This is a genomic window from Rhodovibrio sodomensis (assembly GCF_016583645.1).
Classification (GTDB): Bacteria; Pseudomonadota; Alphaproteobacteria; order Kiloniellales; family Rhodovibrionaceae; genus Rhodovibrio; species Rhodovibrio sodomensis.
Window position 1 is genome coordinate 1 of record NZ_NRRL01000010.1, and the last position, 82,987, is coordinate 82,987.

76 protein-coding genes are annotated in these 82,987 nt (G+C 69.2%); 44 read left to right on the top strand and 32 right to left on the bottom strand.

The features are described 5' to 3' along the window. The first annotated feature begins 36 nt into the window (after positions 1-36). The 10 genes from rph to CKO28_RS06455 all read left to right on the top strand — a co-directional run bounded on the left by rph (position 37) and on the right by CKO28_RS06455 (position 10,317). Positions 37-759 (top strand): ribonuclease PH, encoded by a 723-nt coding sequence (rph, locus tag CKO28_RS06410; protein ID WP_200339800.1) that lies wholly within the window; start codon positions 37-39, stop codon positions 757-759. Between the two features lie 202 nt (positions 760-961). Beyond that, complete coding sequence (gene rdgB, locus CKO28_RS06415; RefSeq protein WP_200339801.1) at positions 962-1,570, top strand: RdgB/HAM1 family non-canonical purine NTP pyrophosphatase; 609 nt, start codon at positions 962-964, stop codon at positions 1,568-1,570. Further along, the gene (hemW, locus tag CKO28_RS06420; protein ID WP_200339802.1) at positions 1,567-2,781 is read left to right on the top strand and encodes a radical SAM family heme chaperone HemW; all 1,215 of its coding nucleotides are present in this window, start codon (positions 1,567-1,569) and stop codon (positions 2,779-2,781) included. The genes rdgB and hemW overlap by 4 nt, the downstream gene beginning before the upstream one ends. Before the next feature lie 52 nt (positions 2,782-2,833). After that, a complete protein-coding gene (locus CKO28_RS06425; protein ID WP_200339803.1) occupies positions 2,834-3,559 on the top strand; it encodes a DUF169 domain-containing protein in 726 nt (241 codons plus the stop codon). A gap of 603 nt (positions 3,560-4,162) precedes the next feature. Then, entirely contained in the window at positions 4,163-5,590 is a 1,428-nt protein-coding gene (cysG, locus tag CKO28_RS06430) for a siroheme synthase CysG (RefSeq protein ID WP_200339804.1), read from the top strand. Positions 5,591-5,624: 34 nt separating this feature from the next. After that, the gene (locus tag CKO28_RS06435; RefSeq protein WP_200339805.1) at positions 5,625-6,035 is read left to right on the top strand and encodes a DUF2849 domain-containing protein; all 411 of its coding nucleotides are present in this window, start codon (positions 5,625-5,627) and stop codon (positions 6,033-6,035) included. Between the two features lie 4 nt (positions 6,036-6,039). Next, on the top strand, positions 6,040-7,695 hold the full coding sequence (locus CKO28_RS06440; RefSeq protein ID WP_200339806.1) for a nitrite/sulfite reductase: 1,656 nt from the start codon (positions 6,040-6,042) through the stop codon (positions 7,693-7,695). After that, the gene (locus CKO28_RS06445; RefSeq protein ID WP_200339807.1) at positions 7,682-8,185 is read left to right on the top strand and encodes a DUF934 domain-containing protein; all 504 of its coding nucleotides are present in this window, start codon (positions 7,682-7,684) and stop codon (positions 8,183-8,185) included. Before CKO28_RS06440 ends, CKO28_RS06445 begins: the two co-directional genes overlap by 14 nt. Positions 8,186-8,202: 17 nt before the next feature. Next, positions 8,203-8,940, top strand: a complete 738-nt coding sequence (locus CKO28_RS06450; RefSeq protein WP_242480377.1) for a phosphoadenylyl-sulfate reductase — start codon at positions 8,203-8,205, stop codon at positions 8,938-8,940. Between the two features lie 60 nt (positions 8,941-9,000). Continuing rightward, a complete protein-coding gene (locus tag CKO28_RS06455; protein ID WP_200339808.1) occupies positions 9,001-10,317 on the top strand; it encodes a tyrosine-type recombinase/integrase in 1,317 nt (438 codons plus the stop codon). 23 nt (positions 10,318-10,340) lie between these two features. On the opposite strand, the gene CKO28_RS06460 is transcribed toward CKO28_RS06455, so the two are convergent. Further along, positions 10,341-10,850 carry a hypothetical protein gene (locus tag CKO28_RS06460; protein WP_200339809.1) on the bottom strand — a complete coding sequence of 170 codons (510 nt, stop codon included), beginning with the start codon at positions 10,848-10,850 and terminating at the stop codon, positions 10,341-10,343. A gap of 380 nt (positions 10,851-11,230) precedes the next feature. Then, positions 11,231-11,794, bottom strand: a complete 564-nt coding sequence (locus CKO28_RS06465) for a paraquat-inducible protein A (RefSeq protein ID WP_200339810.1) — start codon at positions 11,792-11,794, stop codon at positions 11,231-11,233. 228 nt (positions 11,795-12,022) lie between these two features. On the opposite strand from CKO28_RS06465, the gene CKO28_RS06470 reads away from it, so the two are divergent. From CKO28_RS06470 to CKO28_RS06485, 4 genes are all read left to right on the top strand, one after another. Further along, a complete protein-coding gene (locus CKO28_RS06470) occupies positions 12,023-12,568 on the top strand; it encodes a recombinase family protein (RefSeq protein ID WP_200339811.1) in 546 nt (181 codons plus the stop codon). 371 nt (positions 12,569-12,939) lie between these two features. Further along, a complete protein-coding gene (locus tag CKO28_RS06475) occupies positions 12,940-13,476 on the top strand; it encodes a hypothetical protein (RefSeq protein WP_200339812.1) in 537 nt (178 codons plus the stop codon). 183 nt (positions 13,477-13,659) lie between these two features. Continuing rightward, a complete protein-coding gene (locus CKO28_RS06480) occupies positions 13,660-15,021 on the top strand; it encodes a hypothetical protein (protein ID WP_200339813.1) in 1,362 nt (453 codons plus the stop codon). A gap of 508 nt (positions 15,022-15,529) precedes the next feature. Continuing rightward, positions 15,530-18,163, top strand: a complete 2,634-nt coding sequence (locus tag CKO28_RS06485) for an N-6 DNA methylase (protein ID WP_200339814.1) — start codon at positions 15,530-15,532, stop codon at positions 18,161-18,163. An 828-nt stretch (positions 18,164-18,991) separates the two neighbouring features. On the opposite strand, the gene CKO28_RS06490 is transcribed toward CKO28_RS06485, so the two are convergent. The 3 genes from CKO28_RS06490 to CKO28_RS06500 all read right to left on the bottom strand — a co-directional run bounded on the left by CKO28_RS06490 (position 18,992) and on the right by CKO28_RS06500 (position 21,124). Then, positions 18,992-19,714, bottom strand: coding sequence for a polysaccharide deacetylase family protein (locus tag CKO28_RS06490; RefSeq protein ID WP_200339815.1), 723 nt, complete (start codon positions 19,712-19,714; stop codon positions 18,992-18,994). Beyond that, positions 19,711-20,622 (bottom strand): DUF1848 domain-containing protein, encoded by a 912-nt coding sequence (locus CKO28_RS06495; RefSeq protein ID WP_200339816.1) that lies wholly within the window; start codon positions 20,620-20,622, stop codon positions 19,711-19,713. The genes CKO28_RS06490 and CKO28_RS06495 overlap by 4 nt, the downstream gene beginning before the upstream one ends. 172 nt (positions 20,623-20,794) lie before the next feature. After that, positions 20,795-21,124: a hypothetical protein gene (locus CKO28_RS06500; RefSeq protein ID WP_200339817.1), complete on the bottom strand. Its 330-nt coding sequence runs from the start codon at positions 21,122-21,124 to the stop codon at positions 20,795-20,797. Between the two features lie 274 nt (positions 21,125-21,398). Here CKO28_RS06500 and dnaK point away from each other — a divergent pair, with 274 nt between their 5' ends. Together dnaK and dnaJ are read left to right on the top strand one after the other, a co-directional pair. After that, positions 21,399-23,348 carry a molecular chaperone DnaK gene (gene dnaK / locus CKO28_RS06505; protein ID WP_200339818.1) on the top strand — a complete coding sequence of 650 codons (1,950 nt, stop codon included), beginning with the start codon at positions 21,399-21,401 and terminating at the stop codon, positions 23,346-23,348. 242 nt (positions 23,349-23,590) lie between these two features. Beyond that, the gene (gene dnaJ, locus CKO28_RS06510; RefSeq protein ID WP_200339819.1) at positions 23,591-24,736 is read left to right on the top strand and encodes a molecular chaperone DnaJ; all 1,146 of its coding nucleotides are present in this window, start codon (positions 23,591-23,593) and stop codon (positions 24,734-24,736) included. Between the two features lie 239 nt (positions 24,737-24,975). Here the strand turns inward: dnaJ and CKO28_RS06515 are convergent, their stop codons facing one another. From CKO28_RS06515 to CKO28_RS06525, 3 genes are read right to left on the bottom strand one after another with little or no spacing between them, the layout of a single operon-like run. Continuing rightward, positions 24,976-25,128, bottom strand: a complete 153-nt coding sequence (locus CKO28_RS06515; protein WP_200339820.1) for a DUF2256 domain-containing protein — start codon at positions 25,126-25,128, stop codon at positions 24,976-24,978. A gap of 10 nt (positions 25,129-25,138) precedes the next feature. Further along, complete coding sequence (locus CKO28_RS06520) at positions 25,139-26,695, bottom strand: FAD-binding domain-containing protein (protein ID WP_200339821.1); 1,557 nt, start codon at positions 26,693-26,695, stop codon at positions 25,139-25,141. A gap of 22 nt (positions 26,696-26,717) precedes the next feature. Beyond that, positions 26,718-27,110, bottom strand: coding sequence for a thiol-disulfide oxidoreductase DCC family protein (locus CKO28_RS06525; RefSeq protein WP_200339822.1), 393 nt, complete (start codon positions 27,108-27,110; stop codon positions 26,718-26,720). A gap of 205 nt (positions 27,111-27,315) precedes the next feature. Here CKO28_RS06525 and dapB point away from each other — a divergent pair, with 205 nt between their 5' ends. Then, on the top strand, positions 27,316-28,116 hold the full coding sequence (gene dapB / locus CKO28_RS06530) for a 4-hydroxy-tetrahydrodipicolinate reductase (protein WP_200339871.1): 801 nt from the start codon (positions 27,316-27,318) through the stop codon (positions 28,114-28,116). A gap of 106 nt (positions 28,117-28,222) precedes the next feature. On the opposite strand, the gene CKO28_RS06535 is transcribed toward dapB, so the two are convergent. After that, positions 28,223-28,732, bottom strand: coding sequence for a PAS domain-containing protein (locus CKO28_RS06535; protein ID WP_200339823.1), 510 nt, complete (start codon positions 28,730-28,732; stop codon positions 28,223-28,225). Between the two features lie 461 nt (positions 28,733-29,193). Further along, complete coding sequence (locus CKO28_RS06540) at positions 29,194-30,183, bottom strand: 2-hydroxyacid dehydrogenase (RefSeq protein ID WP_200339824.1); 990 nt, start codon at positions 30,181-30,183, stop codon at positions 29,194-29,196. Positions 30,184-30,375: 192 nt separating this feature from the next. Between CKO28_RS06540 and CKO28_RS06545 the strand changes: the two genes are divergently transcribed. Beyond that, positions 30,376-30,939 (top strand): SH3 domain-containing protein, encoded by a 564-nt coding sequence (locus tag CKO28_RS06545; protein ID WP_200339825.1) that lies wholly within the window; start codon positions 30,376-30,378, stop codon positions 30,937-30,939. 83 nt (positions 30,940-31,022) lie between these two features. Here the strand turns inward: CKO28_RS06545 and CKO28_RS06550 are convergent, their stop codons facing one another. Together CKO28_RS06550 and irrA are read right to left on the bottom strand one after the other, a co-directional pair. Then, complete coding sequence (locus tag CKO28_RS06550; RefSeq protein ID WP_200339826.1) at positions 31,023-31,448, bottom strand: rubrerythrin family protein; 426 nt, start codon at positions 31,446-31,448, stop codon at positions 31,023-31,025. 119 nt (positions 31,449-31,567) lie between these two features. Then, complete coding sequence (irrA, locus tag CKO28_RS06555) at positions 31,568-31,960, bottom strand: iron response transcriptional regulator IrrA (RefSeq protein ID WP_207168756.1); 393 nt, start codon at positions 31,958-31,960, stop codon at positions 31,568-31,570. A gap of 683 nt (positions 31,961-32,643) precedes the next feature. Between irrA and fabA the strand changes: the two genes are divergently transcribed. The 3 genes from fabA to CKO28_RS06570 all read left to right on the top strand — a co-directional run bounded on the left by fabA (position 32,644) and on the right by CKO28_RS06570 (position 35,493). Beyond that, positions 32,644-33,174, top strand: a complete 531-nt coding sequence (gene fabA / locus CKO28_RS06560; protein WP_338050062.1) for a 3-hydroxyacyl-[acyl-carrier-protein] dehydratase FabA — start codon at positions 32,644-32,646, stop codon at positions 33,172-33,174. A 91-nt stretch (positions 33,175-33,265) separates the two neighbouring features. Continuing rightward, complete coding sequence (gene fabB, locus CKO28_RS06565; RefSeq protein WP_200339829.1) at positions 33,266-34,486, top strand: beta-ketoacyl-ACP synthase I; 1,221 nt, start codon at positions 33,266-33,268, stop codon at positions 34,484-34,486. Positions 34,487-34,680: 194 nt separating this feature from the next. Then, positions 34,681-35,493, top strand: a complete 813-nt coding sequence (locus CKO28_RS06570) for an enoyl-ACP reductase FabI (protein WP_200339830.1) — start codon at positions 34,681-34,683, stop codon at positions 35,491-35,493. A gap of 115 nt (positions 35,494-35,608) precedes the next feature. Here the strand turns inward: CKO28_RS06570 and CKO28_RS06575 are convergent, their stop codons facing one another. Beyond that, positions 35,609-36,415 (bottom strand): glycerophosphodiester phosphodiesterase family protein, encoded by an 807-nt coding sequence (locus CKO28_RS06575; protein ID WP_207168754.1) that lies wholly within the window; start codon positions 36,413-36,415, stop codon positions 35,609-35,611. Between the two features lie 14 nt (positions 36,416-36,429). Next, on the bottom strand, positions 36,430-37,152 hold the full coding sequence (locus tag CKO28_RS06580; protein ID WP_200339832.1) for an SCO family protein: 723 nt from the start codon (positions 37,150-37,152) through the stop codon (positions 36,430-36,432). Positions 37,153-37,280: 128 nt separating this feature from the next. Between CKO28_RS06580 and CKO28_RS06585 the strand changes: the two genes are divergently transcribed. Further along, positions 37,281-38,312 carry a cobalamin biosynthesis protein gene (locus tag CKO28_RS06585; RefSeq protein ID WP_200339833.1) on the top strand — a complete coding sequence of 344 codons (1,032 nt, stop codon included), beginning with the start codon at positions 37,281-37,283 and terminating at the stop codon, positions 38,310-38,312. An 18-nt stretch (positions 38,313-38,330) separates the two neighbouring features. Here CKO28_RS06585 and CKO28_RS06590 read toward each other — a convergent pair whose 3' ends face one another. Continuing rightward, entirely contained in the window at positions 38,331-38,540 is a 210-nt protein-coding gene (locus tag CKO28_RS06590; RefSeq protein WP_200339834.1) for a hypothetical protein, read from the bottom strand. 303 nt (positions 38,541-38,843) lie between these two features. Here CKO28_RS06590 and CKO28_RS06595 point away from each other — a divergent pair, with 303 nt between their 5' ends. Beyond that, entirely contained in the window at positions 38,844-39,065 is a 222-nt protein-coding gene (locus CKO28_RS06595) for a hypothetical protein (RefSeq protein ID WP_200339835.1), read from the top strand. Between the two features lie 123 nt (positions 39,066-39,188). Here the strand turns inward: CKO28_RS06595 and CKO28_RS06600 are convergent, their stop codons facing one another. After that, positions 39,189-39,830 (bottom strand): histidine phosphatase family protein, encoded by a 642-nt coding sequence (locus CKO28_RS06600; RefSeq protein WP_200339836.1) that lies wholly within the window; start codon positions 39,828-39,830, stop codon positions 39,189-39,191. Between the two features lie 21 nt (positions 39,831-39,851). Beyond that, positions 39,852-40,688 carry an adenosylcobinamide-GDP ribazoletransferase gene (cobS, locus tag CKO28_RS06605; RefSeq protein WP_242480379.1) on the bottom strand — a complete coding sequence of 279 codons (837 nt, stop codon included), beginning with the start codon at positions 40,686-40,688 and terminating at the stop codon, positions 39,852-39,854. 281 nt (positions 40,689-40,969) lie between these two features. Here cobS and cobT point away from each other — a divergent pair, with 281 nt between their 5' ends. The 5 genes from cobT to CKO28_RS06630 all read left to right on the top strand — a co-directional run bounded on the left by cobT (position 40,970) and on the right by CKO28_RS06630 (position 46,937). Next, a complete protein-coding gene (gene cobT / locus CKO28_RS06610; RefSeq protein WP_200339837.1) occupies positions 40,970-42,043 on the top strand; it encodes a nicotinate-nucleotide--dimethylbenzimidazole phosphoribosyltransferase in 1,074 nt (357 codons plus the stop codon). A gap of 106 nt (positions 42,044-42,149) precedes the next feature. Continuing rightward, positions 42,150-42,920: a PP2C family protein-serine/threonine phosphatase gene (locus CKO28_RS06615; RefSeq protein ID WP_200339838.1), complete on the top strand. Its 771-nt coding sequence runs from the start codon at positions 42,150-42,152 to the stop codon at positions 42,918-42,920. Positions 42,921-43,227: 307 nt separating this feature from the next. Then, entirely contained in the window at positions 43,228-44,853 is a 1,626-nt protein-coding gene (locus CKO28_RS06620; protein ID WP_200339839.1) for an EAL domain-containing protein, read from the top strand. Positions 44,854-44,931: 78 nt separating this feature from the next. Next, the gene (locus tag CKO28_RS06625; protein WP_200339840.1) at positions 44,932-46,647 is read left to right on the top strand and encodes a DUF7125 family protein; all 1,716 of its coding nucleotides are present in this window, start codon (positions 44,932-44,934) and stop codon (positions 46,645-46,647) included. Continuing rightward, positions 46,644-46,937, top strand: coding sequence for a thioredoxin domain-containing protein (locus CKO28_RS06630; RefSeq protein ID WP_200339841.1), 294 nt, complete (start codon positions 46,644-46,646; stop codon positions 46,935-46,937). The genes CKO28_RS06625 and CKO28_RS06630 overlap by 4 nt, the downstream gene beginning before the upstream one ends. Before the next feature lie 358 nt (positions 46,938-47,295). On the opposite strand, the gene CKO28_RS06635 is transcribed toward CKO28_RS06630, so the two are convergent. Further along, positions 47,296-48,282, bottom strand: a complete 987-nt coding sequence (locus tag CKO28_RS06635; RefSeq protein ID WP_200339842.1) for a 2-dehydropantoate 2-reductase — start codon at positions 48,280-48,282, stop codon at positions 47,296-47,298. Then, the gene (locus CKO28_RS06640) at positions 48,279-49,847 is read right to left on the bottom strand and encodes an acyl--CoA ligase (protein WP_200339843.1); all 1,569 of its coding nucleotides are present in this window, start codon (positions 49,845-49,847) and stop codon (positions 48,279-48,281) included. The genes CKO28_RS06635 and CKO28_RS06640 overlap by 4 nt, the downstream gene beginning before the upstream one ends. A gap of 413 nt (positions 49,848-50,260) precedes the next feature. On the opposite strand from CKO28_RS06640, the gene mdh reads away from it, so the two are divergent. The 7 genes from mdh (at position 50,261) to CKO28_RS06680 (ending at position 60,732) form a co-directional block, all read left to right on the top strand. After that, the gene (gene mdh, locus CKO28_RS06645) at positions 50,261-51,217 is read left to right on the top strand and encodes a malate dehydrogenase (protein ID WP_200339844.1); all 957 of its coding nucleotides are present in this window, start codon (positions 50,261-50,263) and stop codon (positions 51,215-51,217) included. Between the two features lie 240 nt (positions 51,218-51,457). Further along, positions 51,458-52,654 (top strand): ADP-forming succinate--CoA ligase subunit beta, encoded by a 1,197-nt coding sequence (gene sucC / locus CKO28_RS06650; protein ID WP_200339845.1) that lies wholly within the window; start codon positions 51,458-51,460, stop codon positions 52,652-52,654. Continuing rightward, on the top strand, positions 52,654-53,529 hold the full coding sequence (gene sucD / locus CKO28_RS06655) for a succinate--CoA ligase subunit alpha (RefSeq protein ID WP_200339846.1): 876 nt from the start codon (positions 52,654-52,656) through the stop codon (positions 53,527-53,529). The genes sucC and sucD overlap by 1 nt, the downstream gene beginning before the upstream one ends. Before the next feature lie 267 nt (positions 53,530-53,796). Continuing rightward, positions 53,797-56,907 carry a 2-oxoglutarate dehydrogenase E1 component gene (locus CKO28_RS06660; RefSeq protein WP_200339847.1) on the top strand — a complete coding sequence of 1,037 codons (3,111 nt, stop codon included), beginning with the start codon at positions 53,797-53,799 and terminating at the stop codon, positions 56,905-56,907. A gap of 58 nt (positions 56,908-56,965) precedes the next feature. Next, positions 56,966-58,840: a 2-oxoglutarate dehydrogenase complex dihydrolipoyllysine-residue succinyltransferase gene (gene odhB, locus CKO28_RS06670; protein WP_338050063.1), complete on the top strand. Its 1,875-nt coding sequence runs from the start codon at positions 56,966-56,968 to the stop codon at positions 58,838-58,840. 554 nt (positions 58,841-59,394) lie between these two features. Further along, a complete protein-coding gene (locus CKO28_RS06675) occupies positions 59,395-59,763 on the top strand; it encodes a hypothetical protein (protein WP_200339848.1) in 369 nt (122 codons plus the stop codon). Positions 59,764-59,844: 81 nt separating this feature from the next. Continuing rightward, positions 59,845-60,732 carry a bifunctional transcriptional activator/DNA repair enzyme AdaA gene (locus CKO28_RS06680; protein ID WP_200339849.1) on the top strand — a complete coding sequence of 296 codons (888 nt, stop codon included), beginning with the start codon at positions 59,845-59,847 and terminating at the stop codon, positions 60,730-60,732. Here the strand turns inward: CKO28_RS06680 and CKO28_RS06685 are convergent. Together CKO28_RS06685 and CKO28_RS06690 are read right to left on the bottom strand one after the other, a co-directional pair. Further along, the gene (locus CKO28_RS06685) at positions 60,711-61,196 is read right to left on the bottom strand and encodes a DUF29 domain-containing protein (RefSeq protein WP_200339850.1); all 486 of its coding nucleotides are present in this window, start codon (positions 61,194-61,196) and stop codon (positions 60,711-60,713) included. The genes CKO28_RS06680 and CKO28_RS06685 overlap by 22 nt on opposite strands. A 4-nt stretch (positions 61,197-61,200) precedes the next feature. Then, a complete protein-coding gene (locus tag CKO28_RS06690) occupies positions 61,201-61,701 on the bottom strand; it encodes a DUF29 domain-containing protein (RefSeq protein ID WP_200339851.1) in 501 nt (166 codons plus the stop codon). A 126-nt stretch (positions 61,702-61,827) separates the two neighbouring features. Here CKO28_RS06690 and CKO28_RS06695 point away from each other — a divergent pair, with 126 nt between their 5' ends. Continuing rightward, positions 61,828-62,535 (top strand): M48 family metallopeptidase, encoded by a 708-nt coding sequence (locus tag CKO28_RS06695; RefSeq protein WP_200339852.1) that lies wholly within the window; start codon positions 61,828-61,830, stop codon positions 62,533-62,535. 42 nt (positions 62,536-62,577) lie between these two features. On the opposite strand, the gene CKO28_RS06700 is transcribed toward CKO28_RS06695, so the two are convergent. Continuing rightward, a complete protein-coding gene (locus tag CKO28_RS06700; RefSeq protein WP_200339853.1) occupies positions 62,578-64,788 on the bottom strand; it encodes a transglycosylase domain-containing protein in 2,211 nt (736 codons plus the stop codon). Between the two features lie 199 nt (positions 64,789-64,987). On the opposite strand from CKO28_RS06700, the gene CKO28_RS06705 reads away from it, so the two are divergent. After that, positions 64,988-65,806, top strand: a complete 819-nt coding sequence (locus CKO28_RS06705) for a DUF1194 domain-containing protein (RefSeq protein WP_200339854.1) — start codon at positions 64,988-64,990, stop codon at positions 65,804-65,806. A gap of 131 nt (positions 65,807-65,937) precedes the next feature. Here the strand turns inward: CKO28_RS06705 and leuD are convergent, their stop codons facing one another. From leuD to ffh, 7 genes are all read right to left on the bottom strand, one after another. Continuing rightward, complete coding sequence (leuD, locus tag CKO28_RS06710) at positions 65,938-66,558, bottom strand: 3-isopropylmalate dehydratase small subunit (protein WP_200339855.1); 621 nt, start codon at positions 66,556-66,558, stop codon at positions 65,938-65,940. Positions 66,559-66,573: 15 nt separating this feature from the next. Next, complete coding sequence (gene leuC, locus CKO28_RS06715) at positions 66,574-67,989, bottom strand: 3-isopropylmalate dehydratase large subunit (protein WP_200339856.1); 1,416 nt, start codon at positions 67,987-67,989, stop codon at positions 66,574-66,576. 336 nt (positions 67,990-68,325) lie between these two features. Continuing rightward, entirely contained in the window at positions 68,326-68,802 is a 477-nt protein-coding gene (gene rplS, locus CKO28_RS06720) for a 50S ribosomal protein L19 (protein WP_200339857.1), read from the bottom strand. Between the two features lie 121 nt (positions 68,803-68,923). Further along, on the bottom strand, positions 68,924-69,730 hold the full coding sequence (gene trmD, locus CKO28_RS06725; protein WP_200339858.1) for a tRNA (guanosine(37)-N1)-methyltransferase TrmD: 807 nt from the start codon (positions 69,728-69,730) through the stop codon (positions 68,924-68,926). A 79-nt stretch (positions 69,731-69,809) separates the two neighbouring features. Further along, the gene (gene rimM / locus CKO28_RS06730; RefSeq protein ID WP_200339859.1) at positions 69,810-70,412 is read right to left on the bottom strand and encodes a ribosome maturation factor RimM; all 603 of its coding nucleotides are present in this window, start codon (positions 70,410-70,412) and stop codon (positions 69,810-69,812) included. A 25-nt stretch (positions 70,413-70,437) separates the two neighbouring features. Next, positions 70,438-70,893, bottom strand: coding sequence for a 30S ribosomal protein S16 (rpsP, locus tag CKO28_RS06735; protein WP_200339860.1), 456 nt, complete (start codon positions 70,891-70,893; stop codon positions 70,438-70,440). Positions 70,894-71,016: 123 nt separating this feature from the next. After that, a complete protein-coding gene (gene ffh, locus CKO28_RS06740) occupies positions 71,017-72,417 on the bottom strand; it encodes a signal recognition particle protein (RefSeq protein WP_200339861.1) in 1,401 nt (466 codons plus the stop codon). 255 nt (positions 72,418-72,672) lie between these two features. Between ffh and CKO28_RS06745 the strand changes: the two genes are divergently transcribed. The 5 genes from CKO28_RS06745 to CKO28_RS06765 all read left to right on the top strand — a co-directional run bounded on the left by CKO28_RS06745 (position 72,673) and on the right by CKO28_RS06765 (position 76,211). Beyond that, the gene (locus CKO28_RS06745) at positions 72,673-72,879 is read left to right on the top strand and encodes a DUF29 family protein (protein ID WP_242480380.1); all 207 of its coding nucleotides are present in this window, start codon (positions 72,673-72,675) and stop codon (positions 72,877-72,879) included. Positions 72,880-72,996: 117 nt separating this feature from the next. Then, entirely contained in the window at positions 72,997-73,200 is a 204-nt protein-coding gene (locus CKO28_RS06750; protein WP_200339863.1) for a twin transmembrane helix small protein, read from the top strand. A gap of 260 nt (positions 73,201-73,460) precedes the next feature. After that, positions 73,461-74,024 (top strand): cob(I)yrinic acid a,c-diamide adenosyltransferase, encoded by a 564-nt coding sequence (locus CKO28_RS06755; RefSeq protein WP_200339874.1) that lies wholly within the window; start codon positions 73,461-73,463, stop codon positions 74,022-74,024. 162 nt (positions 74,025-74,186) lie between these two features. Beyond that, positions 74,187-75,131, top strand: a complete 945-nt coding sequence (locus CKO28_RS06760; RefSeq protein WP_200339864.1) for an FAD-binding protein — start codon at positions 74,187-74,189, stop codon at positions 75,129-75,131. A gap of 162 nt (positions 75,132-75,293) precedes the next feature. Continuing rightward, positions 75,294-76,211 carry a 3-hydroxybutyryl-CoA dehydrogenase gene (locus CKO28_RS06765; RefSeq protein WP_207168755.1) on the top strand — a complete coding sequence of 306 codons (918 nt, stop codon included), beginning with the start codon at positions 75,294-75,296 and terminating at the stop codon, positions 76,209-76,211. 296 nt (positions 76,212-76,507) lie between these two features. Here the strand turns inward: CKO28_RS06765 and CKO28_RS06770 are convergent, their stop codons facing one another. From CKO28_RS06770 to rpe, 3 genes are all read right to left on the bottom strand, one after another. Then, positions 76,508-77,200: a B3/B4 domain-containing protein gene (locus tag CKO28_RS06770; protein ID WP_200339865.1), complete on the bottom strand. Its 693-nt coding sequence runs from the start codon at positions 77,198-77,200 to the stop codon at positions 76,508-76,510. Continuing rightward, on the bottom strand, positions 77,197-78,870 hold the full coding sequence (locus CKO28_RS06775) for a heparinase II/III family protein (RefSeq protein WP_200339866.1): 1,674 nt from the start codon (positions 78,868-78,870) through the stop codon (positions 77,197-77,199). Before CKO28_RS06775 ends, CKO28_RS06770 begins: the two co-directional genes overlap by 4 nt. A 79-nt stretch (positions 78,871-78,949) precedes the next feature. Then, positions 78,950-79,609, bottom strand: a complete 660-nt coding sequence (rpe, locus tag CKO28_RS06780; RefSeq protein WP_200339867.1) for a ribulose-phosphate 3-epimerase — start codon at positions 79,607-79,609, stop codon at positions 78,950-78,952. A 556-nt stretch (positions 79,610-80,165) separates the two neighbouring features. Here rpe and coxB point away from each other — a divergent pair. Further along, positions 80,166-81,080, top strand: coding sequence for a cytochrome c oxidase subunit II (coxB, locus tag CKO28_RS06785; RefSeq protein WP_200339868.1), 915 nt, complete (start codon positions 80,166-80,168; stop codon positions 81,078-81,080). A gap of 174 nt (positions 81,081-81,254) precedes the next feature. After that, positions 81,255-82,865: a cytochrome c oxidase subunit I gene (gene ctaD, locus CKO28_RS06790; protein ID WP_200339869.1), complete on the top strand. Its 1,611-nt coding sequence runs from the start codon at positions 81,255-81,257 to the stop codon at positions 82,863-82,865. The last annotated feature ends 122 nt before the right edge of the window (positions 82,866-82,987 follow it).

Below are 82,987 nucleotides of genomic sequence, written 5' to 3' on the forward strand. Positions count from 1 at the left end.
CCCCCACGGTCCCACAAGCACGGAGCCCCCGTCGCCATGCGCCCTTCCGGACGCGCCGCCGACCAGTTGCGCACGGTTCAACTCGAGCCCGACTTCAGCAAGCACGCCGAAGGCTCGTGCCTGGCCAAGTTCGGCGACACCCACGTGCTCTGCACCGCCTCGATCGACAATTCGGTCCCGGGCTTCATGCGCGGCAGCGGCCGCGGCTGGGTGACGGCCGAGTACGGCATGCTGCCGCGCGCCACCCATACCCGCGGCGGGCGCGAGGCGGCGCGCGGCAAGCAGGGCGGCCGCACGGTGGAGATCCAGCGCCTGATCGGCCGCAGCTTGCGCGCGGTGACCGACCTGACCGGCTTCGGCGAGCGCTCGATCCAGCTCGACTGCGACGTGCTGCAGGCCGACGGCGGCACCCGCACGGCCGCGATCACCGGGGCCTACGTCGCGCTCTACCAGGCGTTCCAGTTCATGCAGACCGCCAAGGCGATCAAGCAGATCCCGCTGACCGACCAGGTCGCGGCGATCTCCGCCGGAATCTACCAGGGCAATCCGGTGCTCGACCTGGACTACGCCGAGGACTCTTCCGCCGACGCGGACGCCAACTTCGTGCTCACCGGCCGGCGCGGCATCGTCGAGATCCAGGCGAGCGCGGAGAGCGAGCCCTACGACCGCGACACCTTCAACCAACTGCTCGACCTCGCCGAAACCGGGGTCGGCCAGCTCTGCCGCAAACAGCTGGAAGCCCTCGGGGTCGGGGTCTAACTCCTGCAGCAAGGACGACGGGCGCCTCGGCGGGTTCCCTCTCCCTCGAGGGGAGAGGGCTAGGGTGAGGGTGGGACTCCGCGCCGTACGCCGGGGACTCCCACCCTCACCCTCCCACGCCGCTTCGCGGCGCGGGCCCCTCCCTCTCCCGTCGAGGGAAAGGGGACGATGGGCGTGCAACGAAGCCGGGACACGAGACCCCATGCCGCTGGGCGCGGAGACATTGGTGATCGCCAGTCACAACCCGGGCAAGGTGCGCGAGATCGCCGAGCTGGTCGCGCCGTTCGGCGTGGCGGTGAAATCCGCCGGCGAGCTGGGCCTGCCCGAGCCGGAGGAGACCGGCCGCACGTTCGCCGAGAACGCCGGGCTGAAGGCGCGCGCCTCGGCCGAAGGCGCGGGGCTGCCCGCGCTGGCCGACGACAGCGGCCTCGCGGTCACCGCGCTCGGCGGCCGGCCGGGCATCTATTCCGCCCGCTGGGCCGGGCCGGACAAGGACTTCCGCCAGGCCATGGAGCGCGTGGAGCGCGCGTTGCGCGCGGCCAACGGCGGCGATGGCGGCGACCGGTCGGCCTGCTTCGTCTGCGCGCTGACGCTCGCCTGGCCGGACGGCCGGTCGCGCACCTTCCAGGGGCAGGTCGACGGCACGCTCACCTACCCGCCGCGCGGCGCGCACGGTTTCGGCTACGATCCGATGTTCGTGCCGGCGGGCCACGCGATCACCTTCGGCGAGATGGACCCGGCGGCCAAGCACGCCATGAGCCACCGCGCGCGCGCCTTCGAGCAGCTGGTCGACGCGGTGTTCCGGACATGACCGCCGCGCCCGCCCCCGCGTTCGAGGCCCCCGCCTCTGAGGCCGGCTCCCACCGGGCGCCCGACCCCGGCTTCGGCGTCTACGTCCACTGGCCGTTCTGCCTGAAGAAGTGCCCCTACTGCGACTTCAACAGCCACGTCCGCAATGCGGTCGACCACGACCTGTGGCGCCGGTCGCTGCTGGCCGAGCTGGATCATTACGCCAGCGAAACGGCCGGACGGCGCGTCAGCTCGATCTTTTTCGGCGGCGGCACGCCTTCCCTGATGGCGCCGGCGACCGCTCAGGCGCTGATCGACCGGATCGCCGAGCGGTTCGATTTGGCCGACGACGCCGAGATCACGCTGGAAGCCAACCCCACGAGCGTGGAAGCGGAGAAGTTCGCCCGGTTCCGCCAGGCGGGCGTGAACCGCGTCTCGCTGGGCGTGCAGGCGCTGGACGACCGGGCGCTCGCGTTCCTGGGCCGGCAGCACTCGGCGGACGAGGCGCTGGCGGCGGTCGAGCTGGCGCGCAAGGCGTTCCCGCGGATCTCCTTCGACCTGATCACCGCGCGCCCCGGCATGACGCCGGCGAGCTGGGCGGGCGAGCTGGCGCGCGCGCTGGAAGAGGGGCCGGAGCACATCTCGATCTACCAATTGACGATCGAGCCCGGGACGCCGTTCCACGCCTCCTGGCGGCGCGGCGAGCTCGACCTGCCGGACGACGAGACCCAGTCCGCGATCTTCGAGGCGACCGGGCAGACGCTCGCCGCCCGCGGCCTCAACGCCTACGAGGTTTCCAATCACGCGGTGCCGGGGGCGGAGAGCCGGCACAACCTGACCTACTGGCGCTACGGCGATTACCTGGGCATCGGCCCGGGCGCGCACGGGCGGCTGACGCTGGGCGGCGTCAAGCACGCCACCCGCCAGCACAGCGCGCCCGAGGCGTGGCTGGAATCGGTCGGGACGCACGGCCACGCGACCCGCGCCCGCGATCCGCTGGCGGCCGACCAGAAGCGCCAGGAGATCACCCTGATGGGCCTGCGCCTGGCCGAGGGCATCCACCGCGACGCCTTCGTCCGCGAGCTGGGCGCCCAGCCGGAGGCGCTGTTCGAGGCCGGCCGGCTCGACGCGCTCCGGGAGGCGGGTTACCTCACCCTCGACGCCCAGCGGCTGGCCGCGACGGCGGCGGGGCGGCTGCGCCTCAACGCCGTGATCGACCATCTGCTGGGGTGACGTCCGGAAGCACAAGAAGCGCGCCGCGCCGCGCCCGACAGGAGGCTTGCACATGCCCCGCGATCTTGCCCAGGCCGCCCGCGAGCTGCACGACCATCTGAGCCTCGCCAGCCCGCCGCTCGCCATCGCCTTCACGCAGGAGGTGCCCGACGACGTCCCGCGGTTCGACGCGCCGTTCGCCGAGCCCGCCGCCGACGGGCGCACCGGGCGCGTCTCCGCGGGCTGCGTCTTCTGGATGCACGCCGCCGAGCGCACCTTCGCGACCCTGCCGGAAGACCACGGCAACTGCTCGGTCGGCAGCTACACCCACGGCCTGATCTCGCTCGAGGAGGCCGCCAGCAGGGACGACACCAAGGCGCTGCTGGACTGCGGCTGGGTCGACCAGGAGTCGGTCCAGGGCGTGCCGGCGGTGCGGCACAAGCCGGCGGCGATCGTCTACGGCCCGCTCAAGGACGCGCCGGTGCCGCCCGACGTCGTGTTCCTGCGGGTGACCGGCAAGCAGGCGATGATCCTGAAGGACGCGCTGCCGCACCTGCTGAGCGAGGGCAAGCCGCAGTGCCACATCGTGGCGATCGCCCGGGAGCAGCAGCAGCCGGCGCTGTCCGTCGGCTGCATGGTGAGCCGGGTGCGCACCGGCATGCCGTCGAGCGAAATGACCGTCGCGATCCCCGCGGCCAAGCTGGACGAGACGCTCGACGCGCTCGCCGCCGCACAGCAGGCCGACCGCGCGGTCGCCCAATACGCCGCCGACGACAAGCGCCGCTTCCAGGCGGGTTGAGGTCGACGGCCGTTCGCCCGTCAAACGTGCGTGCCGGCGGGTCCTCTTGCCCTTGAGAGACTTTTGCACGCGGGCAGGGGCAGCCGTGGAGCGTGCTTCGACACGCCAGCCCTTCGACAAGCTCAGGCATTGGCACCTCAGCATAAAGTTATCGGTAAGTTGCCGATAAACCGAATCCTTCATCCTGAGTAAGACTCCGAAGGCGTCCGTGCCGAAGGACCCACACGGGCGCCCGGCGATTTGTGCAAAAGTCTTCTGCAGGGGAGCGGCCCCTCCCTCTCCCCTCGAGGGCGCGGGAGGGCAGAGCGGATCCCGCTTATTGTCGCATTCTACGCAGTACAATAAGAGAATAACAGCACTGTGATTTGTGGTATTGGTTGACTCGGGCCGGCTGCCGGCGTATTCCCAATTCTACGAAACGTTCTGCGGCAAATCGAAAAAGCACACGCCGAAGCGTGGAAATTAGGGCAAGGTCGCGGAAGGTGAACCCACCTTTCGCCTGACTCTTGCCCGCTGTTTCAGAAGTTCGGGCGGTATCGCCCGAACCGGCGGCCGCCGCGCGCAGCGGCCGGGCGCCGGGGCGACGCGGCAAAGGGGTTCGCGATGCGTTACTTCCCAGCCTTCCTCGACATCCGCGACCGGCCGGTGCTGGTCGTCGGCGGCACCGAGAACGCCGCGCGCAAGGTCCGCCTGCTGCGCAAGGCGCACGCCCGCGTGGTCGTGGTCGCCCGTCGTCTGGACGACGAGCTGGCGGGCCTGGCCCGCGACGGCGCGATCGAGCACATCGCCCGCTGCTTCAAGCAGGACGACGTGCCGGGCAAGGCGGCGGTGATCGCCGCGACCGGCCGCGCCGACGTCGACGAGGCGGTCGCCAAGGTCGCCCGGCCGCGCGACGTCCCGGTCAACGTGGTCGATCGGCCGTGGGCCTGCACCTTCATCACGCCCGCGATCGTCGACCGCGATCCGCTGACCATCGGCATCTCCTCGGCCGGCGCCGCGCCGGTGCTGGCCCGGCGCATCCGGGAGAAGCTGGAGGCGATGCTGCCGGCGCGGATCGGCGAACTGACCGCGTTCGCCGAGAGCTTCCGGGACGCCGTCGCCAACCGCCTGCTGCCGGGCCCGCAGCGTCTGCGCTTCTGGGAGACCTTCTTCGATTCGGCCGTCGCCGACGACGTGTTGGCCGGGCGCGAGGCGAAGGCCCGCGAGGGCATGATGCGCCTGGTCAACGGCGAAGCGGACGCGGTGGGGACCGGCCAGGTGGCGATCGTCGGCGCCGGGCCGGGCGACCCCGACCTGCTGACCTTCAAGGCGGTGCGGTTCCTGCAGCGCGCCGACGTCGTGGTTCACGACCGGCTGGTCAATCCGGAGATCGTCGACTACGCCCGGCGCGACGCCGAGCGGATCGACGTCGGCAAGGCGCCGGGCGCCCACGCCAAGACCCAGGACGAGATCAACGCGCTGCTGATCGCCCACGCCCGCGCCGGGTCCAAGGTGGTCCGGCTGAAGGGCGGCGATCCGTTCGTGTTCGGCCGCGGCGGCGAGGAGGTCAGCGCCCTGCGCGCGGCGAACGTGCAGGTCGAGCTGGTGCCCGGGATCACCGCGGCGACCGGCTGCGCGGCCGCCGCCGGGATCCCGCTGACCCACCGCGACCACGCCCAGGCGGTCACCTTCGTCACCGGCCATGCCGCCAGCCCGGAGGCCGAGCCGGACTGGGCGGCGCTGGCGGGCGCCAACCACACGCTGGCGATCTACATGGGCGTCACCACCGCCGAGCGGGTGGCCGACCGCCTGATCGCCCACGGCCTGAGCCCGGACACCCCGGCGGCGATCGTGGAGCACGGCACCACCGAACACGAACGCATCCTGCCCACCCAGCTGGCCGCGCTGGGCGCGACCGTCGCCGCGCGCGGCGTGCGCGGGCCGGCGATGCTGATCATCGGCCAGGTCGCGGCGTTCGCCGAGGGCGCGCGCCGCACCGCCGCCGCGGCGCCGGACCCGGCGCGGCCGCGCCAGGTCGCCCTGCAGGGCTGAACCGCATCCAAGCCAACCGAGAGACGACACACGCATGGCATCCAAGGCCAAGGGCCCCAAGGCCGTCACCGCGAACCGCCTGAGCGACGGCGTCGTGGTCTATCTGACGCCGGACGACCGGTGGGCGGAGACCCCGGACCAGGCCGACTGGGCGGAACACCCGCAGGCGCAGCAGGCGCTGCTGGAGCGCGCCCAGGCGTTCGCAGGGACGACCGTGGTCGCGCCCTACCTGTTCGCCGTCCAGCCGCAGGCCGACGGAACGCCGCGGCCCAGTCACATGAAGGAAGTCATGCGCGCCAAGGGACCCAGCGTGCGGCCCGACCTCGGCAAACAGGCCGAATGGGGCAAACAGGCCGAACGGGGCAAACAGGCTGACTGGGGCAAGCAGGCCGGATCGGGCCGGCCGGCCGAACTGGCGGACCCGGGTCCAGGCGAGGAGCGCTAGCACGATGTACCGCTACGACGAATTCGATCAGGCGATCGTCAACGACCGCGTGGAGCAGTTCCGCGAGCAGGTGAACCGGCGCCTGTCCGGGGAGCTCAGCGAGGACCAGTTCAAGCCGCTGCGGCTGATGAACGGGGTCTATCTGCAGCTGCACGCCTACATGCTGCGCATCGCGATCCCGTACGGCACGCTGTCGGCGACCCAGATGCGCAAGCTGGCCCACGTCGCGCGCGTCTACGACAAGGGCTACGGCCACTTCACGACCCGCCAGAACATCCAGTTCAACTGGCCGGCGCTGAAGGACATCCCGGATCTGCTGGCGGAGCTGGCGGAGGTCGAGATGCACGCCATCCAGACCTCCGGCAACTGCATCCGCAACGTCACCGCCGACCAGTACGCCGGGGTCGCCGCGGACGAGGTCGAGGATCCGCGCGTCTACGCCGAGATCATCCGGCAGTGGTCGACCCTGCACCCGGAATTCTCGTTCCTGCCGCGCAAGTTCAAGGTCGCCGTGACCGGCTGCCGGGAGGACCGCGCGGCGGTGGCGGTGCACGACGTCGGCCTGCGGATGACCCGCGACGAGGATGGCGAGCCCGGCTTCGAGGTGCTGGTCGGCGGCGGCCAGGGCCGGACCCCGGTGATCGCCAAGACGATCCGGGCGTTCCTGCCCAAGCGCCACCTGCTGAGCTACCTGGAGGCGGTGCTGCGGGTCTATAACCAGCTCGGCCGGCGCGACAACGCGTTCAAGGCGCGCATCAAGATCCTGGTGAACAGCGTCGGCGCGGACGAATTCGCCCGCATGGTCGAGCGGGAATGGCGGGCGATGCCGGACCAGGAACTGGACCTGCCGGACGGCGAGCTGGAGCGGATCCAGGCCTACTTCGCCCCGCCGACCTACGCGGACCTGCCGGACGACCCGCCGGCCTATGCCGCCTGGCGCCGGCACGATCCCGGGTTCGCCCGTTGGGTGCAGGCGAACGTGGCGCGCCACAAGCAGCCCGGCTACGCGATCGTGAACGTCTCGCTGAAGCCGCACGGCGGCGCCCCCGGCGACGCCACGGCCGAGGAGATGGAGGCGGTCGCCGAGCTCGCCGACCGGTTCGCGCTGGGCGAGATCCGGGTGACGCACGAACAGAACCTGACCCTGCCGGACGTGCGGCAAGAAGACCTCTACCAGCTCTGGCAGGAGCTCAAGCACCAGGGGCTCGCGACGGCGAACGTCGGCCTGATCTCCGACATCATCGCCTGCCCGGGGCTGGACTACTGCTCGCTCGCCAACGCCCGGTCGATTCCGGTGGCGCAACGCATTCAGGAGCGCTTCCAGGACCTCGACCGGCAGCACGACATCGGCGAGCTGAAAGTCAAGATCTCGGGCTGCATCAACGCCTGCGGCCACCACCACGTCGGCCACATCGGCATCCTGGGCGTGGATAAGAAGGGCGAGGAGTTCTACCAGCTGACGATCGGCGGCAGCGCGGACGAGAACGCCTCGCTGGGCGAGATCGTCGGCAAGGGCTTCGCCTACGACGAGGTGGTCGACGCGGTGGAGACGCTGGTCGACGCCTATCTGGAAAACCGCCAGACCGGCGAGGCGTTCCTGGAGACCTACCGCCGCCTCGGCGCCGAACCGTTCCGGGAGAAGCTCTATGCCGCTGATTGACCGCACCGGAAGCGCGGTCGCCGATCCCTGGATCGAGGTCGCCAGCATCGAGGAGCTGCCGGACGGACAGGCGGCGATCCTGCCGGCCGAGGTGTTCCAGGCGAACCGCCACGCGCTGGAAGGCCGGAACGCCGCGCTCGGCGTGCGCCTGCCCAACGACCGCCCGGTCGAGGAGATCGCCCAGGACCTGCACAAGCTGGACGCGGTCGTCCTGGAGTTCCCGGCGTTCAAGGACGGCCGGGCGTACTCCCAGGCGCGCCTGCTGCGCCAGCGCCATGGCTTCGAGGGCGAGATCCGGGCGACCGGGGACGTCCTGCAGGACCAGGCGATCTTCCTGGTGCGCTGCGGCTTCGACCGGTTCGACGTCGACCCGGCCACCGCCGAGGCGTGGCAGCGCGCCCTGCAGCGCATCTCGGTCGTTTACCAGAAGGCCGCCGACGGACCCCAGCCCGCGCCCTGGCGCCGGCACGCGCGCCGCGCGGCGGAATGAGCGGAGAGCCGTTCAAGATGGATGGAAGCACACCGATAACGCCGGCCGACCGGATGGACGCGCTCGACCGCGCCGCCGCGGGGCTGAGCGGGGAGGAACTGCTGGAGCTGGCGATCCGGCAGCAGTTCCCCGGGTCGATCACCGCCGTCTCCTCGTTCGGCGCGGAGGCGGCGCTGCTGTTGGACATGATCGCCCGGATCGATCCGGCGACCCCGGTGATCTTCCTGGAGACCGGCAAGCACTTCCCGGAGACGCTGCGCTACCGCGACCGGCTGATCGCCAAGCTCGGCCTGACCGGCGTCCGTAACGAACGCCCGGACGCGGCCGACCAGCAGCGGACCGACCCGGACGGCCACCTCTGGTCGCGCAACCCGGACCGCTGCTGCGCCCTGCGCAAGGTCCGCCCGCTGGAGCGTGCGCTGCAGGGCTTCGACGCCTGGATCACCGGGCGCAAGCGCTTCCAGACCGCGACCCGCGAGGGCCTGCCGCGCCTGGAACTGGCCGACGGCCGGGTCAAGGTGAACCCGCTCGCCGACTGGACCCAGGCCGACGTCGACGCCGCGTTCGACGCCCGCGGCCTGCCGCGCCACCCGCTGGTCGACCAGGGCTACCCCTCGATCGGCTGCCTGCCGTGCACCCGGCGCGTCGGCGACGGCGAGGACGCCCGCGCGGGCCGCTGGGCCGGCATGGAAAAGACCGAATGCGGCATCCACAACGCCTGGTGGGCGCAGCAGGGGTCAGGGAGCGGGATTTAGCTTGTATCCTGGGTTTCCGCCTCTATGGTGTGTGGGGAAACCGTGTGGGGGAGCAAGCCTGTGTACCTGGAACGTCGCCGCAACCGATACCTCGCCTTCCATGACATCCCTGAGGATGTGCGGTCGGCGTTCGGGGGCCGCAAGCGGTTCTCGCAGAGCACCGAGACTGGCGAAAAGAACCTAGCCCGATCCCGCGCTGCCATCTTCGAGAGACAGTGGCGGAAAGAGATTGACCGCGCTCGGAAGAAGCTGTGCGGGCAGGTGGACCTTGATGATGAGGCGGCGTTCTTCCGGCGGGCGTTGAAGGAGACCCCTGAGCATGAACGGCCCATCCTCCTCGACCACATCGCGGAAATAGCCGAGGGGCGGATTGAACGGGCAGCGGCACGGGCCGGGGTCAGCGATATACACGATCCCGCGTATGACGACCTGCCAGTAAATGCGGAAGCGGACAGGTTCTTCGCCTCTGCGACGGGCAAACTGGTGCCCTGGACCGACCACCTGGACGAGTACATGGATCGCCTGGAGCGGGAGGTTGAAAAGAAGACGGCGGACATGCGCCGGTCGATCATTGAGCGGTTCGGGGCGAAGTTCGCGCACGTCCAGGACGTGAACCGGAAAGAAGTCCAGCGGTGGCTTGACGGGCAGGTTTCCAAGGAAGGGCGCAGCCCGGCGACCATGCAGAGCCACCTCACCAGCCTACGGGCCTACTGGGACTGGCTGGTGTCCATCGAGGTGGCACCCGAGGAGGTTATGCCGTTCGACCGCCTCACGAAGCCCAAGGCTAATCAGAAGCAGACCAAAGCGGATGAGCGGCGGGAGTTTACCCCGAAGCAGCTTGTGGCGATCCTCAGGGCTGCCGAGGAGCGACAGGCGAGGACCGGCAAGGATCAGCCTCTAGTTGACCTGATCGTTCTCGGTATGTGGACCGGGTGCCGCCGGGAGGAGCTTGGTAAGCTGAAGGTCGCGCATGTCCACGGGGATCATTTCGTCGTGGAGGACGCCAAGACTAGCGCGGGGTGGCGGGCCATTCCGATCCACTCCCAGCTACGCCCGACAATCGACCGGCTCACAGCAGACAGCATTGACGGGTATGTCCTACCGTCTACCGCTAAGTCTCAGTATGGCGACCGATCCCCGCCCCTGGGTCAGAAGTTCGGACGGCTGAAGACCCGTATGGGCTACGATGATCGCTATGTGTTCCACAGTATTCGCAAGACGTTCGCTACAATGCTGAAGCAAGTGGGTGAAGATGAGAGTGTAGTCGCTGACCTAATGGGTCACGAATACAAGACTATGACGTTCGGACACTACGCGAGTGAGCATGGATTGGATCGGAAGCGGGCGGCTATAGAGAAGATCAGCTATCCGCTGTAGAGTAACGGTGTCGTGGTGGTCAGCTACGCGGTCGCGAAACAGGTGGGCGGGGCGAAGGTCCGGACAGCAGCACCCGGCTCGACAACGCCGTCTTCTACCAGATCAAGCAGGGTTTCTTCATAGTGATCCTGGCCGCGTTCGATGTGCTGCCAAAGCTCCATCGCGAGGGGTGTGAGTGTCGGGTAGGTTAGAGCGCGGAACGTAAGTATCCAGGCGGTTATACCCGATCCCATCAAAGTGGAGTGAGGGCTATTGTCTTCATATGCTTTCGTTTGGATTTGAATGAGACGCGAATTGAAGGTGGATATCTTTACGCTTTGATCGGGCGTAAGTGGTGTTCCTTTGCCGAGCGCGTCAAATACAAAGTCCAGATCGTGTTTATCCATGACGGGCGCTAGGGCCGCTATAGACTGTGCTGCGGCTACTCGGAGCATCGCCGCTTGTTCTGGACCAGCCACCCGGAAAAAGCGTAAGTGCTTCTCCATGTCGCGCTCCGCCGCCTTCTCTCCGGCCCGTCGCAGGAAGCCGAACATGATCCCTCCCCAAGCGCCATGTGGCGCAGCTGGTTGAACGTTGGTGTTCCTATGCGCCCTGGAGTTTCTATCCGGGGTGGTAGGAAGGCAAGTCCGAAGACGGGATACCCCGGTCGGGAGGCCACTCCGGTCGGAGCACCCCGGATATTTTAGCCAGGTATACGAAGGGCCGACCTCAACTGTGTGTAGATCAATTTACCCCCGTGCACCCCACCGTTTCCTGGTGAGCCACAAGGGGCAACCGGAAAGGGCCACCGGGGGGCCACCTACCTCCACCCAGCGGGACTGCCCGTGCTGGCCAAATGCGGGCCGCTGAGGTGCCGCTGAGGGGGTGGGGGCTATGGGCGTACCTGGGAGAGGGAGAGGGCGTGTGTGGGCTGCTACAGCATCTCCGGCGGAATTGCGTTGAGCCGTTTGGCAGCGCGCTTCAATAAGGCAGCGGCGGCGGCGGACCCACCCACGGCAGCGGCGAAGAAGTAGAGGCCCGGCTGAGACGTTGCGTTCGCCAGCCCGGATGCCTTGGCGGAGAAGACCACAAGGCCGACGACCAGCACGTCCAACATGCTCCAGCGGCTTACCCAGGCTAGGAGCTTCAAGGCTTGCCTGATCCCACCATCGTCTACTGGACAACCACGCCAGATGAAGTCGGTGACCGCGAGCTTGCCGACAGGGAAGACCACGGAGAAGGCCAACACGACGATTGCTAAGAAGACCTCGCCAGACGAGAACAACTCACCGATAGCGCCAAGGATCGACACTTCGTCCTTGAAGAGAATGAGCTTCCGGACGCTGACGATGGGAAGAGCTAGACCGAGGAATAGGCTGAAGACTGAGGCAGCCACTAGGAGGGGCACAAGCCGTTCGTTCCCTTGAGCCTCAGAAGCCACCGAGCGTGGTGCCTTCCGTGCCGTGACGGCCAACTCCCACCAGCGAAGTCGGCTCATGCGTTTTCGGTTCCCCTAATCTGGATGCGCCCCCAGGTAGTACCCCTAGCACCCAACACGCCTCTCTGCACAGGGCGGATCATGGTGTCTTGATCGGGTATACCCTGGCAAGGCGATGGTGTGAGACACCCGAACCGCAGACCCCGGTGTATCATTTGGGTTGACTTTGGTTTCTAAGACGGCGCTTAATGCGGGTCTAGAGCCAAACGAGACACACAGGGGATCGGAATGACCAAGATCGGTTACGCGCGGGTCAGCACCACGGACCAGGACCTAACCGGACAGGTGGAGGCACTGAAGGCGACTGGGTGTGAGGTGGTGAGGGAGGAGAAGGCCAGCGGGACCACCCGCGAGGGCCGGAGCGAGTTGGCTACAGTGATCGACTTCTTGCGGCCCGGCGACGTGCTGATGGTCACCAGGATCGACCGCTTGGCGCGTAGCATAGACGACCTACGGGCCATCGTTCGCGAAGTCGCGGACAAGGGGGCGGCTGTAAAGGCAACCGAGCAACCGTTTGACACCGGCGACATCTACGGCGAGTTGACGATGAACCTCCTGGGGGTGTTCGCGGACTTTGAGACGAAGCTGCGCCGGGAACGCCAGATGGAAGGGATCGAGCGGGCGAAGGCCAAGGGGGTCTACAAGGGGCGCCCTCCGAAGATCGACACGGACAAGGTGCGGGAGCTTCGCGATGAGGGGATGGGTGCAACGGCTATCGCGAAGGAAATGGGGATCGGGCGCGCCAGCGTGTATCGGGTGCTGGACGAAGGGTGAGCTTTAGGGCGGCGTGGCGAGGACTGGCGGCTCAGCAAAAGTGCAGTCGACTGCACCTTCTTGGCCCGTTGTGAGCCGGAGGACACGGGCGGCGGCTATTTAGGGCATCGCTTCAGCCTTAACGTGCACCTTCAGCCCGAAGCTACGTCTGCCGGGCAAGAGGTTTGCTGTAACCCTGCCAACATCTTCTGCGCTCCTGTGTCATAGAGAGCGGAGACTATCTTTCGAGGATTATCAAAATGAACTGCCGCATGTCCGGGTGCGAGCGACTGCGCTCTGGCCACAGCCCCTATTGCCACGCCCACCGTCAACGCCAGCGGCGACACGGAACGCCCGACCAGCCAACCATCACCATCGCGAAGATCAGGCCGTTGAAAGCCGAGGTTTGCCGGTGGCTGGACCGCCGAAGCGACCCGACCGCCTGGGCCAAGGTCGAAGCCCGCTGGAACGTCCTACTCGACCACGCCCGCGACCACCTTGCCGAACACGACCGAGGGCGCCCCACCGTGCGCTGGAAGGATGACGCCATGCGCTCCGTAGTCGCCGTTGCGAATGACGCCAAGCCCCGCGACATCATCGCGACCGTCTGTGCCGTGGTCCTGCTGCGTCACCGGGAGCCGAGCCTGTTCAAGTCAGACCGTGCGTTCCTGTTTCAGCTTGCTCGACTGTTCCGCGCCCTGACCGACCAGCACGCTGGCGAGTGGTACAACCACGAGACCGGCAAGAACCATCGCGTCTACCTAACCCCACCAGCACGGTCCTCGGAACTCCTCGGCCAAGCCCTGATGGACACCCTCGGGGCCGTGGGCCTCTACATCGCCACGGACATCGACCGCGCTAGGGCCGCCCAGGAACGCGAGAAGGCCGATCTCTGGGCCGCGCTTGGCTCCTGCGAAAGGCCAGCCTGACCGGCGACCGCAGGTGGCCCAGGAAGCCCTGAAAACGCCCCAGAGGTGGCCTCTGACGGTCCCCCCGCTACCAACCTAGCCGCCACCCCCAACACGGCCTCTACGGGCCGCATTTCGCCAATCCTGCGTGGGCGGGTCGCTGACCCGATGTTGCCCGCCAACGCACCCTGAAAGCCCACCGCCGTGGACATCGACACCGTACATGACGCGCCTCTGGCGCATCCGGACCCGTCCGAAGACGAGACCGACCCTGGAGACCAATCCCCCGACTACTTTTACAACCCCGACCGCCGCGCCCAGAGTGAGGCCGCGAAGGCACTGATCGCGAGCATCATCAAGACGACCGATCGGGCTGCGTTCGACATCGGCAGCCGTAGGCGAGTTCAACGTGCGAAAGACCGAAACGCCTACGAGCGAACGGTCGAGGCCATCATCAGCGATGTCGCCTACCGCCACCTGACCGACCCAGCCCGACGCATCGCAATCAGCCGGTCAAAGACCACGCTAGATCAACGGTCCCGCTACCGGGCGGAGACCTACGGAAGGCGGGTGCCTGGCATCCTGGACCTGCTGTCACATCCGAGCGTCGGATTGCTTACACAGGTGACTGGTGACCAGGGACCAAAGACCTTCAGTGCCCGGACCACAGGCGGCAAGCGAACGACCATCGCTGCCGGTTCCGTGCTGGTGGACCTGCTAGAGGAAGCGGACCTCGCCCCCAGGGACTTCGCGGAGGATGACTGCCAGGAGGTCATCATCCTGCGGCAGGCTCCCAAAGACTTCTGGGACCGCGCCACGGCGGTCGAGTACGAGGACACCGAAGCGACCGTCCGCTACCGGGCCGAGATGACGGAGATCAACCAGTGGCTCGCAGAGGCGGACCTGACGTTCGACCCTGGTGCCCTCATGCGTCCCCTTCGGATCGACACCCGAGACCGGAGGTTGCGGCGACTGTTCACCCGGAAGAGCTTCGAGAGTGGCGGACGGCTGTTCGGCGGGTTCTGGCAGCAGCTCAAGGAAGGCGAACGGCTTCAAGGTCTGCGGATCAACGGCCAGCCGGTGGCCTCCCTTGACTACCGACAGATGACCCCACGGCTGCTCTATGCCCAGGTGCAGTCAACTGCACCCGAAGGCGATCACTACGCTCTGGGCTACCTGCGTTTCCACCGGGAGGGCCTGAAGAAGGTCTTCAACGCTGCGCTCTTCTCCGACACATCCCTTACGCGGCTACCGAAGGGGACGAGGACCTTGCTTCCGCGAAGCTGCAAGGTGGGCGACGTGATCGAAGTGATTGAGCGATACCATCCTACGCTCGCTGGTCACCTGTTCACAGGCATCGGCCATTACCTTCAGTTCCTGGAGAGTACGATCTTGGTGACGGTCCTACTCCGGTTGAAGGCAGAAGGGGTCACCGCGTTACCGATACACGATGCGGTCGTGGTGGCGGTCACCGATCAAGAGAGGACCAAGGCGGTCATGGAGGAAGTCTTCACCGAGGTGTCCGGTGGGCGGGGCGAGGTGAAGGTATCCACGAAGTCGGGATAATCTAGCTAGTGATTGCCTAGCTTCCGGCTACGTCCTGAGGGTGGTGATGGTGAGGTCTACCTGTGATGGGTCAGGGTAGGTGGAATAGAAGGGCTAACAACAAGTGTGTCTACCCACTCTCTCCGTACGTGGGGCACGTAACTCGCGTCTTTGGTGTTCTGCCGACACTCTGACACATCGTGGCCGATAGTGCAGTTGGACTGCACCCGACTTGGACGATGGTACAGTCTTACTGCACCAAAACCAGCCAACAGGAGACCCCGAAGGTGCAGTTGACTGCACCTACTCGGCAGCCGCCTTCGCCACGCTCCGGCCTTCTCCCGCCGCTCCTCTTTCAGCTTCATGAGCCGCTCTACGGTTCATGCAAGACTAGCGGCATCTTTGCGCTCGATGGCTTTACAGCTCACCGGAAACCCTTGCACAAGAGCCGGTTTTTCTTCTATCACCCGAATGCTCATCGGGGCCACTCGCCGACGGTATTTTAAACCCACTCCACCTGGAGCGACAGATGCCTGAAAAGATAAAGGACTACGCGACCGGTAAACCCGTTACGCTAGGCCCGGAAGAACACGTTAGGCAGCAACTCGAACATATCCTGATTGATGAGCTTGGGTATCCCAAAGAGCTAATCGAGATCGAATTTCCAATTCAGCGGGGTTACAAAAAAGGCAACGAAAAGGCAGATATTATTATATTCCACTCAGCAGAATATAAACAAAATAACGCCTACATGGTAATTGAAACAGAGCCGCCTGGGCATGAGTTTGATGACCAGGTGTTTTCTTACATTACGGCTACTACTGCCGAGTTCGCCGTATGGTTCGACGGCCTCGACCCCAAGCGTAGTCGCGGCGCTGAATACCGCTGGCGCGACCTTGCGCACGCACCCACCACATTTCAAGAAATTCCCGCGCTCCCTCGGCACGGTGAGACGCTCGAGGAAATTGGTAAGTATCGAAAGGACCAATTAAAGCCGGCGCGGAGCCTTAAAGGTATCTTCCAAAAAATGCACAACCGTCTTTACGGAGACGGCCCCCTCAAACGGGAAGACCTTATCGCGCAAGAAGTCATAAAGCTCCTTTTCTGCAAGCTATATGACGAACTCTATACGCCGGGCGATAAGTGTGAGTTCCGAGCGACTGTTCACGAACTACAAAGCGGGGAAGGGCGGAAACGTGTCGGAGACCGCGTACGTATTCTTTTTGACAAACTCAAACACGACCCTTCCTACGCCGACATGTTTGAGGCTGATGCAATTCAATACGATGACTATTGGATTGCTTACGTCGTGTCGGAACTTCAAAGCATCGGTTTAACTCACGAAGAAACAGACGCTGATGCCATGGGGGATGCTTACGAAATCTTCATTGGTCCCCAACTCAAAGGCGAAAGCGGTCAGTTCTTTACCCCCCGGCCCGTTGTCAGACTGGCCGTAGAAATCTTGGCACCAAGCCTGAGTGAGAGAGAGACGGTCCTTGATCCGGCTTGCGGGTCAGGAGGGTTTCTGACCTATGCGTTCAGACACGTAATATCTGAGGCAAACGCTCTCTTTAAAGGGAAAAGTGAAGCTTTCAAGCGGGAGCGTATTCGAGAATATGCGAACAACTTCCTGTACGGTTTGGATATCGAACCGCTGCTTGTCAAGGTCTGTAAGTCGTATATGGCAATCGTGGGAGACGGTAAGTCCGGAATATTCCTCGATAACAGCCTCGCTCCGGTGCAAAATTGGGCGCAAGAGACCAAGACCGAGCTTGCACTCGGCACATTCGATGTTGTGATCACAAATCCGCCGTTCGGAACGCGCATTAAAGTCGAGCAGAATAAGGTCTTAAAGCAATTTGACCTCGGTCACGATTTAAAGGCAGGTCAACCAAAAGGGGATAGCCTGAAGAATGGCCAGGATCCTGCGATCCTGTATATTGAACGGTGTCGCGACTTCCTAAAGCCTCCGACTAAGGGGAAACGTGGTGGCAGGATGGCAATTGTGCTTCCTCGCCAGATATTGAGTGGCCATGATCAGAACATGGTACAAATTAGAAGGTGGATGCTGCGGCACTTTAAAATATTGGCAGTAGTGGACTTGCCACCGGAAACATTCCAGCCATATACCGGGACCATTACAAGCCTTGTTTTTGCTGAGCGGAAAGAGGAAGACAAAGAGGTCGGCGACTACGATATTTTCATGGCAGTCGCGCAATACGTCGGACACGACCGCCGGGGTAACCCGATGTTGGCTCGCAACGACGAGGGTAACCCGAAATTCGACGCGAACAATAATGAAATCGTCTTAGATGATTTACCAGATATATTGGATGCGTATCGGGAGTACACAAATGGGGCTGATCCTAACGCCTGTTTTGATGGCGCGTTTCGTGTAAATTTTTCACGCATACGTAACCAACCAGGCAGTCGGATTGATGCGTGGTTTTACGACCCGAGCAAAAACGAGGTCGTGAAGCAGGTTTGGGATTTGGCGGCTCAAGAGGGCGTAGCTGTAAAGACTATTGGGGAGTTAATTGAGCATCCGGGGGATGTGTTTTATCCGGGACGCCACAAGAGAAATTATTGTGAACCGGGTAGCGGTGCCCTCCCGTTTTTATCTGGTACAAACGTGTTACAGGTTCGCCCCTTTGACGTGAAGTGGCAGCCTCGGGCGTATAAGGCTGCTTGGAAGCACGTTGTCGATAAGGGTTGGATCTTGGTAACACGCTCGGGTTCCGTCGGCCGAGTGGTTTTCGTAGGCGATGTATTGGCAGGGTTCCCTGTTAAGGACGGTGTTGCAGTAAGCGAACACGTCATTCGGATTATCCCGGATGAGGATGAGGTGCATCCAGGTTACCTGTTTGCATTCTTGGCGAGTGAGACTGGGAAAATTCTTCTCGGCCAGGGTATATACGCTTCTGTTGTGCAGCACATTACGCCTGATCACGTAAAAGCGATCCCGGTTCCCATACCGGACGAGAAAACACAGAAAGAAATTGGAGAGGCTGTCTACAAGGCAGAACGGCAGCGCGCAGAGATTTTCCAACTCACGAACGAAGCGATTACATCCATCGATGGGATAGTCGCCGAAGGGGACGTGGGGAAGGCAGCACCGGTTGAAGCTCAGGCATCAGAGGATATCCCGGACGGTCAATCGTAGCGGAGCCAATATAACGGCTTCTAGGGGTCGAAGGGGAAGAGTAATTGACCTTCGCCATCGAAGAGTAAGGTTGGCATGTTGTGTACAGATCGCCCACATCTGGGCCTTACGTGTCACGGAAGGGCGGGCGGCGGGTAGGGTAGAACAAGGTGCAGTCGGCTGCACCCACGAGCCGTCTCGGCTGCGAAGCCCGTGTTGTCCGGAGAGGAGATGGACGCTCGGGACTGGCGAAGGATCGCCCGGCTGTCGGCCTTCCAGAATACGTTGGTGATCGGGAACGGCCTGGATGCTGTCTCAGGTGGACTGGCGAGAGAGTAGGTGAGCCGGAGCGAGGCTTGCCGAGTGCAAGCGAACGGCTAGGGCAGTTGACTGCACGTTGAGGCTACCGGCGGGGGTGTGGAGGTGCCCCCGCTGGTGGTCTTTTTGGTAGACCTGTGGGGCTTCCGGGGAGACGGGCAGCCTAGCCGAGCGTCACCGCTCCGTGTGGGGGAAGCGTGTGGGGGCCGCTTGTGCGCCCATCCTGCAACCCCTTGTTTTCATTACCATTATCCGGGTGCCTCGACCGTGGCTTCCCAAACGCCTGGTGGGCGCAGCAGGGCTCGGGCAGCGGGATTTAGCCGCGTCCGCGTGGGGCGGTTGCACAGCGCATCGGCGGGTCCCCTCTCCGCCGCTCGGGGGAGAGGGACAGGGTGAGGTGGCTCTGCACGACCTTCGCGTCCCGGAACGCCGCCTAACTGCCTTCGCGACGCCGCTTGAGCTTCAGGGGCGTGCAAACCACCTCACCCTAGCCCTTTCCTCCCACGGGAAGAGAGGGAACCCACCGCGCAGCTAGCCGTCGACCTCCCATGGCCCCGCCGCGAGCAGCCGCGCGAACGCCTCCGGGTCGTCGTGCTTTTGCTTCGGGCACAGGCGGCGGAGTTGCCGGCGATCGGGCACGTCACCGATGCGCTGGTCGGTCGCGAACGCGAGGTCGGTGTGCCGGCGCGCGGTCTCGACCACCCGGGCGCTGATCTTGCCCTGCGGGTAGGCGAACGCGAACGGCGGCGCGCCCAGCAGGTCGGCCAGCCAGGCCCGCGAGTCCGCGATCTCCGCCTCCAGGTCCGGCTGCTGCAGGGAATACAGCGAATCGTGGCTCAGGCCATGCGCGCCCACCCGCCAGTGCGGGTCCTGGGCGAGCTCGCGCAGGCCGGCCTCCGACAGGTGCGTGGCGCCGGCCCGGCGGATCTGGTCGCGCGCGGCGAACAGGCCGGCGGCGATGCCGTGGCGCCGCAGCACCGGCGTGACGAGCTCGACCACTTCGGCGTAGGCGTCGTCGAACGTCACCGCCGCCACCGGCCGGGCGCGGTCCGCGAACGCGCCGGCGTCCCAGAACGCGACCGCCCGGTCGATGCCGACCAGTTCGAACGTGTTCGCGAGCGCGTCGAGCTGCCGGGCGAACGCGTCGGCGCGGGTGCGGAAGGGATAGTCGTCCAGGCCGTTAGACAGCGCGTGGTAGCACAGGATCACGAGCCCGCGCCGCTCGGCCAGGCGCGCCCAGGGGTCGCCCGTCATCGCGCCGCCACCTTGGTGCCGGGGGCGATCAGGAACTCGGCCTCCGGGTCGTGGACCTGGTAGCGGCGCTTGGCGAGCTCCGGGCGCTGCACGGCGTAGCAGTAGCAGCAGCCGTGCGGGCAGGTGTCGTAGGCCCCGATGTCCTTCGCCTTGGCGCAGTAGCAGCCGGGCCGGTTGCCCTTGGTCGGCGCGTTGACGGTGCGCCCGGCGACCCGGCCCAGCCGCTCGGCGTCGATGCAGCGCGCGGCTTGCAGCCGGGTGAACAGCGGGTCCGGCAGCAGCTCCGGCTGCGCGCACAGCTTGGGCGTGAAGCCGTACGGCTGCGCGCGCGCCGCGAGCTCCTCCAGCAGCGCCGTCTTCTCCTCGGCCGGCGGGTCCCACCACTCGAACCCGTGACGCTCCGCCGCTCGGTCGGTGTTGCGCTTGGTCTTGGCGTAGACGGTGGCGAACGACAGGTCGACCTCGTCGCTCGATCCTTCGAGCGCGGCGGCCAGCCGGGCGAAATTCACGCGGTGCCAGTCGGGCGGGGTGAGGGAGGTCAGGAACACCGGATCGTAGCGCCACACGACCGTTTCGGGTCCGTAACGCTCGGCGATCGCGTGCATCTGCTCGACCGCCCGGCGCCAGTCGATCACGGACGTCTCCAGCGCGCGCGGATAGGCGGTGATGGTATATTGCACGACGAACGGAAAGCCGCGATCCGCGACCTCCGCCAGCACGTCCTGGAACGGCCCGACGTTCTTGGTCCAGAAGACGAAGCCGTCGCACGCGCCCGGCGTCAGGTCGACCGTGTAGACTTGGCCGCCGTAGGGATTGACCATCTTGGCATGGCCCGCCCGCAGCCGGTTCCGGAACCAGGCGGGATAGAACGCCGGGATGTCGGTCTTGTAGCTGGCGGAGACGATCAAGGGCCGTTTCCTGAAGCGGTGGCCGGGGTGCCCTCTCAATCCCCCTTCTCCAGTGGGAGGGGCTAGGCGAGGAGGATGCCGCGGCATCTGCGGGCGAGGCTACCTCCTCTCCCTAGCCCTCTCCTCCCACGTGGAGGAGAGGGAACTGACGGCGTGGCGGACAGGGAACGCCTTACCCCTGCCCCGCGTCGTCCTCCGGGTCGCGCGCCAGCTGCTGCTTGGTGTGTTCCTTCTGCGCCTTGGCGGCGCGGGCGCGGCCCCAGGTGCGGAAGGCGAAGTAGCAGGCGCCGGCGACCAGCGCGATGTAGAAGCCGCCCTGCTTCATCACCTCGGAGTTGTACAGATAGTCGCCCACGATCGCCATGCCGGCGGCGGTGAACACCGTCACCATCAGGGCGACCAGGATGCCCAGGTAGATCTTGTCGTTGCGCGGGTCGCCGGGCGGGAAGGCGGTCGTCCGCGGGCTGTCGGGGGTGTCGTCGTTGCGCTCGGGGCCGGGCATGGCGTGATCGATCCTCGAATGGCTCGCATGGGGGTGCTGCGGTCCGGCCGGAAGGGCTGGCCGGGCGGGTCCGCCATGCATATCGCTCATATGGTGTCCGAATAAAACCGCCGTCCTGCGGGCCGGGACGGCTTGATGGTGGTGACAGGGTACTTACATAAGCGGTCGAACGCGAGACAGCGGCGCTTTTCAGGATCCGCAGGAAACCAGGGACGCTTGGCGGCGCTTCGGCGAAGAAGGCCGCAGGCGGTCTGCTGAAAGGAGAGAGGAACTCATGAGCAGGACCATCGGCATCGACCTCGGCACGACGAACTCTTGTGTCGCGGTCATGGAAGGCAAGGAAGGGAAGGTCATCCCGAACTCCGAGGGCACGCGGACCACGCCCTCGATGGTGGCCTTCACCGAGGATGGCGAGCGTCTGGTCGGCCAGGCGGCGAAGCGCCAGGCGGTCACCAACCCGACCAACACGCTGCACGCCATCAAGCGCCTGATCGGGCGGCGCTACGACGACCCGACGACCAAGAAGGACATCGACCAGGTCCCCTACAAGATCGTCAAGGCGGACAACGGCGACGCCTGGGTCGAGGCGCAGGGCAAGCAGTACAGCCCCTCGCAGATCTCCGCCTTCATCCTGCAGAAGATGAAGGAGACGGCCGAGGAATACCTGGGCGAGACGGTCGACAAGGCCGTGATCACCGTCCCGGCGTACTTCAACGACAGCCAGCGCCAGGCGACCAAGGACGCCGGCCGGATCGCGGGCCTGGAGGTCGAGCGGATCATCAACGAGCCGACCGCCGCCTCGCTCGCCTACGGCCTGGACAAGCAGAAGTCCGGCACCGTCGCGGTCTACGACCTGGGCGGCGGCACCTTCGACATCTCCATCCTGGAGATCGGCGACGGCGTGTTCGAGGTGAAGGCGACCAACGGCGACACCTTCCTCGGCGGCGAGGACTTCGACCAGAAGATCATCGAGTACCTGGCCGACGAGTTCAAGAAGGAGCAGGGGATCGACCTGCGCCAGGACAAGCTGGCCCTGCAGCGCCTCAAGGAGGCCGCGGAGAAGGCCAAGATCGAGCTGTCCGGCTCGCAGCAGACGGAAGTCAACCTGCCGTTCATCACCGCCGACCAGAACGGCCCGAAGCACCTCAACATCAAGCTGACCCGGGCGAAGCTCGAGGCGCTGGTCGAGGACCTGGTGCAGCGCACCGTCGAGCCGTGCAAGTCGGCCCTGAAGGACGCCGGCATGAAGGCCAGCGAGGTCGACGAGGTGATCCTGGTCGGCGGCATGACCCGGATGCCGAAGATCGTCGAGACGGTGAAGAACTTCTTCGGCAAGGAGCCGCACAAGGGCGTCAACCCGGACGAGGTCGTGGCGATCGGTGCGGCGATCCAGGCCGGCGTGCTGCAGGGCGACGTCAAGGACGTGCTGCTGCTCGACGTGACGCCGCTGTCGCTCGGCATCGAGACGCTGGGCGGCGTGATGACCAAGCTGATCGAGCGCAACACGACCATTCCGACCCGGAAGTCGCAGACCTTCTCGACGGCCGAGGACAACCAGACCGCGGTGACCATCCGCGTGTTCCAGGGCGAGCGCGAGATGGCCGCGGACAACAAGCTGCTGGGCAACTTCGACCTGGTCGGCATTCCGCAGGCGCCGCGCGGCGTGCCGCAGATCGAGGTGACCTTCGACATCGACGCCAACGGCATCGTCAACGTCTCGGCCAAGGACAAGGCGACCGGCAAGGAGCAGTCGATCCGCATCCAGGCCTCCGGCGGCCTGTCCGAGGACGACATCGAGCAGATGGTCAAGGACGCCGAGGAGCACGCCGAGGAGGACCGCCGCAAGCGCGAGCTGGTCGACGCCAAGAACCAGGCCGAGAGCCTGATCCACACCACCGAGAAGACGCTCGGCGAGGTCGGCGATCAGGTCGAGGCCGACGACAAGAAGGCCGTCGAGGACGCCGTCAGCGACCTGCGCACGGCGGTGGAGAACGAGGACCTCGACGACATCAAGCAGAAGACCGAGACGCTGTCGCAGGCGTCCAGCAAGCTGGGCGAGGCGATGTACCGCAACGCCCAGGAGGCCCAGGGCGCCGAGGGCGCCGCGAGCGACGGCGCCGACACCGCGGGCGGCGACGGCCAGAAGTCCAGCGAGGACGTGGTCGACGCCGACTTCGAAGAGGTCGACGACAACGACCAGAAGCGGGGCGGTCAGTCGAAATAACCGACTGGCCGGCGGCCAGGAAACGGGCGGGGGTCATGCGGCTCCCGCCCGCTTCGCTTGTCCGCCCGTAAGACCGCGGGGGGCCACGCACCTTACGCGCGAAGCGTGCCCGCGGACGAAACAGAAAGGGCGCACGTCAGGCTGAAGGTCGGGCCGACCGTCGGCGGCGTCGCCCCAGCGGTTGCCGGACGCAAGCCGGCGGCGACAGACGCGACACCAGAAACCGGGACCGTCGACGCGCCATGGCGAAACAAGACTACTACGAGCTGCTTGGGATCTCCCAAAGCGCCGGCAAGGACGAGATCAAGAAGGCCTACCGCAAGCTGGCCATGAAGTATCACCCGGACCGCAACCCGGGTGACCAGGAGGCCGAGGCCAAGTTCAAGGAGATCGGCGAGGCCTACGAGATCCTGTCCGACGACCAGAAGCGCGCCGCCTACGACCGGTTCGGCCACGGCGCCTTCGAGCAGGGCGGGGGCGGCGGCCCCGGCGGCATGGGCGGTTTCGGCGGCTTCGGCGCCGGCGGCTTCGCCGACATCTTCGACGAGATGTTCGGCGACATGATGGGCGGCGGCCGGCGCCGCGCGTCCGGCCGCGGCGCGGACCTGCGCTACGACATGGAGATCACCCTGGAGGAGGCGTTCCAGGGCAAGCAGGCGCAGATCAAGGTGCCGACGAGCGTCAGCTGCGACAGCTGCGAGGGCACCGGCGCGGAGCCGGGCAGCAAGCCGATCAACTGCACCACCTGTAACGGCGACGGCCGGGTGCGCCAGCAGCAGGGCTTCTTCACCATCGAGCGCACCTGCCCGTCCTGCGCCGGCGCCGGGCAGCAGATCGACAAGCCGTGCAAGGCCTGCGACGGCGCCGGCCGGGTGCACCGGGAGCGCTCGCTGCAGGTCAACATCCCGGAAGGCGTCGAGGACGGCACCCGGATCCGCCTGGCCGGCGAAGGCGAGGCCGGCATGCGCGGCGCGCCCGCGGGCGACCTCTACATCTTCCTGACGGTCAAGCCGCACCGGATCTTCGAACGCGAGGGCGCCAACATGGCGTGCCGCGTGCCGATCCCGATGACCACCGCCGCGCTCGGCGGCACCATCGAGGTGCCGGTGATCGACGGCACGCGCGCCAAGATCAGCATCCCCGAAGGCACCCAGTCGGGCACCCAGTTCCGCCTGAAGGGCAAGGGCATGACCGTGGTGCGCTCGAACGCGCGCGGCGACATGTACGTCCAGGTCGAGGTCGAGGTGCCGAAGAACCTGACCAAGCGCCAAAAGGACCTGCTGCGCGAGTTCGAGGACGAGAGCGAGGGCAGGAAGACCTCGCCGGAAAGCGAGGGCTTCCTGTCCAAGATCAAGGAGTTCTGGGAAGACCTGACGGACCAGAAGTAGCGCGGATAATGCGCTTTCGATCCAGAAAAGCCGGCTATGGCAGAGCGCCATCGCCGGCTTTTTCGTGTTGATAGGGCGGGGTGTGCGTGTTGAGGCAGACGCGCGTGTGGCGCTTCACCCACGCTAACCAATCCCCCTCCTCCATTGGGGGAGGGGCGAGCGGAGGAGGATGCCGCGACATCGGCCATGCGAACCTCCTCGCCCCAGCCCTCTCCTCCCACTGGAGGAGAGGGAATGAATTACCCGCCGCCCTTTTTCGCCGCCCCGCGGCAGCGCTTGGAGCAGTAGCGCACCTGCTCCCAGTCGTTCGCCCACTTCTTGCGCCAGGCGAACGGCTTGCCGCAGGCGGCGCAGGTCTTGGTCGGCAGGTCGGCTTTCTTGCGCGCCCTCATGGCCCGGCCGTCACCCGTCGTCGAAGTCGAAGCCGGTTTGCCGCCGGTCGGTCTTGGTCCGGGCGTGGCCGCCACCTGAACGTCCATGACCGGCGTTGCGCACGCCCGACTTGCGGCTGCCGTGCTTCTCCTGGATCCGGTCGGCCTGCCGCCTGGCCTCCGGGGTCGCGCGCATCCGGCCCATCTTCTGCCGGGCCGCACGGGCGGCGGTCTGGTGGTCGACGATCCGCTCGGGGTACGCGTCGCCGAGCAGGGTGTGCGCGTTCGGCCAGGTCCAGGGTTCGTGGATGTACGCGTCCGGCACCTGGGCCAGTTCGGGTACCCAGGCGCGCACGAATGCCCCCTCCGGATCCTGGTCGTAGCCCTGCTTGACCGGATTGTAGATCCGGGTGGTGTTGATGCCGGTCGTGCCCGCCTGCATCTGGCTCTGCGACCAGTGGATGCCGGCCTCGTAATCGGTGAAATAGCGCGCGAGCACCAGCCCGCTCTGCTGCCAGTGCAGCCACAGGTGATAGCAGGCGACCGCCTGCAGCATCGCGCGCATCCGGAAGTTCAGCCAGCCGGTCGCGATCAGGGCGCGCAGGCAGGCGTCGACGAACGGGAAGCCGGTCTCGCCCTTGGCCCAGGCGCGCAGCCGCGGGTCGGACGGATCGTCGCTGCGGTCGAGCACGTCGGCCGCCGGGTGCAGGTTGCGCCACTCGATCTCGGGCGCGTCCTCCAGCTTCTGCATGAAGTGGCAGTGCCAGTGCAGCCGCCCCTCGAACGAATTCAGCGAGCCGCGCCAGGGCGGCTCGGCTTCCCGGTGCGCGGCCCAGGCGGCCTGCGCGGCCTCGCGCATCGACAGCGTGCCGAAGGCGAAGTGCGGCGACAGGCGGGAGCAGGCGTCGAACGCGGTCACCGGGCTGGACATCTCGCGCCGGTAGTCCCGCCCGCGCTCGGTCAGGAAACTCTCCAGCAGGCCGGTCGCCGCGGCGCGTCCCCCGGGCTGCCGGTTCGGGCACGGATCGGCGGCCAGGCCGAGGTCGTCGGCGGTCGGAATCGGGCCCTCCTCGAGCCCGTCGATCGGCGCCAGCGCGTTGGGCGGCCGGCTGGCCGGCTGCGCCATGAAGCGGCCCCATTCGCGCGCCCAGCCGTTCCGGGTCTTGAGCCCGCGGATCACGCCGTGCTGCCGCCGCTCGGTCCAGGGTAGGCCGTGCGTACGCGCCCATCGGCGTACGCGTACGTCGCGCTGATAGCTCGCCCAGTTGCCGGTCTCCTGGTGCGACCACAGGCCGGCCAGGGTGTACGTGCGGCGCAGCTGTTCCAGCACCTCGACAGCGTCGCCGACGCGCACCACCAGCGGCTGGCCGCGCGCCGCCAGGGTGTTGCGCAGCTCCCCAAGGCTTTCGGCCGCGAAGGCCCACTGCCGCCGGCTGGCATCGGCCGCCGTCCAAAGCCCGGGGTCGACGATGTAAAGCGGTAGCACCGGCCCGTGCGCCGCGGCCTCGGCGAGCGGCGCGTGGTCGTCGGCGCGCAGGTCGCGCTTGAACCAGACGATCTGCAGGGGATAGGCCGATCTTGTCGCCATCGCGCGCCCAGCCGCGGCCTGGTCAGGCGGTGTGCTGCGCGCGCGCGGCGAGCCAGCGGCTGATCTTGTGCCGGCGCGGGGCGAACCAGGCGTAGCCGCGCTCCAGCATGCCCAGCGCGGGCCGCGTGCCGGCGACCGGCGCCACCGCGTTGAACCCGGGCAGGCGGCGCCAGATCGCCACGAACGCCTCCGCCCCGGTCACGATCGTGCCGTCGGCCTCGCGGGCGTGAATCCGGTCCAGCGCCTCTTTCTGCGTGACCGCGTCGCAGGCGAGATCGCCCAGGTCCTGGCTGACGTCGTGCCAGCGGATCGCGCGCTTGCGGTCGAGGCGCTGGTAGAACTTGACTTCGCGCGTGCACAGCGGGCACTGCCCGTCGTAGTACACGGTGAGCGGCTGGCCGGTCGGGTGTTTCATGGCCCTTGAACTAGAGCAAAATCGATGAAGGTCGAGTCGACCTTCATCTTGCTCTGGGGCGCTTGGGCCGCCGGTCAAACGCGTGCTACAGCGCTCGCATCGCAAGCGGCGGACCGGCCGCCAGGGACCGGCCGCCAAGCACCGGCCGCCAGGGACCGGCCGCCACCGACAGGCAGCCAGGGAGAGGTCGAGCATGAGCGGACAGCTGCGCATCGGGGTCGCCGGCTGCAAGGGCCGGATGGGCCGGACCATCGTCGACGCGGTGGCGGCGGCGGAAGGCGCCCAGCTCGCGGGCGGCAGCGCCCGGCCGGACGATTCCTGGGTCGGCCAGGACCTGGGCACGCTGACCGGCCACGGCCCGCTGGACGCGCCGGTCGTGGACGATCCGGTGGCGCTGGTGCAGCGCGCCGACGCGGTGATCGACTTCACCACCCCCGAGCTCACGGTCAAGCACGCCGAGCTCGCCGCGCAGGCCGGGATCACGCTGGTGATCGGCACCACCGGGCTGAGCGACCAGCAGCAGGCGGCGATCCGGCGCGCCGCCCGGCACATCCCGGTCGTGCAGGCGCCCAACATGAGCCTGGGCGTCAACCTGCTGCTCAACCTGGTGCAGCAGGTGGCGGCCGCGCTCGACCCGAATTTCGACATCGAGATCACCGAGATGCACCACCGGCACAAGAAGGACGCCCCGTCGGGCACGGCGCTGGCGCTCGGCCGGGCGGCGGCGGACGGGCGCAAGGTGGTGCTGGATCAGGTGGCCGATCGCGGCCGCGACGGCGATACCGGCGAACGGGCGCCCGGCAGCATCGGCTTCGCGGCGCTGCGCGGCGGCGATGTCGCGGGCGAGCATACCGTGATCTTCGCCGGCGCCGGGGAGCGGATCGAGCTCAGCCACAAGGCCTCCAGCCGCGGCATCTTCGGCCAGGGCGCGGTCAAGGCCGCGCTCTGGGCCAGGGCGCAGGATCCGGGCTTGTATTCGATGCAGGACGTGCTGGGGATCGGCTAGAGCAAGATGCTGAAAGGTGCAGCCACCTTTCGGCATCTTGCTCTCTCTTCAAGCCGTTAGAGCAAAATTCACGATCAGGGTCGACCCGACCGTCATCGATTTTGCTCTAGCAGCTCAGGCGGGCCCACTGGGCGCGGTGCCGCCGTGCGGCCGGGTCCAGCTGGTCGAACACCGTTGCGCCCGGCTTGGCTGCGGCGGGCTCGGCGCAGACGCCGGACAGGATCCGGTCGATCGTCACCCCGTCGTCGGCGAGCGGCAGCAGCAGCCGGTGCACCGCGGTGGTCGGCCGGGACGGCGGGACGACGCTATGGTAGTGCGGCTGCGCGTGGTCGAGCACGTTGCGGTAGGGCTCCAGCAGGATGTCGGTGGCATGCGGCGGGGCGATCTCGTCCAGGAAGCGGCCGGTCGAATCGTACCCGTCGATCTCGACGATCCGGGTGCCCACCAGGTCGACCCGCAGCCGGCCGTGCGGCGGCACCAAGCGGATGATCGCCAGGTTGCCCATCCAGCGTTTGAGGTCCGCGGGCGTGAACTCCCGGCGCGCCGGCAGCCGCGCGCCGCCGGTCTGTTGCCAGAGGGTGAACAGCGCCTGCAGCTCCGCATGATCCAAGTGCATGAACAGGCCCAACCCCGTCGGATATGACAATTGTCCGCGACAACCGGCGCAGACCGACTACAGCGCGCGCCTTTAAAATCGCCTAATTTCCCCGGTTTTGCGATGACGTTATTGGCGCAAAGCTGGGGCGCGATACAACCAAAACGCCGGGCACCCGACTTGCGCCGACAACAGCCGACAGCGGAATCTTGGTCCCGAGCCCGCTTGTCCTGGTCTGATGACGGTCTCGCAGGCGCAGGTTTAAAAATCGGCGACGGTTCAGGCGGTCTTGATTGCCTAGTCTTGGCCGTACGTTCGAATAGAGCCAAAAACCCACGCCGGATAGGGAGCGCACCTGCCGGTATATTTCCCTAGGAGACGACTATAACGGTGCTAACGAACGTTTCGTCCATTGTTCCGGCGCCCATTTCGACGTGCGCACGACCGCCGACGCGGCGGGCGCGACCTGCCTGGAAGCGTGCCTAGAACATCGTCTCCAGGACGCGGTCCGGCGGGGTATGACCGTCGACGAAGGTCTTGCAATTGATGATCACCTTCTCGCCCATGGCGATCCGGCCCTCGATCGTCGCCGAGCCCATGTGCGGCAGCAGCACCACGTTGTCCAGCTTGAGCAGCTTGGGGTTCACCGCCGGCTCGTTCTCGAACACGTCGAGCCCGGCGCCGGCCAGCTCGCCGCGCTCCAGCATGCGGGTCATGGCGTTCTCGTCGATCACCTCGCCGCGCGAGGTGTTGACGATCGTGGCGTGCGACTGCAGCAGCTTCAGCCGGCGCGCGTTCAAGAGGTGGAAGGTCGCCGGGGTGTGCGGGCAGTTGATCGAGACCAGGTCCATCCGGGCGAGCATCTGGTCCAGGCTGTCCCAGTAGGTCGCCTCCAGTTCGTCCTCGATCTCCTCGGCGACCGGACGGCGGTTGTGGTAGTGCACCGACAGCCCGAAGCCGCGCGCCCGGCGCGCCACCGCCTGGCCGATCCGGCCCATGCCGACGATGCCCAGGCGCTTGCCCCACAGCCGGTTGCCCAGCATGTGGGTCGGGCTCCAGCCGCCCCAGTCGCCGGAGCGCACCAGGCGCTCGCCCTCGACCAGCCGGCGCGACACCGCCAGGATCAGCGCCATCGTCATGTCGGCGGTGTCCTCGGTCAGCACGCCCGGCGTGTTGGTGACCGTGATGCCGCGCTGGCGCGCCGTCTTCAGATCGATGTGGTCGACGCCGGTCCCGAATGAGGCGATCAGCCGCAGGTTCTCGCCCGCCTGGGCCAGCACGGCCGAGTCCACCCGGTCGGTCACCGTGGGCACCAGGACGTCGGCGTGGCGCACCGCCTCGATCAGCTTGTTCTGGCTCATCGGGCGGTCGTCGGTGTTCAGCCGCGCGTCGAACAGCTCCATCATCCGCGTCTCGATGACGTCGGGCAGACGGCGTGTGACGACGACGACCGGCTTTTTCTTTTGCGGCATCAACCTCTCCCGACTGGCGGGCAAACGCGGGCGCTCGAATGGGGCGTGTCCGGGGCTGCCATAGCAGCCCGGTCCGGGGTTGTCCAGCAGCCCCCAGGCGCGCCCGACCCGCGCGCCCGACGCGCGCTTGACCGGGCCGCCGCGGCCCGGCTAAAGCGCTGGCGCCGAGGTCCGTCGCGCCGGAAAATCCCGATGCCGCACTCCCGCCGATCCGCCGTCCTGTCGACCGTCCTGCTGGTGCTGGCGGGCGGCCTCGCCGCGCCCCTGCCCACGGGCCCGGACGGCGTGCAATCGGTCGCGTCCGCCCAGGCGCAGGCGGGCCCGCGCGGCCGGGTCACCGGGCTGGCGATCCCACGCTTCGTGTCGCTGCGCCCGGACGAGGTCAACCTGCGTACCGGCCCGGGCCGGCGCTACCCGATCGAGTGGGTCTACAAGCGCGCCGGCATGCCGGTGGAGGTGATCGGGGAATACGGCATCTGGCGGCAGATCCGCGACTGGCAGGGCGATACCGGCTGGGTCCACCAGGTGATGCTGCAGGCCGACCGCACCGCCCGGGTCGTGGGCGACGGCCCGCGCCCGCTGCTCGCCGAGCCGGCGCCCGACGCCGCCACGGTCGCGCTGCTGCAGCCGGGCGTGATCGCGCAGCTGGAAAGCTGCGAAAGCCGCTGGTGCCGCCTGACCGCCGGCGGCTACACCGGCTGGATCCGCCGCGACGCGTTCTACGGCGTGTATCCGGGGGAAACGGTCGACGAGTAGAGGCAATTGTGCCCCTACGCCACGCGCCCTTGACCCCTCTCCTCCGCTGGGAGGAGGGGGATCACTCAGGCACCGTCCGCCCGCTACTCGTCGTCGAGCGTATCCAGGGTGCGGCGGAAGCGGTTGACGTGGCTTTTCTCGGCCTTGGCGAGCGCCTCGAACCAGCGGGCGATCTCCTCGAAGCCTTCCGCGCGCGCGATCCGGGCCATCTCCGGGTACATCGCGTCCGACTCGCGCGCCTCGCCCGCGATCGCCGCTTTCAGGTTGGACGCGGTATCGCCGAACGGCTCGCCGCTCTCCGGATCGCCCGCGTCCTCCAGGAACTGCAGCGTGCCGTGGGCGTGGCTGGTCTCGGATTCGGCCGTCGCCCGGAACACCTGGGCGACGTCGTTGTAGCCTTCCTTGTCGGCGTGCTGGGCGAAGTACAGGTAGCGCCGGTTGACCTGACTCTCGTGCGCGAACGCGGCCTTCAGGTTGGCCTCGGTCTGCGAGCCCTTGAGCTTGCTCATTGTTCTGGGAGCTTGCTCATTGTTCTGGGAGCTTGCTCATGACCGTGGCAACTCGCTCATCGCGGCATGATGCCGGCGCGACGCCGGAAGCGGCGGGCACGCGTCGGGACCGGCACGCGCTAGGTGGTGCGCTTGACCCGGACGATCACGTCGACCCGGTCGACGCTGGTTCCCTCGGGCGCGTCCGGCAGCTCGGCCAGACGCACCTGCTCGCCCGGGATATCCTGCAGCGAGCCGTCGTCCTGGTAATAGAAGTGATGATGGTCGTGGATGTTGGTGTCGAAGTACGACCGGCCGGGTTCGACGATCACCTCGCGCAGCAGGCCGACGCCGGTGAACTGGTTGAGGGTGTTGTACACCGTCGCCAGCGACACCGGCAGGTCGGCGTCCTTGGCTTCCTTGTGCAGCTGCTCTGCCGTGACGTGCTTGTCCTGGCCGTCGAACAGCAGCCGGGCGAGCGAGATCCGCTGGCGCGTCGGACGCAGACCGGCGCGCTTGACGCGCTCCGCCAGTTCGCGGTCGGTGCCGCTGGGCTGCGCGGCCGCGCCGTTGGGGCGATGTGCGGTCGTGGTCACCGGTCCAAAGGTCCTTCGCGCCTGAATGCTGCTGGACGATCCGTCCCGCGGGCATGCCCGCGGGACGGGCACGCGCTTATCGCGACAGATGGCCCATGCCTGCCATCCTTTCCATATAATGCCAAGGAGATGCGGCAAAAAGGCCCGGCCCGCGCGTCATCCCGTTGCGCCCAATCGCCGCCCCGCCCGCGCCCTTCCGGCGGGCAACTGCGCTCGCGCGCGCTTGCCCGCCCGGATGCGATGGTGTAGGCGGATATTGTCGCCGGGCGGTCACGTGTTAACGTGCGGCCCGGTCAGGCGTGGGCGGTTGGTCGACGGACGGTCGGTCGTCCCGGCACGCGGTCTCACCCGGGCAGGGTCCACGCGGGGGCACGCCTCCAGAGCGAAACCGTCGCCCGCCGATGGGGGACCGGGCGCACCGGGAGCCGGCCGCGGTGCGTCCGGCGCGCACGCTTTCACCACAACCCGACCCCGCGGCGACGGCGCCAAGGGCCGCCGCGTCCAGAGTACCCGCGCGCCGACGGCGCGGTCCGCGGCCCGCCGCACCCGGCGGTGGCGCGCTGGTAACTGGGCACCGCGGTCGGGACGTTCAAAGACAACCCCCGGGGGCGGATAGCTACGTGAACGAGCGGAAGACCAGTTACGGCTACGAGGACCTGCTCAGCTGCGGCCACGGCGAGCTGTTCGGGCCCGGCAACGCGCGCCTTCCCCTGCCGCCGATGCTGATGTTCGACCGGATCGACCGGATCAGCGAGGACGGCGGCAGCCACGGCAAGGGCGAGGTCGTCGCCAGCCTGGACGTCAAGCCGGATCTGTGGTTCTTCGGCTGTCACTTCGAAAGCGATCCGGTGATGCCGGGGGCGCTCGGCCTGGACGCGATGTGGCAGCTGGTCGGGTTCTTCCTCGGCTGGATCGGCGCGCCCGGACGCGGCCGCGCGCTCGGCGTCGGCGAAGTCAAGATGTCCGACCAGGTGCTGCCCTCGGCCAGGCAGGTGGTCTACCGCCTCAACCTGAAGCGTGTGATCCGGCGCAAGCTGGTGCTGGGCATCGCCGACGGCACCATGGAAGTCGACGGCAACACGGCCTACGACGCCAAGGACCTGCGCGTCGGCCTGTTCACGCAGCCCGAAACCCAGGCACAAGGCGCTTGAGCGCCGGCCCCGCGCCGGTTCGGCCCGCCTTGCGCGGAACCGCGATACCGCAGATCGTCACGGTCCCGAGCAATCCGATCACGGAGCATCGATGCGACGCGTAGTAGTCACCGGGCTGGGCGTGGTCTCCAGCATCGGCAACAACAAGCACGAGGTCACGGAGTCGCTGAAGGCGGGCCAACCCGGCATCACCTTTGCCGAGGAATACGCCGAGCGCGGCTTCAAGAGCCAGATCCACGGCTCGATCAAGATCGACCTCGAGCAGCACGTCGACCGCAAGCTGCGCCGCTTCATGGGCGACGGGGCGGCCTACAACTACGTCGCCATGAACGAGGCGATCGCCGACGCCGGCCTGGACTCGGGCGACGTGTCGAACCCGCGCACCGGCCTGATCATGGGCTCCGGCGGGCCGTCCACCTCGAACCAGGTGCAGGCGGCCGACATCGCGCGCGAGCGGGGGGTGCGCCGGATCGGCCCCTACATGGTGCCGCGCTGCATGTCGTCGACCAACTCCGCCAACCTGGCGACGGCGTTCCGGATCAAGGGGATGAGCTACTCGATCTCGTCCGCCTGCTCGACCAGCGCGCACTGCATCGGCTCGGCCTACGAGCAGATCCAGCTGGGCAAGCAGGACGTCATGTTCGCCGGCGGCGGCGAGGAGCTGCACTGGACCCTGTCGATGCTGTTCGACGCCATGGGCGCGCTGTCGACGCATTACAACGACACGCCGGAATCCGCCTCCCGCCCCTACGACAAGAACCGCGACGGGTTCGTGATCTCCGGCGGCGGCGGCGTATTGGTGCTGGAAGAGCTGGAGCATGCGCGCGCCCGCGGCGCCCGGATCTACGGCGAGGTGATCGGCTACGGCGCGACGAGCGACGGCGACGACATGGTCGCGCCGTCGGGCGAAGGCGCGGTGCGCTGCATGCAGCTGGCCCTGCACGGCCTGGGCAACAGCAAGGTCGACTACATCAACGCCCACGGCACCTCGACGGTCGCCGGCGACGTCACCGAGCTGCGCGCGATCCGCGAGGTGTTCGGCGGGGAGGTGCCGGCGATCTCCTCCACCAAGGCCCTGACCGGGCACGCCCAGGGAGCCTCGGGCGTGCAGGAGGCGATCTATTCGCTGCTGATGCTCGACAGCGACTTCATGGCCCCGTCGATCAACATCGAGACGCTGGATCCCGAGGCCGAGGGCATGCCGATCCTGACCGAGCGGAAAGACAACGCGGGCCTGACCTGCGTGGTGTCGAACAGCTTCGGGTTCGGCGGAACCAACTGCTCGCTGGCGTTCCGCCGGTTCGAGGCGTAGCGGCCGCCGGCCGGCCGGCGCGCCCGCACCGGAGGCGTGCCCGGGACCCGGGCGCCGTTGCCCCAGGGCGCGCGTGCGGTGCGCCCGGCCGTCGCGCCGGGCGGCAAGCCCGCCGGCAAGCGACCAAGAAGACCCCGCGCCGCCGGCGGCATCCGACGGGCGGGCCGAAAGGCACAGGAAGGACGAACCAGGATATGACGTCGCAGGGCGGAGTTCTGGCCGGCAAGCGCGGCCTGATCATGGGGGTGGCGAACGAGAAGTCGATCGCCTGGGGGATCGCCAAGGCCGCCGCCGCCCAGGGCGCGGAACTCGCCTTCACCTATCAGGCTGATTCCTTCGCCAAGCGCGTCCGCCCGCTGGCCGAGCAGGTCGGCAGCGACCTGCTGGTCCGCTGCGACGTCTCCGACGACGCCGACCTCGACCGCGCCTTCCGCGAGATCGGCGAGCATTGGGACGGCCTGGACTTCGTCGTCCACGCCATCGCCTACTCCGACAAGACCCAGCTGAAGGGCCGCTACCTCGACACCACGCGGCAGAACTTCCGCCACACCCTGTCGATCTCGGCCTATTCCTTCACCGCCGTGGCGCAGCGCGCGCAGCCGCTGATGCGCGCGGGCGGCAGCCTGTTGACCCTGACCTACCTGGGGGCCGAGCGGGTGGCGCCGAACTACAACGTGATGGGCGTCGCCAAGGCCGCGCTCGAGGCCAGCGTCCGCTACATGGCGGCCGATCTGGGTCCCCAGGGCATCCGGGTGAACGCGCTTTCCGCCGGGCCGATGCGCACGCTCGCCGGGTCCGCGATCGCCGACGCGCGCTTCACCTTTCGCTGGTCGGCCGAGCAGGCGCCGCTGCATCGCAACATCGACCTCGAGGAGGTCGGTCAGTCCGCCCTCTACCTGCTGAGCGATCTGTCGGAGGGCGTGACCGGCGAGGTGCACCACGTCGACGGCGGCTACCACGCGATCGCCATGCCGCACCCCGACCGGGTGAACACCAAGAAAGAGTAGGTTCGGTTCCATCGCGCGGGTTCGCGCGGCCCCCGCCGGACGGCATGTGTGCAGGCCGTGGCGCGATGGGCGAGTGCCGCTCGCGGCGTAGAGCGACCCGACCGGCTATCGCGCCTTAAAGCCCGTGCTCGCGGAAGAAGCCGGTCGGCATCAGGTCGGGGCGGTCGGTGATGATGGCGTGCGCGCCCCAGCCGCGCAGGCGGGCGGCGCGTGCGCCGTCGTTGACCGTGTAGACCGCGACCGCCCAGCCGGCGTCGGCCGTCTCCCGCACGTCGGCCGGGCGCAGCCGGTCGGCGGCCAGGTGCAGGGACACGCAGTCGAGCTCGGCCAGCAGCGCGCGCCAGCGCCGCGGCCGGGCCTGCGCGATCAGCCCGCGCGGCAGGTCCGGGGCCGCCGTGCGGGCCACCGTCAGGCAGTCGCGCTGGAACGACGAGATCAGCGGCCGCGCCCGGTCCGCGGGCCAGACCTCCCGCACCGTGGCGACGGCGGCGCGCGCGGTCTCCTGCGCCGCGCCGGGGGCCGGCTTGATCTCCAGGTTCGGCCTCAGGTCGAGCCGGAGCATCTCCCGCAGCGCGTCCGCCAGGGTTGGAATGCGCGTCCCCGCGAACTCGGGCCCGAAGTGGGCCCCGGCGTCGAGCTCGGCCAGCTGCGGCGCGGTCCAGCGGTCCAGCCGGCCGTCCACGCCCTCGATTCGCTGCAGGCTGACATCGTGGTGCAGCATGGGCGTGCCGCAGGCGGCCAGCATCACGTCGACCTCGACCCAGCGGCAGCCCGCATCGGCGGCGGCCCGCAGGCCGGGCAGGGTGTTTTCCGGCGCCAGGCCGGCGGCGCCCCGGTGGCCGATCACGGGCGGCAGGGCGATCCGCGGCGCGGGCCCGGAGCCGGCGTCGGCGGGGGCGTCGGCCGGGGCTTCGGGGGGCATGTCGCTCACCGGGCTCAGCCGTCGACGTGCTGGCGGATCATTTCGGCGATCCGCGGCGCGCCGGCGGAATGCGCCACGTGGTCGAGGTGGCGGCCGTCCGGCCCCATCAGGAAGACGTAGGACTGGTGCTGCATCAGGTAGGCCCCGTGGTCCATCGAGGCGTGGTCGGACATCGGCATGCCGGTGCCGCCGTTCTGCTGAGCCTGCCGCGCCGCGGCGACCTTTTCCGGGTCCACCTTCTTGTACGACACGTGGTAGGCCTCGGCCGCCTGCTCGATCGCCGCCGCGTCGCCGGTCAGGCCGATCAGCCGCGGGTGGAAATTGTCGACGTAGTCGCGCATCCGGGCCACGTCGTCGCGCGCCGGATCGATCGTAATGAACACCGGCGTGACCCGCTCGACCTTGTCCGGCTGCTGCTCGCCCACGACGTCGAGCGCCTGCGAGATGTTCTGCAGCGTCATCGGGCAGACGTTGGGGCAGTGGGTGTAGCCGAAGAACACCAGGGAATAGCCGCCGCGCAGGTCCTGCGCGGTCACCGTCTCGCCCTGCGTGTTGGTCAGCTCGAACGGGCCGCCGATCGCCCGGCTCGCGGTCGCGCCGCCGGCTGTTCCGGTCCGTCCGGATCCGTCGTCCAGCCAGACCTGCCAGGTCACCGCGGCGATCAGGGCGACGCTGGCCAGCGCGCTCAGGCTGGCGGTGATCCGTGCGATCTTCGAGTGCGGCCAGATGCCAGTCATCGTGGGTGACGCCTTCTTTCGCTGTGCATGCCTTGTGGGCAGGAGATAAGCCAGCCGGCGGCCGAACGGAAGTGCCGCGACGCCGCGCCGCCCGGGCGCGGCTCGGCGCGCGCTGGAGCGGATCGCGCGTGCCGGCGTTGACCGGGCGTGCGGGCCGGGGCACCGTCGCGTCCGTTATGACCACGCCGCTCGGCGCGTACGGCGCCAACGATCCCCTGTTCCTGCTGCTGGCCGCGCTGATCGTGGAGGCCTACGTCGGCGACGTGATCGCGCGGCTGCCGCGGGTGCCGCATCCGCGTGCGCTGCTGGCGCGCCTGACCGCCCGGTTGGAGCGCCGGCTGAACCGGCCGCAGCGGGGCCGGCAGGCGCTGGTGCTGCGCGGCCTGACGGTCGTGCTGGCGCTCGCCCTGGCGGCGGCGGCGATCGGCTGGGGGTTGGCGGCCCTCTCCCGGGTCTACCCGTTCGCCTGGGTGGTCGAACTGTTCCTGCTGGTCGCGCTGATCGGGCAGCACGGCGCGTTGCGCGGGTTGAAAGCCGTCGCGGATGCGCTCGCGGCCGGCGGCGCCGAGCGCACGCGCGCCGCGCTGCGCCCGATGGCGGGCGAGCGGCTGACCCCGGAACAGCTGGAGGGACTGGATCTGCGCGGCCTGTCGATCGCGGCGCTCGACGGCGGTGCGCGCCGGTCGGTCTCCGCCGCGTTCGCGCCGGTGCTGTTCTACGTCCTGCTGGGCTTGCCGGGGCTGATGGCGCAGCAGGCGATCTGGGTGGTCGCGTGCGTGGTCGCGAACGGCAACAAGCCGGGCGGACAGGGGCTGGGCGTCGGCCGGGAAGGCGACTTCGCGCTGGCCGCCGTCACGCTGGACGCGGCGCTTGTCTGGGTGCCGGACAAGGTCGCCGGCCTGCTGTTCGCGCTCGCCGCCGCGTTCGTGCCGGGGGCGCACCCCCTGACCGCGCTCAAGCGCCTCAGCAAGGCGCACGCCTGGTCGGTCGGCGCGCTGGGCGGTGCCCTGCGCCTGACCGGGCGCAAGGACGGCACGCTGAGCCGCGTCGGCGCGCCGGAGGCGACCCAGCTCAAGCGTGCGGCGATGCTGCTGGGGGTGGCGCTGCTGATCCAGGGCGGGCTGGTCGCCGTGCTGGTGCTGCTGCGCCAGGCGACTTGAGCGACCGTTGCCGCCGTCTCAGGGCCGCGGCGCCGTGCGCCCGGGATCGGCGGCCAGCGGCGGGCGATGGGTCAGCAACAAGGCGAACAGGCGGCGCAATTCGCCGCGGACCTGTCCGGCCGTCTCCCCGCGGACGCTGGCGATCTGCTGCAGGTCATGGCCCTGAAGCAGGGTCCGCAGCAACGCGCGATCCCGCTGTGAGATCGCGAAGGCTGTCTGGTCGACCATGACCCTGGCAAATCCCCCGTGAAGTGTCGCCGGTGCGCGGCCGCCCCGGGCTGCCGCCGGCGGGCGGTCGCGCGCGTCGGCGGCGTCAACGGCGCCGGACATTAACACCATATCGGTTCTGGCCAGCGATTTCTTGCCGAGATATGGGTGAAATTTCCGTGAAGTGCCGACCGGGCGCCGCGACTACCTCACAAGAGGTATCGCGGGGGTCAATCGAATACGCCTAAAATCCGGCGCGTTGAAACCTGGACGGGAACTGCGCGGGGCAATGACCGTTCCGGGTTACGCCAGCGGGGGGGATTTATGGCGGGGTATCGGATCGACGATGCCGGACGGCGGCTGGGCCGTGCGGACGTCACCACGGAGTCGCACCTGCACGCCCCAGGGCCCGGGTCCGGGCCGTGCCTGGCGATCATGGCGATCGCCAAGGACTTTCAGGACCTGATCCGGGCTGAGTGTCCGCATTGCCGCACCGGCGGCGGCGGCTGTCTGGTCGAATTGATGCGCACGGCCGCGCACGATTAGCCCGCGCTGCCCGAACGCCGCGCTGCGCGAAAGCCGGGTCGGTTTAACTGGGAACGCCGGTTCGACCGGGCGGCATCGTGCCCGAGGGCCGCGGCTGCGGCCGCTCCGTCCTGCGCCGGCGCGTCAGGCCCGCGGGACGTGATTGACCAGCGCCACCCGCCAGGCGGGCGGCGTCCCGTCCGGGCTTTCGGCGGGCGGGGCGATGTGGTCGATCCGGGTGAGCGCGCAGTTGTCGACGACGAACGACAGCGCCCGCTCCGGGTCCAGCAACAGCGCCCGGGCGAGGGCCGCGCGGATCGTGCCGCCGTGGGTCACCGCGACCACGTCCTGCCCGGCGTAGTCGCGCGACAGGCGCTCGACCGCCACGCCCACCCGGTCGATCAGGTCGGCGAAGCTCTCGCCGCCCGGCGGTGCCTCGTGCGCGGGGGCGAGCCAGAAGCGGTTCCATTGCTCGCCGCGTTCCGCGACCAGCTCGTCGCGGTGCCGGCCCTGCCAGTCGCCGAACGACTGCTCGGCCAGCTCGGGCTGTGGGCACAGGTCGGGCGCGGGGTCCGGCCGGCGGGCCAGGATCGCCTCGGCCGTGCGGGTCGTGCGGCTCAGGTTCGAGGTCACCCAGACCGCCTCGCGCGGCAGCAGCGCGGCCAGCCCGTCGTAGATCGGCGTGTCCGAGGTGTCGCAGTCCATGTCCATCTGGCCGTAGACGCGCCCCTGGGCACCGGTGACCGGCGCGTGGCGGATCCACCACCAGCGTGTGATCGCCGACATCGGATCGGCTCTCCCTGTTACTCAGAAGATCTCGACGAATGGGGGGCCGGCCGGGGCCAGCAGGCTGGCGGCGGCCAGCAAGACGGCCGTCTCCACCGTCTGTTCCACCGCGCCCAGTACGTCGCCGGTATAGCCGCGCACCTGCCGGGCCGCAAGCCGGGCCACCAGCGCCGTCAGCGCGGCGGCCAGGACGAGCGCGGCCGTGCCCGTGCGCGGCCCCAGCGTCAGCCACGCCAGCAGCGCGCCCAGCGCCAGCGCCGTGGCCGCGGCCGACCGGGTCGGCCGGCCGGCGCCGTGGCCAAGCCCGTCCGCCCGGGCGGGCTGGAGCGCCCGCATCACCGGCAGCATCGCCGCGCGGCCCAGGGCGTGCGCCCCGATCAGCGCCAGCGCCCCGCCCGGCAGCGCGGCCAGCGTCGCCAGCGCGCCGGCGCGCAGCAGCAGCGAACAGGCGATCGCCGCCACGCCGTAGCTGCCGACGTAGCTGTCGCGCATGATCGCGAGCTTCCGGGCGGCGTCCTGTCCGCCGCCGAAGCCGTCGGCCACGTCGGCCAGCCCGTCTTCGTGCAGCCCGCCGGTGATCGCGAAGGTCGCGGCGAGCGCCAGCCCCGCGGCGGCCAGCGGCGGCACGCCAAGCGCGACCGCCAGGGCGAGGGTGGCCGCCCCGGCCGCGCCGACCAGCGCCCCCACCAGCGGCGCGCAGCGGAGCGCGCGGGCAAGCGCGGCCATGCCGTCCGGCTCGCCGGGCGCGGCGTCGGGCCAGCGGATCGGCAGCCGGGTCAGAAAGACGCAGGCCCGCGCCATGTCCTGACGCCAGGCGCGCCAGCTGCCCGCGCGGGACGGGGAAGCATCCCAGGCCAAGGTCGGAACTCCGTGGGCGTGTCGGGAGTGGCTGCCGCCGGTCCGGGGCGAAACGCCGTTTGCCCGGGCCGGCTGCGCGCGGTTATAGGACAGCCGCCCCCCGCGCGAAAGCGCACCGATCCATGGAACGAGCCGCGAAAGCGCGCCGATCCACGGAACGAGCGGCGAAAGCGCGCCGACTGACTGAAAGAGCCGCGCACGCGCGCGGCTGCCCGACCCGCGGCCCGTCCCAACCCCCGCGTCCCAACCCCCGCGTCCCAACCAAGGAGCGATTTGCAGCCATGGCAGGTAGCAACGGCGACGACCGGACCCCCCAGAACGGCGCCGGCGGCGGCGCGCAGGAAGCCCCGGCGAGCTTCGACGAGATCCGCCAGCTGCTGGGCGAGCTGCCGGGTCCGGACCTGGCGAGCCGCTCGGCCGCGGCGACGCGCCAGCAGCAGCTGACCAAGCCGCGCGGCTCGCTCGGCCGGCTGGAGGAGCTGGCGGAGTGGCTGGCCGCCTGGCAGGGCGCGCATCCGCCGCGCCTGAACCGGCCGCGCGTGGCGGTGTTCGCCGGCAACCACGGCGTGGCGGCGCGCGGCGTCTCCGCCTACCCGGCGGAGGTGACGCAGCAGATGGTGCAGAACTTCATCGACGGCGGGGCGGCGATCAACCAGCTGTGCGCCAACTGCGATGCCGACCTGCGGGTTTACGAACTGGCGCTCGACCAGCCGACGGCCGACTTCTGCCAGGGCCCGGCGATGAGCGAGGACGAGTGCGCGCGCGCCATGGCCTACGGCATGCTGGCGGTCGAGGAAGGCTTCGACGTGATGGCGCTGGGCGAGATGGGGATCGCCAACACCACCAGCGCCGCGGCGATCTGCTGTGCCCTGTTCGGCGGCACGCCGGCCGACTGGATCGGGCCCGGCAGCGGCGTCGACCAGGCCGGCCTGAGCCACAAGGCGGAGGTCGTCGGCCAGGCGCTGGCGGTCCACCAAGGCCAGCTGGACGATCCGCTGGAGGTGCTGCGCCGCCTGGGCGGGCTGGAACTGGCGGCGATCGCCGGCGCGATCCTGGCCTGCCGGCTGGCGCGGACGCCGGTGCTGCTGGACGGCTTCACCTGCACCGCCGCGGCGGCGGTGTTGTACCGCCTGGACCGGCACGCGCTGGATCACTGCGTGGTCGCCCACGTCTCCGCCGAGCCGGGGCACCGCCGGCTGCTGCAGGCGATCGAGAAGCGCGCGCTGGTCGATCTGGACATGCGCCTGGGCGAGGCGTCGGGCGCGGCGCTGGCGATCCCGCTGCTGCAGGCGGCGGTCAGCTGCCACACCGGCATGGCGACCTTCGACGAAGCCGGCGTGTCGACGCCCGACTAGGGCTGGGCTTTCCAGGGGCCCTTCTGGAGCGTTGCACGCCAACGGGGCGGACTGCGAAACTCCCCGGCGGTCAATTCCCCGCGGTCAGTCTCAGGGAGCCTGCAAGATGCAAGCGGTCGTGCACGCCGTGATCCACCGCGGGGCCGTGCGGCCCGGCAACGAGGACACGCTGGCGGTCGGCGACTGGATCGCCGGCAACGATGTCGAGCGGCCCAAGCGCTTCACCCACGACCTCAGCGCGCCGCTGTCGGTGATCGTCGCCGACGGCATGGGCGGCCACGCCGCCGGCGACGTGGCAAGCCGTTACGTGACCGAAACGATCCAGCAGGGCGCGGATCGGATCGCCGACGCACAGGCCGCGGGCGACCTGCTGATCCACGCCAACCGGCGGCTGTACGAGGCGATGGAAGACGGCATCGGTGCGCCCGCCATGGGCACCACCGTGGCCGGCGTGATCCTGCGCCAGGGCGCGGCCGTGCAGTTCAACGTCGGCGACAGCCGGATCTACCGGATGGACCCGGGGGCGCGCATGCTGACCCAGCTGTCGGTCGACGACACGCCGGGCCCGAAGCTCGACAACGGCCGGACCGCCCGCGACACCACCCCGGTGGTCAGTCAGTCGCTGGGCGGGCAGCCGAGCTACACGGCGATCCAGCCGCACGCCGAGGACGACGCGCCGCCGGTCGCGGGCACCTGCTATCTGCTGTGCACCGACGGTCTGACCGACCTGCTGGAGGTCGGCGAGATCGGCGAGATCCTGGCGCGCGCGGACGGCGACGACGGCGACTTCCGGGCGGTCGACCGGCTGTTCCAGGCGGCGCTCGACCGCGGCGGCAAGGACAACGTGACGATCGCCCTGATCCGCTGCACCGGCTAGAGCGAAATGCCTGAGGGCCGAATCGGCGTTCGGGCTGCGTTTCGCGCTCACGTCCTGCCGTCGGCGAGAACAGGGTGCCGGTGGCGACGGGCCGGCTAAGGCTTTGGCACCCCGGTCTGTGGTCGCACGGCTACGTCCCCGTCGACGGCGACGCGGCCGCTCGGCCGCGGCGGTCTTGCAGGCGTATCACAGCTTTTTGTCGAAGCTTGTCCGCGGCGCTATCGTGCGCGTGTCAGGCTGTCTGCCGACGGGTTCTCCCGGTCGCCGGCCGATCAGCTCATTCAATCCGTGCGAAAAAGGCGTCCAGGTGGCCGCGCGCAAAGCCAGACAGACCCCGCCGAGCCCGCGCCGCCTGGCCGTCCAGGTGGCGGGTCAGTTCCTGGCCGGCGGGCTGGTCATGGTCGCTGGACTGGCTGGGCTCGCGAGGGCCGCGGGCGTGCGCTGGCATGCCGGCGCGCTGCCGGAGGATGCGCGCAACGCGATCTTCGTCGGCGTCGGCGCGGTCGTGGTGCTGTTGCTGGTCTGGCGCCAGCTCCGGCGCGACTGGCCGGACGCCGTTTCCGCCGCCGACGCTGGGCGCGCCCCGACGCGCGACTATCTGACCGGCCTGCCCGACCGCGAAGGGCTGCGCGCGGCGCTCGACACCCGGCTCGCGGCCGAGCGTGGGATCGGCCAGGCCGCGCTGGTCCTGCTGGAGCTGCGCGGCCTGTCGGTCGTCAACGACACCCGCGGGCTGGCCGTGGGCGACGCGCTCCTGGGCGAGATCGCGGAGCGGCTGAACACCGCCTTCGGGCCCGATTCCGACCAAGCCGGCGTGGTCGCCCGGCTGAGCGGCGACGAGTTCGCCCTGCTGCTCGACGCGCCGGCCGGCACCGATCCCGCGGAAGCCGGGCTGCGCGCCGCACAGCGCGCCGTCGCCAAGGTCGACCAGCCGGTCGTGGTGCCCGGGCACACGCTGCACGTCGCCGGGCGCGCCGGGGTCGCGGTCGGGGATCCGGAGATCGACGGCCCCGGGCCCTGGCTGCAGCGCGCCGACCTGGCGCTCAGCCACGCGCGCTCCGACAGCACCGATCCGGTCTGTCTGTTCGAGCCGGTGTTCGCGGAGAGCGCGCGGGTACAGGCGCAGCTGGAATCCGAGCTGCGCGCGGCGATCGAGCAGAAGCAGTTCGAGCTGCACTACCAGGCGAAGGTGGACCTCGCCGACGGCCGGATCGTCGGGGCCGAGGCCCTGGTCCGCTGGCGCCATCCGGCGTTCGGCTTGCAGATGCCGGGCCGGTTCATCGAGATCGCCGAGCGCAGCGGTCTGATGGTGCCGATCGGCGGCTGGGTTCTGCGCAGCGCGCTGAAGGCGGCCGCGGGCTGGCCGGATGTCGGCGGCGCGCGGCCGCACGTGGCGGTGAACGTCTCCGCGGTGCAGCTCGCCGATCCGTACTTCGAGAGTTACCTGGATGCGGCCCTGGCCGACAGCGGCATCGACCACGAGCGGGTGATCCTGGAGATGACCGAGAGCATGCTGCAGCTGGACAGCCAAGCCCTGGTCGACCGCCTGAAGGGGCTGCGCGCGCGCGGGCTGGGCCTGTCGATCGACGACTTCGGCACCGGCTATTCCGCGCTCGCCTACCTGAAGCGCTATCCGGTGAGCGAATTGAAGGTCGACCGGGCGTTCGTCACCACCCTGCCGGACGACCCGTACGACCATGCCCTGGTCGGCGCGATCCTGCAGCTGGCGGCCGCGCTCGACCTGCCGGTCACGGCGGAGGGCGTGGAGACGCCGGCACAGGCGGGGGCGCTCGCGCGGATCGGCTGCACCCGGGCGCAGGGCTACCGCTACGCCATGCCGCTGCCCGCGCCCGACTTCGCCTGGCTGCTGCACCACCATCCCCGTCTGCCGGTGCCCGAGCAAGCCTCCAAGGCGCGCGCGGCGAGCCCCTGAGCGGACTGGACAGCCGTGGTTCGCGGTGTGTAGATCGCCCGCCAGATCTCCACGTTCGCGTTGCAAGCGCAGGGCCTCATGACCGACCGCGTCGATCCAACCAGCGGCGAGCCGCCGCGCGGCGGAGCGGACAAGCGTCCGACCGGTATTCCGGGCTTCGACCAGTTGAGCCGGGGCGGTCTGCCCGCCGGCGCGGCGACCCTGCTGCTGGGCGGGCCCGGCGCCGGCAAGACGGTGTTCGCCCTGCAGACCGTGGTCCACGCCGCCGGCACCGGTGGCAGCCCGGCGATCTTCGTCGCGTTCGAGGAGGCGCCCGAGGCGATCAAGGCCAACGTCGCCGGCTTCGACTGGGCGGCCGGCGACGCCGCGTTCGAGCGCGTGCACTTCCTGGACGGGCGCGGTCCGCTGCAAGCCGCGACCACCGGCAACTTCGATCTGTCCGGCCTGCTGGCCCAGCTGGGCGAACTGGTCCGCCGGCAGGCGGCGGGCTGGATCGTGCTGGACGGGCTGGACAACCTGCTCGACCTGTTGCCCGCGGAGACCGACCGGCGCCGCGAGATCTACCGGATCGCCGCGTTCGTCGCCGAGACCGGCGTGCCCGCCCTGTTCACCGGCAAGCTGCGGGGCGGCGACGGCGAGGCCTCGAGCAGCTACGACGCGATGCAGTTCGCCGTGCAGGCGGTGGTGCGCCTGAGCGGCCGCCTGACCAACGGCGTGTTCGGCCGCACCCTGCGGATCGTCAAATACCGCGGCAGCGATCACGACAACATCGAAACCCCGTTCGTGATCGACGGCGGCGGCATCGCGGTGGCCTATCACGGCGACGGCACGCCGCGGCACAAGCTGAGCAGCGACCGCCTGCCGACCGGGGTCGCGGGCCTGGACCGGGTGCTCGACGGCGGCTACCAGCGCGGCTACGCGGTGCTGGTGTCGGGCGCGCCCGGTACCGCCAAGACCACGCTGGGCGCCTGCTTCCTGTCCGCCGGGGCGGACCGCGGCGAGACCGGCCTCTTGGTCGCGCTCGACGAGACGCCCGAGCAGATCGCGGCCAACGCCGGCGGGATCGGCCTGAACCTGCGCCAGCACATCGCCGACGGACGGGTCCGGACGCTCGCGATGCGCTCCGCCTCGCTCGCCCCGGAAGCGTTCTTCCTGGCGCTCGAACGCGCGGTGCGTGCGCACGCGCCGAGCATGGTGGTGGTCGACCCGATCTCCGCGGTGATGGAACAGCGCCACCAGCGCGGGCCGTTCGACGCGGCGGCGCGGCTGGTCGACTTCTGCAAGGCGCGCGGGGTCACGCTGCTCACCACCACGCTGGCGGAGGGCGTGGACGAGGCGGACACCCGGTCGCGGGTCTCCACCCTCGCGGACGCCTGGATCGCGCTGTCGTATCAGGTGACGATGGGCGAGCGGAACCGCGCCCTGTCGGTGGTCAAGGCCCGCGGCATCGGCCATTCCAACCAGGTCCGCGAACTGGTGATCGGCGCCGATGGCGTGCAGCTGGCGGAGGTCTACGCCGGCGGCGGCGAGGTGCTGATGGGCGCGGCGCGGGTCGCCCAGCAGGCGCAGGACGAGCTGGACGAGACCGAGCGCGCGCTGGCGACCGAGCGCCGGCGGCGCGACCTGGAGCAGACGATCGCCGAGGCGCAATCCAAGCGCGCGGCGCTGGATGCCGCGCTGCAATCCGCCGAGCGCGAGCTGGAGCTGACCGACCGGGCGGACCGCAAGCGCCGCGAATTGGACGCGGACAAGGCGGGCCGGATCCGCCGGCGCCGCGAAGGGGGCGAGACATGAACGCCAGCACCGAACGCCGTGCCCAGGCGCAGGTCGACAGCCTGACCGTGTTCATCGCCGGCGACGCGCCCAGTTCGCGCCAGGCGATGGCCCACCTGACCGGCGTGCTGGATTCGATCGGCATTCCGCCGGAGCGCCTGCAGGTGGTCGACGTGCTGACCGACCCGGGCGCGGCGCTGGACGCCGGCGCGCTGGTAACCCCGTCGCTGCAGATCAAGCGCGGCGAGCGCGCCCGCTGGTTCCTGGGCGACCTGACCGACCAGCGCGACCTGCTGGCGTTCCTGAGCTGACGATCGCGCGTCCGCGTCGACGGCAACCGAGACGGCCCCCGGCAGCTCTGCCGGGGGCCGAATCGTTTCGGGGCCGGAACGCGGCGGTTTCCGGCCGGCTCAGCCGGATTCCTCCGGACTGGCGCGGGCGCGCCGGCGGCCGGCAGGATGCCCACGAAATAGCCCAGGAACGACCCGACCAGCATGGTCGGGACGCTGGACTTCAGCGCCTTGAACGACCGGCCGAAGCGCTTCATCGACATCTTCACCCTCGGAAGACCAGCGAAGCTGGGCATCGAAGGATCGCAGACGGGTATGGCAGCCGCCGTGCGAACGTCTCCCGCGACGGGATGCGGCGCGCCGCCCGGACGCGGCCCGGCTAATAGCAGCCGGCGAGTTTGGCGCGTTGGATCAACAGGCCGAGCACGGTGTCGATCGTCGGCGTTTCGATGCCCAGCTTGTCGGCGATTTCCGAGACGGCGGTGACCATCGAATCCACCTCCATGGTCCGGCCGCGCTCCAGGTCCTGCAGCATCGAGGTCTTGTGCTCGCCGACGTCGGCCGCCCACTTGATCCGGGTGTCGACCTCGACGCTCATCTTCACCCCCAGCGCCTCGGCGACCGCCTGCGCCTCCACCATCATCGCCCGGGCGACCCGCCGGGTGCCGTCCTCGCCGGCGATCTGCGCCAGGGTGCCCAGCGACAGCGCGCTGATCGGGTTGAACGCGACGTTGCCCCACAGCTTGAGCCAGATGTCGTCGCGGATCCGCCGGCGCACCGGCGCCTTCAGCCCGCCCGCGGTCATCGCCCTGGACAGCGCCTGCGCGCGCTCCGACTTGGAACCGTCGGGCTCGCCCAGCATGTAGCGGTTGCCGTACTCGTGCCGGATCACCCCGGGCTCCACGATCTCCGCCGCCGGGTAGACGACGCAGCCCAGGCACCGCGCCGGCGGCAGCTTCCGAGACAGCTCCCCGTTCGGGTCCACGCTCTCCAGCCGCGCGCCTTCCAGCTGGTCGCCGTGGGCGTGGAAGTACCACCAGGGCACGCCGTTCATCGCGGTGACGATCGCGGTGTCGCCGCCCAGCAGCGGCTGCATCGCGTCCGCGATGCTGCGCACCACCGGCGCCTTCAGCGCCAGGATGACGTAGTCCTGCGGCCCGGCCGCCGCCGGGTCCTCGACCGCGCGCACGTTGCTGTAGGTGTTGAGTTTCTCGCCGTTGTCGAAATAGATCCGCAGGCCGTGGCCGTTGATCGCCTCAAGGGTCTTGCCCCGGGCGATCATGGTGACCTCGACCTCTCGGGTGTGCGCCAGGCAAGCGGCGATGTGCCCGCCGATCGACCCGGCGCCGTAGATCGCGACCTTCACGGCTTGCCCCCCTCGGGCTCGACCAGGCCCAGCTTCTCCGCCATGCCGATGCGCTGCATCTTGCCGGTCGGGCCCTTCGGGATCTCGTCCAGGAACACGATCTTCTGCGGCACCTTGAAGTCGGCCAGCCGCTCGGCGACGAAGCCCTTCAGCGTCTTTTCGTCGAGCGCCGCGCCCTCGGCCAGCCGGACCGCCGCGGCGACCGTCTCGCCCAGCTTCCGGTGCGGCAGCGCGAACGCGACCGCCTGCGCGACTTCCGGGTGGTCCATCAGCGCCTCGTCGACCTCGACCGGGCTGACCTTCTCGCCGCCGCGGTTGATCAGCTCCTTGAGCCGGCCGGTGATGGTGAGATACCCCTCGTCGTCCAGGATCCCCTGGTCGCCGGTGCGGAACCAGCCCTGGAAGAACGCCTTGGCGTTGGCGTCCGGGTTGTTCTCGTAGCCGGGGGTGACGTTGTCGCCCTTGATGCAGACCTCGCCGGCCGCGCCTTGGGGCAAGAAGTTGCCGGCGTCATCCGCGATCGCGACGTCGGGGCCCGCGGCGACGCCGACCGAACCCGGCTTGCGCGGCGCGGGCGGCAGCGGGTTGGAGGTCATTTGGTGCGCCGCCTCGGTCATGCCGTAGGATTCGATCACCGGGCAGCCGAAGGTGTCCTCCAGCTGCCGCATGGTCTGCGTGGGCAGGCTCGCCGAGGACGAGCGGATGAACCGCAGGCCCAGGCCCTGCGCCGCCTCCGGGCGCTTCAGCGCGCGGTCGAGCAGCGCCTGGTGCATGGTCGGCACGCCGGTGTACCAGGTGGCGCCGGACTCCTGCAGCCAGCGCAGCATCGCCAACGCGTTGAACGGCCCCGGGACATAGACCTGCCCGCCCGCGGCGAGCGGCGCCAGCGAGGCCGCGATCAGGCCGTGGATGTGGAACAGCGGCATGATCGACAGGCAAATGTCGCCCGCGCCCAGCTGCAGCACGTTGCGGATGTTGGCCGCGCTGGCGGCGACGTTGCGGTGCAACAGCGGCACGATCTTGGGCTTGGAGGTGGTCCCGGAGGTGTGCAGCACCAGCGCCTCGTCGTCCGCCTCGGCGAACCCGGGATGGGCCGCCTCGGCCTCGCTGCCGCCCGTCAGGCAGAAGCTGCCGGCCGGCCCGTCATAGTCCGGCGCCAGCTCCAAGACCGGGATGCCGTGGCCCTCGGCGGCGGCGCGGGCGAGCGCCGCCTCCTCGCCGCCGTCCTGGCGGACCACCAGCGCCTTGGCGTTCAGATCGGCCAGGTAGTAGGCGTACTCGTCGTGCCGGTAGGCCGGGTTCAGCGGCGCGGTCGCGGCGCCCGCCCCGATCGCCAGGAACGCCGCCAGCGTCTCCGGGCTGTTCGGCAGCACCAGCGCCACCCGGTCGCCCCGGCCGATGCCGAGCGCGTTCAGCGCGCTCACCGTGTGCCCCGCCAGCTCGCGCAGCTTGGCGTGGCTCATCGGCGCGCGCTCCGGCGCGGCAATCGCCGTCGCCGCGCCCGCGCCCGCGTTCAGGATCCCCGATAGGCTGCGCGCGGCGCCGGTCGTCTGCCCTTCAGCCATGCGTCCTCCCCAATCTGCTGTGCCACGAACCTGCTGTGCCACGGTCGTCGGCTTGTTCGTTGCTTGTTGGATGCCTGCCGGGCGGACCCGCTCGGCGCCGGATCCACGCGCGAGACGGCAGCCGAGCGCGCAGGCGTCAACCGCACGCAAGCTTAGGATCGCGGACGCGGCGCTGTCGAGACATTCGCTGGCCCGCGCGGAGCCGGGGGACGCGCGGCGCGGGCGCTCTTGCCCGGGCGGGGCAAACGCGTTACCACCCGCCGGAGGTACCGGGCACCGGGCCCGCACGATCCTGCGCCGGGCCTCCGCCGGCTGTGCCGGGCGGGGCGATGGCGAATGCGTTCGGGCGGTCGGCCTGGCGCCGATCCGTTCCCATTCCGTTCGTCCCACTCCTCTTGTCTGAGGGATCACCCATGGCACGCAACAAGATCGCCCTGATCGGCGCCGGGCAGATCGGCGGCACGCTGGCGCTGCTGTCCGGGCTCAAGCAACTGGGCGACGTCGTCCTGTTCGACATCCAGGAAGGCATCCCCCAGGGCAAGGCGCTGGACATCGCCGAGGCCGCGCCGGTCGAAGGCTTCGACAGCCGCGTTCAGGGCACCAACTCGTACGCCGACATCAAGGACGCCGACGTCGTCATCGTCACCGCCGGCGTGCCGCGCAAGCCGGGCATGAGCCGCGACGATCTGGTGGAGACCAACGCCAAGGTCATGCACCAGGTCGGCGAGGGCATTAAGAACAACTGCCCGAACGCGTTCGTGATCTGCATCACCAACCCGCTGGACGCCATGGTCTACGTCCTGCAGCAGGCCGCCGGGCTGCCGCCGGAGAAGGTCTGCGGCATGGCGGGCGTGCTCGACAGCGCGCGCTTCCGCCACTTCCTGGCGGAGGCGATGGATGTCTCCGTGGAGGACGTCAACGCGTTCGTCCTGGGCGGACACGGCGACACCATGGTGCCGATCACGCGCTATTCCGCGGTCGCCGGCATCCCGCTGCCGGACCTGGTGCAGATGGGCTGGATCACGCAGGACAAGGTCGACCAGATCGTCGACCGTACCCGCAAGGGCGGCGGCGAGATCGTCAACCTGCTGAAGTCCGGCAGCGCCTTCTACGCGCCCGCGTCGAGCGCGATCCAGATGGCCGAGAGCTACCTCCTGGACAAGAAGCGCGTGCTGCCGGCCGCCGCCTACCTGACCGGCCAGTACGGCGTGACCGACATGTACGTCGGCGTGCCGGTGGTGATCGGCGACCAGGGCATCGAGCGGATCGTCGAGCTGAAGTTCACCGAGCACGAGCAGGAGATGTTCAACCATTCGGTGGAGTCGGTGCGCGAGCTGGTCGACGCCTGCAAGAAGCTGGGCGCGCTGTAGCGCTGCCGTGCACCCGCGCCGCGAACGCTCCCGCGCCGCCAAGGCCCGAGGACGACCCGGCAAGACGCCCCAGACCGTGCTGAGACGGACCCACGGCACGCGTCCGGTTGAACCGGCGTCGGGGGCTGCTAAGGTGGCGGTCTCCAACACCGCCTGCCCGACCACCGCCCGCCCGCGGGCCCGAGCCGGCCGACCGACGCGCGCCCCCTTATCGACGAGCCACAGCGGGATCCCCCTGCCATGAACATCCACGAGTACCAGGCCAAGACCCTGCTGGCGAAATACGGCGTGCCCGTGCCGCGCGGCGGGGTCGCCTATTCGCCCGACGAGGCGCGGGAGGTGGCGAACACGCTGCCCGGCCCGGTCTATGTCGTGAAGTCGCAGATCCACGCCGGCGGCCGCGGCGCCGGCCGGTTCAAGAACGATCCCGACGGCAAGGGCGGCGTGCGCGTCGTCAAGTCGGTCGACGAGGTCGCCGACAACGCCAAGGCGATGCTGGGCCAGACCCTGGTGACCAAGCAGACCGGGGCGACCGGCAAGGACGTCAAGCGGATCTACGTCGAGGAGGGCGCGGACATCCAGCGCGAGCTCTACCTCGCGCTGCTGGTCGACCGGGCGACCAGCCGGGTCACCATCATGGCGTCCACCGAGGGCGGCATGGAGATCGAGGAGGTCGCCGCGCGCACCCCGGAGAAGATCCTGCAGCAGGCGATCGATCCGGTCGCGGGCGCGATGCCGTTCCACGCCCGCAAGATCGCCTTCGGCCTGGGCCTGGAAGGCAAGCAGATCGGCGCCTTCGTCAAGTTCCTGACCAGCCTGTACAAGGCCTACGTCGGGCTCGACGCCTCGCTGGTCGAGGTCAACCCGCTGATCGTCACCGGCGACGGTCAGGTGCTGGCGCTCGACGCCAAGATGACGTTCGACGACAACGCCCTGTTCCGCCAGTCCGAGGTGGTCGACATGCGCGACCTGGACGAGGAGGACCCGGCGGAGATCGAGGCCAGCAAGCACGAGCTGAACTACATCAAGCTCGACGGCAACATCGGCTGCATGGTCAACGGCGCCGGGCTCGCCATGGCGACGATGGACATCATCAAGCTCTACGGCAGCGAGCCGGCGAACTTCCTCGACGTCGGCGGCGGCGCCAACAAGGAGCGGGTGATCGCGGCCTTCAAGATCATCCTGCAGGACGCCTCGGTGGAGGGCATCCTGGTCAACATCTTCGGCGGCATCGTGCGCTGCGACGTGATCGCGGAAGCGGTCGTCGCCGCCGCCCAGGAGGTCGAGCTCCACGTGCCGCTGGTGGTCCGCCTGGAGGGCACCAACGTCGAGCGCGGCAAGGAAATCCTCCGCGATTCCGGGCTTAAGATCACCGCCGCAGACAACCTCGCCGACGGCGCCGAGAAGGTCGTCAAAGCCGTGCAGGAGAACGCGTAATGGCCGTCCTGATCGACAAGGACACCAAAGTCATCTGCCAGGGCTTCACCGGCGCCCAGGGGACCTTCCACTCCGAGCAGGCGATCGCCTACGGCACCCGCATTGTCGGCGGCGTCTCGCCGGGTAAGGGCGGCCAGACCCACCTCGACCTGCCGGTGTTCAACACGGTCGCCGACGCCAAGCGGGAGACCGGCGCGAGCGCGAGCGTGATCTTCGTGCCGCCGCCGTTCGCCGGCGACGCGATCCTGGAGGCGATCGACGCCGGGATCGAGCTCGCGGTCTGCATCACCGAGGGCATCCCGGTGATGGACATGGTCAAGGTCAAGCGCGCGCTGGCGCACTCCAACACCCGCCTGGTCGGGCCGAACTGCCCGGGCGTGATCACCCCGGACGCGTGCAAGATCGGCATCATGCCGGGGCACATCCACACCCGCGGCAAGATCGGCATCGTCTCGCGCTCCGGCACCCTGACCTACGAGGCGGTGTCGCAGACCACCGCCGCGGGCCTGGGCCAATCGACCTGCATCGGGATCGGCGGCGACCCGGTCAACGGCACCAACTTCGTCGACTGCATCGACATGTTCCTGAAGGACGACGAGACCGAGGGCATCGTGATGATCGGCGAGATCGGCGGCACCGCCGAGGAAGAGGCCGCCGAGTTCCTGCAGCAGTCGTCCGTGAAGAAACCGACCGTGGGCTTCATCGCCGGCCTGACCGCGCCCCCGGGCCGCCGGATGGGTCACGCCGGGGCGATCATCTCCGGCGGCAAGGGCGGTGCCGAGGACAAGATCGCGGCGATGCGCGAGGCCGGCATCCACGTCGCCGACTCGCCTGCCTCGATCGGCTCGACCATGGTCAAGGCGCTGAACGCCTGAGCCGCGGCGTTCGGGGGATGCCAGGCGCGCGGTGCGGACCCCGCTTCCCGGTGCGCCGGGGCGGCGGACCGCGGCCGCCGTTCGACGACCGGCCGACCCGAGGCGCCGACGCAGCCGCGTCAGGCTCTTGTCGGCAGGCGGCGTGTTTCGTGTAACGTGGCACGCCCGACAGCCCCGCGGCGCGAGCACCGCCGCGAGCCCCCGTTTGCCGGGGCGCGGCGCCCGTCCGCGCGATGCCCGGCGCAACCGCGAAAGACGACCGAGGCCATGACGGCACATACCCAGCAGACCAACGCCCTCGACGGCGACAAGGCCGCCGCCGTCGCCAACCTGTACACCCGCTACCAGCAGGATCCCGACGCGATCGATCCGGCCTGGCGGGAGTTCTTCGACCAGCTCGACCCCGAGGCGCGCGAGGTCCTGGAAGGCTTGGGCCGGCAGGGCGGGACCGCCTCCGGCGACCCCAAGGCCAGCGGTCAGGCGATGGGCGAGGTCGCCAGATCGGTCGGCGCCGAGCAGGCCGGCCAGGCCGGCGAGATCACCCCGGAGCACATCCGCGCGGCGACGCTGGATTCGATCCGGGCGCTGATGATGATCCGCGCCTATCGCGTGCGCGGTCACCTGGAGGCCGACCTCGATCCGCTGAAGCTGAAGCCGCGCGAGCCGCACCCCGAGCTCGACCCGCGGTCCTACGGCTTCACCGATGCCGACATGGACCGGCCGATCTTCGTCAACTACGTGCTCGGCTTCGAGACCGCGACGCTGCGCCAGATCCTGGAGCGCCTGCGCGCGACCTACTGCGACAAGATCGGCGTCGAGTTCATGCACATCCAGGAGCCCGACCAGAAGGCCTGGATCCAGGAGCGCATCGAGAACATCGCCAACCGCACCGAGTTCACCGAGCGCGGGCGGATGGCGATCCTGGAGCGCCTGACCGCCGCCGAGAGCTTCGAGCTGTTCCTGGACAAGAAGTACACCGGGACCAAGCGCTTCGGCATCGACGGCGGCGAATCGATGATCCCGGCGCTGGAGCAGATCCTGAAGCGCGGCGGCCAGATGGGCCTTAAGGAGGTCGTGCTGGGGATGCCCCACCGCGGCCGGCTGAACGTGCTGGCCAACTTCATGGGCAAGCCCTACCGGGCGATCTTCCACGAGTTCTCCGGCGGCGCCAGCCACCCCGAGGACATCGGCGGCTCCGGCGACGTGAAGTACCACCTGGGCACCTCCTCGGACCGCGAGTTCGACGGCAACATGGTGCACCTGTCGCTGACCGCGAACCCGTCGCACCTGGAGGCGGTGAACCCGGTGTGCGTCGGCAAGGTGCGCGCCAAGCAGGCGCAGCGCGGCGACAGCGAGCGCAACGAGGTCGCCTGCCTGCTGCTGCACGGCGACGCCGCGTTCGCCGGCCAGGGCCTGGTGCCGGAGACGCTCGACCTGTCCGAGCTCAAGGGCTACCGGATCGGCGGCACCATCCACTTCATCGTCAACAACCAGATCGGCTTTACCACCAACCCGGTGAACGCCCGCTCCGGGCCGTACTGCACCGAGGTCGCGAAGTCGGTGCAGGCGCCGATCTTCCACGTCAACGGCGACGACCCCGAGGCCGTCGTCCACGTCGCCCGGATCGCCACGGAATTCCGTCAGACGTTCAAGAAGGACGTCGTGATCGACATGTTCTGCTACCGGCGGTACGGGCACAACGAGGGCGACGAGCCGTCGTTCACCCAGCCGCTGATGTACGCGGCGATCAAGTCGCATCCGCGGGTCCGCAAGATGTACGCCGAGCAGCTGGTGCGCGACCGGCTGATCAGCCAGGAAGACGCCGACGGCTACGTCAACCGCTGGTACGAAACGCTGCAAAGCGAGTTCGACAACGCCGATAACTACCGGCCCAACAAGGCCGACTGGCTGGAAGGCGTCTGGTCGGGCCTGCACGTCCCCAAGGACTACGGCGCCCGGCGCGGCAACACCGACGTCGAGCTGGACCGGCTGCGCGAGGTCGGTGTCGGACTCAGCCGCGTGCCCGACGGCTTCAAGGTGCACCGCAAGGTCGGCCGTGTGCTGGAAGCCCGCCATAAGATGATCGAGGGCCAGCAGCCGGTCGACTGGGCGACGGCGGAGGCGCTCGCCTTCGGGACCCTCCTGGTCGAAGGGCATCCGGTTCGTCTGAGCGGTCAGGACAGCGGGCGCGGGACCTTCTCGCAGCGCCACGCGGTGCTGGTCGACCAGGACTCCGAGGACAAGTGCGTCCCGCTCAACAACCTGCGCGCCGACCAGGCGCCGTTCGAGGTGATCGACAGCCCGCTGTCGGAGGCCGCCGTGGTCGGCTTCGAGTACGGCTTCTCGTTGGCCGAGCCGCGCGCGCTCACGCTCTGGGAGGCGCAGTTCGGCGACTTCGTCAACGGCGCGCAGGTGATCATCGACCAGTTCATCGCCTCCGGCGAGGCGAAGTGGCTGCGGATGTCCGGGCTGGTGCTGCTGCTGCCGCACGGCTACGAGGGCCAGGGGCCGGAGCACTCCAGCGCGCGGCCGGAGCGCTTCCTGCAGCTGTGCGCGGAAGACAACATCCAGGTCGTGAACTGCTCGACCCCGGCGAACTTCTTCCACGCCCTGCGCCGCCAGCTGCACCGCGACTTCCGCAAGCCGCTGGTGGTGATGACGCCGAAGTCGCTGCTGCGGCACAAGCGCTGCGTCTCCGATCTCAAGCACTTCGGGCCGGACAGTTCGTTCCACCGGGTGCTGTACGAGGACGCGCTGCCGTCCAAGCCGTCGGAGGCGCGCCAGCTGGTGCTGTGCACCGGCAAGGTGTTCTACGACCTGATCGAGGAACGCGAGCGCCGCGGCATCACCGACGTGCACATCCTGCGCATGGAGCAGCTCTACCCGATCCCGGAGGACGCCCTGCGCGCGGAGATGGAGCCCTATAAGCACTGCGACCTGGTGTGGTGCCAGGAAGAGCCGCGCAACATGGGCTACTGGTTTCACGTCGAGCAGTTCATCGAGGAGGTGGCCGAGGAACTCGGGTTCGAGAACCCGCGCCCGCGCTACACCGGCCGCCACGCCGCCGCCTCGCCCGCCACCGGGATCGCCGAGCGGCACCGCCGGGAGCAGGCCGCCCTGGTCGACGATGCGCTGACCGTCGGCAAGCGCCGGGTCGGGCGGATCGAGAGCCGGCGCATCCAGGAACGCGAGCGTGCCGGCGGCAACGGCGCGGGCCCGCTGAAGGCGGCGGCCGGGGCCAGCGAGACGGCCGGGCAGCCGGCCGGCAAGAAGCCGCGAACCAGCAAGCAAGGCACGGCAAAGCAAGGCACGGCCAAGCAGGGCGGGGGCAAGACCGGCGCCAAGCAGAGCGCGCGGTCGAGCAAGAAGCCCGAGTAAGCGACGCGACCAAGACCGCCCGCCCGCGACCGGGTGCGGCGGCGAAACGGGGACGGACATGGCGACCGACATCACGGTTCCGAGCCTGGGCGAATCGGTGAGCGAGGCGACCGTCGCGAACTGGCTGAAAAACCAGGGCGACCCGGTCAGCGCGGACGAGGCGATCGTCGAGCTGGAGACCGACAAGGTGACCCTTGAGGTCAACGCCCCGACCGCCGGCACGGTCAGCGAAGTGCTGGTGGCGACCGGCGAGACGGTCGAAGTCGGCACGGTGCTGGGCCGGATCGCCGAGGGCCAGACGGCCGAAGCGCCCCGTCAGCCGTCCGCCCCGCAGCAGGACAGCAAGCCGGCCGAACAGCCGGCCGCGGCGCCCAGCAGCGGCTCCGGCGGCGGCCCGGCCGGCGGCTCGGGGGACGACCCCGGCGGCTCCGGTGGCGGCGAGAGCGTCGACATCCCGGTGCCCACGCTGGGCGAATCGGTGAGCGAGGCGACCGTCGCCAGCTGGCTCAAGAACCCCGGCGACGCCGTCAAGGCGGACGAGGCGGTCGCCGAACTGGAGACCGACAAGGTCACGCTGGAAGTCAATGCGCCGGCCGACGGCGTGCTGAGCGAACAGGCCGCGGCGCAGGGCGAGACGGTCCAGGCCGGATCGATCCTGGGCCGGATGACCAGGGGCGGCGCGCCGGCCGCGGCCGGCTCGGCGCAGCCGGCGCCGGCGGCATCCGCCGGGCCCAGCCAGCCGGCGGCGTCCGAAGCGCCGGCGCCGGCCGCCGCGTCGCCTGGACAACCCGCCGGGCCGGCGCAGCCGGCCGCGCAGGAGGGCGAAAGCGCGACCGCGACGCTCGACCCGAAGCGCGCCCCGCGCACCGACGGCCGGGTCACGCGCGACGACCTGCTGCGCTTCCTGGGGCCCGGGGCGGGCAGCGTCCGGCCGGAGGATCTGGCGCCCGCCGTGCGCACGGCGGTGCAGGAGTACGGCGTCGATCCCAGCCGGGTCCCCGGCAGCGGGAAGGACGGCCGGATCACCAAGCAGGACGTGATCGACGTCGCCGAAGGGCGCAAGCAGCCGTTGCCGCTGCCCGGCACCAGCGCGGTGCAGGCTGCCGCGGCGACCGGGCCCGCACCGGGGCCGGGCGCCCAGCAGCAGCACGCCGGCGCCCAGGGCGGCGGCACCGCCCCGGCGCAGCAGGCCGCCCCGGCGCCCGCCGCCGCGGCGACCGGCGCCGACGGCAAGCCGCGCGAAGAGCGCGTGAAGATGTCCAAGCTGCGCCAGACCATCTCCAAGCGGCTGAAGGAGGCGCAGAACACCGCCGCCATGCTCACCACCTTCAACGAGGTGGACATGACGGCCGTCAACCAGATCCGGGCGGACTACAAGGAGCAGTTCGAGAAAGCCCACGGCATCCGCCTGGGCATGTCCTGCTTCTTCGGCAAGGCGGTCTGCCAGGCGCTGAAGGAACTGCCGGCGGTCAACGCCCGGATCGAAGACGACGAGATCGTCTACAACAACTATTACAACGTCGGCATGGCGGTCTCGACGCCGCAGGGCCTGATGGTTCCGGTGATCCGTGACATCGACCGCAAGTCGTTCGCGGACATTGAAAGCGAACTGCGCGACCTCGCCAAGAAGGGCCGCGACGGCAAGCTGACCATGGACGAGATGTCGGGCGGCACCTTCACGATCACCAACGGCGGGGTGTTCGGCTCGCTGCTCTCGACCCCGATCCTGAACCGCCCGCAGTCCGGCATCCTGGGCATGCACAAGATCCAGGAGCGGCCGATGGCGGTGAACGGCGAGGTCCAGGTGCGCCCGATGATGTACCTGGCGCTGTCCTACGACCACCGGATCGTCGACGGCCGCGAGGCCGTGACCTTCCTGGTCCGGGTCAAGGAATGCCTGGAAGACCCGGCCCGGATGCTGCTGCAGATGTAAGCTGTTAGATTGTTTCGACGTTCCAATGCACCCGAGATGTGGTCGACTTGTCTGCACATTTGAATCTTGAATAGATGCACGTACGAGAGCTTTGAGACTCTCTCTCGCTAGATTTTGGAGAGTGAATTATTTTTTGGTGAAGACATAAAAGCAGAAAACCGTAAAGCGAGGTGCGATTGTGCCTTCTCTTGGGAAGTGTAAGTTTTGTGGTCAGTTCAAGAAGCTGATCAATGCTCATATTATCCCGAAAAGCTTGTATCCTTTTGACAGCGGGAATGCTAAGGGCGCCCCGCTAGAGGTTATTCATCCTAAAGAAAAACGTCGTAGTCGCTCCCCTCAAGGGGAATATGATCAAAACCTGGTTTGTTTAAACTGTGAGAAGAAATTTGGAAGATATGATGATTATGCGGTCCGCTTCTTTAGGCGGAACTTTTCCTACACACTTATGGAAAGACGGCGAGGGAACGCTAAAGTCTACAGACTTGAAAATTTTAATTATAAGAACCTGAAGCTCTTTTTCCTTACTTTGTTGTGGAGGGCCGGGAATACGGAACGTGAAGTTTTTTTATAATATTAATTTATCTCCCGATGAGAATGCAATTTTTAAAGATAGTATAAATATTAAAGACCCCGGTGGGCGGGATTTTTTCAGCCCCGTTATTGTACGGTATCGCGATGAAGATGGCTTGAGCTCGGTCATGGCAAATCCGTTCAAGAGCTATCTTCGCGGTGTAAAATTTTTTCGCTTCTATTTTTCTGGATTTCAATGTTTAATTAAATGTGATTCGCAGAAATCGCACGAGAATTTATTTCCCTTTATACTTCAGCCGGATCACCCTTTGCGGGTGCTTGATCTGCCCTTTAGGGAGACAAAAGAATTCAGAAACGTTCTTGACGCGATTAAAGATCTGGAAGGCGAATGAAACGAGACCAAGTGGCCACTGGCGCTCTCAGCGCAAGGTTCGGATAGGCAGCCGCCCAACGAGCCGGCTACCCTCCGGACCATGAGCGACACGATCTCCCAAAGCGTCACGCCGCCCGCCGGCCAGCTCGATCTGGTCCGGCGGGCGTGCGCCCGGCTCGACGCCGCCGCGGCGGACGAGGCCGGGATTCCGACCCTGGCCGAACTCGCCGGCGAGCTGGGCGTCAGCCCCTGGCACCTGCAGCGGGTGTTCCGCCGGCACGTCGGGGTCAGCCCGCGCGACTACGCGGATGCACGCCGGGAGGACCGGCTGCGCGCGGGCCTGCGCGGCGGCGAGTCGGTGGCGGCGGCGACCTACGGCGCGGGCTACGGCTCGTCCAGCCGGGTCTACGAGGACGCGCCCCGGCGCCTCGGCATGACGCCGGCGAGCTACGCGCGTGGCGGGGCGGGCGCGCGGATCGCCTACGCGACCGCCGACAGCCCGCTCGGCCGGCTCTTGGTGGCGGCGACGGCCAAGGGCGTGTGCTTCGTCGCCCTGCGCGCACGCGACGCCGATCTGGTCGCGGCGCTCGAGGCGGAATTCCCGCAGGCCGAAACGGTCCTGCGCGACGACGAGGCGATCCTGCCCGCGCTGGAGGCCGTGCTGGACTACCTGCACGGCCAGTCGCCGCACATCGATCTGCCGCTCGACGTCCGCGCGACCGCCTTCCAGCGCCGGGTCTGGCAGGGCCTGCTGGCGATCCCGCCGGGCGAGACGCGCAGCTACGGCGACCTTGCCGCGGAACTGGGCACGCCCGGCGCGGCGCGCGCGGTGGGCAGCGCCTGCGCCCACAATCCCGTCGCCCTGGTGATCCCCTGCCACCGCGTCACCCGCGCCGACGGCGGCCTGGGCGGCTACCGCTGGGGCGTGGCGGCGAAGCAGGCGCTGCTGGAACGGGAAAAGGCGGGTCAGGCGTCCGGGGCGTCCTGAAGCCCGGCGCGGAGTTGGCCGATCGCGGCGTCGAGGTCGATGCCTTCGCCCAGCAGGTCGTCCAGGGTGAACGGGCAGGCGACCGGCATGGGCAGCGCCGCGTCGCCCTGTTCGACCAGCTTGCCCTCGGCGACCGGCCAGGCTCGCCGCCATTCCCGGTCGAGGTCGATCTTCTGCCGCATGCCGGGCGTGAACGCGTCGCTCGCCTCGTTGAGATGCTGGCGGATTTCGGCCGTCCACCCGGCCCGCAGGCGGTCGTCGGTGACCCAGGCGGCTTTTAGCAGGTGGACCAACGCCCGACGCAGGTGGCTGGTCACCTTGTTGAGTTCGCTGCGGCCCAAGTCGGCGACCTCCTCCGCCAGATTGCCGGTGTCCAGGCGGTTGTCGCCCTCGAGCGCGCGCAGCCGCCGGGCCTGGTCCTGGGTCCAGCGGTAGAAGTCCCGGTCGTACAGCGGGTCGCCCATGGCGTCATGTCCTGTCGTGGTGCGGACCAAGGCCCTGGTCCACCCCGGCACGGACCCGGCCGATCGCGGCCTCGACGTCGATCGGCTGGCCAAGCAGGTCGTCCAGGGTGAACGGGCAGGCGACCGCTTCCGGGAGGCCCGGCTCGCCGTGGGCGGCGAGCTTGTCGTTCGCGAGCAGCCGCGCCTCCCGCCACTCCCGCGCCAGGTCCAGGTGTTGGCGCATGCCCGGCGTGTAGGCCCGGCGCGCTTCGCGCAGGTGGGTGCGGATTTCGGCCTGCCAGTGTCCCTGCGGCGTGTCGGCCGGCGACCAGGCCGCCAACAGGAGGTGGGCCAGCGCCTGATACAGGTGGCTGGCCACCTTGTTGAGTTCGCTGCGGCCCAAGTCGGCGACCTCCTCCGCCAGATTGCCGGTGTCCAGGCGGTTGTCGCCTTCGAGCGCGCGCAGCCGCCGGGCCTGGTCCTGGGTCCAGCGGTAGAAATCCCGGTCGTACAGTGGGTCGCCCATGGCGCGTGCCCTGGCTCGTGGTCGTCGGGGGTCATAGCCTACCCGCAGGCCGGGCATGCCGGCAATCCGCCGGAACGCCGGGCAGACCGCTTGCCCCGGCGCGGCCCGCCGGGCTATACAAGATCCATGTCGCTGCAGTCGCTCGGGACCCAGATGTTGCGCGTCGACGCCCGCGAGGTGCCAGTCGAACTGGCGCTGCATCCGCGCGCCCGTCGGATCACCCTGCGCGTCGACAAGGCCCGCGGCACGCTGCGCCTGACCCTGCCGCCGGGGGTCTCGGAGTCGGAGGGGCTGCGCTTCGCCGGCCGGCAGCAGGCCTGGCTGCGCCGCCGTCTGTCGGAACTGCCGCAGGCGGTGCCGTTCGCCGACGGCGCGCAGGTGCCGGTGCTGGGCGAGCTGCACACGATCCGCCACCTGCCGGACGCGCGGCGCGGCGTCTGGCGGTCGGCTGGCGAGATCCGGGTGTCCGGCGAGGCGGCGCATCTGCCCCGGCGGGTGCGCGATCACCTGAAGCGCGAGGCCCGGCGGGAGATCGCCGCGCGCGCCGCGCCGCTGGCCGGGCAGGTCGGCCGCCGGCACGGCCGGATCACCATCCGCGACACCGCCAGCCGCTGGGGCAGCTGTTCGGCGCGCGGCGACCTGTCGTTCTCGTGGCGGCTGATCCTGGCGCCGGAGCGGGTGCTGCAGTACGTCGTCGCGCACGAGGTCGCGCACCTGCGGGAGATGAACCACAGCCCGCGCTTCTGGGCGGTGGTCGACCAGCTGATCGACGACGTCGAGACGCCCAAGGCCTGGCTGCGCCGCCACGGCGCAAGCCTGATGCGCTACGGCTGAGGTCGCCTCCTGGGCCGCCTCCTGGGCCGCCGTCCCGGGGGCTCAGCGGTGACGGCGGTCGCGGTTGCTGTTTAGAAACCGGTTGTCTGTGTTGCCCGAGGCGTCGCGCTCGACCCGCGGGGCGAACTCGCCGTCGTTCTGGCGCGGCGCCGGCTCGCGCGCCTGCGTCGCCTGGCCGTCGCCGGGCGATCCGCCGCCGAGCGAGCGGATGATCCGGCCGATCAGGCCCGCCTCGCTCTCCTCGGCGCGGTCGGCGACCTGCACCTCCAGGCCCGGCAACGGCTTCGCCGGCGTGCCCTCGAGCGCGCGCGACATCGTCTCGCGCCAGATCGTCGCCGGGATCGAGCCGCCGGTCACCCGGTCCATCGGATCGCCGTCGTCGTTACCGATCCACACCCCGGTGACCAGTTCGGCCGTGAAGCCGACGAACCAGGCATCCCGGAATCTCTGGCTGGTGCCGGTCTTGCCAGCGGCCGGGCGGTCCAACTGGGCGGCCTTGCCGGTGCCCCATTCGACGTTGGCGCGCATCAGGTCGGTGATCCGGTGCAGGTTGCCCTCGCTCACCACGCGACCGGGGCCCTGGCCGCGGCGCTGATACAGCACCCGGCCCTCGGAATCCACGATCCGTTCGATGCCGTAGGGGAACACCCCGCGGCCGTTGTTGGCGAACGCGGCATAGGCGCCGGTCAGCTCGAGCAGCGTCACCTCGGACGTGCCCAGCGCGAGCGAGGGATGCGCGTCTAAGTCGGAGGTGACGCCGAGCTGCGTCGCCGTGTCCGCGACGTCGCGGGCGCCCGCCCGGCGCAGCATCTTGACCGCGACCGAGTTCAGCGAGCGGGCGAACGCCTCGCGCACCGTGACTTCGCCGTAGTAGCGCCCGGCGTAGTTGTCGGGCGACCAGCCGTCGATCGTGATCGGCTCGTCGACCACCTTCGTGTCGGGGCCGATCCGGCTGTCGCGCATCGCCGCCAGATAGACGAACGGCTTGAATGCGGAGCCCGGCTGGCGCTTCGCCTGGGTCGCGCGGTTGAACTGGCTCTGGCCGTAGTCCCGGCCGCCGACCATGGCGCGCACCGCCCCGTCCGGAGTCATCGTCACCAGCGCGCCCTGATGGGCGTCGCGCGGCACGCCGCTGTGCTTCAGCGCGCGGCGCAGCTGGGTGTTGGCGATCTGCTGGATGTCGGGATCCAGCGTGGTGTGCACCCGCAGATCGCGATCGTGGTAGCCGACGTAGTCGCGCACCTCGCCCAGCACCCAGTCGGCGAAGTAGCGGCCGTGCCAGCCGGCCGCCGGAGTGCCGCTGCTGCGCCGCCGGGCGGCGCGTTCGGCCTCGGCGCGCGAGATGTAGCCGGCCTGCACCATGTCGTTGAGCACGACGACCGCGCGTTCGTGCGCGGCCTGCCGGTCGGCCGCCGGGTTGTAGCGCGACGGCGCCTTCAGGAGGCCCGCCAGCATCGCCGATTCGTACAGGTTCACCGCCCGCGCCGGCTTGCCGAAGTAGCGCCGCGCCGCGGCGTCGACGCCGTAGGTGCCCGCGCCCAGGTAGACCCGGTTCAGGTACAGGCTGAGGATCTCGTCCTTGGTGAACTTCCATTCCAGCCAGACCGCCAGGATGGCTTCCTGCACCTTGCGTTTGATCGTCTGCCTGGGTGTCAGGAACAGGTTCTTGGCGAGCTGCTGGGTGATCGTGGAGCCGCCCTGGACGATCCGCCCGGCCTGGAGGTTGGCGAGCATCGCGCGCGCCAGCCCCAGCGGGTCCAGACCGGGGTGGTAGTAGAACCGCCGGTCCTCCACCGCCAGCACGGCGTGCGGCAGGGTCTTCGGCAGGTCGCCCAGCGCGACCTTGTCGCCGTACAGGTCGCCGTAGGTCGCAAGCGCGCTGCCGTCGGCCGCCAGCAGGGTCACGCTCGGCTTGCGGCTGGCCTCCGCGACCTGGTCGACCGCCGGCAGGTCGTGGGCGTAGTAGACGATCACCCCGCCCGCGATCACGCCCATCCAGATCGCCAGCACCAGCGACCAGATGGCGACCGGCTTGAGCCAGGACCGTCGCGCCGTCGCGCGCTTGCGCCGGGCGGGCTCGGTGCGCCGCCGGCCGCCGCTGCCGCCGCGCTCCTTCGCGCTCGGCCCGCGCGGGCTTTCCGGCTTTTGCTTGCCCGCCGATCCGCGCGCGCCGGCGCCGTCGCGCGCCCGGTTCGGGGCACGCTGGCGCTTGCGGTCGCTGGCGGGTCGGCGGGGCGGGCTCTTACGGCTCATACGCTATATTTAGCTTTTCTGGTCTCAACAAACCATAAATCTTCGAATCGTGCGACGCCAACTTGCCGCACGGCGCCTATCCTCCATTTAGATTCGGAAAATGACGGTTCGGTGGCATGCGCGGTGTTCGTCGTGTGATCGCCCGCGCGGGCCGCCGTCGCGCCTGTCATACCGGGAAAACGGCTGCGGGAGGTGTGCCATGACCGAGGCTGACCGCGATCCGCAACGCCCGCGCGCGGCGGGCCCGGCCGGTGGCTCGCGCGCGGCCGGTGGCTGGGGCCGGCGCGGCGTCCTGTCGCTCGCGGCCGGGCTGCCGCTCGGGCTGCTGGCCCGTCCGGGCAGCGGGCGGGCGCAGGACGGTGGCCGGCCGGTCGACGTCGAACTGGTGCTGGCGGCCGACGGCTCCGGCTCGATCGACGACGACGAGTTGGCAACCCAGCGCAGAGGCTACGCCGACGCGCTGACGCATCCGCGGGTGCTGCAGGCGATCCAGGGCGGCTATCACGGCCGGATCGCGCTGACCTTCATCGAATGGGGCGGCGGGCGCTCGCAGCACACCATCGTCGACTGGCGGGAGATCGCCGGGGCGGGGGACGCGCAGGCGTTCGGCGACGCGCTGATGGCCGCTCCGCGCGCCGCGCGCGGCTGGAACTCGATCTCCGGCGCGATCGCCTACGGCCACCAGAAGATCGACGAGAACGGCTTCGCCGGACACCGCAAGGTGATCGACATCTCCGGCGACGGGCCGCAGCGCGGCGGCCCGCCGCTGGGCCTGACCCGCCAGCAGGCGGTCGACGCCGGAATCACCATCAACGCCCTGGTGGTGCGCCGGCCGGGCGGCGGCTACCCCGGCCCCGGCGGCATGCCGCTCGCCGACCACTACGAACGCGACGTGATCGGCGGCCGCGGCGCCTTCGTGATGACCGCGGATGCGGAGATCGGCTTCACCGACGCGATCCTGAACAAGCTGATCCAGGAAATCGCCGACGTCCGCCCGACCGGCGCGGCGCGCGGATAGCTGGTTTGGCAGCGCGCCTGGAGAGCGGGCCGCGCGCTCACCGACCCGTCACGGACCCTGCGCTTTGCCGCGCAAAGCCGCTCGGATGAGGGGGCGGCGCCGACGCTGGTCCCGTACGAGCGCCCGGTGCGCTACCCCGCGACGTCGCGGAACATCCAGGGCGCGTGGCGGGCCATCCGCTGCTCGTAGGTGCCGATGTCGTCGGCCTTCTTCAGGGTCAGCGCGATGTCGTCCAGGCCGTTCAGCAGGCAGTGCTTGCGGAACGGCTCGATCTCGAAGGCGTACATCGAGCCGTCGGGCGCGTGCACCTGCTGGGTCTCCAGGTCGACCGTGAAGGTCGCGTTGGCGCCCTGCTTGGCCTGCTCCATCAGCGCGCGCACCTGGCTCTTCGGCAGCGCGACCGGCAGGATGCCGTTCTTGAAGCAGTTGTTGTAGAAGATGTCGGCGAAGCTCTCGGCGATCACGCAGCGGATGCCGTGATCCAGGATCGCCCAGGGCGCGTGCTCGCGCGACGAGCCGCAGCCGAAGTTATCGCCCGCGATCAGCAGCTTGGCGTTCTTGTACGCCGGCTGGTCGAGGACGAAGTCGGTCGGGTTGCCGTCCTGGTCGAAGCGCAGCTCGTAGAACAGCCCCTCGCGCAGGCCCGTGCGCTTGATCGTCTTCAGGAACTGCTTGGGGATGATCATGTCCGTGTCGACGTTGTCCATGTCGACCGGCGCGGCCACGCCCGTCAGGGTGGTGAACTTGTCCATGTCAGCGCGGCTCCCTTACCCGTAATCCCGGATGTCGGTGATCCGGCCCTCGATCGCGGCCGCCGCGGCCATGGCGGGGCTCATCAGGTGGGTGCGGCCGCCGCGGCCCTGGCGGCCCTCGAAGTTGCGGTTGGAGGTCGAGGCGCAGCGCTCGCCGGCGCTCAATCGGTCGCTGTTCATCGCCAGGCACATCGAGCAGCCGGGCTCGCGCCAGTCGAAGCCGGCCTCGATGAAGATCTTGTCCAGGCCCTCTTCCTCGGCCTGCTCCTTCACCAGCCCGGAGCCGGGGACGATCATGGCGTACAGGCTGTCGGAGACCTTGCGGCCCTGGGCGATCTTGGCGACCTCGCGCAGATCCTCGATCCGGGCGTTGGTGCAGGAGCCGATGAACACCTTGTCGAGCGGCAGGCCGATCAGCGGCGTGCCGGGCTTGAGGTCCATGTACTCCAGCGCGCGCTCGATCGAGCGCTTGCGGCTCTCGTCCGCCGCCTCTCCGGGATCGGGCACGCGGCCGTCGATCGGCACCACGTCCTGCGGGCTGGTGCCCCAGGAGACCTGCGGGGCGATCTCGCGCGCGTTCAGCACCACCTCGGTGTCGTACGCGGCCCCCGGATCGGACGGCAGCGAGCGCCAGTACTGCACCGCCTGCTCCCACTGCCCGCCCTTGGGGGCATAGGTCCGGCCCTTGATGTACTCGAAGGTGGTCTCGTCGGGCGCGACCATGCCCGCGCGCGCGCCGGCCTCGATCGACATGTTGCAGATCGTCATCCGGCCTTCCATCGAGAGCTCGCGGATCGCCTCGCCGGCGTACTCGATGACGTGGCCGGTGCCGCCCGCGGTGCCGATCTTGGCGATGATGGCGAGGATCAGGTCCTTCGCCGTGGTGCCGGTCGGGCGCGGGCCGTCGACCGTGATCCGCATGTTCTTGGCCGGCTTCATCAGCAGCGTCTGGGTCGCCAGGACGTGCTCCACCTCCGAGGTGCCGATGCCGAACGCGAGCGCGCCGAACGCGCCGTGGGTCGCGGTGTGGCTGTCGCCGCAGACGATCGTCATGCCCGGCTGGGTCAGCCCCTGCTCGGGCCCGATGATGTGCACGATCCCCTGGCGCGGATCGGTCATGCCGTACATCTCGATGCCGAAGTCGCGGCAGTTCCGCTCCAGCGTCTCGACCTGGATCCGGCTGTCCTCCTCCGCGATCCCCTTGGCGCGGTCGCTGGTCGGCACGTTGTGGTCGCACACCGCCAGCGTCGCGTCCGGCCGGCGCACCGGGCGGCCGGCCAGGCGCAGCCCCTCGAACGCCTGCGGGCTGGTCACCTCGTGCACCAGATGCCGGTCGATGTAGAGCAGGCAGGTGCCGTCGTCCTGCCGTTCCACGACGTGACTGTCCCACAGTTTGTCGAACAGCGTACGGGGCTGCTGCGTCTGGCTCATCGTCGGGGTCTCGCTTTCGTCGCGTTCGTCTCGTCCGGGGGGAACATAGGACGACCGGCGCGCACTCACAACGCCGCCGCGGCGCATGGCATCATGCGGCCTGCGGGCGGCCGGACACAGGCCGGCCCGGCGCGCCGGTGCGGCGGCCGGGCCGTGGGGCGCCGTGCCATGTCGAAGGCGTGCAAGCCACCTCACCCTCCCACGCGGCTGCGCCGCGCGGGCCCCGCCCGCTCCCCCAGTGGCGGAGAGGGGACTGGGCAGCGAGTTCCCTCTCCTCCCGTGGGAGGAAAGGGCTCGGGAGAAGAGGTAGCCTCAGCCGTCGCGGGGCGTACGACCCTACTGCTGCTGGCCCGGCTGCGGCTTGTTCTTCTTGTTGCCGCGCTTGGTCTTGCCCTGGCCCTTGGCCGCCTGGGCCTCGGCGCGCTCCTGGGCGGCCTTCTTGGCGGCCTCGCCGGTGGTCTTCTCCGGGATCCGGGCCGCCTTACCGCGCAGGCCGCGCAGGTAGTACAGCTTGGCGCGGCGGACGTCGCCGCGGCGCAGCAGCTCGATCGAATCGATGCGCGGGCAGTACAGCGGGAAAATCCGCTCGACGCCCTCGCCGTAGGAGACCTTGCGCACGGTGAACGAACTGTTCACGCCGCGGTCCTTCTTGGAGATGCAGATGCCGTCGAACGCCTGCACGCGCTCGCGGTTGCCCTCGACCACCTTGACGTTGACGCGCACCGTGTCGCCGGCGCCGAACTCGGGGATCTTCTTGCCCTCGGTCAGGCGCGCGACTTCTTCCCGCTCGAGTTCCTTGATGATCGCGCTCATGGCTCTCGGTCCTTCTTGATCTCGTCCGCTGTGGTCGGCCGTTCGGGGAGCCGCGCCCCCGAGGGCGTGTCGGTTCGCGGGGCTTGGCCCGCGGTGGGTGGGCGGCGGTCGGCCGCCCGCGTCAGTCCGTGTCGTCGTGCGCCGCGCCGCCGTGCCGGCTACGGCGCTTCGGCTGGGCGGTGGCCTCGGCCGCCTGCTGCGCCTGATGGCGCGCCCAGAGGTCCGGCCGCCGGACCCGGGTGATCTCCTCCGCCATCTCCCGGCGCCAGCGCGCGATCCGCGCGTGGTCGCCGGACTGCAGCACCGCCGGCACCTGCCGCCCGTGCCAGTCGGCCGGACGGGTGTACTGCGGGTACTCCAGCAGGTCGCGCTCGAAGCTCTCGTCGCCGCCGCTCTCTGCGTTGCCCATCACGCCCGGCAGCAGCCGCACGACCGCGTCGAGCACGGTGAGCGCCGCGACCTCGCCGCCCGAGAGCACGAAGTCGCCGACGCTGAGTTCCTGCACGCCGCGGGCCTCCAGGACCCGTTCGTCGATCCCTTCATAGCGCCCGCACAACAGCGTCAGCCCGGGCGCGCCCGCCAGTTCCCGCACCACGCCCTGGTCGAGCGGGCGCCCGCGCGGCGACAGGTTCACGACCGGCCCCGGCCGGTCTTCGACGTCGGCCAGCGCGCGGTCGACCACGTCCGGGCGCATCACCATGCCGGCGCCGCCACCGAACGGCGTGTCGTCGACCGAGCGGTGCCGGTCCAGGGCGTAGTCCCGGATGTTCCGGGCGTCGAGCCGCCAGAGCCCCCGGTCCAGCGCCTTGCCGGCGAGCGAGACGCCGAGCGGTCCCGGAAAGACCTCCGGGAACAGCGTCAGCACCGTCGCGGTCCAGGGCGTCCGGCTGCCCGCGGCCGGGTCGCCGTCGTCGTCCGGCGCGCTCATCGGGCGCTCCAAAGCCGTGGTGTATGCCCGCTCGAAACCGCTTTGTCCAGCCCCCGCGGAAGGGCGGGCGCCGGGCGCTTCAGCGGGTCTCGCCGCCGGTCTCCAGGTCGTCCGGGCCGGCCTCGGCGGGCGCGCCCGGTTCGGGCTCGCCGACCTCGGGCGGCGGGTCGACGGTCAGATACCCGTTCGCGAGATCGACCGTGGGGACGATCTCGCGGGTGAACGGCCAGACCCGGACCTTGCCCTGGGCGTCCGTCACCTCGATCACGTCGCCCGCGCCGTGGTCGTCGACCTGGGTCACGGTGCCGTAGTCGGTGCAGTCGACCCCTTTTACCCGCAGCCCCAGCAGGTCGGCGTAGTAGAAGGCGTCGTCCTCGTCGACCTCGGGCAGGGCGCTGCGGTCGACGTGCAGGCGCAGGCCCTTGAGCGCCTGCGCCGCCTCGCGGTTGTCGACCCCCGACAAGCCGGCCAGCAGGCTGCCCTTGTGCACGCCGTGGACGGTCAGCTGGTAGCTGTGCCGGCCGCTCTGGTCGGTCAGCGGGCCGTAGGCGCCGACGTCCAGCGGGTCTTGCGTGAACGGCTTGATTTTCACCACCCCGCGCACGCCGTGGGTGCCCACGACCACGCCGAGGCACAGCCGCCGGTCGTCGCCGCCGCGCTGGTTCCGGCCGTCCGTCGCCATCCCGGGCCTCGCCTGGACGGGCGGGTTAGCTGGCGTTCTCGTCCGCTTCGGAGGCCTGGTCCGCCTGCTCGCCCTCGGCCGGCTGGGCGTCCTTCTCGGCCTGCTCCTTGCGGGCCTCCTCGGCCTGCTTGGCGAGCTCCTCCTGGCGCTTGCGCTCCGCTTCCATGCGCTCCTGCGCCTTGGCCTTGGGCTGGTTCTTCTTGGTCTGGTTCTTCGGCGGCTGGAACGCCGGCAGCACCTCCGCCTGGGACAGGATGCGGTGCACCCGGTCGGACGGCTTGGCGCCCTGATCGATCCAGTACTTGGCACGCTCGGCCTTGACCTTCTGGCGGTCCGGATGGTCCGGGGCGACCATCGGGTTGTAGTAGCCCAGCGTCTCGATGAACCGGCCGTCGCGCGGCGAGCGGTTGTCCGCCACCACGATGCGGAAGTGCGGGCGCTTCTTGGCGCCGCCGCGCTGCAGTCGGATCGCAAGAGCCATTGTGGAAGTCCTTTTCGTCTCGCTTGAACGGATGTCGTCAGTTGGTGCGGGCCGGCGCCGCGGCGCCCGCCCGGTCATGATCGTGATCGTGATCGTGCTCGTGGTCGCGGAACCGCGGCGTCGCTAGCGCCGGCCGCCGGGGTAGCCGCCGGGCGGCATGCCGCCGCCACCGCCGCCCATCTGGTCCATGCCGGGGAGGCCGTGGCGCTGCATGCCCTTCTTTCCCATCTTCTTGACGCGCTTCATCATCTTCTGCGCTTCGGCGTGCTGCTTGAGCAGCTTGTTGACGTCCTGGACGGTCATGCCGGCGCCCTTGGCGATCCGCTGCTTGCGCGACGCCTTGATCAATTCGGGGCGCTTGCGCTCGTCCTTGGTCATCGAGGAGATGATCGCGAGCTGCCGGTTCAGGGCCTTCTCGTCGAACTGCGCGTTCTGCAGCTGCTTCCCCATCTTGCCCATGCCGGGCATCATGTTCATCAGTTGCGACATGCCGCCCATCTTCTGCAGCTGCTTGTACTGCTGGGCCATGTCGTCGAGGTCGAACTTGCCCTTCTGAAGCTTCTTCTCGAGCTTCTGGGCGTCCTCCTCCTGGATCGATTCCTGGGCCTTCTCGACCAGCGAGACGACGTCGCCCATGCCCAGGATGCGGTTGGCGATCCGGTCCGGGTAGAACGGCTCCAGCTCGTCCAGCTTTTCGCCGGTGCCGATCAGCTTGATCGGCTTGCCGGTGACCTGGCGCATCGACAGCGCGGCACCTCCGCGCGCGTCGCCGTCGACCCGGGTCAGCACCACGCCGCTCAACCCGACCTCGTCGCGGAACCGCTCGGCGGTGGTGACCGCGTCCTGGCCGGTCATGGCGTCGCACACCAGCAGCGACTCGGTCGGGTTGGTGGCGTCGCGGATCTCGGCGACCTCGCGCATCAGCTCGTCGTCGATCGCGAGCCGCCCGGCGGTGTCCAGCAGCACGACGTCGTAGCCGCCGAGCTTGGCCTGCTGCAGCGCGCGCTTGGCGATCGCCTTCGGCGGCTCGCCGGGCACGTTGTCCAGCGTGTCCACGCCGATCTGCCAGCCGAGCTGCTTCAGCTGGTCCTGCGCGGCCGGGCGCTGGACGTCCAGCGAGGCCATCAGCACGCGCTTCTTCTGCTTCTCCTTCAGCCGCTTGGCGAGCTTGCCGGTGGTCGTCGTCTTACCCGAGCCCTGCAGGCCGACCAGCATGATCGGGGTCGGCGGCTCGGTCTTCAGCTCGATCTCGGCCTGCTCGCCGCCCAGCATCTCGACCAGGCGGTCGTTGACCACCTTGACCACCTGCTGGCCCGGGGTGACGGAGCGCAGCACCTCCTGGCCGACCGCGCGCTCGCGCACGTCGGCGACGAACTGCTTGACCACCGGCAGCGCGACGTCCGCCTCCAAGAGCGCCACCCGGACCTCGCGCAGGGCGGCGTCGACGTCTTCCTCCGTCAGCGCGCCGCGCTTGGTCAGGCCCTCGAAGACCTTGCCCAGGCGTTCCTGAAGATTGTCGAACATCGCGCGTGTCTTCCAGCTCGAGGTGGCCCGGCGGCCGGCCGGTTGGCCGTGTTCCGGATCCGTCAAGCGCCCAAACAGCTTCGCGCCAGTGCGCGAAACCTCGCGGACTGGCGGAGCTCCCCCGTCCTTTGGCGTGCGGACGGCCACGGGTAGCTGGTGCCTAAGGGCGGCTTTGCCGGATTGTGGAGGCGGAAACTACGGACCCGGGGCGCCGCGCGTCAACAACTTTGCGGGCGCGCAGGTGGCGGGGGTATAATGCCGCGCGAGAGCAAGGAGCCCGCAACCATGCCCGGCGACCCGCTGTACGACACCGATTTCTACGCCTGGCCCCAGCAGCAGGCGCGCCTGCTGCTGGAAGTCCGCGACAATCGGCTGGATGCCGAAAACCTGGCCGAGGAGGTGGCGGACTTGGCAAACAGCGGTCTCCGATGGGCGATCGCCGCGTACGACGCCTGGGCGTGACGACGAAACCTCGCCCGCACAAAGACGTGTAGCTTAGGATGGCGACAGTGCGGCGGCGGATCGGCCGGCACATCTCCGCTATGGTCAGGGGCGGCCGGGGAGGCTATATCGGCTGCCATGGCGACCGTGACCGCGATCCTGATCGGCGTCGCGATGCTGATGACGCTCGGCGTGCTTTTCTCCGGGCTGATCGTCATGGCGCGCGGCGGCGAGACCAACCGGAAGTACGGCAACCTGCTGATGCGTTGGCGCATCGTGTGCCAGGGCATCGCGCTCGCGCTGATCGCGCTGGCGATGCTGCTGAGCGCCGGCGCCGACTAGCACCGGCCGGCGACCGCTTCCGGACCCGGAAAGCCGGACGGCCTGTCCGGGCCCCAGCCCCGACGCGCCGGCCGACAGGGCGCGTGTGCGGACCGATCCGCCAGCGCGGCGCGTTCATCGAGGCCGCGCGGGGAGGCCGCGCGGGCGACCCCGCACCGCTCGACGGCTGCGACCGGCGCCCGCACGGCGCGCCGCCCGCCATCCGCCGGCCCACCCTCCGCCGACCCACGGCCCTCGAGCTCGGAGACGATCAGACCACCATGGTTCAGCTCACCCGCATCTACACCCGCGGCGGCGACAAGGGGCAGACGTCGCTCGGCACCGGCAAGCGTGTGCTCAAGCACGATCCGCGCGTCGCCGCCTACGGCACGGTGGACGAGGCGAACGCCGTGCTGGGCGTCGCCCGGCTCAACGTCTCCCGCGAGATCGACCAGATGCTGGAGCGGGTGCAGAACGACCTGTTCGACGTCGGCGCCGACCTGTGCACGCCCGAGCAGGCGGACCCGCCGTATCCGCCGCTGCGCGTGACGGGCCCGCAGGTCGACTGGCTGGAGGCGCGGATCGACGCGCTGAACGGCGAGTTGAAGCCGCTCAAGTCGTTCGTGCTGCCGGGCGGCAGCCCCGGTTCGGCCCATCTGCACATGGCGCGCACGGTGGCCCGCCGGGCGGAGCGCGAGATCACGCTTCTGATGGAGACCGAGCCGGTCAACACCGAAGCGCTGCGCTACCTCAACCGCCTGTCCGATCTGTTGTTCGTGCTGGCCCGCTACGCCAACGACAAGGGCGACGGCGATGTACTGTGGAAGCCCGGGGAAAACCGCTGAATCCGGCGGAATTCGGCGATTTTCCGGCGCTGCCGCGCGATTGACAGGGGGTGACCCCCTTTCTATTGTGCGACGCGTCAAACGGCCCCGCCGCGGCGATCGGACCGGCGGGCGCCGGTGCCTGCGACCCCAACATCCCTCCGGCCCTCGAAGGTGGCGTTCATGAGCGTCCTGGTGATCACCGAACACGACAATGCCGCGCTCACCACGGGTGCGCTGAGCACGCTGACCTCGGCCAGGCAGTTGGGCGACGACGAGATCCACGCGCTGGTCGTCGGCCACGGCTGCAAGGACGCCGCGGACGCCGCGGCGAAGGTCCCCGGCGTGACCAAGGTGCTGCTGGCCGACGCGCCGGAGTACGATCACCGGATCGCGGAGAACGTCACGCCGCTGCTGGTCGACCTGGCGAAGAACTACGGCCACGTGCTCTGCGCCGCCTCGACCTTCGGCAAGAACGTCATGCCACGGGTCGCCGCGCTGCTGGACGTGCAGCCGGTGGCCGACATCGTCGCGGTCGTCGCTCCGGATACCTTCCGCCGGCCGATCTACGCCGGCAACGCGTTCGCCACCGTGAAGACGGGCGACCCGATCAAGATCGTCACCATCCGCCCGACGGCGTTCGAGGACGCCGAGGCGGAGGGCGGCAACGCCAGCGTCGAAACGCTGTCCGGCACCGGCGACCAGGGCCTGTCCAGCTTCGTCGGACAGGAGCTGACGCAGTCGGACCGCCCGGAGCTGGCGTCCGCCAAGATCGTCATCTCCGGCGGCCGCGGGCTGGGCAGCGGCGACAACTTCCAGCTGCTGGAGCGGGTCGCCGACAAGCTGGGCGCGGCCGTGGGCGCCAGCCGCGCGGCGGTCGACGCGGGCTTCGTGCCGAACGACTATCAGGTCGGCCAGACCGGCAAGGTGGTCGCCCCCGACCTCTACGTGGCGGTCGGCATCTCGGGCGCGATCCAGCACCTGGCGGGGATGAAGGACAGCAAGGTGATCGCCGCGATCAACAAGGACGAGGAGGCGCCGATCTTCCAGGTCGCCGACTACGGCCTGGTCGCCGACCTGTTCGAGGCGGTGCCGGAGCTGGAAAAGGAAATCGACCGGGTGAAGTAGCGCCGCGCGCGGCCCCGGACGGCGTGAGGCCTCCGGCGCCGCTTGCGCCCGCTTTGAGACGTTGGAGCGAAATTCACGCTGAAGGCTTATTCAACCTTCACGCGTTCCGCTCCGGGCGCGCCCGCATGACGAGACGAGTCACGATCGAAGGCAAGCTGTTTCATGGCGACAAACCCCCTGACCTCGGGCGCGGAGACGCCCATCCCCACGATCGAGCGCGTCGGCGTGATCGGCGCCGGCCAGATGGGCAGCGGCATCGCCCAGGTGATGGCCCAGGCCGGCTACGACGTGCGGATGGTCGACGTCGACGAGGACGCCGTGCGCAAGGGCCTGGACAAGGTCCACAAGAACCTGGAGCGCGCGGTGCAGCGGGGCAAGCTGGACGAGAGCGCGCACAAGGCCGCGCTCGACCGGATCTCCACCGGCGTCGACTACGACGTCTTCGACGACTGCGAACTGGTGATCGAAGCCGCCACCGAGAACGAGGAGATCAAGCGCAAGATCCTCAAGGCGCTGGTCCCGCACATGAAGCCGGGCGCGGTGATCGCGACCAACACCTCGTCGATCTCGATCACCCGGCTCGCCTCGATCACCGACCGGCCCGGCCGGTTCATGGGTATGCACTTCATGAACCCGGTGCCGGTGATGAAGCTGGTCGAATTGATCCGCGGCATCGCCACCGACGAGGACACCTTCCAGGCGGTCCGCGAGGTCACGCAGGCGCTCAACAAGACCCCGGCGGTGGCCGAGGATTTTCCGGCGTTCATCGTCAACCGCATCCTGCTGCCGATGATCAACGAGGCGGTCTACGTCCTGTACGAGGGCGTGGGCGGCGTCGAATCGATCGACACGGCGATGCGCCTGGGCGCCAACCATCCGATGGGCCCGCTGGCGCTGGCCGACTTCATCGGCCTCGACACCTGTCTCGCGGTCATGCACGTGCTGTACGACGGCCTGGCGGACAGCAAGTACCGTCCGTGCCCGCTGCTGGTGAAGTACGTCGAAGCCGGCTGGCTCGGCCGCAAGGCCGGCCGCGGCTTCTACGACTACTCCGGCGAGACCCCGGTGCCGACGCGGTAGGGGCGGGCGCACCCGTCTATCGCCCTGTCAGGTAAGCCGCCTCACTTATCCCCTCTCCTCCACGTGGGAGGACAGGGTTAGGGAGAGCAGGTAGCCTGCAGCATCAACGGCGCCGGCAGCCTTCTCCCCTAGGACAAGATGCTGAAAGGTGGAATCGCCTTTCAGCTGAATCTTGCCCTCTCTTCAACACGTTAGAGCTACATTCAGCTCGAAGGCCGTTTCGGCCTTCAAGCATGTAGCTCTAGCCCCTCCTCCCAGGTGGAGGAGGGGAATGATTTATTGGAAGAAGGGTACCATCACCCGCCGGTCGTGCCCGTCTGCACCTGACCGGCGCCGGCGTGTTCGCGCAACAGGCCGACCGCCCGGGCGAGCGCGGCGTCGAGCGCGCCGCGCGCGTCCCCGTCGTCGCCCGCGCCGAAGCCGTAGAGCACCAGCAGGATCGACCGGGTATCCGGGCCGACGGCCGCGCGGTCGCTGTCGCTGGTCGGGCAGCCGAACGGGCCGGTGCCGTCGGCGAGCAGCGGCAGCCCGGCCAGATTGAGGTCGCCCCGGCCGATTCCGGTGTAGCTTTCGCCGTCCCGGCCGCCGCGGCACCGGTAGGGCGGGCGCAGCTTGGCGCGGTCGTAACTGCCGATCGAGATGCCGCTGTCCAGCGACACCATGTTGTTGACGTCGACCACCGGGTGGATCGGGCTGACGTCCTTGCCCTGTCGGGCGCGGCGCAGCAGCGCCTCCGCCGCCGGGCGGTAACGGGCCGGATCCTTGCCAAGTTGCTTGTAGGCGCTGCGGGCGGCCTGCACGGCCGGCAGGCTGCTGGGCGGCCTGTCGCCCAGGCGGGCCGCCGCGTCGCCGCCGGCGCGTGTCAGCGCGGCCGCGCGCACCGCCCGATCGGCCGCGGCGGCCGGATCGACCGCCGCGGTCAGCAGCCCCAGCACCAGGCCGGTCGCCTGCAGCTCCGGTGCGATCTCGACGATCGGCAGGCCGGTCATGTGCGTCCCCCTTCGCGTTTCAATGCCCATTTGACGGCCGTGCGCCCGGCCCGTGTGACGCCCGTGAGCACGACCTGCTGGCCGCGCCGCACGGTGTCGCGCTGGCCCAGGTAGACGCTGTCCTCCAGGCCGATCGCCGCCCCGGAGGCGCGCAGCCGCCAGCCGCCGCCCCCGGCCAGGCGCAGCAGCACGGCCCGCCCGTCGCCAACCAGGCCGGCGGTGACGTCGGGATGCAGGTGAAAGCGCACCGCGAACGGCAGACCTTCCGGGCCGTTCACCATGTCCTCGCCGCGCAGGTCCTCGCCGCTCGCGTCCAGGAACAGCCGACGCTCGTGGATCGCATCGAACGCCCGGCGGTAGCCGTCGTGGCTCATGTCCAGCCAGAACGCGCCGTCACCCTCCTCGCGCCGGCAGACCACCGTCTCCGGCCGGCGGCCGACGGCGACGGCGCCCGGCCGGCCTTGCGGCAGGATCTCGGCGGAGTTGGTCTCGCCCAGGGTGAGGGTGGAATGCGCGGCCGTCGCCCGCTGCACCGCGCGCCAGTCGGGATGGCCGGGGTGCGCGCCGCAGTTGACGATCACCCGCTGGCGGCCGTGGCTGAGCTCGAACGACAGCGTGCCCGCGTGGGTGTGCGCGTCCAGTCCCGGGGCGGGCGGCGCGCCGGCGTCGACCAGCACGCGCGTGCGCCCGGCGTGCAGGCGCTGAAAGCCGCTCTGCGGGGCGGCGGTCTGGGCGCGGCCGCGAACCTGGGCGCGCTGCAGGGCCATGTCGACCACGACCGCGCGCTCCTCCAGCGAATCGTTGAACAGCGCGAGCCCGCCGTCGGGATGCTGCAGCAGCTTCAGGAACGGCGCCATCCCCTCGATCGCCAGCTGCAGGTTGCGCGGCGGCTGGATCTCGGCGGCGGCGAGCGCGGCGCGCAGGTCGATCAGGTCGCGCAGCACGTCCAGATGCAAGCTGGGGCTGCGCTGGCAGTGCCCGCCGTCGGCCAGCACCTGGCGCGGCAGTTCGCGCTCCAGAAGGTCGAGCGCGCGTTCGAGCCAGACCCGGCCGTCCGGCAGGCAGGCCCCGGCGGTCGCCAGCCCTTTCACCGCGGCCAGCAGTTCGGCGCCGCACAGGCCGGCGGGCAGGACGTCGTGCAGGTAGCGCGCCTGGCGCTGGGCGCCGTCCAGCAGCCGGGTCTTGAAGCTGACGTCCGCGCTGCCGGCGTAGAACTCGAACAGGGCGATCCAAACCGCCAGCCGCCGGCCCGTGGTCGCCGGATGCCACGCCGGGCCGCCCGGTCCCGGATGCCGGGTCAACCAGTCGCCGACCAGCTCGCGCGCGCGCCGTCGGGCGTTGTCCGAGCCCAGCACCCGCAGGTCGCGCAGCCAGGCAAAGCCGTGCAGCTGCGCCAGCCAGGCGTCCTCGGCCTCGACCGGCAGCCAGAACGGGCGCGGGTCGGCCAGGGTGCGCCCGGCGAACGTCAGGCGGTTCTGCAGGATCGCGCTGCCCCGGTCGGACTGGCCGGGCCAGGGATCGGCCGGCTGGGCATGCAGCTGGGTCGCCTGGGAGCCCGACAGTTTCCAGCGGTAGAGGGCGCTGCGCCGGTAGGGGTCGGTCAGCTGGAACTTGAGACGCTGCCAGATCAGCGCGGTGGGCAGCGAGAACCGGGCGCGCCAGCGGGACAACAGACGGCGCCGTGGCCGCGGCGCCGGCACGCGTGCGGCCGTGGAACCGCCCAGGGCCGCCTCCCCGCGCACGGCGCTGTCAGACCTCGCCGCGCAGACGCCGGATGTTGTCGGCGTAGGAGTCGGGGCCGCCCTTGAAGGTCGCGGTGCCGGCGACGAGCACGTCGGCGCCGGCCTCGATCGCCTTGGGCGCGGTGTCGAAATTGATCCCGCCGTCGACCTCCAGGTCGATCGCCTTGCCGGTGGCGTCGATCATCGCGCGCAGCTGGGCGATCTTGCGGGTCGCGTCGGGGATGAACTTCTGGCCGCCGAAGCCCGGGTTGACGCTCATCACCAGGACCAGGTCGACCTCGGGCAGCACGTCCTCCAGCACGCTGACCGGCGTGCCGGGGTTGATCGACACGCCGACCTTCTTGCCGCAGCCGCGCACCAGCTGGATCGTGCGGTGGATGTGCGGCCCGGCTTCCGGGTGGACGGTGACGATGTCCGCGCCCGCCTCGGCGAACTGCTCGACGAACGGATCGACCGGCGAGATCATCAGGTGCACGTCGAGCAGCTTGTCGGTGTACGGCCGGATCGCCCGGACGACCCCGGGCCCGATCGAGATGTTCGGAACGAAGTGACCGTCCATCACGTCGACGTGGACGTAATCCGCGCCGGCCTCGGACACGGCGCGCGTCTCCTCGCCGAGACGGGCGAAGTCGGACGCCAGGATGCTGGGCGCGATACGGACGGTCATGCGGGTCTGGTACCAAGTCCCCGGGGGGTCCGCAAGCGGATGTGCCGCCGCGCCGCCCAGGGCACGCCCAGGGCACGCCCAGGGCACACCGAGCGCACGCCGAGCGCCGCGGCGGATACCCGCCGCGGCGCGGTCGACATATAGGTTAACCGGATTAACTGGGTCAGGATGGGCGTGCCGCCATTGATCCAGATCAGGCGGCGAACGCGACATAACGCCGCAAGGGGCCGTCCGCGACCGGTCCGGCTGGTATCCTCCCGGCCAATCGCGAGCCACGGCGCGGCCCGCGACTCGGAGCCGGCAACGCCCAATGCAGGCGGGGCCCAATGCAGGCGGGGCCCAATGCAGGCGGGGTCGACGCGACACCAAACCTTGCCGCCTGGAAAGCGCTGGTCTAGCTTGCGCCCCCGCCGGCGGCAGACGTTTGGACGCAGGTGTCGCACCCTGCCAACGCCCGCGCCACGGCCATCTCACGACGGATGCGCGCGGGCACCGACACCGCCGCCCGCCGCACAATGTCGACGACGTCGAACGGATCAAAACAGAGCAACCAGACATGACGCGTTTTAACGGGATCGCTCAAGGGCTCGTCCCACGGCTCGGCGCCAAGGCCCAGGCCGGCGTCGCCGCGCTGATGGGGACGGCGGGCCTGCTGGCGGCCGGATCGGCCGCCGCCCAGGACTCCGCCCCAAAGATCAAGGGCGCGCCGGAACCCTGGCAGCTGGGGCTGCAGGAGGCCGCGACGCCGGTGATGGAGGAGGTGCAGGACTTTCACAACCTGCTGCTGGTGATCATCACCTTCATCACGGTGTTGGTGCTGGCGCTGATGCTCTACACCGGCTGGCGCTTCCACGAGAAGCGCAACCCGACCCCGTCCAAGACCACCCACAACACGGTGATCGAGGTGATCTGGACGGCGGTGCCGGTGATCATCCTGGTCGTGATCGCGATCCCGTCGTTCAAGCTGCTGTACTACGAGGACCAGGTCGTCGACGCGAAGATGACCGTGAAGGCGATCGGCCGGCAGTGGTACTGGTCGTACGAGTACCCGGATCACGGCGGCATCAGCTTCGACGCCTTCATGATCGCGGACAGCGAGATCGAGCCGTCCAAGGGCGAACTGCGGCAGCTGTCGACGAACCAGGCAGTGGTCCTGCCGGTCGACACCAACGTGCGCATCCTGACCACCTCGTCCGATGTGCTGCACTCCTTCGCCATGCCGTCGATGGGCGTGAAGAAGGACGCCGTGCCGGGGCAGCTGAACGAGACCTGGGTGCGGATCCAGGAACAGGGGCTGTACTACGGCCAGTGCTCGGAACTGTGCGGCGTGCGCCACAACGCCATGCCGATCGAGATCAAGGCGGTCTCGAAGCAGGAGTTCGAGCAGTGGGTCGGCCAGATGCAGGCCAAGCAGGGCATCACGCCCAAGGATCAGCCGCAGCTGGCCGACGCCGAGGCGAACGCCGATTAGAGCAAAATCGATCAAGGTCGGGTCGGCCTTGATCGTGAATTTTGCTCTAACTGCTTGAAGAAAGAGCAAGAGTCAGCCGAAAGGTGACCTCACCTTGCGGCATCTTGCTCTAGCCCGCACGCACGCCAACCGACCTCGACTTTCAGGCCCACCAGGCCCAAGGGGACGAACGACATGGCACAGGCCCAAGGCGCCGCCGGCTACGGCGCGCACGACGACACGCCGGGCTTCATCCGGCGGTGGTTCTTCTCCACGAACCACAAGGACATCGGCACCCTCTACCTGATCTTCGCGATCATCGCCGGGATCATCGGCGGTGCCTTCTCCATGCTGATCCGCCTGGAGCTGCAGGAGCCGGGCGTGCAGTACATGCTGCAGGGCGCGTCGCCGGACGGGCAGCTGTACAACGTGATCATCACCGCCCACGGCCTGATCATGGTGTTCTTCGTGGTCATGCCGGCGTTGATCGGCGGGTTCGGCAACTGGTTCGTGCCGCTGATGATCGGCGCGCCGGACATGGCGTTCCCGCGGATGAACAACATCAGCTTCTGGCTGATCGTGCCGGCGTTCCTGCTGCTGCTGAGCTCGGCGTTCGTCGGCCAGGGGGCCGGCACCGGCTGGACGCTCTACCCGCCGCTCTCGAGCAGCCTGGGCCACCCCGGCATGTCGGTCGACATGGCGATCTTCGCCCTGCACCTGGCGGGCGCGAGTTCGATCCTGGGCGCGATCAACTTCATCACCACCATCTTCAACATGCGCGCGCCGGGCATGACCCTGCACAAGATGCCGCTGTTCGTCTGGTCGATGCTGGTGACCGCGTTCCTGCTGCTGCTGTCGCTGCCGGTGCTGGGCGGCGCGATCACCATGCTGCTGACCGACCGCAACTTCGGCACCACCTTCTTCGAGGCCGCCGGCGGCGGTGACCCGATCCTGTTCCAGCACCTGTTCTGGTTCTTCGGGCACCCCGAGGTGTACATCATGATCCTGCCGGCGTTCGGGATCATCAGCCACATCGTGTCGACCTTCTCCCGCAAGCCGGTGTTCGGCTACCTGGGCATGGCGTACGCGATGGTGGCGATCGGCTTCGTCGGTTTCATCGTGTGGGCGCACCACATGTTCACCGTCGGCCTGGACGTGGATACCAAGGCCTACTTCACCGCGGCGACCATGATCATCGCGGTGCCCACCGGGATTAAGATCTTCTCCTGGATCGCCACCATGTGGGGCGGCTCGATCCGCTTCACCACGCCGATGCTGTGGGCGATGGGCTTCATCTTCCTGTTCACGCTTGGCGGCGTGACCGGCGTGGTGCTGGCGAACGCCGGCATGGATACCGTGCTGCACGATACCTACTACGTCGTCGCGCACTTCCACTACGTGCTGTCGATGGGCGCGCTGTTCGGCATCTTCGCCGGCTTCTACTACTGGTTCGGCAAGATGAGCGGCCGCGAGTACCCGGAGTGGGCCGGCAAGCTGCACTTCTGGCTCACCTTCATCGGCGTGAACATCATCTTCTTCCCGCAGCACTTCCTGGGGCTGGCCGGCATGCCCCGGCGCTACATCGACTACCCGGACGCCTATGCGGGCTGGAACTTCGTGTCCTCGATGGGCAGCTACCTGACCGGCGTGGCCACGCTGTTCTTCCTCGCCATGACCGCCTACGTGCTGTTCAAGGGCCGTCAGGCGCAGGCCAACCCGTGGGGCGAGGGCGCGACGACCCTGGAGTGGACGGTGTCCTCCCCGCCGCCGTTCCATACCTTCGAGGAGCTGCCGCGGGTCAAGTAGCCCGGGCTTAAGGCCCGCCCGCGACGACCCGGGCCCGGCCGCGGCACGCCGCCGCCGGGCCCGGAACATCCGGGTCCCCTGGGTTTACACGCGAGACCGACACCCCCGCCCCCCCAAGATCG

Coding starts and splice junctions, on each gene's coding strand:
- CKO28_RS06540 (WP_200339824.1), bottom strand. CDS start 30,183: ATGCCGCAAAAGAAAAAGCCGGTCGTCGTCGTCACACGCCGTCTGCCC.
- CKO28_RS06685 (WP_200339850.1), bottom strand. CDS start 61,196: ATGGGCGACCCGCTGTACGACCGGGACTTCTACCGCTGGACCCAGGAC.
- CKO28_RS06640 (WP_200339843.1), bottom strand. CDS start 49,847: ATGGCTGAAGGGCAGACGACCGGCGCCGCGCGCAGCCTATCGGGGATC.
- ctaD (WP_200339869.1), top strand. CDS start 81,255: ATGGCACAGGCCCAAGGCGCCGCCGGCTACGGCGCGCACGACGACACG.
- ffh (WP_200339861.1), bottom strand. CDS start 72,417: ATGTTCGACAATCTTCAGGAACGCCTGGGCAAGGTCTTCGAGGGCCTG.
- rpsP (WP_200339860.1), bottom strand. CDS start 70,893: ATGGCTCTTGCGATCCGACTGCAGCGCGGCGGCGCCAAGAAGCGCCCG.
- rpe (WP_200339867.1), bottom strand. CDS start 79,609: ATGACCGTCCGTATCGCGCCCAGCATCCTGGCGTCCGACTTCGCCCGT.
- CKO28_RS06680 (WP_200339849.1), top strand. CDS start 59,845: ATGAGCGACACGATCTCCCAAAGCGTCACGCCGCCCGCCGGCCAGCTC.
- CKO28_RS06660 (WP_200339847.1), top strand. CDS start 53,797: ATGACGGCACATACCCAGCAGACCAACGCCCTCGACGGCGACAAGGCC.
- rplS (WP_200339857.1), bottom strand. CDS start 68,802: ATGAGCGCGATCATCAAGGAACTCGAGCGGGAAGAAGTCGCGCGCCTG.
- cysG (WP_200339804.1), top strand. CDS start 4,163: ATGCGTTACTTCCCAGCCTTCCTCGACATCCGCGACCGGCCGGTGCTG.
- coxB (WP_200339868.1), top strand. CDS start 80,166: ATGACGCGTTTTAACGGGATCGCTCAAGGGCTCGTCCCACGGCTCGGC.
- CKO28_RS06550 (WP_200339826.1), bottom strand. CDS start 31,448: ATGAGCAAGCTCAAGGGCTCGCAGACCGAGGCCAACCTGAAGGCCGCG.
- sucD (WP_200339846.1), top strand. CDS start 52,654: ATGGCCGTCCTGATCGACAAGGACACCAAAGTCATCTGCCAGGGCTTC.
- rph (WP_200339800.1), top strand. CDS start 37: ATGCGCCCTTCCGGACGCGCCGCCGACCAGTTGCGCACGGTTCAACTC.
- CKO28_RS06580 (WP_200339832.1), bottom strand. CDS start 37,152: ATGACTGGCATCTGGCCGCACTCGAAGATCGCACGGATCACCGCCAGC.
- CKO28_RS06425 (WP_200339803.1), top strand. CDS start 2,834: ATGCCCCGCGATCTTGCCCAGGCCGCCCGCGAGCTGCACGACCATCTG.
- CKO28_RS06755 (WP_200339874.1), top strand. CDS start 73,461: ATGGTTCAGCTCACCCGCATCTACACCCGCGGCGGCGACAAGGGGCAG.
- dnaJ (WP_200339819.1), top strand. CDS start 23,591: ATGGCGAAACAAGACTACTACGAGCTGCTTGGGATCTCCCAAAGCGCC.
- CKO28_RS06770 (WP_200339865.1), bottom strand. CDS start 77,200: ATGACCGGCCTGCCGATCGTCGAGATCGCACCGGAGCTGCAGGCGACC.
- CKO28_RS06525 (WP_200339822.1), bottom strand. CDS start 27,110: ATGAAACACCCGACCGGCCAGCCGCTCACCGTGTACTACGACGGGCAG.
- leuD (WP_200339855.1), bottom strand. CDS start 66,558: ATGGACAAGTTCACCACCCTGACGGGCGTGGCCGCGCCGGTCGACATG.
- CKO28_RS06705 (WP_200339854.1), top strand. CDS start 64,988: ATGACCGAGGCTGACCGCGATCCGCAACGCCCGCGCGCGGCGGGCCCG.
- CKO28_RS06575 (WP_207168754.1), bottom strand. CDS start 36,415: ATGCCCCCCGAAGCCCCGGCCGACGCCCCCGCCGACGCCGGCTCCGGG.
- CKO28_RS06535 (WP_200339823.1), bottom strand. CDS start 28,732: ATGCACTTGGATCATGCGGAGCTGCAGGCGCTGTTCACCCTCTGGCAA.
- CKO28_RS06745 (WP_242480380.1), top strand. CDS start 72,673: ATGCCGCGCGAGAGCAAGGAGCCCGCAACCATGCCCGGCGACCCGCTG.
- CKO28_RS06470 (WP_200339811.1), top strand. CDS start 12,023: ATGACCAAGATCGGTTACGCGCGGGTCAGCACCACGGACCAGGACCTA.
- CKO28_RS06615 (WP_200339838.1), top strand. CDS start 42,150: ATGCAAGCGGTCGTGCACGCCGTGATCCACCGCGGGGCCGTGCGGCCC.
- CKO28_RS06445 (WP_200339807.1), top strand. CDS start 7,682: ATGCCGCTGATTGACCGCACCGGAAGCGCGGTCGCCGATCCCTGGATC.
- sucC (WP_200339845.1), top strand. CDS start 51,458: ATGAACATCCACGAGTACCAGGCCAAGACCCTGCTGGCGAAATACGGC.
- leuC (WP_200339856.1), bottom strand. CDS start 67,989: ATGAGCCAGACGCAGCAGCCCCGTACGCTGTTCGACAAACTGTGGGAC.
- CKO28_RS06590 (WP_200339834.1), bottom strand. CDS start 38,540: ATGGTCGACCAGACAGCCTTCGCGATCTCACAGCGGGATCGCGCGTTG.
- CKO28_RS06500 (WP_200339817.1), bottom strand. CDS start 21,124: ATGCCCGGCCCCGAGCGCAACGACGACACCCCCGACAGCCCGCGGACG.
- CKO28_RS06485 (WP_200339814.1), top strand. CDS start 15,530: ATGCCTGAAAAGATAAAGGACTACGCGACCGGTAAACCCGTTACGCTA.
- fabB (WP_200339829.1), top strand. CDS start 33,266: ATGCGACGCGTAGTAGTCACCGGGCTGGGCGTGGTCTCCAGCATCGGC.
- odhB (WP_338050063.1), top strand. CDS start 56,966: ATGGCGACCGACATCACGGTTCCGAGCCTGGGCGAATCGGTGAGCGAG.
- CKO28_RS06700 (WP_200339853.1), bottom strand. CDS start 64,788: ATGAGCCGTAAGAGCCCGCCCCGCCGACCCGCCAGCGACCGCAAGCGC.
- CKO28_RS06545 (WP_200339825.1), top strand. CDS start 30,376: ATGCCGCACTCCCGCCGATCCGCCGTCCTGTCGACCGTCCTGCTGGTG.
- CKO28_RS06625 (WP_200339840.1), top strand. CDS start 44,932: ATGACCGACCGCGTCGATCCAACCAGCGGCGAGCCGCCGCGCGGCGGA.
- CKO28_RS06600 (WP_200339836.1), bottom strand. CDS start 39,830: ATGTCGGCGATCACACGCTGGTGGTGGATCCGCCACGCGCCGGTCACC.
- rdgB (WP_200339801.1), top strand. CDS start 962: ATGCCGCTGGGCGCGGAGACATTGGTGATCGCCAGTCACAACCCGGGC.
- dnaK (WP_200339818.1), top strand. CDS start 21,399: ATGAGCAGGACCATCGGCATCGACCTCGGCACGACGAACTCTTGTGTC.
- CKO28_RS06460 (WP_200339809.1), bottom strand. CDS start 10,850: ATGTTCGGCTTCCTGCGACGGGCCGGAGAGAAGGCGGCGGAGCGCGAC.
- CKO28_RS06765 (WP_207168755.1), top strand. CDS start 75,294: ATGGCGACAAACCCCCTGACCTCGGGCGCGGAGACGCCCATCCCCACG.
- cobT (WP_200339837.1), top strand. CDS start 40,970: ATGGCAGGTAGCAACGGCGACGACCGGACCCCCCAGAACGGCGCCGGC.
- CKO28_RS06450 (WP_242480377.1), top strand. CDS start 8,203: ATGGATGGAAGCACACCGATAACGCCGGCCGACCGGATGGACGCGCTC.
- CKO28_RS06695 (WP_200339852.1), top strand. CDS start 61,828: ATGTCGCTGCAGTCGCTCGGGACCCAGATGTTGCGCGTCGACGCCCGC.
- hemW (WP_200339802.1), top strand. CDS start 1,567: ATGACCGCCGCGCCCGCCCCCGCGTTCGAGGCCCCCGCCTCTGAGGCC.
- CKO28_RS06690 (WP_200339851.1), bottom strand. CDS start 61,701: ATGGGCGACCCACTGTACGACCGGGATTTCTACCGCTGGACCCAGGAC.
- CKO28_RS06595 (WP_200339835.1), top strand. CDS start 38,844: ATGGCGGGGTATCGGATCGACGATGCCGGACGGCGGCTGGGCCGTGCG.
- CKO28_RS06490 (WP_200339815.1), bottom strand. CDS start 19,714: ATGACGGGCGACCCCTGGGCGCGCCTGGCCGAGCGGCGCGGGCTCGTG.
- CKO28_RS06570 (WP_200339830.1), top strand. CDS start 34,681: ATGACGTCGCAGGGCGGAGTTCTGGCCGGCAAGCGCGGCCTGATCATG.
- CKO28_RS06440 (WP_200339806.1), top strand. CDS start 6,040: ATGTACCGCTACGACGAATTCGATCAGGCGATCGTCAACGACCGCGTG.
- CKO28_RS06630 (WP_200339841.1), top strand. CDS start 46,644: ATGAACGCCAGCACCGAACGCCGTGCCCAGGCGCAGGTCGACAGCCTG.
- CKO28_RS06520 (WP_200339821.1), bottom strand. CDS start 26,695: ATGGCGACAAGATCGGCCTATCCCCTGCAGATCGTCTGGTTCAAGCGC.
- rimM (WP_200339859.1), bottom strand. CDS start 70,412: ATGGCGACGGACGGCCGGAACCAGCGCGGCGGCGACGACCGGCGGCTG.
- trmD (WP_200339858.1), bottom strand. CDS start 69,730: ATGAGCGCGCCGGACGACGACGGCGACCCGGCCGCGGGCAGCCGGACG.
- CKO28_RS06515 (WP_200339820.1), bottom strand. CDS start 25,128: ATGAGGGCGCGCAAGAAAGCCGACCTGCCGACCAAGACCTGCGCCGCC.
- CKO28_RS06435 (WP_200339805.1), top strand. CDS start 5,625: ATGGCATCCAAGGCCAAGGGCCCCAAGGCCGTCACCGCGAACCGCCTG.
- CKO28_RS06465 (WP_200339810.1), bottom strand. CDS start 11,794: ATGAGCCGACTTCGCTGGTGGGAGTTGGCCGTCACGGCACGGAAGGCA.
- CKO28_RS06750 (WP_200339863.1), top strand. CDS start 72,997: ATGGCGACCGTGACCGCGATCCTGATCGGCGTCGCGATGCTGATGACG.
- CKO28_RS06760 (WP_200339864.1), top strand. CDS start 74,187: ATGAGCGTCCTGGTGATCACCGAACACGACAATGCCGCGCTCACCACG.
- mdh (WP_200339844.1), top strand. CDS start 50,261: ATGGCACGCAACAAGATCGCCCTGATCGGCGCCGGGCAGATCGGCGGC.